Origin of the sequence: Streptomyces sp. NPDC102270 (assembly GCF_044766405.1) — a bacterium.
GTDB lineage: Bacteria > Actinomycetota > Actinomycetes > Streptomycetales > Streptomycetaceae > Streptomyces.
Genome location: NZ_JBIWLX010000019.1, coordinates 115344 through 215466, shown reverse-complemented (window position 1 = coordinate 215466; position 100123 = coordinate 115344). Strand labels below are relative to the sequence as shown.

The following is a 100123-nucleotide window of genomic DNA, read 5'->3' as shown; positions in this document are numbered from 1 at the left end:
GCGAACAACCCCGGCAACGTCGACGACGCCACCTCAACCGCCGTCTCGTTCCACTCCTCCACCACCAGACGGCGCTCATCCGCACCCAGCACATCCACGGCGCTCAAACGCGTCCCCGGCTGCGCCGTCACCGTCTCCATGACCTGGACCAACCAGCCCGCGATCCGCCGCACGGTCTGCGCATCGAACAAGTCCGCCGCCGCCAGGAGCACACCCCGCAAGCCGGCCGGCGCACCGTCAGCATCGAACGTCTCGCGCAGGTTCAGGTCCAGGTCGAACCTGCCGGATGCCAGGCCGGTCGGCACCCGTTCGACGCCCAGTCCGGGCAGCTCCAGCCGTGCCGAAGCCGTGTTCTGCAGGGTGAGCATGACCTGGAACAGCGGGTGGCGTGCCATCGACCGGGCCGGCGACAGCTCCTCCACCAGCTTCTCGAACGGCACGTCCTGGTGCGCGAACGCCCCAAGACTGGCCTCCCGAACCCGCTCCAGCACCTCGTCGAAGGTCGGGTCACCGGACAGGTCGGTCCGCACCACCAGGGTGTTGACGAAGAACCCGACCAGGTCGTTCAGCGCCTCGTCGGTGCGCCCGGCGACCGGCGACCCGATCGGGATGTCCGCGCCGGCGCCGATCCGGTTCAGGGTGACCGCCAACGCCGCCTGCAGCACCATGAACAGGGTCACTCCCCGCTCACGCGCCACCTCCAGCACCCGCGCATGCAGCTCGGCCGGGGCATCGAGCAGCACCTCGTGCCCACGGTACGAGGCGACCGCCGGGCGCCGGCGATCGGTCGGCAGCTTCAACTCCTCCGGTGCCCCCGCCAACGCCTCCCGCCAGTACGCCACCTGCCCGGACAGCACGCTGTCCGGGTCCTGCTCGTCGCCGAGCAACTCCCGCTGCCACAACGCGTAATCCGCGTACTGCACCGGCAACGGCTCCCACACCGGCGCCGCACCGCGCAGCCGTGCCGCGTACGCCGCCGACACATCCCGCAGCATCGGGCCCGTCGACCAACCATCACCCGCGATGTGGTGCACCAGCACCACCAGCACATGCTCCTGCGGCGCCACCGCGAACACCGTCGCCCGCAGCGGGATCTCCGCCGCCAGGTCGAACGCGTAACCTGAGGCCTCGGCCACCGCACCGTCCAGCTCTTGCGGCGCCACCTCGACCACCGCGAGCTCGAACCCGCATGCCTCCACCGACAGGACACGCTGATACGGCTCACCATCCACCGCCGGCAGGACCGTGCGCAGCACCTCGTGCCGCCCGATCACGTCCTTGAACGCGGCCGCCAGTGCCTGCTGGTCCAACTCTCCGCTCAGTCGCAGCGCCACCGAGGCGTTGTAGGTAACGCTCGGACCCTCCAGCTGCCCCAGGAACCACAGGCGGCGCTGCGCGAACGACAGCGGCACCCGCTCCGGCCGCTCCGCCGGCACCAGCGCCGCACGCCCTTCGGTGACCGCCGATTCGGCCAGCCAGGCCGCGACCCCGGCCGGCGACGGCTCCTCGAAGAACGCCTGGATCGGCAACTCGACGTTCAGGACCGTCCGGATCCGGCTGATCAGCCGGATCGCCAGCAGCGAGTGGCCGCCCAGAGCGAAGAAGTCGTCGCCGACGCCGACCCTCTCCACCCCCAGCACCTGCGCGAACACACCACAGAGGATCTCCTCGTGCACCGTCGCCGGACCAGGGCCGACGGCCTTGGCAGTGGAGGACAGATAGTCCGGAGCGGGCAGGCCGGCGCGGTTCAGCTTGCCGTTGGCCGTCAAGGGCAGCGCGTCCAGCACCACCACCGCGGAGGGCACCAGATACCCCGGCAGCCGCTCGGCCAGGAACACGAGCACGAGCTGACTCAGTCGCACGGCGTCAGCCGTCACCGGGGCGGCGGCGGGAACGATGTAGGCGATCAGCCGCTTGTCGCCAGGGAAGTCCTCACGGACGACGACGGCGGCCTGTGCCACCGACTCGTGCGTGGCCAGCACCGCTTGCACCTCACCCGGTTCCACCCGGAAGCCGCGCACCTTCACCTGCTCGTCCGTACGGCCCAGGTGCACCAGTTCTCCGTCGGTGGTCCACCGCACCAGGTCGCCCGTCGCGTACATCCGCTCGCCGGCCGGGCCGAACGGGCAGGCCACGAACCGCTGCGCGGTCAGACCCGAGCGCCCCACGTACCCGCGCGCCACCTGCGGACCGGCCACGTACAACTCGCCCGCCGCACCGACCGGAACGGGGCTCAGCGACCCGTCCAGCACGTAGGCACGGGTGTTGGCCACCGGCACCCCGAGCGGCACCACGCCCGCGGCAACCGGCTTCCGGTCGAGTCGGCCGGCCACCACGCCGATGGTCGTCTCAGTGGGCCCGTAGTGGTTGAACACACCGCGGTCACCGGCCACTTCGAGCAGTCGGGCGACCAGCGTCGGCGAGGCCGCCTCGCCGCCCAGCACCAGCGTCCCGGCCGGCATCAGGGCGGCCAGGCCGGCTGCCGCGCCCAGCGCCGCCAGGTGCGAGGGCACCACCTTCATGAACTCGATGCGGTTCTCCGCCAGGTACTGGGCCACGGCTGACGGATCGGTCACCGCGCCCTCCTGCAGGACGTGCAGTTCACCGCCGGTCGTCAGGCTCGCGAACAGCACGGTGTTACCGAGGTCCGTCACCGTGGACTGCAGCAGGGCATACCTACCGCCCGGCGCACCGAAGCCGACCTGTCCTGGAACCGAGGCCACGTAGTTCGCGAGCCCGCGGTGCGTCACAGCCACGCCCTTGGGCTCGCCGGTCGAGCCGGAGGTGTAGATCACATAGGCCAGCTCATCGGCCATCACGTCGAGTTCCGGCGAAACGGCGGGTAGTTCGATCAGCTCGGCCAGCACCGTCGGGTCATCCAGGGCGATCGTGCGCACACCCTGGGCTGCCAGCTCACCGATCAGCGCCCCTTCGCCCAGCACATGCCCGGCCCCGCTGTCGGCCAGCAACTGCCCGAGCCGCTGCGCCGGGTACGCCGAATCCAGCGGCAGGTACGCCGCCCCCGCCTTCCACACCGCCAGGATCGCCTCGATCGCCTGCAGGCCGCGCGGCAAGCACAGACCCACCAGCGACTGCGCGCCGACTCCCTGGGCGAGGAGGTGGTGCGCCAACCGATTGGCTCGCGCGTCCAGCTCGGCGTAGCACACCGCCGCGCCGTCGGCTACCACGGCAACCGCCTGCGGCGTCGCGGCCACCTGGGCCGCGAACCGCTGCGGTACCGGCTGGGCCTCGTCGGGTACCACGGTGTCGTTCCAGCTCTCCAGCACCAGCCGTCGCTCAGCCGGGTCGAGCAGGTCGACGGTGCTGACGCAGGCGGTGGCCGGAGCACTGCTGAGCCAGTCCAGCACGGCCAGGAACCGGCGACTCACCGACAACGCCGCTTCGGCGTCGTAGTACTCGCGGTTCATCTCGATGATGGTCTGCACGCCGCCCTCGGCCGTGTCGCCGAGCACGTCGATCTTCATGCCTTCGGCAGGCCCGCTTGCCAGGCCGGTCCGGGTGATCGCGCAGTCGCCGAAACCGATCCGGCGGTCGGCCACCATGACGTCGACGATCATGTCGTACAGCGGGGTGCCGCCGACCCGCTTCAGGTCCCTGAGCAGGTCCGGGTACTGGTAGCGCTGGTGCAGCAGACCGCTCTGGACCGCTCGTTGCGTCGCCCGCGTGAGCTCCTCGACGGACGTGCCCGGACGGACCCTGAGCCGGATCGGCATGATGTTCGACGTCATGCCGGGGATGCCCACCTCACGCATGCTCGTGCGGCCACTGGCCGACACTCCGAGCACGACGTCCCGCGCCCCGGTGGACCGGTGCTGGTAGACGGCCGACGCGGCGATCACCAAACTGGCGAAGCTGACCCGAAGCCGCTTTGCGGCAGCCCGCAGCCGAGCGGTCGCGTCGACTCCGAGATCCTGCTGGTGGGTCACCGGCCGGCCGGCGAGGTGCCGCCCCTTCGGGGCCTCGGACGCCGTCTCCTCCTCATGGTCCGAGAACGCCTTCAGCCAGAATCGCCGGTCCCGGTCACGCTCCTGCGAATCCCGGTAGACCTCGTCGGTCTCGATCAGCTCCGACACCGACCGCAAAGCGCTCTCGGCCGGGTCCCCTCCTGCCCGAAGCACCCCGTACACCTGGGACAGCCGCTCAGCGAACTGCGACAGACCATTACCGTCGAGAACGATGTGGTGAGCACGCTGGTACCACAGGAAGCGATCCGACCCGAGCACGAAGAACGCATGCGCCGACAGCGCCCCACCCACGAGCTCCACCGGCGTGTCCAGATCAGCCTGGATCCACTCCTGCGCCACCGCACGCGGATCGGCTTCCCCCCGCAGATCCGCCACGTGAACCGGAACCTCCCCGGCCTCCCCCAGGAACTGCCGCGGCGTCGCGCCCTCCACACACAGGCGCAGACGGAAAGTCTCCGCCTCCTGCACCGTGCGGCGCAGCGCACGCACGAAGAGGTCCGCGTCGAGTTCGCCGTGGATCTCCGTGCAGTCACCGATGTTGTACGCCGGATTGTCAGGCGCGAGCTGCTGCGCGTACCAGACCCCCAGCTGGCCGGACATCAGATCCCACGGACCCTGTGCGGAGGCACCCATTTCTCGTATCCCTCAATCGATCGACGCACTCTGGAAGAACAAAGGCAGGACGCTGAACCCCGGCACCGGGACCGCGCGGATCAACCACACCGCCCCAGGACCCCGTCGGACCCCGCCGCCGGCAAACAAACGTGCACTAGGAGCTCTGCGGGCCTTGAAGGCCCGGAAGGCCCATCACACCGACGGCAGTGCGGCCACCAGGCCGGCCAGGTGAACGGTCAGAGCCGAAACGGTTTCGATGTCCCACACCAGGGTGGGCTCCACGGTCACACCCAACGTGTCCTCGATGTCCCCGCACAACGCGAAGGCGTACACCGACTCCAACCCGTACTCGGCGAGCGAGACACCCGGATCGATCTCCTCCACCGGCGTCTCCAGGTAATAGGACACCCGCTCCATCAACCACCGCTCGATGTCCTCATCCGACACCAGCGCACCCATTCCCCGCTCAGTCATCGAACTCCCTCTCTCATCCTGAAACCTGACGTGCGGACAGGTCGAAGAGCCGCCTGTCCTGGAAGCGCTCGACAGCGATGTCGAACAGCGCCTGCTCGGCACTCGCACGCTCGTCCGGAGTGAGCACCGGGGCGCCGCCGAGGCGTCCGGAGAGCCGGTCGAGGATTCCGAGGAGCGGCGGCGCCTCCTGCTGACGGTCATCGCTGCGCCAGACCGCGAGCGCGGCGGCGGCGGCGATCAGCACCGTGTACCGGTCGGCCACCGCGTAGGCCTCCGGAGAGGCCCCGATCGTGAGGTCCGAGGGAGCCAGTGCGGCGCACTGCTCGCGCAGCGCGAGCACCTCGTCCCTGAAGCGCACTGCGAACCGGCCGACCGGGCTCCCGGCCGGCTCTCGCTCGGCGGTCTCGGCCAGCACGCCGATCAGCCCGTCACCGGACAGCATGCCGACGGCGAGCCGGTCGAAGTCCAGCGGCGGCAGATCCGCGCCGAGGTCGAACAGCTGCTGAGCGGCGGCCGGGTCGGCCAGCCAGGACTTCCGCGCCAGTCGTGGCAGTTGCGGCAGGATCAGCACCAGGCAGGCGGAGCGCGAGATGTGGGCGAAGGTGGCCGGGGCGGCGTCCCTGACGAGCTTCTGGAACATCGCGTAGGAGCCCTCGCGGAGGTAGCCCTGGGCGCCCATGACCGCACGCAGATCCTCGAAGGCGTCCAGTACGATCCGTGACGTCAGGTACTTCACCGCCGGTGCGTAGAGCAGCGTGGCCTCCGGGGCCAGGTGCAGCGCCCGGAGTCCGACGCCGCAGAAGGCGTCGACGGCCAGCAGGTCGGCGCAGGCACGTGCGAGGACGGCGCGCACATAGGGCAGGTCGGCGGCGAAGCCACCGTAGAGGCGCCGCTCGTGCACGCACTCCAGCGCCAGACGCAGCGCGGTGTCCAACGGCCCGACGAGGATGGCTGGGATTACCACTCGGCTGAGTTGGTAGGCGCGCAAGGCGTTCTCGATGCCCTGGCCGGGCCGGCCGAGCATCGCGTCGCCGGGGATCGGGCAGTCGGAGAACCGCAGTCCGCCCAGTTGCACTCCGTTCATCCCGGAGCTGGGGAACCGCGGCAGATCCAGCACGCGGTCGGCCGGCAACTCGCCCCGGGTGACGAAGAACTGGCTGTGGCTGCGGCTGCCCGCGACCTCACTGGTCCGTGCGAAGAGCACCATGGCCTCGGCACGGCGCAGATTGGTGACGATCTCCTTGCGCCCGGTCAGCAGCCAGCCGTCGTCACTCGGAACGGCAGCGCACTCGGCGTGCGCGAAGTCGTTGCCGTGGTCGAGCTCGTGGAAGGCGGCCGCGATCCGGCCGCCCCCCAGCAGGATCTCGGCTGCCTTCGTGCGCTGCTCGTGCGTGCCGGCGGACCAGATGTTGACCGATCCGAGGAGGGAGCTGAAGCCGTAGCCGAGGCCGAGGCAGGGGTCGCGTCGCCACAGTGCCCGCTGCACTTCGGCAAGCCGGTCGGCCCGCACCAGCCGGCCACCGTACGCGGCGGGCACGAACTCGGCGTTCATGCCGTAGGCGTCCAGCAGGCGCTCGCCCTCGGTGAGCATCTCGTGCCGCTCATCGGCGGCGAGGATGGCGGCGTAGCCGACCGGGTTGTCCGGGTCCCGTGGGTCGCCGAACAATGCGTCCAACTTTTCAGCGCTCACGCGAGTCCTTCCCCTGCTGAAGCGTTCGGGGCGCCGACGCCCCGAACGGGGTGATGGGGGCACCGGTGTTCGCGGCGTCGACGATGAGACCGGCCAGCGTGGCGTCGAGCCGGTCGTCGCCGGGCCCGGCAGCCGGCACCGGTACTCGCAGTGCCGCAGCGAGCCTGGCCAGCAGGGCACGCAGCGCCGCCCGCACCCAGAGGCCGTCCTGCCACAGCGACTCTCCCCCGTGCTCGGATTCACCCGTGGCCCACAGGTGCAGGCAAGCCGCGCCCGCGTAGCAGAGCTCATAAGCGGCGGCCAGCTCGTAGGCGGCCATGGCGGGACGGGCGGCGGGCGCCACGTCGGCCATCCGACCGTGCAAGTACTCGGCCATGGCGCCCAATGCGGCGGCCTGGTCGGCGAGACCGGTGGGAGCGGGCCGACTGCCGATCGACTCGACGAGCGCCGGCAGTGCTTGCACCACCGAGCATCCCTGCCGGGACACCAGGGTCAGTGCGCCACGGTCGACGGGTCGGACCGGGCCGCCGACCGACACGGCATCGGCCAGTCCGCCCGCATCGACGGTGCCGCTGCCGAAGCCACGGACCAACATGGGGAACTGCTGCACCAGGGTGGCGCGGTTCACCGGGGTACTGCCGTCGAACACCGCCACGATCTGGTGGTCGCGCCACACCTTCTGGAACGCGCCGTACTCGTAGACATCGGAGAGGAAGGAACGTGCGCCGAGCAGTTCGGCGAGCTCCCCCAGCGTGGCGTCGACCAGGGTGGGCGCGAGTGCCTTGGCTGCCGCCGAGGTCACGCTCATCTCCGCAGTGAGGCTGTGGATCGAACGGGCGGCGAGCAGCGCGGTCGCCTCCGTAGCCATCAGCAGCCCGGCGCTGCGGGCCAGAACCGAGGCCGGGAACGGCCGCTCGGCCAGCGGGCGCTTCTGGATGATGCGCGCCCCCACGAACCGGGCCGCGAGTCGCAGCGCGTACTCACCGGCGCCGAGGGAAAGTGCGGTGCACATCGTCCGGGTGAACTGGAGCGCGAGCAGCACCGTCTCCAGGCCGCTTCCCTCCGGGCCGATCAATGCGTCGGCCGGCAGCAGCGCACCGTCGAACTCGAGGCCGGAGATGTCGATCCCGCGGATGCCGTGCGTCAGTACCTTCGGCAGTGTCCGCCAAGTGCCAGGCGACAGCGCCGACTTGTCGACGAGGAAGAGGCTCTGGCCACGCCCGGTGCCGTCCCGGCCGGTGCGCGCGAGCAGAGTGACATGGCCAGAGCGGGTGGCGTTGTTGATCGGCCACTTCACGCCGTCGACACGGTAGCCGTCAGGCTCCGCCGTGGCGGTGACGGAACCGCTCAACAGGTCGGCGCCGTGGTCCGGCTCGGACAGCGCCCAAGCCACCGGGATACCTGACATCACCGCGCCGGCGGTGGTCCTGGCCTGCTCCGGGTTGCCGGCAATCCACACCGGGGCCACGCCCAGGTACGTCTTGGCGTGGGCCGTCACTGCACTGATGTCACGGCGAGCGGCGGTGCGCCAGAGCCGGATCAGGTCCTCGTGGTCGGACAACGCGCCGCCCCACTCGGCCGGCACGTAGTAGGCCGGCAGGCCGAACCCATCGAGGCGGGAACAGAAGTCCCCGGGAAACTGCTCGTTCTCATCGAGTTCCAGGGACCGGCGAGCCGTCTCGTCGAGCGTGCCCAGGGCTTCATCGAGGGCCGCCTCGATCCCGGCGCCCGCGCGGGTGGCGGTCACGTGAGGTATCCCGCCGCCAGGCACCGCACCTTGGGGTCCAGTTCGCGCGACGGGGTGAGCCGCACCGGCTCCGTGAAGCCGAGGCTCACGTTGTCTTCCTCGGCAGTGCCACCGGAGACGGTGAGAGCGGCTTTCTCCGGGTGACGCGCGATCCGCGCGTCGAAGGCAGCCCCCAGGCTCTGGTAGCCGCCGAGATCGAAATCCATGCTGTTCCCCTAGGCTGCTGCTGCTTCAGTCACTGTTGTCTCGGGGGTGCGGCGCACCGTCCCGACTCCCTACTCAGCCGAGATGCGGCCGCCTCGCGTCGCCGTCCAGGCCGCACTACTCGCGAAGCGCACATCATCGGCGTCGGTTGCGTCGGCATTAGGGATCATGGCGAGGCCGCCGACCACTATGCCCCCAACCCTCGTCGCTCGGTAAGTGGCAGAGTGCGCGCTGACCGTGAACACCCAGATGGTGCGGGGGCGCCGGAATGCAAAGGTGTGCGTTCTCGGACGAGTGCGCGCGGGTGTCCAACTGCCGCACACCATCGGTTGAACATCCGGTCGCCGGCGAGCGGGACCGCAACGCTCGAGCCGATGCCAAGCCATCACTCGTGAAGGCCCCTACTTTGAGGCACCGTTGCTATCGGGATCCTGGGTGACTGCCCGTCTTGGAGGTGCGCTTTGAAAGCTCAGGCTCGACCGTCCGGCATGAACGGTCCAGTCTGTTCCATCTTTCTGACAACGCCATGCGGCTGTCGCATGTCCGGTCGACCAGGGCATCAATCGGTCAACTCTTACGCGCGAAAGCCTTCTTGAGTAAACGCGTTCAGCCTGGATAGGCTGATTCATCCCACCTGCGTGACGGCGTCAGCGTCGTTCAGTGGCGCTGTGCCAACAGGATGTAGAGGTCGGTCTCGCGGTACTCGCAAACCTGCCGCACCTCGGTCCGCATCCCATGGCTATTTAACAGCGCGTCAAAGACGGCGACTTGTCCGCCCGTGCCGACCGAACTCAGTAACGGCGGCGATCGACGAACTCATTGCGCGAAAAAAAGGGGTTGACCACTTGGCGGTAACGCTGACCGCTCGCCTCAACACGGCCCGCCTACCGCGGTCGACCGGTTGCCGGGCCGCCGGCGATCACACGGACGGCCACTAGCGGCGACCAGGTGCCGCTGGACGAACTGGGAGCCGACCGGTCGGTGCTCTACCTCTACCCGTTGAGCGGCCGCCCGGACGTGAACCCACCGGAGGGTTGGGAGAGTATCCCGGGCGCGGCTGCACCGCCGAGGCGTGCGGCTTTCGCGACCACCACCGCGAACTCGTCAACGCCGACGACCGTGTACGGCCTGTCCTGCCAGGACACCGCCTACCAGCAAGAGGTGGTCAAGCGGTTGCGACCGCCGTTCGCGCTGCTCTCCAATCCCTGCCTGGAGCCGGCGGCCGCCCTCGGTCTGCCGACCTTCGAGGCCGACGGGACGCAGCCGCACTTGCGGCTCACGCTGATCGTCCACGACGGCATGATCGAGCACGCGTTCCACCCGATCGACGAGCCCGGCGAACACGCCGGGCAGGTACTGGCATGGCTGAAGGGAACCAGATAACCCAACGCACGGCGGCGCGGGTGACGCGGACTACGAACACGACCGGCGGATCTTACTCCGCCTACCGGCAGCCAGAACCGCAGATCGCCACGCTGATCGAGGGGCTCTCGCTAGCGCCCGCACCATCGTCGGCGTGGGCGCCGGGTCAAACTCCTACACGTGACGGCCTTCGACGTCACCCGGTGGAGCTGTCGGCCTCGATGCGCGCTCAGCGGCCCGCGCACCTGATCCCCGCCGCATGACAGCAGCGCCCATCGGCTGCCTCGCCGGTCTGTGCCGGGCCCGCGTGCGACCGCCACGACGGGCCCGGCACTACTCGGTCAGCCGGTCGCGGCCTGGTCCACCGCGCGAACCCGCTCGTCCAGTTGCTGCGCGAACTCCAGCCAGGTCTCGGCGCACTGCCGGGCGATGTCCACCACCAGGGCACCGCAGTGCGTGGGCACGACCTCGGTGAGCTCGGACCATTCCTTGGCCCCCACCGCGTTCTGCTGCAGCAGGCGCAGCAGTTGGCGGCCTTCTTCCTTGTGGCGCAGCGACGGGTCGCGCAGCAGTTTCTCCAGCACCGTGGCCGGATCGGACCGCATCAGCCGCATATGCTGGGCTACGGTCGCTTGGGTCCGCCGGGCCGGGAGCACCACGCCCATGGCGCCGTCGCCCGCCTGCTCGGTGGCCGACGCCTCCCCGGCCGCCAGCCGGCGCCGGACATCGCTGACCGTCGCCGGGGAGAGCCCGGCCAGCCTGGCGACCTCGCGCAGCGAGGCCTCCGGGCGCTCGGCCAGCAGCTCAGCGGCCCGACGGCGCCCTTCCAGGCTGTTCAGCGGACGGACCTTGCCGTCTCGACCGACCCTCGCCTGCAACTGCGGTCCATCCGCGGTCTCAGCCACCCGGCGGCGAATCGCCGCCACCGCCTTGGCACCCAGCCCCGCGGTCCGCGCGATCGCCCGGTCGGAAAGGTGCGGGTGCGAGGTCACGATCCGCTCGGCTGCTGCCCGCCGGTCGGCCAGGGAGAGTGGCAGACCATGGGCGACATTCGCCTCGACCGCCTTCAGGAAGGCATCCGCGCTGCTGCCGTCGAAGAACTCAACCTCGATGGCCAGTTGGTCCTTGGCAACCGCGGCCAGCAGCCGGTGGGTCCCGTCGATCACGCGCATGGTGTGCCGCTCGACCAGGATCGGCGGAAGCGGGCCGTCCAGCTCCGCCAACCTGGCGATGTGCTCCTCGTCCCGGCCACCGGTGCGCGGTGACTCTCCCAACTGCAACACGGCGACCGGCACCACAACGGTCGATGTCAGGTCTCCAATAGTCCGCCTCACGCGCTCCCCCTGATTGTTGTCGGCTCCGAGCTGGGCCCAGGCCCGTGTCGATACTCCGCAGGGGCGTCCCGTCGAGGTGCCTACCAGGTCCCGAAGGCTCGCTCCGCGAATCACGCCAAGGTTCGAAGCCAGCCCTCAAGGACGTCCCAGCCAAATTCCATACTCGATCATGACTTCCGCCCCATGAACTGTCGAGGGGTCACAACCAGCCAGCCGCGTATGGCTCGTCAATTGGCTTGAATCACGCATTGAATGACCGTCATTCCTTCATCCAGCCCGTGGCCCCCTCCCGTGACACCAGTCCGCGTCGGCACGTGCGATGGGCCCACCCATGGCATTTTGAGCAACGCGAACACACCCTGGATGGTGCGACTAACATAAATCAGACGGCGCATCAACCGAATTCTCCTCCCCCTGGCGAACCCCTCGGCCGCCGCCCTTCGGTCAGGCGTCCTACCTGTACATACCTCACAGACAGGAGGTATAGCGCCCGAAACGGCCGAAGGCACAAATCCAGCGACATCACGCGTTCAACGCGACCTACGGAAGGCGGGGTACTCGCCGATTTCCGAGCGCATCCGACCCAGCGAAGCACGGTAGGCGTTCCGGTCAAGTGCTCTGAGGCAGAGGTGTAAGTTCCTCTGATCTCTGATTGTCTGGTGCAGCAACATGAAAGGGGTCAGGGGTCATGGCGTCACCGCGCCGAGCACAGTGGCGAGGACTACGCCTTCCGTCACGTGAATGGCACGGAGGGTCCCGGGTCGCAACTGCTGCCCGACGTGCGGGGGTGGGAGGAGAACCGGCCCAGCGTGCGAATCGCGACCTGGCGCAACACGACCCAACCAGCGAACACCGTCGCCGGGACCAGCGGCAGCGGCGACCAGGTCCACGGACTGGCCGGCGTGCCTCAGGTGCATCACCAGCCCGGTGCCAGTCGGGAGCACCGCTATGGCGAACAACAGCCCCGGTGCCCGCGCCGACCAGGACGAGCCTACCTCCACCGTCGTTTCCACCGTGCTCACTTGGCGGTCGTCTTCGCCAACCGGGGCATCGGCGGCTCGGGCGTATCGGAGGGCAAGTACTCGCTGGCCAACATGGTGGCTGACACCAAGGGGCTGATCGAGGCGCTGGGACAATCGGCCCGTGCCGGATGTAACTCGCCGCGTTTCTCGGCGCTTCGCAGGATGTGGCAGGCGGCGAGCAGTTTCAGCAGGGGGAATGACGCCGTACAGCGTGCCGACGAGCCTGATCCGCTTGGGAGAAGCAGCGCCTCGGCGATCGACCATCAGGTGCGGGTGGGCGCCGGCATGGGTAGCTCCCTCGGGTTCGGGCGCGGACGGCTCAGTCGCGGGCCGTCCGGGACTGGGACTTGATGAAGTGGGCCAACCGCTGCGCCCCGTCGGCTATCTCCTGGTGCGTCAGGTAGCTGACGGACAGCCGGACGGCGTACTCGCCACCGCCGTCCGGATAAAAGTAGGACATCGGGGTCCAGATCACGCCGAACTCCTCGGCCGAGCGGATCAGCGCCGCGTTGTCGGCCGGAAACGGTACGGTGAGGCTGAGGAAGAAGCCGCCGGTGGGCTCGTTCCAGCGCACCCCGAGGGCCTCCCGCTCGGCGGCCGGGAACTGCTTGGCGAGCTCCTCCAGGGTGACCCGCATCGCGTCGCCGTAGTAGGCGGCGGTCTCGCTGTTCAGCTCGGAGGTCCGACCGTCGGCCGCGAGCAGCATGCCCGCTACCACGGCCTGGCTCACGGCCGAGGTATTCACCGTGATCATGCTCTTGATCTTGGTGAGCTCGTCGGCCAGCAGGCAGGTGCGGCCGTCGGCATCCACCACCGTCTGGTCGGCCACCACGTAGCCGACCCGGGCGCCGGGGAAGAGTGTCTTGGAGAGCGATCCCAGCTGCACCACCCGCCGGTGGCGGTCCAGGGATTTCAGCGTGGGCAACTGCTGCCCCGGGCTGACCATCCGGTACGGGCTGTCCTCCAGCACCAGGATGTCGTGGCGCTGCGCCAGGTCGAGCAGGTCGAGCCGGGTCTGCAGCGGCATCGTGGTACCGGACGGGTTGGAGTGGTCGGGGATCACGTAGAACCCCCGGGGACGGCGGCCGCGGGCCTGTTCGGCCAGGATGGCCGCTTCCAGATCGGCGCAGTCGAAGCCCGACTCGCGCTCGGCCACGGCGGTCTGGGTGACGTCCAGCAATCGGGCCGCGCCGGTGATCCCCACGTAGCAGGGGCTGGAGACCAGCAGCACGTCCTCGGGTCCGGAGATCAGCGCCCGCACGGTGAGGAACATCGCTTCTTGGCACCCCACCGTGACCACGATGGACTCGGCGCCGACGTCGGTATTCTCGTCCTTGCGCAGCGAATCCGCGATCAGCTCGCGGATCTGGCCACTGGTCGGGCCGTACTGGAAGAGCGCGGAGCGCACCTGTCCGGGCGAGGCGCCCTGGGCCTCCAGATGGTCAAGGTAGCGCCGCAGATGGGTGAAGATCTGCTCGGCGTCGAAGAAGCCGTCGTACGGGCGGCCGGGGGCGAACGAGATCGCCTGCGGATAGCGAGCGGTGACCTCGTTGAGGAAGTTCATGGTGTCCAGCACCGGGTCACTGACACTCCCATGCAGCTCGGCCTTGCGCAGCACAGTGGCTGGCGTGGTCCGAACCGCGCTCGGCGCCGGGGTGGCTTCGGGCTCCGCGCCGACCAGGGCAGGACCCGCCTCGGCAACTGACGGGGTCCCGGTGAGTGCCATGGCTTCGATCAGTTCCTCGGTGATCAGCTCAAGTAGGTGCGCCGCGCCGTTCTCGCCACCGACCGCGAGACCGTGCAGCACCGGACGGCCCAGCAGCACCGCGTCAGCGCCCAGTGCCAGGGCCGCCAGCACGTCGGCACCGCGGCGGATGCCGCCGTCGACCAGTACCGGCCGCACACCGCCGACCGCCGCGGTGATCTCGGCGAGCACTTCCAGACTGGCCGGGACACCGTCCAGTTGGCGGCCGCCGTGGTTGGACACCACGATCCCGTCTACCCCGGCGCGCAGTGCCGCCCGGGCGTCGATCCCGCTCAGAACTCCCTTGACCAGCACCGGGAGTGAACTGATCTCACGCAGCCAGTCGATGACCGACCAGTCGAGCGCGGGATCGAACTCGGTGAGCGCATGTGCGCTCGGCGAGGCGTAGTCGCCGCCGGTGAGGTTGGCCGGCACCATCCGGTCCGGCAACCGGAAGTCGTTGCGCAGGTCGCGCAGCCGGCGGCCGAGCCGGGGGGCGTCCACGGTGAGCACCAGCGCCTCGAAGCCGGCCCGCTCGGCCCGTTCCACCAGCTGCCGGGTGGTAGAGCGGTCGCGGAAGCAGTACACCTGCAGCCAGAGCGGAGCGGTGGCGGCCTCGGCGATGGACTCGAAGGTTCGCCCGGCGAAGGTGCTCACCACCAGCGGCAGGCCGGCCCGGCCGGCGGCCCGCGCGGTGGCCACCTCGCCATCCGGATCAGCAAGGGTGTGGTAGGCCATCGGCGCCACCGCTATCGGCACCGGCCAACTGTGCCCCAGCACCGTGGTCTTGGTGTCAGGCGCACCGGATCCAGACAGCACCCGCGGCCGCAACCGCACCCGGTCGAACGCCGCCAGATTGGCCGCAAGAGTCCGCTCCTGGCCGGCGCCACCGGCGATGAAGTCCCAACTACCCTGGTCGAAACGGACCCTGGCGGCTTCCTCGTAGTCCTTCAGGGTGAACAGGCCGGTGGTCTCGGGGCCTTCGGTACCCATCACGAAGTCAGCCGATCGAGCTCCACCGCTTCATACAGGGCGCGGATGTTGGCGCTGCCGAAGCCTCGCGAACCGTTGCGCTGGATGAGCTCGAAGAAGAGCGTGTTGCGCGGGTAGGGCGAGCGGGTGAAGACCTGCAGCAGGTCACCCCACTCATCGCGGTCGGCCAGGACTTTGGTCTCGCGCAGCTCTTCGACCTGGGCGTGCAGACCGCCGAGCCGCTCGCCGAGCATGTCGTAGTAGCTGTCCGGTGTGTCGAGGAACATGACACCCCGCTCACGGCACTCGTGCACCGCGGTGATGATCTCACCGGTGCGGAAGGCCAGGTGCTGCACCCCCTCACCGCCGTTGCGCTCCAGGAAGTTGTCGAGCTGTCCGTGCTCCTTGCCCGGGTCCGGTGCAACCAGGGTGAGGATGGCACTTCCCGAGTCGCTGCGCATCACGATGGAGTCCATCGCCTGGGCGCCGACCGCAACATACTCCGAGGAGTAGCGGGAGAAGCCGAAGACATCACGGTAGAAGTCGGCGTACTTCTCCAGGGTGCCACCCTCAAGGCAGACCGCGATGTGGTCCAGGCCGGTGACCCGACCGGTTACCGCCGTCGCGGTGCCCCCAGGTAGGGGAGACCAACTACGTTTGACGAAAGGTCCGTTGCCCAGCGGATCAGTCGGCAGCAGGGTGTGCACGACATCTCCGAAGCCGGACACGACCGGCAGGCTCTGCAAGGAACGCGTCACCGTGGCGCCGGCGGACGCCGCCGCCGCGGCCGTCGCCGCCACGTCGTCGCAGGTCAGCGCGACGTCGGCGATGCCGTCCCCGTGCTGCTCCAGGAACCTCACGGTCCCCCGCCCGGAGGTGACCACCAGGCGAACCTCACCCTGCTGCAGGAGCACCGAACTCCGCTCCGGCTCAACCGCGTCGGCCACCCGGGCGAACCCCATGGCGGACACGAAGTAGTCGACGGTCGTCGCCTTGTCTCTCGTGTACATCTCGACATAGGCGATGTCGTGCGCAGCCATGGAAGTACCTCCGACAGGGGCTGGGAGAGCATTTCGGCGAGGGATTCGCCTGGGGCCTGCGGTAAACCTCGCCCTGCTACCAGCGCCACTCCTGCTGCTTGAAAAGGTGGCCGGCCGGGATGTCGTGCTCCTTGCACCAGCCGAGGAAGTCCCCGATCTGCTTGATCTGGTAAGTGTCCGGGGTGTAGGTGGTCGCCATCACGTGGCCCAGCCAGTCCTCCTCGCCCATCGCGTAGACGTAGGCCTCCTTGGCACCCAGCTCGACCATGATCGCGGCGGCCTGCTCGGCGTTGGATCCGGAGAGCTTGCGGGAGTTGCTCATCTTCTTGGTGACCGGGATGGTCAGCAGCGCCTGGTAGAGCCAGGTGAGCGGGGCGCCGTCGCACTCCATGCCGAGGAAGGCGAAGTCGGCGGTGCCCAGGTGGCCCTTGACGTAGCGGTAGAGCTTGGGGTCGATGCCGGAGGAATCGGCGCCGATGAAGACCTTCTTGCCCGCCAGCTCGGCCCAGTAGGTCGACTTGGCGCGGATGTCCAGGTCGCAGTGCTCGCCCAGGAACGGGGTGGCGGTGATCTTGCCCCCCGGAAACTCAACCTCGTCGAAGTCGTCGACCTCCACCACGTCGAAGCCCTGGTGCTTGAGCATCAGCGCGATCGACGGGTCGGCCAGGTTGCCGCGGGAGTAGCGCGGGCAGACGATCTTGCCGACCCGGCCGCGCAGCTGCAGCAGGGTCTCCATGACGATGTGGTCCTGGTGGCCATGGGTGATCAGCACCAGGTCGATGTAGTCCGGCAGGTCGTCCAGGGTGTAGCGGTCGTCGGCGTCGCTGTCCGCGCTGATGAACGGGTCGGTGACGATGGCGGCTTCGGGGGTCTGCAGAACCAGGCAGGCGTGACCGAAGTAGCGGATCCGGCCACCGGACTCGATGTGGCGGTCCCCGTTCAGGGCCGGAGTCTCGCTCAACATGGTGCGCAGCACGGCCGCCTGCTCGTCGTTCAGCTCCAGTGCCTCACGCAGGCGGGCCAGCGTGGTCGGCTTGACGCGGGCCTTGAACAGCTCCGTCAGACCGGGGTGCCGGAACGGGATGTCCAGCTCCAGCACGTCCTCGGAGGGCAACCGCGGGGTACTCAGGATGAACGGGCGCTCGATGCCGGTCTCGAAGGAGAGCTGCACCGACTGGCGCGACTCCTGGTAGTACGGGCTGTGGTAGAGCACCGGCTCCAAGAAGCGCAGCTGCGCCTGGTTGTCGGTGTCGTAGGCCAACTCGACCAGACCACCCAGCTCCTCCGGCAGCTTCGGGTAGAGCGGGGTCAGGTCGAAGCCGGTCGCGTTGGCCCGCAGGATCTCCTGACCGGCGGCGATCGCTTCGGCGAACTTCAGCATGTCGGCCCGGTCCCGCTTGATGGCGGCGAGCAGCTCGCGCACCTCATCGGCGCGCTCCTCCGGGATGTTGATGAAATAACCGCCGCGCAGCTCCGGATTGTTGCTGGCCGCGACATGCACCTGCGGGGACTGCAGGTACGACTCGAGCAGCGGAACATGCAGGAACGCCAGGTTCATCGCCGCCTGCACCGGCGCCATGGTGTGCGGCTGGGCGACAAACCTGTCCACCAGCGGCTCGATTATGACCTTGGACCGCAGAAACAACTGCTCATCAGTCATCTGCACTCCTCCTTCCCGGAGAAAACGACACCATCAACAGGGCAACCACCGATTCGGCGTACCTCAGCCCGGAATAATTTCATCCGACCAGGGAACATAGCCTCCCGGCGCTGAAGAGATCAACATGCCTCAATAACTTGGGACGCCGTTCGGTAGCGGTGTTCAAGTGCGCTCTTGCGGCACTTGAACAGGCCGCTCGGACGACCTGGAGCGGGCGACTCGGCAAGCCTTGACGCTGTGCGAAACAGCATGCCACCGTGAAATCAACCCTTTAGACCCCTGCGAGGCATCGCGTGCAAAGCAAGCCGATCGAGCCGCCACCGCCTATCAACCTGGTCGATCCAGAACTCTATTCACATGGCGACCCTTTTGCGCAGTGGCGGTGGCTGCGCGCCAATGACCCGGCCCACTGGCACGAACCGGCCGAACTGCCCGGCTACTGGTCGCTGACCAAGTACGAGGACGTGCGAACCGCCTACCGCGATCACGAGACCTTCAGCTCCGCACACGGAATCCTGCTGCGGCCCGCCGACCACGGAGTCGACCCCGGGGGCGGCCGCACCCTGGCCCTCACCGATCCGCCGCGCCACCGCCAACTGCGCGGCGTGGTGGACGAGTGGTTCACCGTCCGGTCGATCCGGACACTCGAGGAGGAAATGCGGGACATTGCCCGCACCGTGGTCGGCGACGCCTTGGCCCAGGAGTCCTGCGACTTCGTCGCAGAAATCGCCGCGCGCATTCCGCTTTATGTCATCTGCAAGATGATGGGCATCCCAGAGTCGGACTGGAAGTATCTGTACGACCTCACCAGCAAGGCTTTCGCCGATGGCGACCCACTGACCCGCCGATTCGCCCACCTCGACATCATGGGGTACTTCGAGAACCTCCAGGAGGAGAAGGCGGCGGATCCGGGCGACGACCTGGTGAGCGCACTCGCCACCGCCGTCATCGACGGTGACCGGCTCAGTCCGGACGACATCATCCTGAATTGCGACAACCTGCTCGTTGGCGGCACCGAGAACACCCGGATCTCAGCTGCCGGCGGTATGCTCGCCTTCCTCCAGCACCCCGAGCAGTGGGACATCCTGCGGGCGGACGCGAGCCTGCTGCTGTCCGCCGTCGAGGAAGTGCTGCGCTGGACCTCGACCGCTACCCACATCATGCGCACCGCGGCCAGGCCGATCGGGATCCACGGCAAACGGATCGAGCCCGGCGACCGCGTGGTGTTCTGGCTCCCGTCGGCCAACCGCGACGAGACGGTGTTCGACGATCCGGACCGCTTCGATGTGCTGCGCAAGCCGAACCGGCATCTGGCGCTGGGCTTCGGCGAGCACTTCTGCCTCGGCAGCGTGCTGGCCAAGTCCGAACTCCGTTTTATTTTCGGCGAGTTGCTCAACAGCGGGATCGACATCGAGCTGGCCGGAGAGCCGAAACTGTTGGCATCGATCGTCGTCAACGGCCCCGAGTCCCTGCCGGTCCGCCTGACGCGTCGGAGCGCGTGACCCGATGTCCACGACAGGGTCCACCTCATCGTCCGGAGATGGCCGCGACGGCCGACCTCAGTCCTGGCCGGCCTCGGCATCTGCCTGCACAGCACCGAGATCGACAACGCCGCGCTGGTGGCCCAGCTGGGCACCACCGACGAGTGGATCCGCAGTCACACGGCATCGCCGCACGGCGCCGGGCGGCCCCGGGGTGTCAATGCGCGGCCTGGCCTGCGAGGCCGGCGCCAACGCGCTGAGCTCGGCGGGCCTGCGAACGGTCAGCGGCGCGGTGCTGGCCACCACGACACCGGACCGCCCGTGCCCGGCCGCAGCGCCCGAGGCCGCCCACCGCCTCGGCCTGGGCCAGGTCCCGGCGTTCGACATCTCCGCCGTGTGCAGCGGGTTCGTCCACGCCACCGCGGTGGCCAAGGGCCTGATCACCAGCGGCGTCGTCGACAGCGTCCTGATCGTGGCGTCCGAAATCTACTCTCGGATCGTCGACCCGACGAACCGCGGCACGGCCGTAATCTTCGGCGACGGCGCGGGCGCGGTAGTGCTGCGCCGCGGCACCACCGCGGACCAGGGCGCGCTGCTGGCGTTCGACCGCAGCGGTGACGGTTCCGGCCACCACCTCATCCAGGTGCCCTGCGAGCTCGAACAACCCGACAGCCCGCACTGGTTCGGGATGGCCGGCCGCAAGGTCCAGCCCTGTGACACGACCAGCCCGAGGTAACCCTCACTCCTACCGCCTGGCGACTGCTGGCCGACACCGATCCGGCCGTGCTCGGTGCGCTGAGGGCGGCCCCGCGCCGCAGCACGCGAGATCGCCTGGCTGCAGCCCGGCGAAACCCGCGACGGCATCCCCGCCTCACACGCCGGCGGACGTCAACTACCCGGCCTTGTCCTGGACATCGCCGCCACCTTGATCACCTGTTACTCCTCGAAGGAACACACCGCACCCACCAACAAGCACGGCTTCGGCAACCACCCGCTGCTGTGCTCCCTCGACGACTCCACCATCCTCCGCGCCCACCAGCACGCCGCCGGGGCCCGAAAACGGGACCCACAACCAGGCACTCGGACGCTCCCGAGGCGGACTGACCACCAAGCTCTCACAAGTACGGGTGAGCGGCTGATGTATCCGGGAGCGGTTCCACAGACCGGGAGGAGTTGATGGGTGTGAGATATGCGGATGGGTGCGGGTTGACCACCGCGAGACGGCTGCGCCGGGAGACGGTGCGGATGCAGCCCGCCGAGCTGTTCGAGCAAGAGGTCAAGCCGACGGAGGTAGCCCGGCGTCTGCGGGCGAGTCCGAAGTCCGCCGCCAGTGCCACTAGTTGTGGCGCGAGGACGGGGTCGAGGCGCTGGCGTCACGTGGCCCGAGCGGGTCGCGGTGCCGTCTGTCCCCGCGTGCTGCCTGGAGAAGCTCTCCGCGTATCTGGACCAGGCCCGGCCGCGCACGGCTGGATGGAGGACCGGGTGTGGACCGCGTCGCGGGTGGCCACGCTGATCGGTCGCACGTTCCACGTCCCGTACAGCGTCTCGGGCGCTACGCGGCTGATGCACCGGCTCGGCCTCAGCCCTCAAGTGCCCGCTCGGCGGGTGGTCGAGCGTGACGAGCGGGCCGTCACCGCCTGAAAGGAGGCGACATAGGCGGAGATGTAAGGAGCTCGGGCGGCCTGCGAGGGCTACATTTGCTTCGAGGACGAAGCAGGCTTCACCCGCCGACCGCCCAAAGGCCGCACCTGGGGCCGGCGCGGTTGCACGCCGGTCGTTACCGTCAGCGTCCACCGCTCGGGACGCCTGTCCGTGGCGGGACTGATCGCCATGCGGCCGAGCTCGCGCACCCACCCGGCGGGCAAGGGCCAGCGCCGCAGCATGGGCGAGTACGACGTCATCGCCCTGGTCGACGGAGTGCACGACCTCGTCAAGGCGCCGATCGTGTTGGTCTGGGACCGCCTGAACACCCACGTCTCCCACGCCATGAGCGAGTTGTTCTCCGAGCGCACCTGGCTGACGGTCTTCCTCCTCCCCGCCTACTCACCCGACCTCAACCCGGTGGAATGGGTCTGCACACACGTCAAGCGGAGCCTGGCTAACCTCGCCGTGGTCGCCCTCGACCGGCTCGAAGCCCTCGTCCGCAACCGGCTCAAGCGCCTGCAGTACCGGCCCGAGATCCTCGACAACTTCATAGCCGGCACCGGCCTGACCCTCGACACCCCAACGAGCCGAAGTCAGTGAGGAGTCGGCGCCCGGCGCGACACCCCCGAAGGCCGCTGCCACGAGGGGAGCGGCCTTCGGGAGTGCTGACGGGGGTGTAGGGCGATCAGCTCTGGGCCATCGCAGCGATCAGGCTCTTGGGCCGCATGTCGGTCCAGTTCGCCTCGATGTAGTCAAGGCACTCCTGCCGCGCAGCCTCGCCGAACACCGAGGTCCAGCCGGCCGGCACCTCGATGAAGACCGGCCACAGCGAGTGCTGGCCCTCGTCGTTGACCAGGACCAGGTAGTTCGCGTCAGGGTCCTCGAACGGGTTCGTCATCACGTCGTCCTTCCTGCGGGCACGATGTGGACCGTCCGGTCCCACCGCGACCCACTATGGCCCGGGGTGCCGAGTCGGAGTCAAACAACCGCCACACCGAGCACGCCGTGGCCCGGATTATCCGTCTAACTGCGGCCCGGCGCCGGTTGAACAGGGCACTTCGCACCGTCTGCGGTCGGTCTTGATCCACGTCGCGCACGGTGCCAAGGTGTCCGCGGCGGAGCGTGCCAGTCTCGGCCAGCCGGGTGGTCAGGCGCGGCGACTCGGCGTCCTCCTTCACTCAACTGCACACCGCGTGCACACGATCCGGAGACGCGGATGGACTTCAGCCTCTTCTACTTCGCCAACAACGACACCGAGCAGCAGGACTGCTACCGGCTGCTGCTGGAGGGCGCGCGCTTCGCGGACGACCACGGCTTCACCGCGGTGTGGACCCCGGAACGCCACTTCCACGCCTTCGGCGGGCTCTACCCCAATCCCGCGGTCACGGGCGCCGCGGTCGCCGCGGTGACCAAGCGGGTGGCCGTGCGGGCCGGCAGCGTGGTGGCACCGCTGCACCACCCGATGCGGATCGCCGAGGAGTGGTCGGTCGTCGACAACCTCTCCAACGGGCGGGCGGGGGTGGCGATCGCCTCGGGCTGGCACGCCGCCGACTTCGCGCTGCGCCCGGAGAACTACGAGACCCGCAAGAGCGCGCTGATGGACACGATCGACACGATTCGCCGGCTGTGGCGGCGTGAGTCGGTCGAACTCGTCGACGGCGCGGGCGAGTCGGTGTCGCTGACGATGTTCCCACCGCCGGTTCAGCCCGAGCTGCCGGTTTGGCTGACCACCGGCGGCTCCCCGGCGACCTTCGAACTTGCCGGACGGCATGGCCTGGGTGTCCTCACCCACCTGCTGGGCCAGGAGGTCGGGACGCTGGCGCAGCGCATCGCCGAGTACCGGGCGGCATACCAGGAGCACCAGGGCGACGGGGGGCGCACCCACGTGGCGGTGATGTTGCACACCTTCGTAGGCACTGACCGCGAGGCCATACGGGAGACCGTGCGCGAGCCGTTCTCCCGCTACCTCGCCAGTTCCTTCGACCTGCTGGTCAAGGCTGCCGAGGCCGCGGGAGCCGACGGCGCCGCGATGATGCGGGAGCTGAAGAAGGTGAGCGAGGAGGACCGCCGTTTCCTGGTGTCCCAGGCCTTCGACCGGTACTTCGAGACCAGCGGCATGTTCGGGACCGTCGAGGAGTGCATGGCTATGCTCAAGCAGCTCGCCGACGCCGGCGTGGACGAGGTCGCGTGCCTGGTGGATTTCGGCGTGGCGACCGACCAGGTCGTGGACGGCTTGCAGCACCTCGCCCGGCTGCACGACACCTGGCGTGCGCACACCGGGCGCTGAGGGCGCCCGTGGGCCGACACAGATGTCCCGGCGCGTCTGAGAGGCCCCGGGACACTGAGCTGGAGACCGCCCGCCGTTCCAGACGGGGCACGCTGACCAGCAGCCCCCCGAGTAGGTCCACACCGGCGGGTCGGCAGTGGCCGTCAGCTGGAACATCTCCAACAGCTCGACCGCGCGGGCACGGGCCCCCGGCGCCCCAGGTGCATCAGCGTGCCGATCAGCAGGAGGTTCTCCCGGCCTGTCAAGTCACCGTCCAGGGCAGCGTACTGTCCGGTCAGGCCGATGTTGAGGCGCACGTCCTGCGGTTTCCGGAGCACGTCGAAGCCAGCTACCGCCGCGGAGCCGGAATCCGGTTTGAGCAGCGTCGCCAGGGCCCGTACCACGGTGGTCTTGCCAGCACCGTCAGGGCCGAGCAGCCCGTAGACGGTGCCGGCCTCGACCGACAGGTCGAAGCCCCTGAGAACCTCGGTGTTGCCGTACTTCTTCCGCAGACCCACGGCGGAGATTGCCATGTCCATCAGACTCCTCCTCGCGTGGCCGCCAGCCTCAGCCAATTCGCACCGGCAGCGACTACAGACCGCGGGTCATGTTCATCTCGTAGCGCAGCTCCGACGGCTCCACGAACTGGTCCGGGTCGCCGAAGAGGTCGCCGAGCTGGAGCCGTGGGAGGCGCTCACCTCATGGCTGAACAGGTTCACCGGCTACATGGTGACCAAGCGGGCCATCCGCGAGGCCCTCGACGCCGAGTCCGAGATCTTCGACGCCTGCCGGGACTCGCTCTACGCCGCGGGCGGTCCGCTGTTCGAGCGGGCCCAGGAGGCGGGCGTGGCGCGCAAGGACACAGACATCGGCGATCTGCTGCGGCTGGTCGCCGGCGTCACTGGGACGACCTTCGCCGACGACGCCCAGCGCGACCGGGGGCCATCGCACTGGACGGGGTGCGCGGCGCGGTGCCCGCTCCCCCGGGGCGTCCGTGCTCGCGCAGCGGCCCGACCGCCAGGCCGCGCTCCTCGCAGGTGTCGAGGATCCGTGGCAGGGCACCGAGGGCCGAGTGCCAGGCGCCCGGTGCGGAGGTGCAGTCGGAGTCGTGCAGCAGGACGGTGCCGCCGCCGACCAGGTCGCGGGTGACTGTGGCGTGGACGGATTCCGGGGTGGCCCGGGCCCTCCAGTCCTCGCCCCAGGCGGTCCACAGCACCGGGGTGAGGCCGAGGCGGTGGGCCGCGAGGTGGGCGGCGGTGGACATCACGCCGTAGGGCGGGCGGAACAGACGCGGGGTGCGGCCGGTGAGGGCGCCGACCGTGTCGCGGGCGCGCGCGAAGTCGTCGTACGTGGCGCGCGGGCCGCGCAGCAGCAGGGGGCGGTGGAGCCAGCCGTGGATGCCGATCTCGTGGCCGGCGGCGGCGATCTCGCGGACCAGGCCGGGTGAACGGCGCGCCTGGCAGCCGAGGAGGAAGAAGGTGGCGGTGACCTTCCGGTCCTCCAGGGCACGCAGAAAGAACGGGGTGGACAGCGAGTCGGGCCCGTCGTCGAAGGTCAACGCAACGTGGTCGGCACGGCCACGGCCGGCGAGGCGGGGCATGGCACAGTTGCGCAGCGGGCCGAAGGTGGACAGCACCGGGGCCGCGTGAGCGGCGGCCAGGACCGGGAGGGCGACCCGGGCGGTCGTGCGGAGCAGTTGTGCGGCACTCACGAGCGGTGGCCCTCCGGGTGATGGGCGTGCGGCGGGCCGTCGAGATCGAGGGTGCGGCCGATGGCGTGCATCACGCCACTGCCGGTATGGGTGGTGGTGACCGCGGTGCCGACCGCGCACACCCAGACAGTGCAGGCGGCGGCCGCGGCGGCGGCGAGCCGCCGTAGGACCGGACGGGTTCGGATCCTGTCTGCGGCGGAAGGCGCAGCGGCCGGACGGGCTCCGGTCGCACCTGCGGCGCAAGGAGCCACAGCCGCACCGGCTCCTGTGCCACGCATGTCGGAAGCCGCCAAGGCGAGCGGTACGGGGAGTGGTGCTCGGGCGCCGCAGGCGCGGGCTATCGCGTCCGCGGGTCCCCGGCCGGCGGCGGCGAACAGGGCGAGGCCCGCCTCGCGTTGCAGCAGGCCGCGCGAGCCGTCGATCAAGTCGCAGAGGACGTCCTTGAGTTGGGCCGCGTCGTGGATCCAGGCGGCGACACCCGCCTCGTCGAGCGCGGCCGCGTTGACCGGTCCGTGGCCCGGTATGCAGCGGTAGCTGGCGACGGGCAGGCCGGTGGCGAAGGCCTCCAGAGAGGTCAGTCCGCCGGCGTTCTGGACGAGCACGTCGGCGGCGTGCATCAGACCGGGCATGTCGTCGACCCAGCCGTAGACGTGCTCGATGCCGTCCTCGCGCAGCTGCCGGGCCAGCACCTCATTGCGGCCGCAGACCACGACCGGCACGGCCGTGCCGCAGTCGCGCAGCTCCAAGGCCACCTGCCGGACCGGGCCGACGCCCCAGGACCCCGCGACCAGCAAGGCGAGCGGGGCGGTCGCGGGCAGGCCGAACCGCGCCCGGGCGGCGCCGCGTTCGGCCTCCTGCGCGGGTCTGAAGCGCGGGTCGACGACCGGCCCGCCCACCCGGACGTCGCCCGCGCCGAGGGCCCTGGCCTGCGCGGCGGGCACGGCGTGGGCGGCGAGGTGGACGTCCACGCCGTCGGCCACCCACAGCGGGTGCACCGAGAAGTCGGTGAGGTAGGTGAACACCGGCACGTCGAGGCGGCCGGCCAGCCGCAGCCTGCCCAGCACCCGGCTGGCCCCGGGGTAGGTGGAGACGACGGCGCCCGTGTCCGCGGGCAGGGCGCGCAGCATCCGGTCCTCGGCGGTGCGCAGCAGGGCGCGGGCCAGCGGGCCGCCGCCTCCGGCGCGCTCGGTGCTGCTGTAGATGCGCTGGTAGACCCAGGGTGCCCGGACGAGCATCCGGTGGTAACTGTCACGGACCGCCCTGCCGATCCGGGCGGGCAGCAGGTCGAGGAGGTCGTAGCAGTCGACGGTGACGCCGGCCGCCCGGAGCCGGCGGTGCAGCTCGTGCGCGGCGCCGTCGTGGCCCGCCCCAATGCTGGCGGAGACGATCACGACGCGTTCGGCCGGTGCCGTACGGCGGGGCGTCTCCGCAGGCCGGGAGCTCAGGGCGGCGGCCGCGAGGGCACGCAGATACACCGTACTTCCGAGGTGGGGCATGGACTTGTTCCTCCGCAGGTGGAGTGAGGCGGCGAAAGGGTGGGCGGCATCTGGCAGGCCCCGACCTCCTCGACGATGGGCTCCCAGGAACCGATCTCGACCTTGCCCTCGCTCCGGTCGATCACCTTGAAGCCCAGGACCGCGCACCAGATGGCCGCCCCGATCGTGGCAGTCGAAAACCAACGCGGGGTGACCGGCCGGGAGCTGATCAGGCACCTGATCGCCACCGAGCTGTCCGAGCGGACCCGGCTGACCGGTGAGTGGCAGCGGGCCACCGAGGAGGCCGTGGGCCGGGAGCGGGGTGGGACCGCGTAGCCGCCTCCGGTGCCGTCCGCCCGGGGCGGTCCTGACCGAGCACTCGGTCGCAGCCGCGCCGCCGTGCGTCAGGGTTACGCACGGAGGGGCGGCCGCAGCCCGGACGCCCGCGGCCCGTTACGAGCGGCGCGGGATCCGGGCGGTCTGTGACAGCGACACGCAGATGACGGAGGTGGCAGCCCACACCAGGGGGACTGTCCACGGGCTCCACCCCATGAGCGCCAGCGAGACGGCCGCGGCCGCCAGCAGCACGACGGTGACCGGCAGCACAACGTCGCGCCGGTACCGCCTCAACTGCTCGCCGAGGACCTCTTCCACGATCTCGCCGACGATCTCGGCGACCCGGTCGTCGATGGTGTCGCCGTAGCGCACGAGGAACTGCTCGATGTCGTCGGTCCTGCCGGCCGGGCAGGGGCTGCCGGCGGTGCTCGAGTGTTGATCGGTCATGTCCCCACGATGTCGCACGGGGCGGCGCCGGGTCGGCAGCGTGAACCCACCGGCCGGACGGGGGGTAAACCCTACCCCCTCTGGTGGGCTCTCCTCGCTGCTGACGGGTGGTCGGGTTGGGTACCGTCCCCTTGTCGAATCGAGGCGCGGACGGTGACCTGGTCGCCGCCCGCACTGCCCACGAGAGCGGGTCTGAAGCAGTTGACCGAGAACATCGTCGGCCGTGCCATCGGCAAAGCCCGGACGGACGCCCGGCCACCCCGCGAGGTGGTGCCGGGCAATCCGCTGCGCGCGCTGGCCTCCCCCGTGCTGTGGCGGGCGTCGATCCACCTGGTACTTGACGGTCTGGTGGCGCTGGCGGGACTGGCCGTACTGTTCGTGCTGGTCGTCGCCCTCTGCCTGGCGCCGGCCGGCCTGGTGGGCCTGCCACTCACGGTGGCGGCGGGGTGGGCGCTGTTCCGGCTGGCCGCCGTCGAGCGCGCCCGGTTCGCCGTGACCTGCGGGCTGGAGCTCGACGAGCTGCCGACGCCGGTCTGTTCGTGGCGGTTGGCCAAGTCGCTGCAGTCGCTCGTCCACAACTTCTGCACCTGGCGGCTGATCGGCTACTTCGTACTGCTGATGCCGGTGGCGGTGGTGACCGTGGTCGGGGTGGCCCTGATCTGGGCCGTGCCGATGACCCTGGTGCTGCTTCCGGCCTACTACCGGCAAGTCCCCGGCGGGCAGGCCCAGCTCGGGCCGTTCGTGGTGGATTCCCTGCCCCGGGCACTGCTGGTCGCGGCGGTGGCGCTGCTGGTCGGCGCGGTCCTCTCCCCACTGATCGTCAAACTCCTGCTGGCGCTGGACACCGCGCTGGCCGTCGCACTGCTCTCCCGGCCCCGCGGCATGGAACTCGAGCAGCGGGTCAACGATCTGACGGAGAGTCGAGCCCGGGTGGTGGACGCCGCCGAGGCGGAGCGCAAACGGATCGAGCGGGACCTGCACGACGGTGCCCAGCAACGGCTCGTGGCGATGTCGATCACCCTGGGCCGGGCCAGCTCGCGGTTGAAGAAGTCCGGTGACCACGAGACCAACAAGATGGTCGAGGACGTCCGGCGGGAAACCCTCAGCACCATCTCCGAGTTGCGCAACCTGGCCCGTGGCCTGCACCCGCCAGTGCTGACCGACCGCGGCCTGAAGGCGTCGCTCTCCGCCGTCGCCGCGCTGGCTCCGGTGCCGGTGCACCTCGACGTCCTGGTGGAGCCGCGCCCCTCCTCCACCATCGAGGCGGTCGCCTACTTCACGGTGACCGAGGCTCTCACCAATGTGGCCAAACATGCTCATGCGACCCGCGCTTGGGTGGAGATCCGGCGGGAGGGCGCCCGATTGGACGTTAAAGTTGGCGATGACGGGCGTGGCGGAGCCGACCTCGCGGCCGGCACGGGTCTGACTGGTCTGGCGGACCGGGTGTCCGGGGTGGACGGACGGTTCCGGCTCAGCAGTCCGGTGGGTGGACCGACCGTGATCGAGGTGGAATTGCCATGCGGGTAGTGCTGGCCGAGGACTCCGCACTGCTGCGCCAGGGCATCGAACTGCTGCTCAGCGAACAGGGGATCGAGGTGGTCGCCGCGGTCGGCGACGGAGAGCAACTCCTGCGCGCGGTGGCCGAACACCGGCCGGACGCCTGCGTGACGGACGTCCGGATGCCGCCCACCTTCCTGGACGAGGGCCTGCGCGCCGCACTGGCAGTACGCGCCCACTGGCCGGAGACCGGCGTCCTGGTGCTCTCCCACTACGTCGAGGAGCGCTACGCCATCGACCTGGTCAACACCAATGACAACGGGGTCGGTTACCTGCTCAAGGACCGGGTATCGGACGCCGAGGAGTTCGTGGACGCGCTGCGCCGGGTCGCCGCGGGCGAGACGGTCCTCGACCCGGAGGTGGTCAAGCAGTTACTGGCCGGCAGCCGGCAGCGGGATCCGCTGTCCACCCTGACGCCACGCGAGCGGGAGGTCCTCACGGCCATGGCGGGCGGCCGTTCCAACGCCGGGATCGCGGCCGACCTGGTGATCGGCACGGCAGCGGTGGAGAAGTACATCCGCAGCATCTTCGTGAAATTCGATCTGCAGCAGGAGGCGGGAGACCACCGCCGCGTGCTCGCCGTTTTGCGCTACCTGGGAGCTTGAGATCAGTACCACACCGAGGATGCGCCGCGCATTCCTCCTCATCGGGCTGGCCGCCCTCGTCACGGTCGTCGCCGTGGCCAGTTGGGGTGTGGTCGCCTTGCTTCCGGCGCACCACCCGTACAGCGGCAACTGGCAGCAGGACGCGGCCGGCGCCAGCCAGGTGACGGTCCAGACCGACGGACTCGGCGTGACGCTGAGTCAGGACGACTCCTCGCAGGTCACGGTGTCCATGAGCGGCAGCTACACGGGCCATGTCCCGCTGGTCTCCGTCACCCGGTCCGGGTCGGACGTCACGGTCACCGCCGACTGCTCCAACGACTGCTCGGAGCACCTGCAGATCACGGTGCCGGCCGACCTGACTGCGCAGGTGAGCACCGGAGACGCCGGGATACGGGCGAAGGGCCTGACCGGTCGGCTGAAGCTGACCACCGTGCTGGGCGGGGTCGAGGTGGACCAGTCGTCCGGCCCGCTGACCGTGCGGAGCACGAACGGCGCGGTCACCCTCGCCGACAGCAGCGCCCCGAACGCCGACGTGATCACCGACGGCGCGGTCAGCGCCTCCTTCGCGGCGGCACCCGCCTCCCTGAAGGTCACCACGGGCTACGGCGGGGTCGACCTCAAGGTGCCTCACGACGCCACCTACCACGTCGACGCGCAGAGCTCCTGGTCGTCGCCGAGCGTCTCGCTGCCGAACACCGCCACGAACGCACCGCACAGCGTGGTGGTGAAGACCACGGGCGGCGACATCACGGTCCACTGAGCACGCCCGTGCCGCGAACGACGAGCCGACGACCAGTGTGGGGTCGACGACGATCTTCGCGTACCGCTCCGGCTCGCCGAGTCCGGCGATCGCCCCGGCCAGGCCGGTGACGCCGGTGATGACGGCCCCGGCGTCGATCCGGCCCTCGGCGATGTCCCGCAGCGTCTGGCGGTACTCACCCGGGCTGCCGCCGAACGACCCGCGGATGTCCAGCTCCCTGCCGGCCACCATCCCGGGGTTGACCGTGTCGGGGCGCAGGCAGACGCCGACCAGCACGATCTTCGAGCCGGCCGGTGCGCCGTCGACGACCCGGGCGAGCATGCCGGGGGCGCCGACACACTCGAAGAGCACCACGTCGGTGGTCGGCACCTCGCGGTACTCCGCGGCCCTCCGGTCCAGCATCCCGGGGATCACCCCGAGCGAGGACCAGCGGTCGTAGGGGGACTCGACGGCCGGGTCAATCAGGATGGCGGCACCCAGACGCTCCGCCAGCGCCCGCCGCTTGGGGTCGACCGCGACGAGCGGGCCGTGACCGCGCGCCTTGAGCACCGCGACGACGCCCAGGCCGATCGGGCCGCGGCCGAGCACCACGGCGACCGAACCCGGACCGGGTTCGCCCCGCCGGACCGCCCGGGCGGCGATCGAGAACGGCTCGGTGAGCGCGGCCGCCTTCGGGTCTAGACCGTTCGGCACCGGCAGGGTGAAGACCTCGTTGAGGATCACGTACTCGCCGAAGCCGCCCGGAAAGGCCAGGGTGTAGCCGACGATCCCACCGCCCTGCGGGCCGAAGCCGATCGGCGGGCCGCAGACGGTGCTCCCGACCGGCAGAGCCCGCACGGTGTCCGGGCCGTAGTCGACGATCTCGACGGCGAACTCGTGACCGAGCACCAGGCCGTTCCGGATGTCGTGCGGGGTGCCACCGGTGCGGCGCATGATGTCGCTGAACGCCTCGCGGTCGCCGGGGGCGTGCAGGTCGGAGCCGCAGATCCCGCAGGCCAGCACGCGCACCAGCAGCTGCGCGGATGTGGCACCGGACCGGGGACTTCTTCGACGACGGGCTCCCCCGCTCGGGTGATGGCGGCACGCACGGCCCGCTCCCCTCTCTGCGGTCTCCCGCGGTCAGGCGGCCTCGGCCGTCTTCTCGATCAGCAGGGCGACGAGTGAGTCGATGGTGGGGTAGTCCCAGGCCAGGGTCGGCTCGACCGCAATGCCCAACTCGTGCTCCACGTCGCCGCACAGGGCGAGGGCGTAGACCGACTCCAGGCCGTACTCGACCAGCTTGACGTCGGGCTTGACCTGCTCGGCCGGGATCTCCAGGCAGGAGGCGACCCGTTCGGTCAGCCACTGGGCGAGCTGCTGGACCTCGGGGGCCGATTCCATGGACGTGGTCATGAGGGTCTCCTTCCGAAACGGGGTGTCGGGGGGTGGATTACGGATGCCGGGGTGAGTCCAGCGAGGAGGCGAAGTCGGCCAGTGCGGCGGTGACTTCGGCCGGTCGCTCCTGCCGGGTCCAGTGCCCGCAGCCGGGCAGGATCATCGTCCCGCGCAACTGCAGTGCCCACTGGCGCAGTTCGGCGTCCAGTCGAGCGTGGTCGGTGCCCTGGACGATGAAGTCGCGGTCGCCGTCCAGGTAGTGGGCCGGGAGCTGGATCCACCTCGTGGCCGCGGCCGCCGCCGCACTGGCGGCGATCACCCTCACCCTCGTCACGCCCGCTATCGCATCCGAAGTCAGCGCCGCCGCTCAGCCGCGGCCGCCCCGGCCGACACCACCGGGCCCACCACCCCGCCCGACAATAACGGCGGGGACTGACAGGGGGGTTATCCCTACCCCGGCTCGGTGGGCTGGCCACGTGTCCGGCCCGGCCGAACTGCTGTTGGCTGGAGGGCAGATAGACGGTGCGGGGCGGCGCAGGTGCCCCGCCCCGCAGCGCCACCGCGAACCACCAGTGAAGGCCGCCGGCCTTCCCGAGAACGAGGAGTGGAACGATCAATACCTCAAGCCGCACCGCCTGACGGTGCACCATGACGACCGACGACGGCGCGGTCGACCTCGCGGTGCCCTCGAGCACCAGCTACCGGATCGACGCCCACAGCAGCAGCTCCGCGCCGCAGATCGACCTGCCGAACTCCGACGGCGCGTCGGCCTCCCTCACCGTGGCCGCCTCGAACGGCGGCATCCAGATCCACTGATCGGGCACCACCGCCCCATGCCGACGACCAACGTTGGAGAAGAACCATGCACCCCCCCACCTCCCCCCTTCGCGCCCCGTTAGGTAAGGCTGGCATCAGGGCCCTTGCGGGCGATTCCGGTTCGGGCTCCGGTGTCCCGCGTAACCTCCCGAAGGCCGCGGCCGCTTCGACGTTCCCCTTGCTGCTTCGCCGGGCTCCCACAGTCCTCACCGTGCTCGGGCTGGTGATGATTCCCTGGCTGGTCTTCCTGAACACCGGGCTGCCGGCCACCGCGCAGGCCTCGCACTGGGCCTGGACGTGGACGGGTCTAGACAGCTTTGAGGCGCTCGGCCTGCTCTCCACCGGACTGCTCCTCAGGCGCGGCGACTGCCGGGCCTGCCTGACCTCCGCCGCGACCTCGGCCCTGCTGCTGATCGACGCTTGGTTCGACACCATGACGGCTGCCCCGGGTTCGGACTTCAGGCTGGCGGTGCTGATGGCGGTCTTCGCCGAGTTGCCGCTGGCGGTGGCCTGCGCGGTTCTCGCGACCCGGACCTTCCCTCGGCCGGGCCGCTGAGCGGAAGAGCTCATGACGTGATCGGAGCTTGTGGTCCGGTCCGTTTCGGGAAGTCGCCGGCCTGCCGCAACGGCGTTCCACGGGCGGTTCGTTCGGGCCGCTCGGGTCGACTGCCGACAAAGTTGGCACTGGCGCAAGCAGTTGCGCACAATCACAACTGATTGACCATCAGAGATGCTCCGATTACCCAATCGGACATTTGAAGAGAAATTATGAAGCACTCGCGGGCATTGATCGGCGCGGGCGCTGCTGCCGCCGCCGCCGCTTGGTGGTTCACCGACTCCGCGCCGTACCCGTACTCTCAGCGCTGGCCGCTCGACCTGCCGCTGCCGTTCCTGACTCTGAAGCGTCTGGACGACGTGCTGCAGGCCCGGGAGGGCGAGAGGATCCTGGAGATAGGCCCCGGAACCGGTCTGCAGTCGCTGCACGTCGCACCGCAGCTGGGCCCGAACGGCCAGCTGGACATCCTGGACATTCAGCAGGAGATGCTCGACCACGTGGGCCGCCGGGCTAAGGAGCAGGGCGTCGACAACATCGTGCCGAACTGCGCCGACGCACACGAACTTCCTTTTGCAGTTGGCTCGTTCGATGCGGCTTACCTGGTGACGGCGCTGGGCGAGATCCCGGATCCGGCGCGTACGCTGGCCGAGCTGCGCCGGGTGCTGAAGCCGTTCGGGCGGCTGGTGGTCGGCGAGTTCTTCGACCGGCATCAGATCCGGCCGTCCTCGCTGATCAGCCAGGCGGAGGGAGCCGGGCTGCGGGTCGCCCGGCTGTACGGTCCGCCGTTCGCGTACTACGCGGTGCTACGTCCGATCGACGCCTGACGCCGCTCGGGCGGTTCCCACCCGGCCGAACCGTAGACTGGACGGCCGTAGCCGTAGCCGGCGGTCCTTGTGGACGTTGAGGTTGTCCCACACGAGCACGATGGGTGCGCCGAGCTGCTGATGCGCGGCGATGAGCAGGTCGCGGTAGTCGGTCCAGGTCAAACTGCGTCTTCCGCCGCGTTTGTGATCGAGATGCCGCTTGGGCCGGTAGATCAGCCGTGAGCGTTCGCCTTGCTTGTAGCAGGCCAGAGCGGCGATGGAGAAGCGGCGCTGGGAGCGTCCCCGGACCGGATGAGGGGTGTGCGTCCGCGCCTGGCCCAGGTGCGGCTGGTGGGCGGCGTCATCGACTGGCTCAGTCAAGATTTGCGTGACGGGGTGACGGAGCGTCACTTTAATGGCATGGTCCGTCGTGTGTGACGACTTGCTCGACATTGTGTTTCCGCACCTGGAGAAGGTGCGAGTGCAGCACGTTCGGGTGGAGGACGGCCTGATACGGGTCGAGGCCCGGGCTCGAGACAGTGCGCCGCCCCGTCCGGATTGCGGTGTCCATTCCGGCCGGGTCCACAGCTGGTATCAGCGGTGTTTGGCCGATGCTGCCGTGGGTGGGCGTCCGGTGGTCATCGATCTGTCGGTGCGCCGGCTGTTCTGCGATGTCACCGGATGTCCGCGTCGCACCTTCGCCGAACAAGTCGAGGGGCTGACCCTCCGCTATGGACGGCGCACGGTTGTGCTGAGGGCTCTGGTGGAGGCGATTGCCCTGGCACTGGCTGGCCGGGCCGGCGCGCGGCTTGCCGCGGTGCTGCACATCGTGGTCAGCCGGATGACGCTGCTGAGTGTGCTGATGACGCTGCCCGACCCGTGCCCGCGCTCGCCGCGAGTCCTGGGGGTGGACGACTTCGCCACCCGGCGCGGACGCAGGTATGGAACGGTTCTGGTCGACTTCGAGTCCCATGACGTCCTCGATCTGCTGCCTGGCCGGGAGAAGGAACCCCTCGCCGTCTGGCTGGCGGGGCACCCCGGGATCGAGGTGATCTGCCGAGACCGGGCTGGTGCCTATGCGGAGGCCTCTCGCGCCGGCGCTCCGGACGCACTGCAGGTCGCCGATCGGTGGCACTTGTGGGACAACCTTGCCACCGCCGTCGAGCGCACGGTGATCGCTCACCGTGCCTGTTTGCAGGCACCAGAACCCAGCGCCCCTTCGGCTCGGCGCCTGGCCCCGGCTCCGCCCTCAACTCTCAATCCGGACAGCGGTATCGAGAAATGGCTGGTCACGCGGACACGCGAGCGTCATAAAGCAGTTCAACGATTACTGGCGAAGGGCTGGTCGATCAGCGCCATCGGGCGGGAGTTGGGCCTCGCCCGGCACACGGCGAAACGCTATGCCCACTGCGAGAACCTCGACGGCCTCATCGACGGGGCCGGCCCTACGCACCACGCGCCTGGACGATGACAAGCCCTACCTGATCCGGCGCTGGAACGAGGGACGCACCGATGCCGCCCGCCTCTTCCGGGAAATCCAGGCTCAGGGCTATCCGGGCCGCACCCCGCAAGCGGTGCGGCGCTATCTCCGGCCGCTTCGCTCCGGCCTCGGCTCGATCCGGTCGCCGGCCCCGGTACTCAAACCGCAGCAGATCACCAATTGGATCATGTGGAACCCCCAGCACCTGAGCACAGACGAGGAGCAACAACTGGGCGAAGTGCTCGCCCGATGCCCGGAGTCGACTGCTGCCCGCGGCCACGTGCATGCGTTCGCGCACATGATCTGCAACCTCGGCGGAGACAGCCTCCCCGCGTGGACAGACGCCGTCCCCACGGATGACCTGCCCGCTCTGCATGCCTTCGCCGACGGCCTTCAGCGTGATCACCAAGCTGTCATTGCAGGCCTCCCGCTGCCCTGGAGTTCCGGACCCGTCGAAGGTCATGTCAACCGGATCAAGATGCTCAAACGACAGATGTACGGCAGAGCCGGCTTCGCACTCCTCCGCAAACGAGTCCTACTGACCTGACCGAAATCACACTCCGTCACAGCGGAAGCCCGGACTTCTTCAGGGGCAAGTAACTATCCGGATGTGCCTCGGCCGGCTCGTCCGGGATATCCCGGGTCCGGGTGGTCGCGGAGCCTTTCACCCGAGATGCAGGCCTGACAGGCCCTGGCCGAGGCATCCGCCGTGGCAAGACCGCCAGCGCACCCGTGCCGAAGACCGCATCCGCGCCGCCCAGGCCACCGGCCTGCGGAATCTCCCCCTGCACGACCCAGAACCGGATCTGGCTGGAGATCGTGCAGATCGCGCTGGCCCCGCCGGCCTGGATGCCGATGCTCGCACTGACCAGCAAGACCGGGCTCCGGGAGCCCCGCCGCCTGCGGCTCCGCCCGTTCACCGCGGCCGGGCAACTCGTGACCACCGGCCATCGGCGGATCCTCCGCCTGGCCCGGCACCGGCCCTGGAGCAACCGCATGGGCTTTGACCGGCTCAGCCAACTCCCGGACCCTGGGCTGACCAATGGATGCCCCGTCCCGTTTAGTACTGCAACGGTCCTTTTCGTGACTGCTGGTCAGTTCGGTCGTTTGTGCTGCGAGTGCGGTCAGGACGGCGTGGGCGAGCATGGACAGGGTGATGTGCCGGTACCAGCCGATGTAGCGGCGGACCTCGTACTCGTCCAGGCCGCACTCGTTCTTCGCGGCCTGGAAGCACTCCTCGATCGCCCAGCGGGAGCCGGCGACCCGCACGAGTTCGGCAAGTTCGATGCCGACGGGTGCGTAGGCGAGGTAGTAGGCGATTTCGCCGGGGTCGGAGAGGCTGCGGCGGGCCATCACCCAGCGGTGATGGGTCGGCGGATCCGGATCGAAGATCAGGTTGGTGGGCAGCTTGGCTGCCGCCCAGTCGTAGACCCGTGGACCCTTGGCCCCCTCACCGCAGGACAGCCGCTGCCAGGCATCAAGGGGTGCTTCCTCGATGAGCTGGTCGATGCGCCAGATCCCGGGCAGGGATTTGATCTGCTGGGATTTGGGCACCGCGACCACGTAGCCGACGTCGAGTTGTTCGAGCAGGCGACGGAAGTGCCAGTCGTCCCCGTAAGCCTCGTCTGCGGTGACCCATGTGGCGGGCAAGCCGGCGGCCATGCAGCGGCGGACGATGTCCCGGGCCAGTTCGCCCTTGGTCGCGAAGCCTCGTTCATCCGGGATTTTCGCCGCCCTGCAGCGGTCACGGTCAGACGTCCATGCTTTCGGCAGGTAGAGCCGCGGTCCATCAGAGCCCGGCCCAAACTGGTGGCGTAGGCGGCGAACACTCCGATCTGACAGTTGTCGATCTTTCCCGAAGTGCCGGTGTACTGGCGGCCGATCCCGGCCGAGGTGGTGCCCTTCTTGATGAACCCGGTGTCGTCCAGAATCAGCACACCACCTGGTCCGAGCCGTTCAGCTACGTAGTCACGGACATCGTCACGCACGGCGTCCGCATCCCAGACGCCGCTGCCGCATCCGCCACCGCAGATCTGCCCGAGCGAACCTTCCCGCTACCCGAGCAAACGCCGACTCCAACTCAGCTGCCCAGCAAGCGACTTCAGTCATCCCCTCCATACCAGGACAACGACAACCGCCAGCTCAAGACACGAACCGCTGCTGGAGTATTGGACGGTGTCCTATGTGGTGATCGCTCGTTGGGCTGTCTATGGGGCGGGGTACGTGGAGTTGGATCGTTCCGGACGGGCTGTGGGATCAGTGGCCTGCTTGGCCGCGCTGGCCTCAGCGGCCAACTCGTCTGCGTATTCTTCGGCCGCAGCACCGCCCAGCCCCACGACCATGCGGCTACCGCGCTCGATCCGGCCCTCCTGCGGCCCTCTCCTGCTTCGCACAGGAAGCGGAGAGCGGTGGACACGATGCCGCAAGGCCGCTCGCACTCCTTCTCCGCGGCGGCCCCGCGAAGGTCCCGGCTCCAGGCCCGGGCGAGAGCGAGGCTCGGAGCAACTGGTACTGATCCGGGCGGACCGGGGCCGGACCTGGCAGCTCGCCGACGCCTGCGTGGCGTGCGCGGTGGTGATTCCGCAGGCGGCGACCCTCGGCGGCCATGACCCCTTCAGCAGGCCGCTCGACCTACGCGGCATCGCCTGACCTGCACGATCACCCGCAAACAGGACTTTGAAACGACCCTGCCTCATGCCTCCCGCGTCAGGCACGAGAAGACACCGTGGGAGAAGCAGTACCTGCGTGTACTGCTTCGCCCGCAAGACCCACAGCTATCTCGACCTGGACACCGGCCTCGGCTTCGACTCGCAGATCGTGGTCAAGGTGAACGCCCCCGAGCTGCTCAGCCGCCAGCTGGGCTCGCGCCGCTGGATGGGCGACCACATAGCGATGGGCACCAACGTCGACTGCTACCAGCGCGCGGAGGGCCGCTACCGGCTGATGCCGGGCATCCTCGCCGCCCTGCGCGACCGGGCGAACCCCTTCTCGATCCTGACGAAGGGCACGCTGATCCTGCGCGACCTCGACCTGCTCCGGCAGGCCGCCGCGGTGACGGACATCGGCGTCTCGGTCTCGGTCGGCTTCACGGACCCGGAGCTGTGGCGCACGGTGGAGCCGGCACCCCGGCTCCGGAGCGGCGCCTGGACGTCGTACGGACGCTGGGCGAGCACGGCATCGGGTGCGGGGTGCTGATGGCGCCGGTGATCCCGTTCCTGAGCGACAGCCCCGCGCAACTGCGGGCCACCGTGCGCGCGATCGCCGCCGCGGGCGCCACGTCGGTCACCCCGCTGGTGCTGCATCTGCGGCCGGGCGCCAGGGAGTGGTTCATGGCCTGGCTGAACCGGGAGCACCCCTATCTGGCGTTGCCGGAACTGCGGCAGCCACGTGTCCACGAGTGGCCAGGGCAAACCGCACGTGCCCAGCGGCAAGGCGCAATGTGCTCAGGAGCCCTCGACAGAGCACGCGCCGCGACGGCAGAAGCGGGCGTCTCACACTCGTCTCACAGACCCCGCACAAGAGCGCAGGTCGGAGTGCATCCGACCTGCGCTCTCTGGACCCTATGGACGTTTCAGAGCCCCCACGCACGGCAGGTAAACTCCGTACACGTGACTTCCGCTCCCGCCAAGCCCCGCATCCCCAACGTCCTCGCCGGACGCTACGCCTCCGCCGAGCTCGCCACGCTCTGGTCGCCCGAGCAGAAGGTGAGGCTCGAGCGTCAGCTCTGGCTCGCCGTGCTGCGAGCCCAGAAGGATCTCGGGATCGAGGTGCCCGAGGAGGCCCTCGCCGACTACGAGCGGGTCCTGGACACCGTCGACCTGGCCTCCATCGCCGAGCGCGAGAAGGTCACGCGGCACGACGTGAAGGCGCGGATCGAGGAGTTCAACGACCTCGCCGGGCACGAGCAGGTCCACAAGGGCATGACCTCCCGGGACCTCACGGAGAACGTCGAGCAGCTCCAGATCCGGCTCTCCCTGGAACTGATCCGCGACCGCAGCGTGGCCGTCCTGGCGCGCCTGGGCAAGCTGGCCGGCGAGTACGGTGAGCTGGTCATGGCCGGCCGCTCGCACAATGTGGCCGCGCAGGCCACCACCCTCGGCAAGCGCTTCGCGACCGCGGCGGACGAGCTGCTCGTGGCCTACGGCCGGGTGGAAGAGCTGCTGGCCCGCTACCCGCTGCGTGGCATCAAGGGCCCGGTCGGCACCGCGCAGGACATGCTGGACCTGCTGGGCGGGGACGCGTCGAAGCTGGCGGAGCTGGAGCAGCGGATCGCCGGTCACCTGGGCTTCTCGCAGGCGTTCACCTCGGTCGGCCAGGTCTACCCGCGCTCGCTGGACTACGAGGTCGTCACCGCGCTGGTGCAGGTGGCCGCGGCCCCGTCCTCGCTGGCGAAGACGATCCGGCTGATGGCCGGACACGAGCTGGTGACCGAGGGCTTCAAGCCGGGCCAGGTGGGCTCCTCCGCGATGCCGCACAAGATGAACACGCGGTCCTGCGAGCGCGTCAACGGCCTGATGGTCATCCTGCGCGGCTACGCCTCGATGACCGGCGAGCTGGCGGGCGACCAGTGGAACGAGGGCGACGTGTCCTGCTCGGTGGTGCGCCGGGTCGCGCTGCCGGACGCGTTCTTCGCGCTCGACGGTCTCCTGGAGACCTTCCTGACGGTCCTCGACGAGTTCGGTGCCTTCCCTGCCGTCGTCGCGCGCGAGCTGGACCGCTACCTGCCCTTCCTCGCCACCACCAAGGTGCTGATGGGCGCGGTGCGCGCGGGCGTCGGCCGTGAGGTCGCGCACGAGGCGATCAAGGAGAACGCCGTCGCCTCCGCCCTCGCGATGCGCGAGCAGGGCGCCGAGCGCAACGAACTCCTCGACAAGCTGGCCGCGGACGAGCGCATTCCGCTCGACCGGGCCGGGCTGGACGCGCTGATGGCCGACAAGCTGTCCTTCACGGGCGCCGCGGCCGACCAGGTCGCCGCCGTCGTGGGCCGGATCGAGGAGATCGTCAAGCAGCACCCGGCGGCCGCGGGCTACGCGCCGGGGGCGATCCTCTGACCCGCTTCACCCCTGCGGACCTGGAGGCCGCCCGCGACCGGCTCGTGCCGGATGTCGTCGCGGACGGCCTCCGCGTGCTGTTCTGCGGCATCAATCCCGGGCTGATGACGGCGGCGACGGGCCATCACTTCGCCCGCCCCGGCAACCGGTTCTGGCCGGTGCTCCATCTGTCCGGCTTCACACCGAGGCTCCTGAAGCCGTCCGAGCAGCAGGAGCTGCTGTCGTACGGGCTCGGGATCACCAATGTCGTGGCCCGGGCGTCCGCGCGGGCGGACGAGCTGAGCGCCGAGGAGTACCGCGAGGGCGGGCGGCTGCTGGCGGAGAAGGTGGCGCGGCTCGGGCCCCGCTGGCTGGCCGTGGTGGGGGTCACCGCCTATCGCGCGGCCTTCGACGACAGGAAGGCGAAGGTCGGGCCGCAGGAGCGGACGATCGGGGAGACGCGCGTGTGGGTGCTGCCGAATCCGAGTGGGCTCAACGCGCACTGGGCCGCGGCGACGATGGCGGAGGAGTTCGCTCGGCTGCGGGTGGCGGCGGAGCGCGGTTAGCGGGTCACACCGGGTCAATGTCCGAGGCCACGGCGAGGACGTGGACCTCGTCGGTGTCGTCCCGGTAGCCCACGCCGAGGGCGATCCAGCGGTCCGAGCCCGGGGGCTGCCAGAGGTCCAGGTCGTCCGCCACGGAACTCGCCGTGGCCCAGGGTTCGGGTATCTCGTCGCCCCGCTCGCCGTGCACCCGGAGCGTGCCCATCCCCCAGAGCGGCTGCTGCCTGCCCCAGCGGTCGTCCAACTGCTGCGCTATGGCGCTCTTCAGGGCGTAGAAGTCCGCCACGGCCGCCATGCGCCGCGTCGCGTCACCGGTCCGGGTCCCGTGGCTCACCGCTAACGACTCGATGCGGTAGCCGGGTCCCGCCCCGTAGGGAACCGGCTCGCCGTCCGCCGCGGTCAGGTCGCGGGCGCACAGCGAGTCGATCGCGGCGAGGTACTTCGCACTGTCCATGTGATCCAGTAAACCGGCCGCCACTGACAATTGGCGGGGCGTCAGGCGACTTGTGGTCAGGCGTCCCGGTGTCGCACCCGCCAGGCCCCCGCGGCCAGGGCGGCGGCGGCCCAGGCCGCGGTCACGGCGAGTCCCGTCCACGGTCCCAGCGGGCCCTCGTGCGTCTCGTACAGGACGATCTGTCCCGCCCGGTCCGGCATGAAGGCCGTGGCACCACCGGCCACATCGCCGATCACGAACGAGACGACCAGAACGAACGGGATCAGGAGCGAGAGCGCCGCCACCCCACTGCGCAGCGCTGCCGTGAGACCGGCCGCCAGCAGCGCCATCAGGGTGAGGTAGATCCCGCAGCCGACGACACCGCGTACCTGTTCACCGGTGCTGAGGCCGCTCGCCGCCTCGCCCAGCCCGGCCCGTGCCACGACGAGGGCGGCGCAGGCGGTCACCAGGCCGACCAGGAGGGTGGGTACGGCGACGGCCGTCGCCTTCGCCGCGAACCACCGCCCCCGGCGCGGCACCGCGGCCAGCGACAGCCGGAGCCCACCCCCGTGGAACTCCGACGACACCGCCAGCGCGCCGAAGGAGATGGCCGCGATCTGGCCGGGCGCAACCCCGGACAGCGCCATGAACAGCGGGTCGAACTCGGGGTCCGAGATCTCCGAGGCTCCGGCGATCGCGGAGAACGCGGTGGTCGCGGAGAACAGGGTGAGCAGGGCGCCGAGGAGCGAGCGCAGCGTACGGATCTTCAGCCACTCGGAGTGCAGAACGGCGGTGAAGGACATGTCAGGCCTCCTGGGGCTGTGCGGTGAACTCGGTTTCGGTGGAGGTGAGGTCGAAATAGGCCTGCTCCAAGGTGCCTTCCTCCGCGGCCAGTTCGAGGAGGGGGACGCCCGCGGCGGAGACGAGGGCGCCGATCTCGTCCACGCGCGCGTGCTGGACGGTCCAGTGCCCGTCCTCGTGTTGCTCGGCGTCATGACCGTGCCGCGCGAGGGCGCTCTTGAGGGCGGTCGGGTCGCTCGTGCGGATACGGACGCCGGGCTGCACGCGTGCGTGGATGAACTCCCGCATCGGTGTGTCGGCGAGCAGGCGCCCCCGGCCCAGGACGACGAGGTGGTCGGCGAAGGACGCGGTCTCGTTCATGAGGTGGCTGGAGACCAGCACCGTGCGGCCCTCTCCGGCCAGCCGGCGCAGCAACTCGCGGATCCAGACGATGCCTTCGGGGTCGAGGCCGTTCGAGGGCTCGTCGAGCATGACCACACGGGGGTCGCCGAGGAGGGCGGCCGCGATGCCGAGCCGCTGCCGCATGCCCAGGGAGTACGTCTTGAGCCGGCGCCTCGCGACCGGGGCCAGCCCCGTCTGCTCCAGCACCTCGTCGACCCGGCCGTCGGGGATGCGGTTGCTCGCGGCCAGCGTGCGCAGGTGATCGCGGCCGGTACGGGAGCCGTGCGCGGCCTGGGCGTCGAGCAGGGCGCCGACGTGACGCAGGGGCTCGTCGAGTGTGCCGTAGGCGCGGCCGCCGATCGTGGCCGTGCCGGAGGTCGGGCGGTCGAGGCCGAGGACGAGCCGCATGGTGGTGGACTTTCCGGCGCCGTTGGGGCCGAGGAAACCGGTGACACGGCCGGGCAGGACGCGGAAGGTGACGTCGTCCACGGCTCGTCGGGTGCCGAACTCCTTGGTGAGGGCCTGGACTTCGATGCTGGTCATGGCAGCAGCCTGGCCGGTGGCGCGGGGGCGGTGCCTCCCCCGCGCGTGGAGATCGACTCCCCCGTGCGGGGGAGGGTCGTTGTCGGACGCGGCTGGCACGATGACCGCATGGTCCGCTTGCTGCGCCCGTTCGGCCGGGCGGTGACGTACACACGATGGCTGCATCTGTTCGTCGCCGTCGTGTGGCCGGCCATGTGGCTGTTCGTCGAGGAGGCGTGGTGGATCTGGCCGTTGGCGGCCGCGACGCTCGCGCCCGCCGCTCTGGTGCCCGCGATGCGCACCGTGGAGGGGCTGCAGGCGAGGCTGCTGCTGACCGGACACCGGGACGACGGCGAGAGCCTCGACATCGTCGTCGCACCGTCGGCGTCCTGGAGCGACCGGTGGCGGCTCCTCCTGTGGCTGGAGGCGCGGCTGCTGCTGGGCAACGCGACGGCGATGCTCACCGTGCAACTGCTCATCAGCGCCGTGGACCTGGTGGCGTCCGCCTTCGGCCAGGACGTCGACGAGGGCGTGCTGATCCTCCTCGGCGGCCACCACTGGTGGCACGTCCTGCTCGCGCCCCTGTCCCTGGCCGCGCTGGCGGCGACCGTGGCCGGCTCGGGCCGTCTGATCACCGCGCTCGCACTCCGGCTGCTCGGCCCCTCCCCCGCCGAGCGCCTGGCCGCCATGGAGGAACGCACCGAGCAGCTCCTGGAGCGCACCCGTATCGCGCGTGAGCTGCACGACTCGATCGGGCACGCCCTGACCGTCGCCGTCGTCCAGGCGGGCGCCGCCCGGGCGGCCGGTGATCCGGCCTTCACGGACCGTGCCCTGGACGCCATCGAGGAGACCGGCCGGGCCGCGCTGGAGGATCTGGAGCGGGTCCTCGGCATCCTGCGCGAGTCCGAGCGGCCCGCGACCAGCCGCCCGACACTGACGGACGCCGGCCGGCTCGTGGAGTCCGCGCGCGCGTCCGGCGCGAAGGTGGACGCCGAACTGACCGGGCCGGTGGACACCGTGCCCGGGCCGGTCTCCCGCGAGGGTTACCGGATCCTCCAGGAGGCGCTGACCAATGTGCTGCGGCATGCCGGGGGCGTCCCGGTCCGGGTCCGTGTCGAGGTCACCGGCGGAACCCTCGCCCTGGAGGTCCGCAATCCGCTGACGGCCGACGTACCAGGCCCCGGGCGGGGCAGCGGGCTGCGCGGCATACGCGAGCGTGCGGCCCTGCTCGGCGGCCACGCGCACACCGGACCCGACCGAGGTGACTGGCAGGTGCATGCCGAGCTGCCGCTGCGCTGATCTACGCTGGCGGAATGCCGGTCACCGTTCTCCTCGTCGACGACGAACCCCTGGTCCGCGCCGGTCTGCGGGCGGTGCTGGAGGCGCAGCCCGACATCGAGGTCGTCGGCGAGGCGGCCGACGGGGCGGCGGTGATCCCCCTCGTACGGCAGCTGCGGCCCGACGTGGTCGCCATGGACGTACGGATGCCCCTGCTGGACGGCATCGAGGCCACGCGCGCGGTGCTGCGGACGGTCGAGGAGCCGCCGAAGATCCTGGTGGTGACGACGTTCGAGAACGACGAGTACGTGTACGAGGCGCTGCGGGCCGGTGCCGACGGGTTCCTGCTGAAGCGGGCCCGGCCGGCCGAGATCGTGCACGCCGTGCGGCTGGTCGCCGAGGGCGAGTCGCTGCTGTTCCCCGCCTCGGTACGACAGCTGGCCGCCCAGTACGGCGACGAGGGCGGCAACCGGGCGGCCCGGGCCGCGATGGAGCGGGCGCGGCTGACCGAGCGGGAGGCCGAGGTGCTGCGGCTGATGGCGCGCGGTCTGTCCAACGCGGAGATCGCCGCGCGGCTGGTCGTCGGCACCGAGACCGTGAAGTCGCACGTCAGCGCCGTCCTGGCGAAGCTGGGGGCGCGGGACCGCACCCAGGCGGTGATCGCGGCGTACGAGTCGGGGTTCGTGGCGCCGGGCTGAGCCGAGCGCCCCGCCGGGGCGTGTGACGTATCTCCCGGCCCGGCACTGCCGACGGGGCGTTGGGCCGAGTACGATCCGCCCAACACGCGCACGAGCTGGGAGGACGGACGTTGGGGCGACTGACCGGCGGGGACCCCTCGCTCCTGCGAAGGATCAATTCCGCGGTGGTGCTGCATGCCCTGCGTGCCACGGACTGCGCGACGCTGACCGAGATCACCCGGGTGACGGGCCTGTCCCGGCCGACGGTCGAAGGGGTCGTCGAGGGGCTCATCGAGGGCGGCCTGGTGGTCGAGAAGGCGGCGGACGAGAGCGTCGCCCGACGACAGGGACGGCCCGCGCGACGGTTCCGGTTCCGGGCCGAGGCCGGACATCTGCTGGGGCTCGACATCGGGCCGCACCGGGTCGCCGCGCTCCTGTCCGACCTCGACGGCCGGGTGCTCGGCGCCGTCGCCAAGGACGTCGACGAGACGGCCTCTGCCGACGAGCGCCTGGAGCGGCTGCGCACCGCGGTCGCCGAACTGCTGCGCCGGGCCGGCGTCGCGCGCGACTCCCTGTGGGCCGTGGGCGTCGCCTCGCCGGGCATCGTGGAGGCGGACGGCACCATACGGCTGTGCGCGGCGCTGCCCGGCTGGACGGGCCTGCGGCTCGGCGAGCGGCTCAGCCGTTCCTTCAAGTGCCCGGTGCTGGTCGAGAACGACGCCAACGCGGCCGCGGTCGCCGAGCACTGGAAGGGCTCCGCCACCGAGTCCGACGACGTGGTCTTCGTGCTGGCCGGGCTGAGCCCGGGGGCGGGTTCACTGATCGGCGGGCGGCTGCACCGGGGGTACGGCGGGGCGGCCGGGGAGATCGGCGCGCTGCATCTGCTGGGCAGCGAGGTCAGCCCGGAGACGCTGCTGTCCACCACCGACGAGCCCTTGCACCCGCTCGACGAGCAGGCCGTCGCCGAGGTCTTCGCGCAGGCGCGCGAGGGCGACCAGCGGGCCCGGGCGGCCGTGGACCGTTTCATCCAGCGACTCGTCCACGACGTGGCCGCGCTCGTCCTGGCCCTCGACCCGGAACTCGTCGTGGTCGGCGGCTGGGCGGCCGGCCTGGACGGCGTACTGGAGCCGCTGCGGCGCGAGTTGGCCCGCTACTGCCTGCGTCCGCCGAAGGTCGCCCTGTCGCTGCTCGGCGAGGCGGCCGTGGCCACGGGTGCGCTGCGACTGGCCCTGGACCATGTGGAGGAGCAGTTGTTCGCCGTGGAGGGCACGGTCACGGCACGGCGCTGAGCGGTCCGGTGAGCGGTCCAGTGCCCCGGGCTCAGGCTCGGGGCACCGCCGTATCGCTCAGGAGGCCTGGCGTTCCGGGCTCTCGTGGATCTCCACCGCGCCGGAGTCCCCGAAGGTCAGCCGGCAGGTGTCCGCGCGGTAGGTGGCCACCGAGACCGCGGCGGTGCGGCCCCCGGCCAGGTAGCGGGTGGTGACGACGAGCACCGGGGCGCCGGGCAGGCGGTCCAGTTCCTTCGCGTCGTCCGCGCGGGCCGAGCCGAGTTCGACGGCGTTCTCCCGGCTCTCCAGCTCCAGGCGCTGCAGTTCGCGCAGCACGGCACGCGCGCGTGCCGCCCCCGACGGCGCGTCTATGGCGGAGAGCTCCGGCACCGACGCCTCGGGGATGTACAGCAGTTCGGCCGCGACGGGCTGGCCGTGGGTCATCCGGGAGCGGCGCACGGTGTGCACCGGCTGCGCGCGGTCGGTCCCGAGGGCGTCCGCGACGGACGCGGGCGGCACCGCGGCGGCGCAGTCGACGGTCTGCCAGTCGTCCCCGGCCGCACCGGGCCAGGCGTGCTGCTCGGAACCGACGGCCACGCCCACCCGCGGCGGCGCGACGGTCGTCCCGACACCGCGGCGGCGCTGCAGCCTGCCTTCCAGCTCCAGCTGCTCCAGGGCCTGGCGGAGCGTGGCGCGGGCGACGCCGAAACGGGCGGCGAGGTCGCGCTCGTTGGGCAGGATCTCGCCCACGGAGAATTCGGAGTCCAATGCCTCACTGAGCACGGTCTTGAGATGCCAGTACTTCGGTTCCGGCACCGATTCGAGCTGCGTGGTCCCCACCCTTGCCTCCGCAATCGCCGTGTTCCGGCGGCGTTTTAGCGCCCTTGTTTATTAAAGGTTGTTGCACTTCTCTGCGACCATAGGGCGGCACCCCCCCTTGGTCAAGACCAATCCTCGATCCCCTGCAGGCCGCGCGGACGCGATGCCACACAGCGTTCATGAGGCTGTCAGACAACGGACAGGGAGCGCAGCTTGTCCGGGTTGCGGATGATGTAGACGGACTGGATACGGCCGTCCAGGATGTCCAGCTGGAAGACGGAGTCGGGCTTTCCGCCCGACAGGACGAGCACCGCGGGCCCGCCGTTGAGCTCCAGGAAGCGCCAGCCGAAGTCCGGGACACCCCTGTTGGCGACGCCGACGATGAAGCGGCCCACGTGGTCGGCCGACTCCAGGACCCGCAGTGGCGCCTTGGCCTTGCCGCCGCTGTCGCCGACGAGCCGGACGTCCGGGGCGAGCAGCGACATCAGTCCCTCCAGGTCGCCTCCGCCCGCGGCGGCGAGGAAACGCTCCGTCAGGGCGCGGCGCTGCGCCGGGTCCACGTCGTAGCGCGGCCGTCGTTCGTCGACGTGCCTGCGGGCCCGCCCCGCGAGCTGCCGTACGGCGGGTTCGGCGCGGTCGAGCATGGCGGCGATGTCGGCGTAGGGGTACCCGAAGGCCTCCCTGAGGACGAACACCGCCCGTTCCAGCGGTGACAGCGACTCCATGACGACCAGGACCGCGAGCGAGACCGAGTCGGCGAGGACGGCCTGCTCGGCGGTGTCGGGGACGGTGTCCCCGAAGTCGGTCACGTAGGGCTCGGGCAGCCAGGGGCCGACGTACGTCTCGCCGCGCGCCTTGACCTGGCGCAGCCGGTCGATCGCCAGGCGCGTGGTGACGCGGACCAGATAGGCGCGCGGTTCGCGCACCTCGCTCCGGTCGGCCGCCGACCAGCGCAGCCAGGCTTCCTGCACCACGTCCTCGGCGTCGGCGACGCGCCCGAGCATGCGGTAGGCGACGCCCAGGAGGACGGGACGGTGCTCTTCGAAGACATCGGTCTCGGTGTCAGTGGCCACGGGTTCATCCCAACGCAGACGCCGGGTCGTGTCCAGGCGGTTATGAGCGCTTGGCGGACCCGTGGGACGGCGAGGTCTACCCGCCAGTAGCAATTGCTGACAAGCTGTCTACGGCGCGTCCGCCGTGCGTCACCGCCCCAGCCCCCGTGAGTCGCCGTCAAGGAGCCCTCATGTCCGCCACCGTCTCCTTCAAAGTCCCCTCCCCCGAGGGGCCGCAGCCCGTGACCGTCTCCTACGCGCGCGTGGGCCGCGGCGAGCCGCTGCTCCTGCTGCACGGCATCGGTCACCACCGGCAGGCCTGGGACCCGGTGGTGGACATCCTGGCGACCGAGCACGACGTGATCGCCGTCGACCTGCCCGGGTTCGGCACGTCGCCGGGGCTGCCCGAAGGGCTGTCGTACGACCTGGCCACCACGACGTCCGTGTTCGGGGCATTCTGCGAGGCACTTGAGCTGGACCGCCCGCACGTGGCGGGCAACTCCCTGGGCGGGCTGCTGGCCCTGGAGCTCGGCCGCGCACAGCTCGTGCGGTCCGTCACCGCGCTGGCACCCGCGGGGTTCTGGTCGCAGGCCGAGCGGCGCTACGCGTTCGGGGTGCTGCTCACGATGCGGCGCATCTCGCGGCGGCTGCCGCTGCCGCTGGTCGAGCGGCTGTCGCGCAGCGCGGCCGGCCGCACGCTGCTCACGAGCACCATCTACGCCCGCCCGGGCCGGCGTTCACCCGAGGCCGTGGTCGCCGAGACGCTCGCCCTGGCGCAGGCCACCGGGTTCGACGAGACGCTCCGGGCCGGCACCGCCGTCCAGTTCGGCGACGACGTCCCGGGGCTGCCGGTCACGGTCGCCTGGGGCACCAGGGACAGGGTGCTCGTACGCCGGCAGGGTGTGCGGGCCAAGCAGATCATTCCCCGGGCCCGGCTCGTGCGCCTGCCCGGCTGCGGCCACTGCCCGATGAACGACGACCCGGCCCTGGTCGCGCGGGTCATCCTCGACGGCAGCCGCTGAGCCCTTCCGCCTGCGGCTCAGCGCCCCTGATCCGAGGGCGACTCCGGCACCGACCAGGGCGCTGCCCACGGCCTGGGCGGCGCCGTAGGAGCCGGTGCCGACGAGGGGTGCGGTGGCGGCGGCCGCGACCGGGATGAGGCCGGAGAACAGCGTGGCGCGCTCGGCGCCGATCCGCTGCATGCCCATGTACCAGCACACGAAGCCGACGACGGTGACGACCGCCGCCTGCCACAGCAGCGCGGCGGTCTCGGTGGTGTCGGGGCGGCGCAGCCACGCGGTGCCGTCGAGGAGCATTCCGGCCACCGCGGCCTCGACGGCGGCGACCGCGCAGACGGTGGCGGACAGCAGCCGTGGTCCCAGGGGCCGCAGTACCGGTACGGCGAGCACCGCGAAACCGACCTCGCCGGCCAGCGCGCACACCGAGAAGGCGAGGCCCGCCCCGTCCGTACGGCCCCAGCCCTGGACGGCGAAGGCGCCGACGGCCACGAACAACGCGCCCCGCAGGACACGGCGTCGGGGCCGGCGTCCTTCCAGCAGCGGGACGAGGACGGCCACCAGTACGGGGGCACAGCCCACGAGGACGCCGGGGACGGCCGGTTCCGCCGTGCGTTCGGCTGCGATGACGGCGAGGTTGAAGCCCACCATGCCCACGGCGGCGAGCAGCGCGAGACGTGTCCACTGGCGGGACGTGAGGGCGCGCAGCCGTGCCGCGGCCCCGCTCGCGGCCAGGGGGACCAGCAACAGCGCGGCGAGGCCGTAGCGCAGGGCCTGGCCGCCCGCGTACGGGTAGTCGCCGAGGAGGCTGTTGGCGGTGAAGGACCCGCCGACGAGGACGCAGGCGAGCGCGGCGAGGAGTGAGCCGCGCGTGGTGGTGGCGTTCATGGGGACGACGCTAGGAAGTGCCGCGGACCGGTTTAAGGTCCAGTGACATGACGTCATCGGGGACCAATCCGCAGCAACGGCCGCAGGACGACCGCGTCGGCTCGGCCGCCTGGGAGCTGCTTCTGCCCGCCGTCTCCGCGCCGGCACGCACGCGTGGCCGTTCCCTTCAGGCGGCGCTGAGGGAGGCGGTCCGGTCCGGGCGGCTCGTGCCGGGGACCCGGCTGCCGTCGAGCCGGGACCTGGCCGCCGACCTCGGGGTGTCGCGCGGGCTCGTCACCGAGGCGTACGAGCAGCTGACGGCGGAGGGCTATCTGCGCAGCGGCCGTGGGGCCGGCACCTGGGTCGGCGGGGCCGTGCGGGCCACCCGGCCACGCGCGCGTGACCTGGCCCCGCGCACCGCGGGCACCCGCACGGACTTCGTCGCGGGGACGCCCGACCTGTCGTTGTTCCCGCGCACCGCCTGGGCCACCGCCCACCGGGGCGTGCTGGCTGAGCTGCCGCACCAGGACCTGGGCTATCCCGATCCGCGCGGGCTGCCCCGCCTGCGCGCCGCGCTGGCCGAGCTGCTGACGCGCCGCAGGGGTGTGGTCGCCGATCCGGAGCGGATCGTGGTCGTCTCCGGCGTGGCCCAGGCGACGACGCTGCTCGGATTCGCGCTCCACGCGCGCGGGTTGCCGACGGTCGGCGTGGAGGATCCCGGGAGCCCGCAGCACGACTCCCTGTACGCGGCGGCGGGTGTCACCACCGTTCCCGTATCGCTGGACGAGGACGGGATCTGCGTCGGGTCCCTGCGGGATTCGGGCGTGCGCGCCGTCGTCACGACGCCCTCCCACCAGTTCCCCACCGGCATCGCCTACTCCGCGCGGCGGCGCACGGAACTGCTCGACTGGGCGCGCTCCGTCGACGGCTTCGTGGTGGAGGACGACTACGACGGCGACTTCCGTTACGACCGGGCGCCCGTGGGGGCGCTCCAGGGACTCGATCCGGACCGTGTCGCCTACGCGGGATCGGTCAGCAAGTCCCTCGCTCCCGGGCTGCGGCTCGGCTGGCTGCTCGTGCCGCAGACGCTGGCCGACGAGGTCGTCGAGCGCAAGCGGACCATGGATCTCGGCCATCCCACGCTCGACCAGGCGCTGTTCGCCCGCCTCGTGGAGCGCGGCGACTACGACCGCCAACTGCGCCGCTGCCAGCGCGCCTACCGGGAGCGGCGCGACACCCTGGTCTCCGCGCTGGACGAGCACCTGCCCGGCACGGAGGTGTCCGGGATCGCCGCGGGGCTGCATGTCATCGCCGCGCTGCCACACCGGTACGGCCCCCAGGAGACGTTCCTCGCCCGCCTCGGCGCGGCGGGCGTGGCCGTCCGCCCGCTGACGGACTACGCACACGCGCGTGCCGAGCCCGACGACGAGAAAGGCGTGCGGCTGGTCCTGGGATACGCGCACCTGTCCCCGACGCGGATCCGGGACGGCGTACGGCTGATGGCCGAGGCGGCCCGCGGCTGAGCCGCGCCCTCGGGCACACGGGTTCCCTTGTTACCGCGGCCGGTTGTTCACCTGGGGTTCGCGTGTGCGCCGCGGTGGCCCCGTAGTTGTGGCAGCGAACACCGGCCGGATCCCGTCCCTGGAGGCGCCTCCATGTCACACCGTCCGTTCCCCGGCCGCCGCGGCGTGCTGCGCGGCTCCCTGGCCGCGTCGGCGGCCCTCACCCTGCCCGCCGCGGTGTCCGGAGCCGCACCCGCCTTCGCCCTCTCCGGGCGCCCCGGGGCGGGCTGGGGAGTGCAGACGGGAGACGTGACCTCCGACTCCGGTCTGGTGTGGGTGCGTTCCGACCGTCCGGCCCGGATGATCGTGGAGACCTCCGCGACGGAGTCGTTCCGCAATCCCCGCAGATGGCACGGCCCGCTGCTCGGCGCGGACACCGACTTCACCGGTACGACCCGGCTGCGCGGACTGCCGTCGGGCGAGCAGATCCACTACCGCGTGCTGCTGGCCGACCCGGACGACCCGCGACGCACCGGCGAGCCGGTCGCCGGCACCTTCCGCACGGTGTCCCCCAAGCGCCGGGACGGAGTGCGGTTCCTGTGGTCCGGCGACCTCGCCGGGCAGGGCTGGGGCATCAACCCGGACTTCGGCGGCTACACGATCTACCGGGCGATGGCCGAGCTCGACCCGGACTTCTTCCTGTGCAGCGGCGACAACATCTACGCCGACGGCCCCATCGCGGCGACCGCCTCCCTGCCGGACGGCAGCACCTGGCGGAACATCACCACCGAGGAGAAGTCCAAGGTCGCCGAGACCCTGGCCGAGTTCCGCGGCAACTTCCGCTACAACCTGCTCGACCACCACCTCAGGGCCTTCAACGCCCAGGTGCCGTCCGTCATCCAGTGGGACGACCACGAGGTGCGCAACAACTGGTACCCGGGCCAGACGATCCTCGACTCCGACGCCCGCTACACCGTAAAGAGCGTCGACGTCCTCGCGGGCCGGGCGCGACGCGCGTTCAGCGAGTACTTCCCGGTCTCCACGCTGCGGCCGGGTGCCCGGGAGGGCCGGGTGTACCGGGTGCTGCGGCAGGGGCCGCTGCTCGACGTGTTCGTGCTGGACATGCGGACGTACCGCAACGCCAACTCGCCCGACGACCAGACCGTGGACCCGCAGGGCATCCTCGGCCGCGAGCAGCTGGAATGGCTCAAGCGGGAGCTGTCGCGCTCAAGGGCCGTGTGGAAGGTGATCGCCTCCGACATGCCGCTCGGCCTGGTCGTGCCCGACGCCACGGAGGGCAGGGCGAACATCGAGGCGGTGGCGCAGGGCGATCCGGGCGCCCCGCTCGGACGTGAGCTGCAGATCGCGGAGCTGCTGCGGTACATCAAGCACCGGCGGATCACCGGCACGGTGTGGCTGACCGCCGACGTGCACCACACCTCGGCCCAGCACTACCAGCCGTCGCGGGCCGTGTTCACCGACTTCGAGCCGTTCTGGGAGTTCGTGTCGGGGCCGCTGAACGCGGGTGCCTTCCCGGCCAGTGCGCTCGACGGCACCTTCGGCCCCGAGCGGGTGTTCGTGAAGGCGCCGACCGCCTCGAACGTCTCCCCCGCGGGCGGCTACCAGTTCTTCGGCGAGGTCGACATCGACGGCCACAGCGGTGAGCTGACGGTACGTCTGCGCGAGCAGGACGGCACGGTGCTGTTCACTCGGGTGCTCCAGCCCGGCCGGGTGGGCCAGTGACCTCTCGCCCACGTCACTCGCGACTGAACAAGTTGAAAAGGGTACAAAGAGCACAGAACCACGCTTAACCGATCAGTCACAATGCGTTCGTGATCACGCAACACCGTTCCTCCACAGTGGCTGTATGACTCGAGACATGTCTGATGTGACCCGTGCGAAACACGGTCGCCCCGTGCACCACTGGCGGCGCGACGTCATCGAACTCGCCGCCCTGTTCACGGCCGTCGCGGTGGCCGACACCGTGGCGAACCTGATCGGGCACGGCCCCGACGGCACCGCGCTGCTGGTGATCTCGGCGGTGGCCCTGGCCGCCACGGCGGGCTTCCACACCTGGTGGGCACGCCGCCACGGTCACGCACCTCCGACGGGTGATACCGGCGCCCGGCCGCTGCCCGAGGGGGAGCGGGCCGGGCCTGCCGACCGGCCGCCGGTGACCTCGGACCCGGTGGTCACGGAGAGCACGCTGTGGCGGATGCGCACCACGGTCAAGGACGAACCGGGCTCGCTGGCCGCCCTGTGCACGGTCCTCGCCGGGCAGCGGATCGACATCCTCAGCCTGCAGACCCACCCGCTGGCGGTGGGCACGGTCGACGAGTTCCTGCTGCGGGCCCCCGGCACGCTGGAGGGCTCCGAGATCACCCGGGCCGTCGCGCGGGCCGGCGGCTCGGACACCTGGATCGAGCGGGCCGACACCCACGATCTGGTGGACGCCCCGACCCGGGTACTCGGCCTCGCCACCCGCACCGCGTTGGACGCGGCGGAACTCCCGCTCGCGTTGCGGCAGTTGCTGGGCCGCAGCACGATCCGGTCCCTGCCGGCCACCCCGACGGGAGGGGCTCAGGGAGTGCCCGTGGAAGGGGTTCTGGAGGACACCGTGATGCGGTTGCGGGCCCCGGAGGGCGGAGTGATCACCGTGGAGCGGCCGCATCTGCCGTTCACACCGACGGAGTTCGCCCGGGCCCGGGCCCTGGTCGAGCTGGACGCCCGGCTCGGTCCGCGGGTGCCGCGCAGCCAGGACGTGATGACGCTGCCGGAAGGCCGGGACATCACCGTCCGGCGTGCCGACACCGGTGACCTGGAGGCGGCCCGGGCGATGCACGAGCGGTGCTCGTCGCGGACGCTCACCATGCGGTACCACGGGCCCGTCGGTGACGCCGACCGGTATCTCAACCACCTGCTCAGTCCTCGTTTCGGCCGCACCCTCGCCGTGCAGACCGCGTCGGGGCGGATCGTGGGACTCGGGCATCTGCTGTGGGACGGCGACGAGACCGAGGTGGCCCTGCTCGTCGAGGACGCCTGGCAGCGGCGGGGCATCGGGAACGAGCTGCTGGAGCGGCTGGTCGCGCTGGCTGTCGAGGCCGGATGCGAGAGTGTGTACGCCGTGACCCAGTCGTCCAACACCGGGATGGTCGCGGCGATGCGGGGGCTGGGACTCCCCCTCGACTACCAGATCGAGGAGGGGACCCTGGTGATCACCGCGCGTATCGCCCCGCAGCAGGCGGCAGAGCCTGCTATGGGAGTCGCCGAGCCGCAGGCCGACACAGCTCGGCGTCCCTGACCGGGCGCTCCAGTGCCGCGTCCAGATCCGCCCACAGGTCCTCGACGTCCTCCAGCCCCACCGACAGCCGGAGCAGTCGGTCGCCCACGCCCGCACCCCTGCGGTCGTCCGCGTCCACGATGCGGTGGCTGATGGAAGCCGGATGCTGGATGAGGCTGTCCACACTGCCCAGGCTCACCGCCGGGGTGATCAGGCGAACCCGGCTGATCACCCCGTGCGGGTCGCCGGCCACCTCGAAGGCGATCATCGCGCCGCCGATGCGCGGGTAGTGGACCCGGGTGACGCGCGGGTCGGCCGCCAGGCGGCAGGCGAGTTCGGCGGCGTTCGCGGACGCCGCCCGTACCCGTACCGGAAGAGTGGCGAGACCGCGCAGCAGGAGGTAGCCGGCCAGCGGATGCAGGACGCCCCCCGTGGCGAAACGGACCTGCCGCAGGTGCCCGGCGAACTCCTCGTCGCAGGCCACCACCCCCGCCATCACGTCCCCGTGGCCGCCGAGGTACTTGGTGGCACTGTGCAGCACCAGGCGGGCACCGAGCTCCGCGGGACGCTGGAGCACCGGCGTGGCGAAGGTGTTGTCCGCGAGGAGGGGCACGGAGCCGCAGGAGTGGGCCAGGGCCCGCAGGTCGATCTCGGCGAGGGTGGGGTTGGCCGGGGACTCGACCAGGACCAGGCCGGTGTCCGGGCGCAGCGCGTCGGCGACGCCCGCCGGGTCGGTCCAGGTGACCTCGGTGCCGAGGAGTCCGGCGCTCAGGAGGTGGTCGCTGCAGCCGTACAGGGGGCGTACGGCCACCACGTGGCGCAGGCCCAGGGAGGCCCGTACGAGGAGGACCGCCGTGAGCGCTGCCATGCCGCTGGCGAAGGCGACCGCGGCCTCGGTGTTCTCCAGGCGGGCCAGGGCGGTCTCGAAGCGGGCGACGGTCGGGTTGCCGAGGCGTCCGTACACCGGCGGGCCCTCCGGCTCGGCGCCGGTGGCGGCGAAGGCGTCGATGCGGGCGGCCTCGCCGCGGCTGTCGTAGGACGGGTAGGTCGTCGACAGGTCGATGGGCGGGGTGTGCAGTCCCTGGCGGGCGAGGTCGTCGCGGCCGGCGTGGACGGCCTCGGTGGCCAGTGCTCTGAGCGGCGTACGAGAGGCGGTGGCGGTGCGCGCTGAGTCCATGCCCGCAAGGGTGAACACCGACCGGCGTTCTCGGGGCCAAGCCCGTGCTACGTTCGGCCGATGGCCGAATCTGTCGTACTGGACCCGGTGGACCTGCATCTGCTGCGGCTGCTGCAGAACGACGCCCGGACCACCTACCGCGATCTCGCCGCCCAGGTCGGTGTCGCACCGTCGACCTGTCTGGACCGGGTGACCCGGCTGCGCCGCTCGGGCGTCATCCTCGGACATCAACTGCGGCTGGATCCGGCCAAGCTGGGCCGGGGTCTGGAGGCGCTCCTTTCGGTGCAGGTGAGGCCGCACCGGCGGGAGCTGGTCGGGCCGTTCGTGGAGCGGATCCGGGCACTGCCGGAGTCGCGGACCGTCTTTCATCTGACCGGCCCCGACGACTATCTCGTGCATGTGGCCGTGGCGGACATGACGGATCTGCAGCGGCTGGTGCTGGACGGGTTCACCTCCCGGCGTGAGGTGGCCCGGGTGGAGACCCGGCTGATCTTCCAGCAGTGGGACTGCGGGCCGCTCCTTCCGCCGGCCACGCCGACAGCGGAATCGGGGTGACGCCCGCGAGGTCCGCGTATGAGGATGGACCGCATGTCTGAGACTCAGAGCCCGCTGCCCCGTCAGGTCGCCGACGCCTACGTCGACGAGCTCATCGCCCTCGATCCGATCACCGGTACCTACCTGGGTGTGAAGGAGAGTTCGAGCAAGCTGCCCGACACGTCACCGGCGGGCCAGGAGGCGCTCGCGGAGCTTCGGCGGACCACGCTCGCCAGGCTCGACGAGGCCGAGCGGCAACCCGGCGCGGACAGCGACATCGAGCGCCGGTGCGGCCGACTGCTGCGGGAGCGGCTGACAGCCGAACTCGCCGTCCACGAGGCCGACGAGGGGCTGCGCGCGGTCGGCAACATGGCCACGCCCGCGCACGAGATCCGTGAGATCTTCACCGTCACCCCGACCGAGACGGAGGAGGACTGGGCGGCGATCGCCGAGCGGCTGCGATCGGTGCCGACCGCGTACGCGGGCTACCGCGAGTCCCTCCAACTCGGCCTGGACCGCAAGCTGTACGCGGCGCCGCGTCCGACCGCCACCTTCGTCGAGCAGCTCACCGAGTGGGCGGACACCGACGGCAACGGCCGTGGCTGGTTCGAGGACTTCGTCTCGGCGGGCCCCGAGTCGCTGCGCGCCGAGCTGGACGAGGCCGCCCGCGCCGCGACCACCTCCGTGGTGGAGCTGCGCGACTGGATGCGGGACGTGTACACGCCGACGATCGAGGGTGCCCCGAACACCGTGGGCCGGGAGCGGTACGCCCGCTGGGCCCGCTACTTCAACGGCACGGACCTCGATCTGGACGAGGCCTACGCGTACGGCTGGTCCGAGTACCACCGGCTGCTCGGCGAGATGAAGCAGGAGGCCGAGAAGATCCTGCCGGGCGCCGAGACGCCGTGGGTGGCGCTGGCCCACCTCGACGAGCACGGCACGCACATCGACGGCGTCGACGAGGTCCGCGAGTGGCTCCAGGGCCTGATGGACCAGGCGATCGACTCGCTGGACGGCACCCACTTCGAACTCGCCGAGCGGGTGCGGAGGGTGGAGTCGTGCATCGCCCCACCCGGCGGCGCGGCCGCCCCGTACTACACGCCCCCCTCGGAGGACTTCTCACGCCCCGGCCGCACCTGGCTGCCGACCATGGGCCAGACCCGCTTCCCGATCTACGACCTCGTCTCGACCTGGTACCACGAGGGCGTGCCGGGCCATCATCTCCAGCTCGCCCAGTGGGCCCATGTCGCGGAGAACCTCTCCCGCTACCAGGCGGCGGTGGGCGGGGTCAGCGCCAACGCCGAGGGCTGGGCGCTGTACGCGGAGCGGCTGATGGACGAGCTCGGCTTCCTGACGGACGCGGAGCAGCGGCTCGGCTATCTCGACGCCCAGATGATGCGGGCCGCCCGGGTCATCGTCGACATCGGCATGCATCTGGAACTGGAGATCCCGGCGGACTCTCCGTTCCACCCGGGCGAGCGCTGGACCCCCGAGCTGGCGCAGGAGTTCTTCGGCGCGCACAGCAGCCGGCCGGCGGACTTCGTGGAGAGCGAGCTGACCCGCTATCTCACGATCCCCGGCCAGGCGATCGGTTACAAGCTCGGCGAGCGGGCCTGGCTGCTGGGCCGGGAGAAGGCCCGCGAACGGCACGGCGACGCCTTCGACCTCAAGGCCTGGCACATGGCGGCGCTGTCGCAGGGCTCGTTGGGACTGGACGACCTGGTGGACGAGCTGGCGCAGCTCTGACGCTCGGGCTCAGGTGACCGACTCGGACCCGTGATCCGGGTCGGTCACCGGCCGCAGCCGTCAGTTCGACAGCCGCCGCAGCTGAACAAGACCCAGCCAGGTCTCCGGCCCGGGCCGCACATTGGCGGCGCGTATCGCGTACCGGCCGGGGGCGAGCGAGACCTTCAAGTGGTCGGTGTCGGCCGACTCGTTGCCGGGCCAGGCCGCGTCGAAGAGGACGACCGGGCCGGGTACCGTCCAGCTCACCTCGTCCTCCCAGACGGCGTTGGCGAGCGCGGCGGGGACCGCGGCGAGGAGTTCTTCCTCGGAGTCGGCGGCGCACCACCGTACGAAGGTGTCGTGGTCGGCGAGGTAGGAGGTCGAGGTGGGCTCGTCCCCGAAGACCAGTGCGGCGGAGTCGCCGACCGGCAACAGACCCACCGTGCGGTCGACTTCGCAGGCCCGGTCGTAGTCCGAGACCGTCTCGTCGCCGTCGGCACCCGCCCAGAAGGGCAGCACCGTCTCCGGCACCGCTATGAGCGGGCCGCCGCCCGACTCCACCCACTCCACCGCGCCCGGCTCCGCGTATCGCACCATGGGCCAGAACCTACACGCACCGGAACCTCGAGGTTGCACCTGCACAGGAACCCCACGTCGGTCTCCGGAACTCAGCAGCCGCAGTCCTGCGAGTCGGCCGGCGCGGTCAACGTGTCGGCGGCCCGCCGCTCGCGGCCCTGCCAGGTCTCGAACGCGAAGCCCTCGCGCACCCAGTACTCGAAACCGCCGAGCATCTCCTTGACCCGGTAGCCGAGTTCGGCGAGGGCGAGTGCGGCACGGGTGGCGCCGTTGCAGCCCGGGCCCCAGCAGTACGTCACGACGGGCACGGACCGGTCCAGGAACTGTTCGGCCTGCTCGGGGATGAGGGCGGTGGGCAGGTGGACCGCGCCCGGGATGTGGCCCTGGTCCCAGGCGGCGGTGGAGCGGGAGTCGAGGACCACGAAGCCGGGGTCGCCGTCGGCGGCGAGCGCTGCGGCGACGTCGGACACGTCGGCGTGGAAGGCGAGGCCGGCGCGGAAGTGGGCGGCGGCCTCGGCCGGGGCGGCGGGGGCGACGCGCAGGACGGGGTTCACGGTGAGCGAGTCGGTTGTCGTCATGCCGGAAATCTACGGTCGATGATCACCGACCTGAAGGGGGATTCCACGGCGTGCACCTTGCCCGGCCGGGGATTGCCCTGCTATCTCTCGGACATGACCGTGTATTCCCCGGACGCCACCGACTGGCGCATCCTCGACGTCCTCCAGCGGGAGGGCCGGGCCAGTTTCGCCGAGCTCGCCCGTGCCGTCTCGATGTCCGCGAGCGCGGTCACCGAGCGGGTGCGGCGGCTGGAGGAGGCGGGCGTCATCCAGGGGTATGCCGCCGTCGTGGACCCCGACCGGCTGGGCCTGCCGATCCTGGCCTTCGTCCGTCTCCGGTACCCCAACGGCAACTACAAGCCCTTCCACGATCTGGTCGCCGTGACGCCCGAGATCCTGGAGGCGCACCACGTGACCGGCGACGACTGCTTCGTCATCAAGGTCGCCGCCCGCTCGATGCGGCACCTGGAGGAGGTGTCGGGAAAGATCGGCACGCTGGGCTCGGTGACCACGAGCGTCGTGTACTCTTCCCCGCTCCCCCGGCGACCCCTGGGGCGCTGACGTCAGCCTCCGCCCCGCTGTTTCAGCACCGACCCCGCGCGCCCCTTCACGACCTCCAGCTGAGCGTGGATCCGCCGGCGCAGGTCGGCCACATGGCTCACGATGCCCACGCTGCGGTCGCGTTCCCGCAATGAGTCCAGGACGTCGAGGACCTCGTCCAGGGTCTGGTCGTCGAGGCTGCCGAAGCCCTCGTCGATGAAGAGGGTGTCGAGCCGGACCCCGCCGGCCTCGTCGGTGACGACGTCCGCGAGGCCGAGGGCCAGGGCGAGCGAGGCGAAGAAGGTCTCACCGCCCGACAGGGTGGCCGTGTCCCGCTCGCGTCCGGTCCAGGCGTCGACGACGTGCAGTCCCAGTCCGCTGCGACCGCGGCCGCTGCGGTCGTCGGAGTGGACGAGGGTGTAGCGGCCGGACGACATCCGTTGCAGACGCGCGGTCGCGGCGGCCGCCACCTGCTCCAGACGGGCCGCGAGCACATAGGACTCCAGCCGCATCTTGCGTTCGTTGTCGGCCGAGGTGCCGGCGGCGAGCGCGGACAGGCGGGCCACCCGGTCGTACTCCTCGCGCAGCGGTGCCAGCCGTTCGAGGCCGGTGGCCGAGCGGGCGGAGAGTCGGTCGAGTTCGGCGCAGCGCCGGGCGGCCGCGTCCCGCACGGAGGCGGCCTCGCGGACTCGGCGGCCCGCGTCGGCGGCGGCCCGCTCCGCGCGCGCCACGTCGGCGGGCGGCTGCTGGGCGGCGTCGGCGGTGTCGGTCTCGGCGAGTACGGCCCGTACGGCGGCCTCCTCGGCCTGCCAGGCGTCCAGCCGGTGCTGGAGGTCGCGGTGGGCCGCCTCGTCGAGGAGGGCGGCGGCCGCGGCCTGTGGGGTGTCGAAGCCGGCCCGGAAGGCGGCGTCGGCGAGCCGGGCGTCGGCGTCCTTGAGCCGCTGGGCGGTGTCCTCGGCGACGCGCGCGGTGTCGGCGGCGTCGGTGAGCAGCGCGGCCTGCCGCTCCAGTTGGGCGGCGCGGGCGGCCACACTGTCGGCGGCACCGCGCGCCTGGGTCAACTCCGCTTCCAGGGTGGTGCGTTCCCGGTCCAGGGCGTCCCGGCGGGCGCCGCGGGAGGCGGTGCGCACGGCGGCCTCCTGCTGGGCGGTCAGCCGCTGTTCGCGCTCCCGCTCGGCCTGCCGCAGCTGTTCCGTCGCGGTGTGCAGCGCCGAGGCGGCGGTGCGGACCTGGCCGTACTCGCGCTCCAAGTCCTCTGCCTGGACGGCGAGTTCCTCGGTGGAGGTGTCGCCGGCCTCGCCCTGGGCGGCGGCCAGTGCCCGCTGGACGAAGGCGAGTCGCCGCTCGGCCTCGGCCCGCTGTTCGTCGGCGTGCTGCGAGGTGGCGAGCGCGCGCTCCTCGGTCTCCCGGTCGACGTGTCCGGCGTCCTTGCGGGCGGGAGCGGGGTGCTCGGTCGCGCCGCAGACCGCGCAGGGCTCGCCGTCGGTGAGCTGGGCGGCCAGCTCGGCGGCGATGCCGTTCAGCCGGCGTTCCTTCACGTCCAGCCAGTCGGCGCGGGCTTTCAGGGCCCGGTCCGTCGCCTCGACGACCTGCTGCCGGGCGTCGTCGGTGTCCCGGGCGAACTGGTCGCGCTGGCGCGCGGCGGCGAGTCGTCTACGGGCGGGCTCGCGCTGCACGGCCAGCTGTTCGGCGCGGGTGGCCGCCTCCTGGGCGGACTCGACGGCGTGCTGAAGGGCGGCGCGGGTCTCCTCCCACCCGGCCAGCCAGGCCTCGGCCTCCTGGAGGACGCCCTCGTCGGAGCGCTCCTGGCGGTCCAGGCCGGCGCGCTCGTCGTCGAGGTCGGCGAGCCGCTGCTCGGCGCGCCGGGCCGAGTCCAGGCCGCCCAGTTCCTCGGCCGCCCGGCGTGCGGCGGTGGCGAGTCCGGCGGCGCCCGCCCCCGCGTAGGTCTCCGGCAGCAGCCCACGCGCGTGTGTCTCGGCCGCGACCGCCCGCCGGTGCTCGGCCTCGGCCGCCTCCCGCAGCTCCAGTGCGGGCGCCACCGCCTCCGCCTTGCGGGCCCGCTCCATCCGGGCCCGCGCCTGGTGGTAGCCGTCGGCCCGCTCCTTGAGCAGCGCGGCCCGCTCGCGTGCCTGGGCGAACCGGCTCTGGAGCCGGTCGACTTCGCGTACCTCGGCCAGGTCGCGCTCGGCGGCGGCCTGGGCGGACTCGGCGGCAGCGAGCCGGCAGTGGGCGATCGTCAGCTGTTCGCGGGCGGTGCTGCGGGCGACGGCGGCCGCGCTCAGGACGGCCTCGGCGAGACCCGGCTCGCCGGGCGCCAGCTCGGGCAGCTCCATGGCGTCACCGGCGGCCTGCTGCATGCGGTGCGCGTCGGCCAGCAGCGCGGCGTCGCCCTCGCGCACCTGTGCCTCGGCCGCGCGGCGTCGCTCGGCCAGCCGCTTCTCGACCTCGGCGAACCGGTGGGTGTCGAAGAGCCGTCCCAGCAGCTTGCCGCGGGCCTCGGCGTCGGCCCGCAGGAAGCGCGCGAAGTCGCCCTGGGGCAACAGCACGACCTGGCAGAACTGCTCGCGGCTCATGCCGAGCAGCTGGGTGATCTCCTCACCGATCTCCTGGTGGGACCGGCTGAGGTCCTTCCAGGCCCCGGCGACCGCGTCGTACTCGCGCAGCCAGCTCTGTGCCTTGTCGAGCGTCGTGCCGGTACCGCGCTTCTTCGGGCGCTCCCAGGGCGGCTGGCGGGTGAGCTCCAAGCGGCGTTCGGCGACGGTGAGTTCGAGGCGGATCTCGGTGCGGGTGCTCGCGGCCGCGTGATCACTGCGCAGCGCCGTCCCCTGGCCGCTCTGCCGGGCGCCCGGCACCGAGCCGTACAACGCGTAGCAGACGGCGTCGAGCACGGAGGTCTTTCCGGCGCCCGTCGGACCGTGCAGCAGGAACAGTCCGGCCGCCGACAGCTCGTCGAAGTCGACCGTCTGTGAGCCGCCGAACGGTCCGAAGGCGGTGATGTCGAGCCGGTGCAGCCTCACCGCGCCACCTCCCGCACGGCCTCGTCCGCGCGCACGGTGTCGAACGCGTCCCGCAGCACGGCCTGTTCACGCTCGTCCGGACCCGCACCGCGCACATGGGCCACGAAGTCCTCGGCGATCTCCTGGTCGCTGCGGCCGGCCAGCCGCCGGGCGTACGACACCTCGGGGTCGTCCGGCGCCCGCTCGGGATCGAACACGAGGCTGAGCGTGTGCGGGAAGCGCTCACAGAGCCGGGCCATGGGTTCCGCCGGGCGGACCGGGTCGGTGAGGGTCGCCTCCACCCAGGCCTCCTCCTGCGGCACGAGCCGCGGATCGGCGAGCAACTCCTCCAGCGTCCCCCGGATCCGGGCCAGCGCCCGCGGCACCGGGCAGTCGACGCGCTCGGCGGTGACCGCGCCCTCGGCGTCCAGGTCGACCAGCCACATGCTCTTGCGGTGGTCGGCCTCCGAGAAGGAGTACGGCAGCGGGGAGCCGGAGTAGCGCACGCGCTCGGTGATGGTCTGGCTGCCGTGCAGATGCCCGAGGGCCGCGTAGTCGACCCCGTCGAAGACACCGGCGGGCACGGCGGCCACTCCCCCCACGGTGATGTCCCGCTCACTGTCGCTGGCCTCGCCGCCGGTGACGAAGGCATGGGCGAGGACGACGGACCGCGTCCCCCGCGCGCGTGTCGCGAGGTCGGCGCGGACCCGGTCCATGGCGGCGGCGAGCACGACCTCGTGGCCCACCTTCTTCACCCCGAACTCGTCCTTCACCAGGGCGGGTTCGAGGTAGGGCAGGCCGTAGAAAGCGACGTCACCGTGGGGGTCGGAGAGGACCACGGGGGTCCCGCAGGCCGCCGGCTCGGTCCGCAGATGGATGCCGGCGCGCCCGATGAGTCCCGCGCCGACACCCAGGCGGCGGGCGGAGTCGTGGTTCCCGGAGATCATCACGGTCGGCACGCCGAGCCCGGCGAGCCGGTGCAGGGCGTCGTCGAACAGCTCGACCGCGGCGAGCGGGGGCACCGCGCGGTCGTACACGTCTCCCGACACGAGCACCGCGTCCACCCCGTGCTCCCGCACGGTCGTGACGAGGTGACCGATGAACTCGGCCTGGGCCCCGAGCATGTTGACCCGGTGGAACGCCCGGCCGAGATGCCAGTCGGAAGTGTGCAGCAGTCTCATGATCCCCGACCCTAACGGCCGGGTCTGACATCACGGGCGGTCACTCCCGTATCGACCCGTCATGACCGGAGACAGAAAAGGCCGTTATGCCCGAAAAGCGCAACTAGGCGTCTCCGTACGCCTCTCCCCCGAGCGCGAACCCGGCCGCCCCCGCGGTCACGTCCGCCAGCCATCCCCGGAACGCCTCCACGTCCGCGTCCGGCAGGCCGATCTCGATCGTGACCGCCTCGCCGTACCGCACGTCCCGCACCTCGCGTCCGGTCGAGCGCAGGTCGTTCTGCACCTTGCCCGCGCGCTGGTGGTTGACGGTCACCGTGGCGAGGCGGAACCGGCGGCGGGTGAGGGTGCCCACGGCGTCCAGGGCCTCACCGACCGCACCGCCGTACGCCCTGATCAGCCCGCCCGCGCCGAGCTTGACGCCGCCGTAGTAGCGGGTGACGACGGCGACGACGTACCGCATGTCGCGGCGCAGCAGCATCTGGAGCATGGGGACGCCCGCGGTGCCGCCGGGTTCGCCGTCGTCGCTCGCCTTCTGGATCGCGGCGTCGGCGCCGATGACGTACGCGTAGCAGTTGTGGCTGGCGTCGGCGTGCGCCTTGCGGACGGAGGCGACGAAGTCCTGGGCCTCCTGCTCGGTGGCCGCCGGGGCGAGGGCGCACAGGAAGCGCGAGCGGTTGACCTCGGTCTCGTGCACGCCCGCGCGGGCCACTGTGCGGTACTCGTCCTGCATCCGGTCAGCCTAATCCGTCGGTGAGCACGTCCCGGCGGGCCGGCTCATCGCATCCTCCCCCGCGGCACCATGACGGACGTGAGCAGTGCCGTCCCCGGCTCCAGGGCCCGCCAGGACGTGCCGTGCCAGGCCAGCACCGCGATCGCCGAGGTCGGGAACTTCACCCGTACCTCGTCCAGCGCGTCGTCGACGCTGTCCCCGGCCAGGGTGAGGACCAGGTCCTCCAGGCCGGGGTTGTGTCCGACGAGGAGCAGGGTCGCGACCTCGGGAGGCGTCCCGTGCACGGCGGCCAGCAGCTCCGGTACGTCGGCTCCGTACAGCTCGGCGTCGAGCCGTACCGGCGGTGGAGTGTCCCACTGGGCGGACGCCAGCTCCCAGGTGTGGCGGGCGCGTACGGCGGTGGAGCACAGGACGAGGTCGGGCAGCAGGCCGGAGGCGGCGAGAGCGCGGCCCGCCTCCGGCGCGTCCCGGCGGCCGCGGGGCCCGAGGGGGCGTTCGTGGTCGGCGACGCCCTCGGGCCAGGCGGACTTGGCGTGTCGCAGCACGACCAGACGGCGTGGCGGCCCCGCTCCGGTGCGCTCGGTCATGCCGGTGACCCCAGGTCACGGGTGAGCTCGAGACCGAGCAGCCGGTCCGCGTAGGCGTAGGTCTCGAAGCGGGCGCCCTCCGGCAGCTCCGACTCCTCGACCCAGCGCAGCACGCGCAGCACCTCGGGTACGTCCAGGTCGTCCTCCCAGGCGGTGCGGAGCCGTCCGCGCACCTCGTCGGGGACGGGCCGGGACGGTTGCCGGGCCCAGGCGGCGACGGCCCGGCGCCAGCGCAGGAGGATGCCGCGGGCCTCGGACAGGGCCGCCTCGTCGAGCCGTGCGGGCGCGCTCCGGGGCGGAGTGAGCAGGGCGAGGCGGACCTCGGCGGGGTCGGCGCCGGGCGGGACGTCCGGCGTCTCGACGGGCGCGACGGTGATCCGGACCCCGTCCGGAGCCGCACCGCCCTCCCCCACCACATGGACGGCCTGGGACTCTCCCCAGCCGGGACCGACGTCCCGGCGGTCCTCGAAGGGCCGGATGCCCAGGGCGGCGGCGCCCGCCTGCAGCTCCGCCTGTCCGCGGTCGCCGGTGAGCAGCGCCCACACGGGCGTCCCGCCGATTTCCAGGGCCCGGACGAGGAGATCGGCGACGAGCAGGATGCGGAGGGCGGAGGCGTCGTGGCCCGGCACATGGGCTTCGACTCGGGTCAAGCCCCTGCGGGCGGGGACGGCGTCTACGGGCCGGCCGGTTCGGGCGTCTGTGATGCGCAGCACGGGGCGAGCGTAGGCGGGCGGCGGGCCGCGCGCAGGTGACTGGCCGGTATTCCGGACACGGTTACGGAATCGGACCCACCGGCGCCGACGGTGGAGTAGGGGCCCCGACCGGGAAGACCCGGCCGGCGGCCGGTGTTGCCTCCCATGGCACAGTTCCCCCTTCTCCAGGAGATCCGACGTGTACGGCGACCCAGCGACGATCCGCAAGATCCTCACCGAACTCGGCGACACCTGGGCCGTCGTGGGCCTGTCGTCGAACCAGCGGCGCGCGGCCTACGGCGTCGCCGCGGTCCTCCAGCGCTACGGCAAGCGGATCGTGCCCGTCCACCCCAAGGCGGAGACCGTGCACGGTGAGCGGGGATACGCCTCCCTCGCGGACATCCCCTTCGACGTGGACGTGGTCGACGTGTTCGTGAACGCCGACCTCGCCGGAACGGTGGCCGACGAGGCCGTGTCGAAGGGCGCGAAGGCCGTGTGGTTCCAGCTGGACGTCATCGACGAGGCAGCCTACGACCGCACCCGCGCCGCCGGCCTCGACATGGTCATGGACAGGTGCCCGGCGATCGAGATCCCCCGCCTGGGCTGAGCCCCGCGTGTGGAGGCACCCGGCACCCCTCCTCGCCCGCGCCGGGGCGCCGACATAATGACCGGGTGACCTCACACCCCAACTCCGGTCCGCCACAACGCTTTCCCGTCGTGATAGTCGGTGCCGGGCCGGCCGGGCTGACGACCGGCAACATCCTGCGGGCCGCGGGCGTGGACTGCCTCGTCCTGGAGGTGGAGACCCGCGCGTTCATCGAGCAGCGGCCGCGCGCGGGCGTCATCGAGGAGTGGGCCGTACGGGGTCTGCAGCGGCGCGGTCTCGCCGACACCCTGCTGGAGCGCGCCCAGTTGCACACCGAGTGCGAGTTCCGCTTCGCCGGCGAGCGCTTCCGCTTCACGTACGGCGAGCTGACGGGACAGCACCACTTCGTCTACCCGCAGCCCCTGCTGGTCACGGACCTGGTCCGCGAGTACGCCGACGTACGCGGCGGCGAGATCCGCTTCGGCGTGCAGGACATCCAGCTGCACGACCTGGAGACGCCCCGGCCGTCCGTGTCGTACACCGATGGCGACAGGGGTGAACAACACCTGGTCGCGTGCGAGTTCGTGGCCGGCTGCGACGGGGCCCGCGGAGTGACCCGCACGGTCCTGCCCGGGACCACGAACATCGCCCGGCACGACTACGGCATCGGCTGGCTGGCGCTGCTCGCCGAGGCGCCGCCGTCCTCCGACTGCGTCCTGTTCGGCATCCACCCGAACGGTTTCGCCGGGCACATGGCCCGCAGCCCCGAGGTCACCCGCTACTACCTGGAGTGCCCGCCCGGCGACGACCCCGAGAACTGGCCCCACGACCGCGTCTGGACCGAACTCCAGCAGCGCCTGGGCTCGGACGGCACCCCGCCGCTCACCGAGGGCCGGCTGATCGAGAAGCGCGTCCTCGACATGCACAACTACGTGGTCGAGCCGATGGCGTTCGGCCGCCTCTTCCTCGCGGGGGACTCCGCCCACCTCACCGCGCCCATAGCGGCCAAGGGCATGAACCTCGCCCTGCACGACGCCTTCCTGCTCGGCGACGCGCTCGTGGCCTACCTCGGCAAGGGCGACGGGAGCGGCCTCGACGGCTACTCGGAGGCCTGTCTGCGGCGCGTGTGGGACTACCAGGAGTTCTCCCAGTGGCTCTCCGAGGTCTACCACGGCACCTCGTCGGGCGACGAGTACCGCGCGGGCACCACCTTCGCCCGCCTCCGCCGCCTGTTCACCTCACCCGCGGCGGCCGCCGCCTTCGCGGAGCAGTACCTCGGTACGGCGGCCGCGTACTGATCTCTCAGTCGTGCACCGGCCGGTCGCTGAGCCGGTGGTCCGCCACGTTCAGGGCCTCGTCGACGAGCCGGCGCAGATGGCCGTCGCGCAGGGTGTAGATCACCCGGCGCCCCTCCTTCCGCGTGTTCACCAGCCCCGCCAGCCTGAGCCGCGCCAGGTGCTGACTGACGGCGGGCCGGGCCGCCCCGCACGCCTCCGTGAGCGTCGTGACGTCGGCCTCTCCCCCGGTCAGGGCGTGCAGCAGGGTGAGGCGGGTGCGGTCACCGAGCAGGGCGAGGATCTCGGCGGCGAGCGCGAACTGCTCCTCGCCGGGGGTGCGCGGGTGCGCATCATGTGCAGTTGATAGGTGCATGCGTGCGCTCATACGCACATAATGGCTCCGTGGGCGCGGCAAGTCCACCACCGGCGCACATCGGAAGGGGCACCACGTGAGCGACCACGACCACGGGCATCACCATCACCACGCCCATGAACACCGGCGCGGTCCCCGCCACCGCCTCGCCCACCTCCTCACCCCCCACTCCCACGAGAGCGCCGACAAGCTCGACTCCGCCCTGGAGTCCTCCGCCCGCGGCATGCGCGCCCTGTGGGTCTCGCTGGCGGTGCTGGGAGTCACGGCCCTGGCACAGGCGGCCGTCGTGGCCGTGTCCGGGTCCGTCGCGCTGCTCGGCGACACGGTGCACAACGCTGCGGACGCGCTGACCGCCGTACCGCTGGGCATCGCCTTCGTGCTGGGCCGACGTGCGGCCACCCGCCGTTTCACGTACGGCTACGGACGAGCCGAGGATCTCGCTGGCATCGTGATCGTGCTGACGATCGCCGCGAGCGCGGCCTTCGCGGGGTGGGTGGCGATCGACCGGCTGCTCGATCCGCGCCCGGTGGCGCACGTCCCGGCGGTCGCCGCAGCCGCGCTGGTGGGCTTCGCGGGCAACGAGTGGGTCGCCCGCTACCGCATCCGGGTGGGCCGGGACATCGGCTCGGCGGCGCTGGTGGCGGACGGACTGCACGCCCGCACCGACGGGTTCACCTCACTGGCCGTGCTCGTCGGGGCCGGCGGCTCGGCCCTCGGCCGGCAACTCGCCGACCCGATCGTGGGGTTGGTGATCACGGCCGCGATCGCGCTGGTCCTGCGGGACGCGGCGCGCGAGGTGTTCCGGCGGGTGCTCGACGCCGTCGACCCGGATCTCGTGGACCGGGCCGAGGGCGCGCTCCGGGAGGTCGAAGGGGTGCGCGGAGTGGGCGAGTTGCGGCTGCGCTGGATCGGGCACCGGCTGCGCGCGGAGGTGGCGGTCGTGGTGGACGGGGAGATGACGGTACGTCAGTCGCACGCGGTCGCCGTGGCGGCCGAGCACGCCCTGCTGCACGCGGTGCCCCGCCTCACTGCAGCCCTGGTGCACGCCGATCCGGACCCGGCCCCGGGCGAGGCGGACCCACATCACGCCCTCGCCCACCACGCCGCTCCGGCCTGAGGTCAGGCGACGCCGAGCCCCTCCAGCACCACGGCTCCCGGGAGCTCCGCGAACGCCTTGCCCGGCACGAGCAGCTTCCCGCGCCGACGCCCGCTGCCGACCAGGACGTACGGCAGGTCGACCACCGCCGAGTCGATCAACAGCGGCCAGCCGGCGGGGAGTCCGACCGGGGTGATGCCGCCGTACTCCATCCCGGTCTCCCCCGTCGCCGTGTCCATCGAGGCGAACGACGCCTTGCGGGCACCGAGTTGGCGGCGGACGGCCCCGTTGACGTCGACCCGGGTGGTGGACAGCACCACGCACGCGGCGAGGGTGGACTCGCCGCCGCGCTTGCCGGCCACCACCACACAGTTCGCCGACTGCTCCAGGAGTTCCAGGCCGTAGTGCTCCACGAAGACCGCGGTGTCGGCCCACTGCGGGTCGGTGTCGACGTACACGAGCTGCTCGGCGGGGACGCTGCCGCTCCAGTGGCGTACGGCGTCGGCGACCGGGCGGATCAGCTCGTCGAGGGCGGCGGGGGCGGGGGTGGCGTGGTCGAAGTGTCCGATGGGTGCGTCCATGACGGCACGCTAACAGCCGCTCAGGACACGCCCGGTACCGAGACCGCCAGCATCCACTGTGCGGGCACGTCGCCCTGATTGGCGTACACGTGCTCGGCGTTGGCCTCGAAGGTGACGCTCGCCCCGACGGGGATCCGGTGCTCGACGCCGTCGACGGTCAGGGTCATCTCGCCCTCCGTGACATGCAGGATCTCGACCGTCCCGGCGGGGTGCGGATCCGACCTGCTGCTCTCGCCCGGCATCATCCGCCACTGCCACATCTCCAGCGGGCCGGGGGCGTCCGCGCCCGCGAGCAGCCGGCTCCAGCTGCCCGCGTCCGTGCTCCACAGCCGCACCACCTGCTCGGGCGGGACGATCCGCACCTTCGGGCCCTGCTCGTAGTCGAGGAGCGTGGTGATGCTGATGCCGAGGGCGTCGCCGATCTTCACGACCGTGCCGAGGCTGGGGTTGGTGCGGGCCTGCTCGATCTGGATCAGCATGCCCCGGCTGACCCCGGCCCGGGCGGCGAGGGCGTCCAGGGTGAAGCCGCGCTCGGTCCGCCAGCGCTTGACGTTGCGCGCCAGGGACTGGGTCAGCAGGTCGAGGTCCGACACATCACGTCCAATATTGTGTATGACACAGTGCAACTGAATGAACTACGGTGGGGTGTACCCGATTGTTCACCGAACTGTACTGCGAGGCGAGCCGTGACAGCATTCTTCGCCCTGGCCACCAGCCTGTTGTGGGGCCTGGCCGACTTCGGCGGCGGGGTGCTGACCCGGCGGCTCCCGGCGCTCACGGTGGTGGTGATCTCGCAGGCGATCGCGGCGGGAGTGCTCGGGGCGATCGTGGTGGCGACGGGCGGCTGGAGCGAGGCGGGTCCCCGGCTGTGGTTCGCGTTCGCCGCGGGGCTGGCCGGCCCGGTCGCCCTGATCTGCTTCTACAAGGCGCTCGCGCTGGGCCCGATGGGGGTCGTCTCCCCGCTGGGCACGCTGAGCGTGGCGGTCCCGGTCGGCCTCGGTCTCCTCCTCGGCGAGCGTCCCGGGCCGGTGCAGGCCGCGGGCATCGCGGTGGCCGTCGCCGGAGTGATCCTGGCGGGCGGCCCCCAGCTGCGCGGGGCCCCGGTGCAACGCCGGGCGATCGTCCTCACCCTGATCGCGGCACTCGGCTTCGGCACGGTGTTCGCCCTGATCGCGGAGGCGTCCACGACCGTGACCGGCCTGTTCCTGGCCCTGTTCGTGCAGCGCGTGGTCAGCGTGGCGGCAGGGGGCGCCGCGCTGTACGTCTCGGTGCGACGGGGCACTCCCGCCCTCCCGGCCACCGGCTTTCCCTGGCCGTCCCTCCCCGCGCTCGCCTTCGTCGGCCTCGCGGACGTGGCGGCGAACGGCACGTATTCGGTGGCCGCCCAGCACGGCCCGGTCACCGTGGCCGCCGTCCTCGCCTCGCTCTACCCGGTGGTCACGGCCCTGGCCGCCCGTGGCTTCCTCAGCGAACGCCTCCGCACCCTCCAGGCGGCAGGCGCAGGCCTGGCCCTGATCGGCACCCTGCTCCTCGCGACCGGTTGACCCGGCACCGCGTCTACTGACCCCCGGCGGGGCCAACGACGGCCGCGGGCCGGGCCACGGTCGGCCCCACTTCGCACCACGTCGAACCGCCCCGCCCACCCGATGCCCCTACGCGCGCGGGCCCGACCCTGGTCAGCACCCCGCTCTGCGCAACAGACCGACCCGGCACCACGTCCACCCAACGGGCCGCCCACGTGTTGACCCCACGGCGGGCCCAACGACGGCCGCGGGCCAGGCCCTGGCCGGCACCACTCCGCCCCCTCGCAACCGACTGACTGCGCACCACGTCGAACCGCCCCGCCCACCCGATGCCCCTACGGCGCGCACGGGCGCGGCCCTGGCCGGCACCCTGCTGCTCGCAACAGGCCGCCCCGGCACGGCCGCCCGCCTGCCCGCCGACCCCACGGCGGGCAGGAGCCTGGCCCCCTACTCACGACAGCCGACCGAGCACGCCCCCCTCAGTCCAGCCCCGCCAGTCGCGCCGCCCCGTCCTCGGTCAGTTCGGCGAGCTTCGCCGCTGTCTCCTCGTCCAGGCCGGCCAGGGCGTTGAGCTGTTCCGCCGTGGCTCCCTCGGGTATCGGCACCGGGGCCGGGGTCCTGAGCGGTGGCTGCCAGCCGTCCTCGGCGGTCCATCGGCGTACGACCCGGGCGGGCGCCCCCGCCACCACGGCGTGGTCCGGCACCACACCCCGGACCACGGCCCCGGCGGCGACCACGACGTTCCGTCCGATCCGCGCCCCCGGCAGGATCACCGCCCCGGTCCCGATCCAGCACCCCGGCCCGATCTCCACCGCCTCCATCCGCGGCCACTGCTTGCCGATGGGCTCGTGGGGATCGTCGTAGGAGTGATTCGTGGACGTGACATAGACGTACGGCCCGAAGTAGCAGTCGCTGCCGATGGTGACCGTGGTGTCGGCGATGACGTGGCTGCCGCGCCCGAGCACGACCCCGTCGCCGATGCGCAGGATGGGCTCGGGGCCGAGGTCGAGGTCGGGCATCAGGCCGGCGGTCAGGGTGACCTGCTCGCCGACGATGCAGTGGGAACCGACGTGGATCCACGGCTCACCGAACACCGTGCCGAGCGGAAACGCCAGCCGGGTGTGCGCCCCCAGCGCGCCGAAGCGGAAGCGCCCCGGGCGCTCGGCGGTGACGGAGCCCGTGCGCTGCACCCAGGCCCAGCCCACGTGGACGGCACGCTGTACGAGACGGCCCCGCCAGGATGAGAACGTGTTCTTACTCTTCGGCACGACCTCACCGTACTGAGCACACACCCTCCGCATGAGCCCGAGGGCTTGTGATCTACGCCCCACCGGGTGGCGTACGGTTCGGGGACATCATGAACCAGGAGGCGAAATGGCGCACAGGGCGTTGATCACGGGCATCGGCGGAAGAGAACCGAAGATCGACGGGGAGGCCTTCGTGGCGCCCACCGCGTCGGTGATCGGTGACGTGACGCTCCAGGCGGGGGCGAGCCTCTGGTACGGCGCGGTGGCCCGCGGCGACGTAGAACGCATCTCAGTCGGCGCCCAGAGCAACATCCAGGACAACTGCACCCTGCACGCCGACCCCGGGTTCCCGGTGACGATCGGCGAGCGGGTGTCGGTGGGGCACAACGCGGTCGTCCACGGCGCGACGGTCGAGGACGACTGCCTGATCGGCATGGGCGCGACGGTGCTCAACGGCGCGGTGATCGGGGCGGGTTCCCTGGTGGCGGCCCAGGCACTGGTACCGCAGGGGATGCAGGTCCCGCCCGGTTCGCTGGTGGCGGGCGTGCCGGCGAAGGTGCGCCGGGAGCTGACGGAGGAGGAGCGTCAGGGGGTCACCCTGAACGGAACGCTCTACGCGGACCTGTCCAAGGCCCACAGCGAGGTGCACGAGGCACCGTAGGGTCAGTCGGCGGCCGGGACGGTCTCCGGTTCGGCCGCCTGCATCTGTGCCGTCGCCCTCTTCGCCTTGCGCTTCAGCACCAGCATCGAGGTCAGTCCGATCAGCACGGCCAGCACCAGTCCGAGCCAGGAGAACTTCTTCAGCCAGGACTCGGCGACGATCCCGACGTAGTAGATGACCGCCGTCGTACCGCCCGCCCAGACGATGCCGCCCAGCACGTTGGCGATCAGGAACTTCCAGTACGGCATCCGCAGCACACCGGCGAGCGGTCCGGCGAAGATCCTCAGCAGTGCGACGAAGCGGCCGAAGAACACCGCCCACATGCCCCACTTCTCGAAGGACCGCTCCGCCGTGGCGACATGGCCCTCGCTGAAGTGTCTCGGGAACCTGTCGCCCAGCCAGGTGAGCAACGGCCGGCCGCCCTTGCGTCCGATCGCATAGCCGATGGAGTCACCGATCACCGCCCCGGCGCTGGCGCACGCGCCGAGCACGATGGGGTTGATCCCCGCATGCTGCGAGGACAGCAGCGCGGCGGAGACCAGGATGATCTCGCCGGGCAGCGGAATGCCCAGGCTCTCCAGGCCGATGACCAGGGCCACCAGGGCGTAGACGGCGGCCGGGGGCACGGTGTCGAGCCATTCCTGGACGTGCAACGCCGGTTCCTCCTGAGTAGCGTTCCCGGCGCGCGCCAACTGCCGACGCACGCCGGGGCAGCCTACCGGTTCACGAGAACCGGCGTCCGGATCACCGGCTCAGCCGCCGACGCCCCGCCCCACACCGGCGACGAGTACGCCAAGTGCCGATGCGCCCCGTGCCGTCACCGAGGTCGCGGTGTCCACGACCGCGCCCACCGCCGATCCGGCCTGCTCGACCGGCGCGGCCGGAAGCGGCGGAACGGCCGGCTGGGCATCGCCGTGGTCGACCTGGGCCACCCGAGTCCCGTACTTCGCACGCGGGGTTCCTTGCGGGTCCGGCGACCGGCCGGGACTCCCGTCACGGTCGGCGTCGGAACCGGGAGGCGAGGCCGGGGCGAGAGAAGGTACGCCCGGACCCCCGCCGGGCCCCCCGGAGGGGCGTACCGACTCGGTGCCCTGCGGCGACCCGGCGCCCTGCTGGGCGGGTGCGCTCTCGTCGGCGGACTCCAGCAGCCAGCGCTGCCCCTTCGAGCCGCTCCGCTCGGCGACCACGACGGCCTCCCCCTTGCCGGGCTTGCCGGGCGCGACCAGGAGCCCCTTCCCGCGGCGCAGCAGCAGTTCGCCGCGCACGGTGAGGTCGTAGCGGACCTCTCCCGTGCCGGTCAGGCAGTCGGCGACCACGACCGACCGCTTCTCGGCGTCCGAGTCGAGGCAGAGCCCGGGGTCGGCCGCGCTGCGCAGCAGTCCGTCCTCCTGGTACGTCCACTGCTGGGACCCGGCGGAGGAGCACTGGGCCAGCACGGCCTTCGTACCGTTCGCGATCCGCGCGTCGTGGGTGTCGAGGCACAGGCCGGCGTCGGCGTTGCGGAGCCTGCCGTGGCCCACCGCTACGGGGTTGCTCATGGAGGCCGTGGACGGGGATCCGACGCTCTGCGAGGCCGCCGACGGGCTCGGCAGCACGGTGTTGCCGCTCACCGCGCCCCAGGTGACGCCGGTCGTGGGAACACCGCCGTCGTCGGACCAGCCCTTGGTGACCAGCACCGTCGCGAGCAGGGCCAGGGAGGTCAGACCGGCGCCCACGAGAACGGCCCGGGCGCTCTTGCGCGGCTCGGCGCGCAGGCCTGCCGGGACGGGGCGATGGCGCCCGCCGGGCTTCGTACGGGCCGTGCCGGGCGAGGCAGCGGCGGCCGGACGCTCGGCGGCACGCGCGGGCCGGGAGTCGAGATAGCGGTGGGCGCCCCAGCCGAGGACCGTCTCGGCGAGCAGCACCTCGAGACCGCCCTCGAAATGGCTGAGCTGTTCGGCGGCGTGACGGCAGTACCGGCATTCCGTCAGATGTTTGCGGACATCGGGCAGAAGCCCCCCGCCGCGACGAATCGGGACATCCAGGAGTCGGTTGTAGAAACGGCATTCACTGGTGGGCGCCAGTTCCCGGTGGGCACGGACGCACCCGGTTCGGAATTGCTCGCGCGCCTGCTCGAGAGCGGTCGCCGCCCGGGACGCGTCCACACCCAGTAGACCGGCCGGTACAGATATGGGTTCGGCCTCGACCTCGGCATGCCACAACAGGCATTGGGAAGCACCGGGAAGTGCCCGGAATGCGCGCTCGGCGAGCAATCGCCTTTCGGGGGTGACGGACCTCGCCGCACGGAGACCACGGCCACCGATCGTCTTGCGAAGTTCCGGCAGCACGGCGGATATTTCGTCGTCCGCGGCCCACTCCTTGACGAACTCCCTCACCGCGACGAGAAGTTGGGGCCGCAGTGCACCGTCACCCGCTCGGTCGAGCACGCGATGAAAAGCGGCCGCGGCCGCCATCGAGGCCGAACCCGACCAGGAGGCGAGGCAGATGACCGAGTACTCGTAGGTCGCCTGCCAGTGTCGCGCCATCAGCAGCGCGACGGCATGGGCGTCCACGCTGTTCCCTCCCAGCCGGGCCAGGAGATCGCGGTCGGACTCCGCCGGACTCGATCCGGGGCGTGGGGGGTAAGGGGGTCGTGGGGGGTAAGCGGATTGCACGGGACCAATTCCTTCCAAGCCGCAGGACCGCATGGAATATGCGGGTCCTCGGAAAGCAGGCGCCTGATTGGTGCATACCTATGCCGCGTCAGATGTGACCCGGTCTTCGGGGGGGGCGATCACCTTCGCACAATTTACGTACAGCAAACAAGAACGTGGAGTGACCCATGTTCAAAAAGAAGCGAGTTCAGAAATGTTACCGACGGTAGCCGCACCCTTATTCGAAATATACGGGGCGGGGGTGCGCGGAGTTCTCCGCGCAGCCGGATGCTCGGCCGACGAAATCTCCCGCTCCCGGCCGGGTCCACAGCGGGCTCCCAGGCGTCTTACGGTGTGCTCTCATCTCGCTGACGCAGCATGACCCGCATGATCGTTCCCCACACGACCGACACCACCGCCCCCGCCCGCACGGTCCGCAAGGCGGTCGTCCCGGCCGCCGGGCTCGGCACCCGGTTCCTGCCGGCGACCAAGGCGACGCCGAAGGAGATGCTCCCGGTCGTCGACAAGCCGGCCATCCAGTACGTCGTCGAGGAGGCCGCCGCGGCCGGGCTCGAGGACATCCTGATGGTCACCGGCCGCCACAAGCGGGCCATCGAGGACCACTTCGACAGCGCCTTCGAGCTGGAGCAGGCCCTCGCGGCCAAGGGTGACTCGGTACGGCTCGACGCCGTGCGCGATCCCGCGCGCCTGGCCGACATCCACCACATCCGTCAGGGCGAGCCGCTCGGTCTCGGCCACGCGGTGCTGTGCGCGCGCCGCCACGTCGGCGACCAGCCGTTCGCCGTCCTGCTCGGCGACGACCTGATCGACCCGCGCGAGACCCTGCTCAGCACGATGCTCGACGTCCGCGAACGGTACGCCGGGAGCGTGGTCGCCCTCATGGAGGTGCCGCGCGAGCAGATCCACCTCTACGGCTGCGCGGCGGTGGAGCCGACGGAGGAGGAGGGCGTGGTCCGGGTGACCGGCCTCGTGGAGAAGCCCTCCCCCGAGAACGCCCCCAGCGCCTACGCGGTCATCGGCCGCTATGTCCTCGACCCCGCGGTCTTCGGCGTCCTGGACCGCACCCCGCCGGGCCGCGGCGGCGAGATCCAGCTCACCGACGCCCTCCACACCCTCGCGACCGACGGCACGGTCCACGGCGTCGTCTTCGACGGCCTCCGCTACGACACCGGCGACAGGGCGGACTACCTCCGCACGGTGGTCCGCCTGGCCTGCACCCGCACCGACCTGGGCCCGGAGTTCATCGACTGGCTCAAGGGGTTCGTGGCGGAGCTGGAGCGCGGAGAAGAGGTCGGACGGGGGCGACGGTGGGCGGCTTGAGCGAGGGAGGCAGGGCGAGGCAGGACCCAACCCCGGCCGCACCCTCCCGAGCCCCTGGCCACGCCTGGCGAGTCCCCGAACTCAGCTGTTGGGCCGCAGTGTCCACACCACCGTCATCTCACCCGTGACCGCCCCGTCCGCGCGGCGGATCTCGATGGTGACCGGGAACTCGGGGCGCTCGCCCGCATCGAGCTGGGCGACGATGTCGGAGGCCGGGCGGCCCAGGGTCGCCGTGGCGGTCACCGGGCCCATCGCGAGCTTGCGGTAGGCGATCTCCGCGTGGACGGCGAGCGGTACCGCGCGCGAGAGCTGGTCGCCGAACGCGGCCAGGACGACCGCCCCACTGGCCGACTCGCCGAGCGTGAACATCGCCCCGGCGTGCGGTCCGCCCACGTGGTTGTGGAACTCCCCCTGGTCGGGCAGGGCGACCACGACCTTCTCCGGGCCGGTCTCCAGGAACTCGAGGTTCAGGGTCCGGACCATGGGCACGGTGACGGCGAGCATCTCACCGACGGACATCTGGTCTGCGCTCATGTCCGCGAGGTTACCCACGAGTAGATCGCGCTGACCAGGGCCGGGATCAGTGATCGACGTCTCCTTGCGGGCGGTGCCGCGTCCCGATCCGCCCCGCAAAGGGTTTGGCAAGTCGCCATCCCGGCGGCGATAGTCGCCCGGTGACCCCCTCCGCCGACTCCTCCCGCGCACGCAGACCCGCCTGGGCGAGCCGCAACTACGGCCTGTTGACCGCCGCCGCGTTCGTGACCAACCTCGGCAGCAACGGCGCCCTCATCGCCGCCGCGTTCGCCGTCCTGGAGGCGGGCGGCGACAGCGGTGACGTGGGCCTGGTGGCCGCCGCGCGCACGCTCCCACTGGTGGTGTTCCTGCTGATCGGCGGCGCCGTGGCGGACCGCGTGCCCCGGCACCGCGTGATGGTCGCGGCCAACACCCTCAACTGTCTGTCCCAGGCCGCGTTCGCCGTCCTCGTCCTGGCCGGCGAGCCCCGGCTGTGGCAGATGATGCTGCTCACCGCGCTCGGCGGAACGGGCCACGCGTTCTTCAGCCCGGCGGCCGAGGGCATGCTGCTGTCCTCGGTGAGCGGCGAACAGGCCGGCCGGGCCTTCGCGGTGTTCCGGATGGCGATGCAGGGCGCCGCGCTGGGCGGTGCCGCGCTCGGCGGTGCGATGGTCGCCGTGGTGGGTCCCGGCTGGGTGCTCGCGGGGGACGCCGTGGCGTTCGCGGTCGCCGGTTCGCTGCGCTCCTTCCTGGACGTCAGTCACATCCCGGCCCGCGCACCGGGCGCCGGCGTACTCGCCGACCTCCGCGACGGCTGGCGGGAGGTCGCGAGCAGGCCGTGGCTGTGGGCCATCGTCGTGCAGTTCTCCCTCGCCAACGCGGTTCTGGGCGCCGCCGACGCGGTCTACGGCCCCCTCGTCGCCCGCGACGACCTGGGCGGCGCGGGCCCCTGGGGCGTGGCCCTCGGCTCCTTCGGCGCCGGTACGGTCGTCGGCGCCCTCCTCATGACCCGGTGGAAGCCGCGACGGCTGCTGTTCGTGGGCATCCTGTGCGTGTTCCCGCTGGCGCTGCCGTCCGCCGCGCTGGCCGTACCGGTCTCGGTGCCCCTCCTGTGCACGGCGATGTTCGTGGCCGGCGCGACCGTCGAGGTGTTCGGCGTCTCCTGGATGACCGCCCTGCACCAGGAGATACCGGAGGACAAGCTCTCCCGGGTCTCGGCCTACGACTGGTTCGGCTCGGTGGCCCTCGTGCCGCTCGCGGCCGCGCTGGCGGGCCCGGCGGAGTCGGCGTTCGGACGCTCCGCGGCCCTGTGGGGCTGCTCGGGCCTGATCGCGGCGGTCACGGCGGCCGTCCTGTTCGTACCCGACGTCCGCAACCTGCGCCGGAGCACCAAGCGGGTCGCCCAGGTCGCCGTGACCGACTCAGCCGATGCCGAACGCCCCGTCGGGGGGCTCGGGTGACGCCACGGCCTCCGTGTCCCGCACCGGCCGCGCCGCACCGATGAACGTCCGCAGCCCGGCCCCGTGTTCGACCCGGGCGGGGAAGGCATCGGCCGCCGTACGCCGTGCCAGAGCCGCCGTGTCGAGAGGCAGCCGCGCGGCGACGAGCACCGCGTTCCCGAACCGCCGCCCGCGCAGCACCCCCGGTTCGGCGATCAGCACGAGCTCCTCGAACACCTCCGCGAAGTTCGCGAGTTGGGACCGCAGAAAGGCGAAGGGCGCCGCGTCGGCGAGGTTCGCGAGATAGACCCCGTCGCCCCGGAGCACCCGCGCGACCTCGCGGGCGTACTCCAGGGACGTCAGGTGCGCCGGGACCCGCGACCCGCCGAAGACGTCGGCGACCAGGACGTCGGCACAGTCCGCGGGGGCGCTTTCCAGCCACGCCCGGGCATCGGCCGCGTGCAGCGCGATCCCGGCCCCATCAGGAAGCGGCAGATGCTCGACCACCAGCTCCAGCAGAGCCCGGTCGGCCTCGACGACGTCCTGCCGGGAGCCCGGCCGGGTGGCGGCCAGATACCGCGGCAGCGTCAGCGCACCCCCACCGAGATGGACGACGTCCAGCGCCCGCCCCGCCTCCCCCAGGCCGTCCAGAACGTGCCCGAGCCGCTGCGCGTACTCGAACTCCAGATACGTCGGCTCGTCAAGATCGACGTACGACTGCGGAGCCCCGTCCACGGTCAACAACCAGGCCCGCTCCCGGTCCACGTCAGGCATCAACTTGGCAAACCCATGATCAACGGCACGGGCGACGGGCAGGGACTCGGTCATCCTGTCATTGTGCCTGTGCCCCTCCAGGGGCGCGGGAACTGCGCGACCAGCCACAACGACCGCGCAGTCCCCCACACACCGCGACCACCCTCACACGAGGGCCGTCACCGTCCCCGCCCCCACGGTCCGCCCACCCTCACGGATGGCGAACCCCAGCCCCGGCTCAAGAGGCACATCCCTGCCCAACTCCACGGTCATGACGACCTTCTCCCCCGGCCGGGCGACAGCGACCTCACCGAGGTCGACGTCCCCCACGACATCCGCCGTACGGATGTAGAACTGCGGCCGATACCCCGTGGAGACGGGCGTCGTACGCCCACCCTCACGCGCCGACAGCACATACACCTGCGCGGTGAAGCGACGGCTCGGCACCACACTGCCGGGCGCGGCCACGACATTCCCCCGCCGGACCGCGTCCCGGGGAACACCCCGCAGCAGCAACGCCACGTTGTCCCCGGCCTGCGCCTCCTCCATCGGCTTGCCGAAGGTCTCGACCCCGGTCACCACCGTCTCCACGGCGGCCCCGAGCACGTCGACCCGGTCACCCACCCGCACGGTGCCCCGCTCGACCGCGCCGGTCACCACGGTCCCCCGGCCGGTGATGGTCAGCACGTTCTCGACGGGCATCAGGAACGGCGCGTCCAGATACCGCTCGGGGATGGGCACGTAGGTGTCAACCGCGTCGAGCAGCGCCTCGATCGACGCCGTCCAGCGCGGGTCCCCCTCCAGGGCCCTGAGCCCCGAGACCCGTACGACGGGCACGGCTTCGCCGCCGTAGCCGTGCGCGGTGAGCAGCTCACGGACCTCCAGCTCGACGAGCTCGACCAGTTCCTCGTCGGCCGCGTCCGCCTTGTTGAGGGCGACCACCACGTGGTCGACGCCCACCTGCCGCGCGAGCAGCACGTGTTCGGCGGTCTGCGGCATGATCCCGTCGAGCGCGGAGACGACGAGGATCGCCCCGTCGAGCTGCGCGGCCCCGGTGACCATGTTCTTGACGTAGTCGGCGTGGCCCGGCATGTCCACGTGCGCGTAGTGCCGGGTGTCGGTCTCGTACTCGACGTGCGCGATGTTGATGGTGATCCCGCGCGCGGCCTCCTCCGGGGCACGGTCGATGCGGTCGAACGGCACGAACGTGCCGCTGCCGCGCTCGGACAGGACCTTGGTGATGGCGGCGGTCAGGGTGGTCTTGCCGTGGTCGACGTGGCCCATCGTGCCGATGTTCAGGTGCGGCTTGGTGCGCACGTAAGCGGTCTTGGACATGGCTGTACCTCGAAGCCTCTTCGTGTTCGCGGAAGAACGGGGACCCCAAGGACTTGCCGACCCTCCCCCTGCGGGGTCCGCCGGACGATCCGGGAAGGGTCAGCTTCGGGCGCCGTCTGCGGCGGCCAGGAACACGGGAACGGCAGCCTTCGGCGCATCCGCGACTGCGGATGCTGCGAGAGCGAAGGCGTACCGGAACATGACGCAGATCATGTCCGACGTGTCGTCCCACGTCGAACGGTTTTTGCCGCCGCCCGTCCACGCGAGCGGCGGCATCCATACGGCGATCACACATCCATGTCGGTTACCGTCACTGGATGCTCGATGCCACCACCCGCTCTGGGGGCACCGCCACGGCCACTCCCCCGGCCATCGCCTCGGAGTTCGCTCTCCCCGTCCCCGCTCCGGTGCGTCTCACCGCCCGCTGCACGAGAGTGCTGCTGTCGCCGTGGTTCCGGCTCTCCCTGCTCGTCGCGCTGCTCGCGGGCGCCGCGTCCACGGTGCTGCTCTTCGAACCGCAGAGACTGCTCTCCGACGGCTGGCCACCCGAGCTCGGCGGGGTCGCGGCCGCGGTCGTGTTCGGGGTGGCGTACGGGCTGTGCACGGTGGCGTTCGTGCCACGGCCGCTGCTCAACCTCGCCGCCGGCGCGCTCTTCGGGTCCCAGCTGGGACTCGCCTCGGCGCTCGGCGGGACGGTGCTCGGGGCCGGCATCGCGTTCGGTCTGGGCCGGGTGCTCGGGCAGGACGCGCTACGGCCGTTGCTGCGGGGCCGGTGGCTGAAGGCGGCGGACGGGCAGCTCAGCCGGCACGGCTTCCGCTCGATGCTGGTGGCGCGGCTGTTTCCCGGGGTGCCCTTCTGGGCGGCCAACTACTGCGCCTCCGTGTCCCGTATGGGATATGTGCCGTTCCTCGCCGCGACGGCGCTCGGGTCGATTCCGAACACCGCCGCGTACGTGGTGGCCGGGGCGCGGGCTTCCGCCCCGACCTCGCCGGCGTTCCTGATCGCCATGGCCGCGATCGCCCTGCCGGGGCTGGCGGGTGCGGTGGTGGCGTGGCGCAAGCGGCATCATCTGCGGCGCCCCTGACGCGCTCCGGTCACACGCCGATCACACGCTTTCCAGAACCATCGCGTTGGCCAGTCCGCCCGCCTCACACATCGTCTGCAGGGCGTAACGGGCCCCGCGTTCGCGCATCGCGTGGACCAGGGTCGTCGTCAGACGGGTGCCGCTCGCGCCCAGGGGGTGGCCGATCGCGATCGCCCCGCCGTGGACGTTGACCTTGGCCAGGTCCGCGCCCGTCTCCTGCTGCCAGGCCAGGACCACGCTGGAGAACGCCTCGTTGACCTCGAACAGGTCGATGTCGTCGAGGGTGAGGCGGGCCCGGCGCAGGACCTGCTCGGTGGCCGGGATGACGCCGGTGAGCATGAGGACGGGGTCGGAGCCGGTGACGGCGAAGCTGTGCAGACGGGCCAGGGGGCGCAGGCCCAGACGTTCGGCGGTCTCGCTCGACGTGATGAGGACCGCCGAGGCGCCGTCGTTGATCGGGCTGGCATTGCCCGCCGTGACGTTCCACTCGATCTGCGGGAAGCGTTCGGCGAAGGTCGGGTCGTAGTAGGCGGGCTTGAGGCCGGCGAGGATCTCGGGCGTGCTGCCCGGGCGGACGCACTCGTCGCGGGAGACCCCGTCCAGGGGTGCCACCTCGGCGTCGAAGAGGCCCTTCTCCCAGGCCGCCGTGGCCTTCTGGTGCGAGGAGACGGCGAACGCGTCCATCTGCTCGCGGCCGATCGACCACTTGGCGGCGATGAGTTCGGCGCTGATGCCCTGCGGGACCAGGCCGTCCTTGTAGCGCTCGGCGATGCCGGGTCCGAAGGGGTCCTTGCCCTCGGGCACGTTCGACCACATCGGCACGCGGCTCATCGACTCGACCCCGCAGGCGACGACGATGTCGTAGGCGCCCGCGATCACGCCCTGCGCGGCGAAATGCACGGCCTGCTGGGAGGAACCGCACTGGCGGTCCACGGTGGTCGCCGGGACCGTCTCCGGAAAGCCGGCCGACAGGGCCGCGTAGCGGGTGGTGTTCATGGCCTGCTCGCCGACCTGGTCGACGGTGCCGCCGATGACGTCGTCGATGAGCGCCGGGTCGACGCCGGAGCGCTCCACGAGGGTGCGCAGGGTGTGGGCGAGGAGTTCTACGGGGTGCACGTGCGCGAGGGCGCCGCCTGGCTTGCCCTTGCCTATGGGAGTGCGTACGGCTTCGACGATCACTGCGTCACGCATGCTGTGGGCCTCCACGGCTACCGGTGAGTAGGAAATCCAAACTCACCATAGCTCGGTGAGTTGGAAAAGCAAACCCTCCCCTAGACTGGGCGCATGGCCGCCACCAAGGACCCGCGCCCCTGCTCGATCGCCGACGCCCTGACGCTGGTCGGTGAGAAGTACTCCCTGCTGGTGCTGCGGGAGGTCTGCATGGGCAACGGCCGCTTCGACCAGCTCGTGCGCAACATCGGGGCCCCGCGCGACATCCTGGCCACCCGGCTGCGCCGGCTCGTGGACGCCGGGATCCTGACCAAGCGGGTCTACAGCGAGCGGCCGCAGCGCTTCGAGTACCGGCCCACCCAGGCAGGACTCGAACTGGAGCCGGTACTGCTGACGCTCATGGCGTGGGGCGACCGGCACCTGCGCGAGGACGACGACCGGCCCATGGTCCTGGAGCACAGCTGCGGCCATGAACTGGAGCCCGTCGTCGTCTGCTCCGCCTGCGGCGCCACAGTGCTGCACGAGGACCTGACGTCCCACCCGCAGGCTCCCGGCTGGACGGTGACGGGCCCGACGGCCGCGTAGGCGCCCACCGGCCGCGGGCCCCGGCGGGCCCGCCCCCCTGGCCGGGCCGTCACCGCCGGGCGTTACGCTGCCCTCGCACCCCGATCACCGCGCCCGGTGATGTGGCGCGCCCGACTCCCCTCACACGACCAGCACTTGGACGCCGTAACTTCATGTCTTGGTTCGAATCACTCATCCTCGGACTCGTCCAGGGGCTGACCGAGTTCCTTCCCGTCTCCTCCAGCGCGCATCTGCGTCTGACCGCGGCCTTCTCGGGCTGGAAGGACCCCGGGGCGGCCTTCACCGCGATCACCCAGATCGGCACCGAGGCCGCCGTGCTGATCTACTTCCGCAAGGACATCGGGCGGATCGTGTCGACGTGGAGCCGTTCCCTCGTCAAGAAGGAGCTGCGCGGCGACCACGACGCCCAGATGGGCTGGCTGGTCATCGTCGGGTCCATCCCCATCGGGGTGCTGGGGCTGCTGTTCAAGGACCAGATCGAGGGGCCGTTCCGCGATCTGCGCATCACCGCCACGATGTTGATCGTCGTCGGTATCGTCATCGGCGTCGCCGACCGGCTGGCGGCACGCGACGAGACCGGCGGGCGGCACCGCGCGCCCAAGCAGCGCAAGGGACTTGAGGACCTCGGCGTCAAGGACGGCCTGATCTTCGGCCTGTGCCAGTCCATGGCCCTCGTCCCCGGTGTCTCCCGCTCCGGCGCCACCATCAGCGGCGGCCTCTTCATGGGCTACCGCCGCGAGTCCGCGGCCCGCTACTCCTTCCTCCTCGCCGTCCCCGCCGTACTGGCCTCCGGTCTCTTCGAGTTGAAGGACGCGCTGGAGAGCGACCATGTCTCCTGGGGTCCCACGATCTTCGCCACGGTGATCGCCTTCGTGGTCGGTTACGTGGTCATCGCCTGGTTCATGAAGTTCATCTCGACCAAGAGCTTCATGCCCTTCGTCTGGTACCGCATCGCCCTCGGCATCCTGCTGTTCGTGCTGGTGGGAGCCGGTGTGCTGAGCCCGCACGCGGGCGAATCCGGCAGCTGAACCAGGGCCGCGCAGGTAGCGCGTCTTCGGGGGTCGGGAGCGTGACGGGCATGGATCACACACCGCTGGCCTGGGAGACGATGCCGAGCGCGACATGTCCCATGGCTGACAACGACACTGACTTTCCGCCCGGCGGCGGCCCCACCAGCGCATCTCCGTCTCCCTCACGGCTGGCACCCTGCAAGCGATCCGTGAGCGGGTCGGCAAGCGGGGTGTGTCCGCGTTCTTGGAGAAAGCCGCGCAGCGGCAGATCGAGCGGGACAACCTGGACGAGCTCATCGCCGACTTCGACAAGAACCTCGGCCCCGCCGACCCGGAGGCAGTAGCCGCCAAGCGGGCGAAGCTCACCGGCGGCTACTCCCCCGATGCCGGGGCGGCCGCGTGAGCGGCACCTTAATCCTGGACAGCGAGGGCCTGGCCAAAGCCGTCCAGCGCGACCGCGAAGTCCACGAGTGGCTCACCGCCGCCCGCGACGCCGACCTTCCGGTGATCACCTCGGCCGCGGTCCTCGTCGAAGTGATCCACCCCCGGATCAACGACGCCGCGCTGAAGTGGACGCTGTCCCGGCTACAGGTCGAGCCGGTCACCCAGGCCCTCGCCCAGTCCGCCGCCGGCCTGCTGCGCACGGCCGGGCTGCACGGTCATGAGTACGCCGTCGACGCCATGCTCTGCGCCACCGCAATCGCCCAGCCCGGCCGCGTCACCATCCTGACGTCCGACGTCGAGGACATCACCATGCTCACCACCGACCACATCCGTGTGACCGCCGAGAAGATCTGATCCCCGCCGCTGCACCCACGTGGTTCGGCGGCAGGCCAGCAGCTCGCCGATCTCTGCCTTGAGCGCTTCTGCCCGGGCTTCGTCCCGCGCACGAACACGATGAAGTCGTCGGCGTAACGCACGAGCCGGAAGTTCGGCCGCCCCATCCTGCGCCTGTATCACCGACGCCAGGGCGGAGTCATCTCTGCGTCCCAGATCCGCGAGAAATTGCCGGCCCAGCACCGAGAGATAGACGTTGGCCGGCAGCGGGAAGGCGACTCCTCCTTCCCGAGGGCCCGTGAGGGTCTCCGCGAATCCGCCATGCATCTCGACAACCCCGGCCCGCAGAAACGCGCTGACCATCCGCAGAACCTTGCGGTCCTTGACGCGCTCGGCCACCAGGTCCATCAGGACGTGATGGTCGACGTTGTCGAAGCAAGCCTTGCTGCCGCCCTCGATGCTCCACTCGTAGGTCGACGGCTTGCAGGTGAAGTGGTGGATCTCGGCGATGGCATCCTGAGCCCGACGACAGGGCCGATACCCGTCATCTGTGGCAGGCCTGTCCCGGCGCGTTGAGGAAATCGCGGCCACGCACCGCGGCTGCCTGCCGGAAGCTCTCCCGGCCCCAGAAGCGACCGAGCCCGAGCTCGCGAACGCCGTGCCGCCAATCAGGACGAGGTCCTGCCGCCGGACGTGCGCGCGGGTCAGCGTCGAGGCGCGCGGTCCGGACAGGGGTGGCGCGAGATGGTAGGCGACGCCGGACGGATCGGGAGCCTGGAGCAATACGACGCCTCCGCCGGCTACCAGCGCCCGCCACCTGCGTCGCTCCGCGGGGGACACCGGGTCAAGCCTCCGGCTGCGGGAGTGACAACCATCAGGAGGTGCTGAGCATGCCTTCGCGCAAGCGGGCCAGGAGACGGGAGATCAGCCGGGAGACATGCATCTGGGAGACGCCGAGACGCTCGCCGATCTCTGCCTGGGTGAGTTCCTCGACGAACCGCCAGTGAATGAGCTTGCGGTCGCGTTCGTCGAGTTCGGCGATCATCGGGGCCAGGGCGTGGAAGTCCTCGATCAGGCTGAGGGCCGCGTCCTCATTGCCGATGAAGTCAGCGAGCACCGACTCGCCCTCCTCGCTGCCGCTGATCGCCGCGTCCAGAGAAGCCGACTTGTAACCGTTGGAGGCCAGCCGCGCCTCGACGACCTCGTCCTCCGGAAGGCTCATCAGCTCGGAAAGCTCTTTGGTCGTCGGTGTCCGGCCCAGCCGGCTGCGCAGCTCCTCGTTGGCACGGGCGAGCTGGACGCGGGCCTCCTGGAGTCGGCGCGGAACGTGCACAGCCCAGGAGGTGTCGCGGAAGAACCGCTTCATTTCACCCACGACGTAGGGGATCGCGAAAGACGTGAACTCGACCTCGCGGGACAGCTCGAACCGGTCGATGGCCTTGATCAGGCCGATCATGCCGACCTGGACGATGTCCTCCATCTCCTCGGGCCCCCGGCTGCGGAACCGGCCGGCCGCGTAACGGACCAGGGACATGTTCATCTCGATCAGCGTGTTGCGCGCGTACTGGTACTCGGGCGTACCCTCCTCCAGCACCGCCAGCTGGTCGAAGAACAGCTTCGACAACTCCCGCGCGTCCTTCGGCGCCACCTTGGAAGGGTCCGCGATCTCCGGCACGTCCGTCGCCCGCTCCGCAGACTGCGCGGTCATCGTCGGCATCATGCGCCCCTCCCCGTCGATCTGAACTCGTCTTCCCGACTCCTCGGCCGGCCTGCACGCGTCTACCCCGGCATCCGCTCGGCATTCCCGAAATCCTCCAGCTTCCGCTCGACGCACGCCCGGCGCGCCCCGAATGCCCCTGCCCTGCGGCTTGCAGGGTTGTTGGCGGCGTGAATGGCGACTCTCACCAGCCCGCCCTGACGCGGCTCACGGAGTCCGGTCGGCTTGACGAATTCTCGCCTGCCCTTTCCCCTGGCGGTTTCCCCGGCCAGCCCGGGTCGCCCTGCGGACGAGTCGGGCTTTACGGCGGCGTTCGTCGCAGTGACGGCGCCGTAAAGCCCGATGGCGTCGAGCCAGTCTCTAGGTCTGGTCAAGCGGTCACCGTCAGGGTGTGGCCGATCGAGCAAGCGTGGGCGGAGCGTTCGAAAGCCGATGACGGCGGCCGCGGGACCGAACCGCCCGATCCACCCGCCCGAGGACACCAGTGACGGGAAGGCCGACTACGCCGTGACCAGCAGAGGGCCTTGGCCCGAGCCCGACCATCACACCGACGCCGAGACCGCGGAAATCCCGATTGTCATCGTCGGCCTCGCGGCCCCGGAAGGGGCTCCCGAGGCCGTGCGCCGGGCGGAAGGGGCCGGCCCCGTCGGGATGCGGGTGAGCTGTGCGCCCGACGGGGTGGCGGCCTTCTTCGGCGACGCCGTGCGGGGTGCGTCCCGTGAGCGGCTCAGCGCGCTGCACCTGGTGTGGGCCGCGTTGGAGGACGCCGGGGTCGTTCCCGGCGCACTGCGCGACGCCGATGTGGGGGTGTTTCTCGTTCAGACGGAGGCCGGGGACGGGGACGCCGGCAGTTCGGATGCGCTGGCGGCGCTCGTCGGGGGGGATCTCGGCTGGCGGCGGGGACCCAGGGTGACGCTCGGGGCGGAACGGCCGGCGCGGGCGGCGGTCGAGTCGGCCACCGAGCATCTGCGCCGGGGGGAGTGCGATGTCGCGGTGGCGGGTTCCGTCACGGGCGCGGTCGCGGTCCTGCGGCGGCGCTCCACCGCCGTACGGGCCGGTGAGCGCCTGCTCGCGCCCGCGGAGGCGTTCGGCTCCGGCGATGCGCTCACCCTCGGCGGTGTGCCGGCGCCGTCGACCGCGCGGCTCGTGCCGATCGTGCTGTCCGGGCGGAGCGACGCCGCCGTGGCGGCGCTGGCCCGGGATGTGCTCGCCCGTTTCGAGGCCGACCCCGAGCTGTCACCGAGCGACCTGGGGTGGTCGCTGGCGACGACCCGTACGACCGGCCTCGGGCGGCGGGCCGTTCTGCTCGCCAGCGACAGGGCGGGGGTGGTGCGCGGGCTGCGCGCGGTCGCCGAGGGCGGGATCGCCCCGCTGCTGTTCCGTACGCCGCCCGGCGCGAGCGTCGCGGGCGGTGGAGGCGTGGTGCATGTCTTCCCCGGGCTGGGCTCCCAGTGGCCGGGCATGGCGCTCGGCCTGCTGGATGCCTCCGACGTGTTCCGTGCACGGATGGAGGAGTGCGCGCGGGCTCTCGAGCCCCTCGTTCCCTGGTCGCTGTACGACGTACTACGGGGTGCCCCGGGAGCGCCGGGCCTGGAGGAAGTGGACGTCGTCCTGCCGGTCCTGTTCGCGGTGAGTGTGTCCCTGTCCGCGCTGTGGAGCGCCTGCGGTGTGCAGCCCGCGGTCGCCGTCGGCTCCAGCCTCGGTGAGATCGCCGCCGCGCATGTCGCGGGTGCCCTGACGCTGGACGAGGCCGCCCGGGTCGTCGTGCTGTGGAGCCGGATGCAGGCGGAGGCGGCCGGAGAGGGCGAACTGGCCGCCGCGGCACTGCCGCCCGACGAACTCCGTCCGCTGCTCGACTCCGAACACCTGCGCGGCCGGGTCCACTTCGCCGGTACGAACGGTCCGCGTTCCGTGCTGCTCGGTGGGGAGCGCGCGGCCGTGGCGGAAGTCGTCGAGACGCTCGAGGCCAAGGGCATACGGGCCAAGGAGCTGAGCCTCGGTCTCGCGGCGCACACGCCAGGCGTGAGCGTCGACGCCGCCGCGTTCCTCACCGGTACGGCGTCGATCACACCGGCCCCCGCCACCGTGCCCTTCTACTCCTCCCTCACCGGCGGCGAGTTCGAGACGACCGGTCTGGACGGCGCGTACTGGCTCCGCAACCTCACTTCCGAGGTCCGTTTCGAGACGGCCGTACGAGCCTTGTGGGCGGCAGGTCATCACACCTTCCTGGAGGTCAGCCCGCATCCCGTGCTCCTCGGCGGGGTCCAGGAGACCCTGGAGGACCTCGGTGCGGGCACCGGGGCGGCGGCGTCCGGGGTCATCGGCACCCTGCGCCGGGGGGAGGACGAGGTCACGGAGTGGCTGACGGCGATGGCGCGGCTCCACGTACGTGGGGTCGCCGTCGACTGGGCTGCCTTCTTCCGCGGTCATGACGGCCGGCGGATCGCCCTGCCGGCGTACCCGTTCGGCGTCGAAGTGACGGACATGGCCGAGCTTGGGGCGACGACCGGTGGTTCACCGGCCCAGGGCACCCGCGGCGGCACCGGTACCGCGGGGCCGTCCCTCGTCGGTCTCACGGCGGTCGAACGGTCGCATGCGGTCGAGGAGTTCGTACGGGCCCAGGTGGCGCTGGTGCTGAGGCACGACGACCCGGACGCTGTTCCGCTGGAGCGCGGCTTCCTGCAGTCGGGCATGGACTCGCTGCAGGCCGTGGAACTGCGCAACCGGCTCAACGAGGCCACCGGGCTGCGGCTGCCCACGACGCTGGTCTTCGATCACCCGACTCCCGCGTCCGTCGCGGACGTCATCGGCGAGTTGCTGACCGTCCGGACGGAGCAGGGCCCGGGGTGGGGTGCGGGCCAGGGCGCGGAATCGGCGGTCCTTTCCCGACTCGATGCCCTGGAAGCCGAACTGCTTGCCTCCGGCCTGCCGCATGACGGCGACGACAGCCCCGGGAGCGGTCCCGCGCGGGAGCGTGTGGCGGCACGGCTGCGCGACCTGCTGGACCGGCTGGCGTCGGACGACCAGGACGAGTTCGGGGACGCGTCCCTGGAGGAGTTACTCGACCTTGCCGACCAGGAGCTACGCAGGTCATGACGGCGGAATCCAGGCCGCGAGCCTCTGCGTCCTCCTCGTACTCGGCCGTACGCGCGGGCGCGCGGTCCCAGAGACGCACACCCACGCGTACGCCATCGGAAAGCTCCCCCCACCCGACCTGAAAGGCCACGGCCCCATGACGAGCGGTGCGAAGAACGGGACGGCCGACGCCGCGACCGGCGACAGCAGGGTCACCGACACGTTGAAGCGGCTCACCGTCGACCTCCGTGACATCCGGCGGCGGCTGCGCGAGACCGAGGAGTCGGCCCGCGAGCCGATCGCGATCGTCGGCATGGCCTGTCGCTTCCCCGGCGGGGTCGAGTCCCCCGAGGATCTGTGGCAACTGGTGGCGGAGGGCCGGGACGTCATCTCGCCGCTGCCCACCGACCGGGGCTGGGACGAGGGCCTGTACGACCCGGATCCGACGCGGCACGGCACGGTCTACGTCCGGGAAGGCGGCTTCCTGGACGACCCGGCCGCCTTCGATCCGGCGTTCTTCGGGATGAGTACCCGGGAGGCGCTGGCGACCGACCCACAGCAGCGGCTCCTGCTGGAGACCGCCTGGGAGGCCGTCGAACGGGCCGGTATCGACCCGTCGTCACTGCGGGGCAGCCGTACCGGCGTGTTCGCGGGCGTCATCCCCCAGGACTACGCGGGCCGGCTGCGCAACTCCCCGAACGAGTTCGAGGGCTACCTGGGCAACGGCAGCACATGCAGTGTGGCGTCCGGCCGGATCGCGTACACGCTCGGCCTCGAGGGACCGGCCGTCAGCGTCGACACGGCCTGCTCCTCGTCGCTGGTGGCCCTGCACCAGGCCGCGCAGGCGATCCGGGCGGACGAGTGCGATCTGGCACTGGCGGGCGGGGTCACGGTGATCGGGTCGCCGCTGTGGCTGCTGCAGTTCAGCCGGCAGCGCGGGCTGGCCCCGGACGCGCGGTGCAAGCCGTTCGCCGCCGCCGCGGACGGCACGTCGCTCGGCGAGGGCGCCGGGATGCTGCTGCTGGAGCGGCTGTCGGACGCGCGCCGGGGCGGCCGGCGGATCCTCGCCGTCATCCGGGGTTCGGCGGTCAACCAGGACGGTGCGAGCAGCGGACTGACCGCGCCGAGCGGGCCCGCGCAGCGCCGGGTGATCGAACAAGCCCTGGAGCGGGCGGGGTTGACGCCCGCCGACGTCGACGCGGTGGAGGCGCACGGCACCGGCACGAAGCTCGGTGATCCCATCGAGGCGCAGGCCCTGATCGCCGCCTACGGCCAGGACCGCCCCGCCGCCCGGCCGCTGTGGCTCGGCTCGGTCAAGTCCAACATCGGGCACCCGCAGGCCGCCGCCGGTGTGGCCGGAGTGATCAAGATGGTGAAGGCGATGGAGCACGGCGTGCTGCCGCGCACCCTGCACGTGGACGCGCCTAGCCCGCACGTGGACTGGTCGGCGGGCGCGGTCGAGCTGCTGACCGAGACTCGGGACTGGCCGGACACAGGACGCCCGCGCCGGGCCGGTGTCTCGTCGTTCGGCGTCAGCGGCACGAACGCGCATGTGGTGCTGGAGCAGCCGGAGCGGAGCGCCGACGGCGAACCGCCCGCGGAGGCCGACCAGATACGGACGTGGCCCACCGGGGTGCCGTGGGTGCTGTCCGGGCACAGCCGTGAAGCCCTGCGGGCACAGGCCGAGCGGCTGGCGGCCCAGGTGAGGGAGCGTCCGGAGCTGACGCGCGCCGAGGTGGGTGCCGCGCTGGCGCGAGGCCGGTCGGTGTTCGAGCACCGGGCGGTGGTCCTCGGCTCCAACTCCGCCGAACTGCTCGCGGGCCTGACGGCGCTGGCCGAGGGCCGGCCGGCGCACGGGCTGTTCCGCGGCCGTGTCACCTCCGACCGCCGTACCGTGCTGGTGCTCTCCGACCACGGCCTGGAGCGGGACATCGACTGGGCGGCGCGGCTCGTGCTGACCTCGCCGACGTTCTCCCGGCGGCTGACGCACTGCCAGCGGGCGCTGGCCAAGGTCGGCGACCACGCGCTGCGCGGCGGTGCCTTTCCGGGGTCCGAACCGACGGTGCGGTGGGCGGTGCTGGTGGCACTCGCCGGGATGTGGGAGGAGTACGGCGTACGGCCCGCGGCGGTGGTCGGCGAGGGCGTCGGCGAGATCGCGGCGGCCTGTGTATCCGGCGCGATGTCGCTCAAGGAGGGCGCACAGGCGGCCGCGCACGGCACGGGCATGGCGCCCCGCGAGGGCCGGATTCCGGTGCTGGGGACGTCCTCGACTCCGCTCGACGACACCGTTCGCACCTTGAGCGCACGCGGTCATGCGCTGTTCGTGGAGGTCGGTGCCGCCTCGGCCGTCGCTCCCCGTCTCACGGCTGCCCTGGAGGGAGACACGGCGCGGGTCGTCGTCTCGCCGGTGGGTGGGGCGAGCGGTGCGGACGGGCTGCTTCCCGAACTGGCCCGGCTGCATGTGTGCGACACGACCGTGGCCTGGCCGACCGCCTTCCCCGAGTTGTTCCTGGAAGGCCGACGGCCGGCCGACCTGCCGACGTACGCCTTCCAACGGCGTCGGTACTGGCTGGACGACAGGCCCCGCACGCTCGACGCGGCCGGGCTCGCGCCCGCGGACCATCCGCTGCTCGGTGCGACCGTGGAACTCCCGGAGGACGGCGGCCTGTTGTTCACGGGCCGGCTGTCGACGGCCACGCAGCCGTGGCTCGCCGACCACGTGGTGGCGGACCGGGTGCTGCTGCCGGGCGCGGCGGTGCTGGAGCTGGCCCGGTGGGCGGGGGCGTCCGCCGGCTGCGTCCGGGTGGCGGAGCTGACCCTGCACAGCCCGCTCGACCTGTCCGCCGATCCGCGCGCGAGCCGGGCGATCCGGCTCCGCCTGACCGACGCCGACGCCACGGGCCGCCGCCGCCTCACCCTGTCCTCCCGGCCCGGCCCGGACGAGCCGTGGACCCGCCACGCGACGGGAACCCTCGACGCGGCCGGCTCGGAGACACGCCGCTCCGACCTGGTCACCTGGCCCCCCGTCGACGCACTGAGCATGGACATCGACGCCTTCCACCGGCGGGCCGAGGAGCACGGGATCGCCTACGGGCCCGCGTTCCGGGGCCTGCGAGCGCTGTGGGGGCGCGGCGACGAGGTGTTCGCCGAGGTCGCCCTGCCGGAGGGGATGCAGCAGGAGGCCGGACGGTACGGACTGCACCCCGCACTGCTGGACGCGGCGCTCCAGGCCTGGCATGCGACGCACCCCGAGGCGCTGGAACGGCGGATGGTGCCGTACACCTGGCAGGGGGTGACGGCGACGGGTGCCGCCGGGCCGAGCGTGCTGCGGGTGCGGCTCGCGCCCGTGGACGGTCCGGCCCCCGGCGCGGACGGCACCGGCGCCTCCGTGACCCTCTCCATGGAGGTCGCCGACGGGGCGGGCGTGCCGGTGGCATCGGTGACGGCGCTCCACCTCAGGTCCCTGGGCCGGGGACCGGCCGGTACCGCCGGCGCGGGCACACTGCTGCGCGCCCGATGGGTGCCGTGCCCCGGCCCGGACCTGCCGGCCGACGCCGAGGTGGTCGCCGCGCTCGGGGAGCCGGACGCGCTGCCGGTGAGCGTCGATGCCCGGTACGCCGATCTGGCCGCCCTCGGTTCGGCGCTCGCCGCCGGGGCGCCCGCGCCGGACGTGGTCCTGCTGCCGGTCACCGCGGACGGCGACCTCGCGGATGTTCCGGGAGCTGTGCGCGCGGCGACCGCCGAGGTCCTGGCCGCGCTGCGGTCCTGGCTCACCGAGCCGGCGCCGGGCGCGAGCAGGCTGGTGGCGGTGGTGAAGGAGCGAGGCGGCGAGGCCCGCCTCGTCACGGAGGCCGTACGCGGACTGGTCCGCAGCGCGCGCACCGAGCATCCGCGCCGGTTCGGGCTGCTGTCCCTCGCCGACGGTGAGGCGTCGACGCGGGAGGTGTTCATGCGGGCGCTCGGCACCGTCCAGGAGGAACCGGAGGTCGCCGTCCGAGAAGGGCGGCTGTGGGTGCCGCGCCTGTCGGAGGTGGCGGAGAGCCGGTGCGAGGGGGACGGCGGGAGGCCGGCCCGTGCTCTGGATCCCCACGGCACCGTGCTGATCACCGGGGGCACCGGCACTCTGGGCGGGCTGGTGGCCCGGCACCTGGTCGCCCGGGGAGCCCGGCACCTGCTCCTGACCGGGCGGCGCGGCGAAGCGACGCCCGGGGCGGCCGAGTTGGCGGCGGAGCTGACCGCGGAAGGGGCCGAGGTCAGGGTGGTGGCCTGCGACGCGGCCGACGCGGGAGCCCTGGCGGCGGTGCTGGACGGCGTGCCGAAGGAACACCCGCTGACCGCCGTCGTCCACGTCGCCGGCGTGACGGACGACGCGGCACTCACCTCGCTGACCGACGACCGGCTCGGCGCCGTACTGCGCCCGAAGGTGGACGCCGCCTGGCATCTGCACGAGCTGACGCGCGGGCTGGACCTCGCCGAGTTCGTGACGTTCTCGTCCGTGTCCGGCACGTTCGGCGCCGCCGGGCAGGCGAACTACGCGGCGGCGAACGTCTTCCTGGACGCCCTCGCCGGGTACCGGCGCGCACGCGGCCTGCCCGGTCTGTCGCTGGCCTGGGGACCGTGGGCCGAACGCAGCGCGTTGACCGGCGGCCTGACGGAGGCGGACTGGGCGCGCATCGGCCGGGACGGGGTCCGTGCCCTGGCCACGGAACACGCTCTCGCTCTCTTCGACACCGCCCGTCTGCTGACGGAGACCGTCGAGGAGCCGGTGTTCGTCGCGCTGCGGCTCGACCTGGCGCAGGTGGCGAAGCGGAACGCCTCCGGTCTGCTCGTGCCGCTGCTGCGCTCGCCGGCGGACGGCTCCGGGGCGGCTCCCGGGACAAGGCCGCGGCAGGGCACCGGCACCGCGGGCACCGGCCCGGCACCGGCGTCCTCCTACGCGGAGCGCGTGCGGGCGATGCCGCAGGCGGAGCGCAGGCGGGCTCTGCTCGACCTGGTCCGTACGCACACGGCGGTGGCGCTGGGCGAGGGGACGGCCGAGGACATCGAGCCGGACCGGGGCTTCGCCGACCTGGGCGTCGACTCCCTGGGCGCCCTGGACCTCCAGGAGAAGCTGCTCAGGACGACCGGCGTCGACCTGCCCAGCACCCTCGTCTTCGACTACCCGACCGCGGCCGCGCTCGCCGACCATCTCTGCGCCGAGCTGGGCCGGGCGGCGGACGACGGCGTCTCGGCCGGGCCGGCCCTGGCCGAGGTGGACCGGCTGGAGGCGTTCCTGGCCTCGTTCGCCGAGACCTGCGACGCCACGGCCAGGGAGACGGTCGGCCACCGGCTGCTGGACCTGGTGTCCCGCTGGCCCGGTGGCACGGGAGGGGACGGCCTCTTCGGTACGGAAGACGAAGGAGCGCGGTCGGCGGACCTCGCGTCGGCGTCCGACGACGAACTCTTCGAGGTCCTCCAGCAGATGCGCTCCGCCGACAGCGGAACGCCGTCGAATCACCAGCGTATTTAGGAGCGGGCTCACGTGTCGCAGTCATCGACATCACCGTCGCAGCAGTCGCAGGTGGAGAAGTTCCGCGAGCACCTGCGCTGGGCCACCGCCGAACTGGGCGAGGCACGGCGCCGGGTGGCCGAGTTGCAGGAGGCCGACCGCGAGCCGATCGCGATCGTGGGCATGGCGTGCCGGTTCCCCGGCGGCGTCGACTCCCCCGAGTCCCTGTGGCGGCTGGTCACGGAGGGCCGGGACGCCATCGGCACGGCGCCGGCCGAACGGGGCTGGTCCACCGGGGAGTCCCCCGACCCCGACGGCGGGCGGCCCGGCGCGGCCTCCGGCTGGCGAGGCGGCTTCCTGGACCGTGCCGCCGAGTTCGACCCGGCGTTCTTCGGGATCAGTCCGCGCGAAGCCGTCGCCATGGACCCGCAGCAACGACTGCTGCTGGAGGTGTCGTGGGAGGCGTTCGAGCGCGCCGGGATCGACCCGACGACGCTGCGTGGCACCCGGGTCGGCGTGTACACGGGGCTGATGTACCACGACCACGCCACCCGCCCGGGCGGGGCGGACGAGGACGGCACCGGCTTCCTGAGCGGCGGCACCTGGGGCAGCGTCGCCTCCGGCCGGATCTCCTACACGCTGGGCCTGGAGGGACCGGCCGCCACGATCGACACCGCCTGCTCGTCGTCGCTGGTCGCCCTGCACCTGGCCGTGCAGGCAGTACGGCGCGGCGAGTGCACGATGGCGCTGGCGGGAGGTGTGACCGTGATGGCCACGCCGGGCACCTTCGAGGGCTTCAGCCGACTGGGCGGGCTGGCGCCCGACGGGCGCATCAAGTCCTTCGCGGCCTGTGCCGACGGCACGACCTGGAGCGAGGGTGCCGGCATGCTGGTCGTCGAACGGCTGTCAGAGGCGCGGCGGGCCGGTCACCGGGTCCTCGCGGTCGTCCGCGGCTCCGCCGTCAACCAGGACGGCGCGACGAGCAGCCTGTCCGCACCGAACGGTCCCTCGCAGCAGCGGGTCATCCGGGCCGCGCTGGCCGAGTCCCGGCTCTCCCCCGACCTGGTGGACGCGGTGGAGGCGCACGGTACGGGCACCACGCTCGGCGACCCCATCGAGGCGCAGGCCGTGATCGCCACGTACGGCCAGAACCGCGGGCGGCCCGTGTGGCTGGGCTCGTTGAAGTCCAACATCGGACACGCGCAGGCCGCCGCGGGTGTCGGCGGTGTGATCAAGATGGTCATGGCCATGCGCCACGGCGAGCTGCCGAGGACGCTCCACGTGGACGCGCCGACCCCGCACGTGGACTGGTCGGCGGGGAAGGTGGAGCTGCTGACCGAGCACAGGGAGTGGCCCGAGACAGGTCGGCCCCGCCGTGCCGCCGTGTCCTCGTTCGGTGTCAGCGGCACCAACGCGCATGTGGTGCTGGAGCAGGCTCCCGCCGAGACTCCGCAGGAGGCGGGTGAGCCCGCCGCACCGGTCGTGCCGCTGGTGCTCTCCGCCCGCGACCCCGCCGCGCTGCGCGCCCAGGCCGAGCGCCTGGCCGCCCATGTCGGCGCCGGCGCCTCGGACGTACGTGCCACCGCACGCGCCTTGCTGACGGGGCGGACGGCGTTCGGTGACCGGGCCGTGGTTCTCGGCTCCGACCGGGAGGAACTGCTGGCCGGTCTGCGGGCGTTGGCGGCCGGGTCCGAGGCGCCCGGTGTCATCACCGGGCAGGGGGCCTTCGAGCGTCCGGTGTTCGTCTTCCCGGGACAGGGCTCGCAGTGGGTCGGCATGGCCACCGAACTCCTGAAGACCTCCGAGGTGTTCGCCCGGTCCATCGCCGACTGCGACAAGGCCCTCTCCCCCCACGTCGACTGGTCGCTCAGCGAAGTCCTGGGCAACGGTGAACAGTTGACCCGGGTGGATGTCGTTCAGCCCGCCCTGTTCTCGGTGATGGTGTCCCTCGCCGCGCTGTGGCGTTCCCTCGGCATCGAGCCCGCCGCCGTCATCGGCCACTCCCAGGGCGAGATCGCCGCGGCCGTCGCAGCCGGGGCGCTGACCCTGGAGGACGGCGCCAAGGTCGCCGCCCTGCGCAGCCGGGCCATCCTCAAACTCGCCGGGCACGGCGGCATGGTCTCGCTCCCCCTCCCCCACGACCGGGCCACCGAGCTCATCGCCCCCTGGCGCGAGCGGATCAGCGTCGCCGCCCTCAACAGCACCGACGCCACCGTCGTCGCGGGCGATGCCCAGGCGCTCGACGAACTCCTCGCCCACTGCGAGGAGCAGCGGATCCCGGCCCGGCGCATCGACGTCGACTACGCCTCCCACACCCCGCACGTCGAAGCCGTCGAGGACGACCTCGCCCGCCTCCTCGCGGGCGTCACCCCCCGTACCGGCTCGGTTCCCTTCTACTCCACGGTCACCGGCGAAGCCCTCGACACCGCCGAACTCGACGCCGGCTACTGGTACACCAACCTCCGCCGGACCGTCCGGCTCACCGACGCTCTCCGGACCGCGCGCGACGCGGGCCACACCGCCTTCATCGAGTGCAGCCCCCACCCCGTCCTCCCCCACGCGATCGACGAGGTCCTGGCGGAAGCCGGCGCCTTCACCGTCGGCTCCCTGCGCCGCGACGAGGGCGGCTGGACCCGCTTCCTCACCTCCGCCGCCCACGCCCACACCCACGGTCTGCCCGTCGACTGGACCTCTCTCCTCGGCACCGGCGACCGCGACCCCGACCTGCCCACCTACCCCTTCCAGCGCAAGCGCTACTGGCTGGAGGCCGCACCGAGCGACACCGCCGACGTCCGTGCCGCCGGGCTCGACCCCGCCGACCACCCCCTACTCGGCGCCGTGCTCTCCCTCGCCGGCGACGAGGTGGTGCTGACCGGCAGGCTGTCGCTGAAGGCGCAGCCGTGGCTCGCCGATCACACCGTGTGGGGCACGGTTCTGGTGCCGGGGACGGCACTGCTGGACCTCGCCGTACGGGCCGCCGACCAGGTCGGCTGCACGGTGCTGGAGGAACTGACGCTCCAGGCGCCGCTCGTCCTGCCCGAGAACGGCGTCCTGCGGCTCCGGGTCACGGTCGGCGCGGCCGGCGACAGCGGCCGGCGGTCGGTGGCCGTCCACTCGCGGCCGGAGCAGGAGGCGGCCGACGAGTCCTGGGAATGCCATGCGACCGGTTTCGTGTCGCCGGGCATCACCGGGCCGGACTGGGACCTCTCGCAGTGGCCGCCGGCCGGTGCGCGGCCGGTGGACCTGTTCGGGCTGTACCCGCGGCTCGCCGGGAGCGGGCTCGGCTACGGGCCGGTGTTCCAGGGGCTGCGGGCGCTGTGGCGGCGTGCGGACGAACTGTTCGCCGAGGTCGTGCTGCCACAGGAGGAGCACGACGCGGCCGGCGGATACGGGATCCACCCGGCCCTGCTCGACGCGGCGTTGCACGCCAGTCTCGCCGAGGGCGTCGACACGGTCCGGCTGCCGTTCTCGTGGACGGGCGTCTCGCTGTACGCGACCGGCGCCACCACCCTGCGCGTACGTCTCGCGCCCCGGGGCGAGGACGGGCTCTCGCTGGCCGTCGCGGACCAGGAGGGCACCCCGGTCGCCGAGGTGGACTCGCTGGTGACCCGGGCGGTGAGCGAGGAACAGCTCAAGAGCGCCCGCGCGCCGGAGCGGGACCCGCTGCTGACGGTGGACTGGGTGGGTCTCGCCCTCCCGGACACCGAGCCGGACCGGATCGTCGTGCTCGGCACGGACGACCTGGACCTGGGCTTCGAGACGTGCCCCGACCTCGACGCCCTGGCGGCACTCGCGCCCACGGCGACGGTGGTGCTGGCCTGCGCGCCCCCGGCGGTCGCCGGGGAAGACACGGCCGGAGCCGTGCGCACCGAGGTGCAACGCGTCCTCGCCGTCGTGCGGCGGTGGCTGGCGG

General features: G+C 71.5%; 85 protein-coding genes and 12 pseudogenes (1 of these 97 running past the window's edge). 50 read left to right on the top strand and 47 right to left on the bottom strand.

The window, feature by feature from the left end; genetic code table 11:
* The 5 genes from ACIRP7_RS35095 to ACIRP7_RS35075 form a co-directional block, all read right to left on the bottom strand.
* On the bottom strand, positions 1 to 4619 hold a 4619-nt coding region (locus tag ACIRP7_RS35095; RefSeq protein ID WP_403667749.1), incomplete at its 3' end, for an amino acid adenylation domain-containing protein.
* Between the two features lie 174 nt (positions 4620 to 4793).
* On the bottom strand, positions 4794 to 5075 hold the full coding sequence (locus ACIRP7_RS35090; protein WP_403667747.1) for an acyl carrier protein: 282 nt from the start codon (positions 5073 to 5075) through the stop codon (positions 4794 to 4796).
* Positions 5076 to 5088: 13 nt separating this feature from the next.
* Positions 5089 to 6765 (bottom strand): acyl-CoA dehydrogenase, encoded by a 1677-nt coding sequence (locus ACIRP7_RS35085; RefSeq protein WP_403667744.1) that lies wholly within the window; start codon positions 6763 to 6765, stop codon positions 5089 to 5091.
* A complete protein-coding gene (locus tag ACIRP7_RS35080) occupies positions 6755 to 8512 on the bottom strand; it encodes an acyl-CoA dehydrogenase family protein (protein WP_403667741.1) in 1758 nt (585 codons plus the stop codon). Before ACIRP7_RS35080 ends, ACIRP7_RS35085 begins: the two co-directional genes overlap by 11 nt.
* Entirely contained in the window at positions 8509 to 8718 is a 210-nt protein-coding gene (locus ACIRP7_RS35075) for a hypothetical protein (protein ID WP_403667739.1), read from the bottom strand. Before ACIRP7_RS35075 ends, ACIRP7_RS35080 begins: the two co-directional genes overlap by 4 nt.
* A gap of 946 nt (positions 8719 to 9664) precedes the next feature.
* Between ACIRP7_RS35075 and ACIRP7_RS35070 the strand changes: the two genes are divergently transcribed.
* Positions 9665 to 10099: a peroxiredoxin gene (locus ACIRP7_RS35070; RefSeq protein WP_403667737.1), complete on the top strand. Its 435-nt coding sequence runs from the start codon at positions 9665 to 9667 to the stop codon at positions 10097 to 10099.
* Positions 10100 to 10419: 320 nt separating this feature from the next.
* Here ACIRP7_RS35070 and ACIRP7_RS35065 read toward each other — a convergent pair whose 3' ends face one another.
* Entirely contained in the window at positions 10420 to 11301 is an 882-nt protein-coding gene (locus ACIRP7_RS35065) for a transcriptional regulator (RefSeq protein ID WP_403667734.1), read from the bottom strand.
* 1133 nt (positions 11302 to 12434) lie between these two features.
* Here ACIRP7_RS35065 and ACIRP7_RS35060 point away from each other — a divergent pair.
* A complete protein-coding gene (locus ACIRP7_RS35060; protein ID WP_403667731.1) occupies positions 12435 to 12785 on the top strand; it encodes a hypothetical protein in 351 nt (116 codons plus the stop codon).
* On the opposite strand, the gene ACIRP7_RS35055 is transcribed toward ACIRP7_RS35060, so the two are convergent.
* The 3 genes from ACIRP7_RS35055 to ACIRP7_RS35045 all read right to left on the bottom strand — a co-directional run bounded on the left by ACIRP7_RS35055 (position 12754) and on the right by ACIRP7_RS35045 (position 17850).
* The gene (locus ACIRP7_RS35055; RefSeq protein WP_403667776.1) at positions 12754 to 15171 is read right to left on the bottom strand and encodes an aminotransferase class I/II-fold pyridoxal phosphate-dependent enzyme; all 2418 of its coding nucleotides are present in this window, start codon (positions 15169 to 15171) and stop codon (positions 12754 to 12756) included. The genes ACIRP7_RS35060 and ACIRP7_RS35055 overlap by 32 nt on opposite strands.
* Positions 15171 to 16190 carry a 4-hydroxyphenylpyruvate dioxygenase gene (gene hppD / locus ACIRP7_RS35050; protein WP_403667729.1) on the bottom strand — a complete coding sequence of 340 codons (1020 nt, stop codon included), beginning with the start codon at positions 16188 to 16190 and terminating at the stop codon, positions 15171 to 15173. The genes ACIRP7_RS35055 and hppD overlap by 1 nt, the downstream gene beginning before the upstream one ends.
* A gap of 76 nt (positions 16191 to 16266) precedes the next feature.
* Positions 16267 to 17850 carry an MBL fold metallo-hydrolase gene (locus tag ACIRP7_RS35045; RefSeq protein WP_403667726.1) on the bottom strand — a complete coding sequence of 528 codons (1584 nt, stop codon included), beginning with the start codon at positions 17848 to 17850 and terminating at the stop codon, positions 16267 to 16269.
* 293 nt (positions 17851 to 18143) lie between these two features.
* On the opposite strand from ACIRP7_RS35045, the gene ACIRP7_RS35040 reads away from it, so the two are divergent.
* From ACIRP7_RS35040 to ACIRP7_RS35025, 4 genes are all read left to right on the top strand, one after another.
* A complete protein-coding gene (locus ACIRP7_RS35040; protein WP_403667723.1) occupies positions 18144 to 19352 on the top strand; it encodes a cytochrome P450 in 1209 nt (402 codons plus the stop codon).
* Positions 19353 to 19551: 199 nt separating this feature from the next.
* Positions 19552 to 20067 (top strand): hypothetical protein, encoded by a 516-nt coding sequence (locus ACIRP7_RS35035; RefSeq protein ID WP_403667720.1) that lies wholly within the window; start codon positions 19552 to 19554, stop codon positions 20065 to 20067.
* A 746-nt stretch (positions 20068 to 20813) separates the two neighbouring features.
* On the top strand, positions 20814 to 20972 hold the full coding sequence (locus tag ACIRP7_RS35030; protein ID WP_403667717.1) for a winged helix-turn-helix domain-containing protein: 159 nt from the start codon (positions 20814 to 20816) through the stop codon (positions 20970 to 20972).
* Positions 20973 to 21026: 54 nt separating this feature from the next.
* Positions 21027 to 21575 (top strand): transposase, encoded by a 549-nt coding sequence (locus ACIRP7_RS35025; protein ID WP_403667774.1) that lies wholly within the window; start codon positions 21027 to 21029, stop codon positions 21573 to 21575.
* 85 nt (positions 21576 to 21660) lie between these two features.
* On the opposite strand, the gene ACIRP7_RS35020 is transcribed toward ACIRP7_RS35025, so the two are convergent.
* Positions 21661 to 21873, bottom strand: coding sequence for an MbtH family protein (locus ACIRP7_RS35020; protein WP_041132243.1), 213 nt, complete (start codon positions 21871 to 21873; stop codon positions 21661 to 21663).
* A gap of 318 nt (positions 21874 to 22191) precedes the next feature.
* Between ACIRP7_RS35020 and ACIRP7_RS35015 the strand changes: the two genes are divergently transcribed.
* Positions 22192 to 23262: a MupA/Atu3671 family FMN-dependent luciferase-like monooxygenase gene (locus ACIRP7_RS35015; protein WP_403667713.1), complete on the top strand. Its 1071-nt coding sequence runs from the start codon at positions 22192 to 22194 to the stop codon at positions 23260 to 23262.
* 143 nt (positions 23263 to 23405) lie between these two features.
* On the opposite strand, the gene ACIRP7_RS35010 is transcribed toward ACIRP7_RS35015, so the two are convergent.
* Positions 23406 to 23780, bottom strand: a complete 375-nt coding sequence (locus ACIRP7_RS35010; protein ID WP_403667711.1) for an ATP-binding cassette domain-containing protein — start codon at positions 23778 to 23780, stop codon at positions 23406 to 23408.
* On the opposite strand from ACIRP7_RS35010, the pseudogene ACIRP7_RS35005 reads away from it, so the two are divergent.
* Positions 23773 to 24096: pseudogene (locus ACIRP7_RS35005) on the top strand (hypothetical protein); the annotation flags it as partial. The gene ACIRP7_RS35010 and the pseudogene ACIRP7_RS35005 sit on opposite strands and share 8 nt — an antisense overlap.
* A 43-nt stretch (positions 24097 to 24139) precedes the next feature.
* Here the strand turns inward: ACIRP7_RS35005 and ACIRP7_RS35000 are convergent.
* From ACIRP7_RS35000 to ACIRP7_RS34990, 3 genes and pseudogenes are all read right to left on the bottom strand, one after another.
* A complete protein-coding gene (locus tag ACIRP7_RS35000) occupies positions 24140 to 24952 on the bottom strand; it encodes a polysaccharide deacetylase family protein (RefSeq protein WP_403667708.1) in 813 nt (270 codons plus the stop codon).
* Positions 24949 to 26448, bottom strand: coding sequence for a glycosyltransferase (locus tag ACIRP7_RS34995; protein WP_403667705.1), 1500 nt, complete (start codon positions 26446 to 26448; stop codon positions 24949 to 24951). The genes ACIRP7_RS35000 and ACIRP7_RS34995 overlap by 4 nt, the downstream gene beginning before the upstream one ends.
* A gap of 35 nt (positions 26449 to 26483) precedes the next feature.
* A pseudogene (locus tag ACIRP7_RS34990) lies at positions 26484 to 26631 on the bottom strand (VOC family protein); the annotation flags it as partial.
* A gap of 6 nt (positions 26632 to 26637) precedes the next feature.
* On the opposite strand from ACIRP7_RS34990, the gene ACIRP7_RS34985 reads away from it, so the two are divergent.
* Positions 26638 to 26763: a hypothetical protein gene (locus tag ACIRP7_RS34985; RefSeq protein ID WP_403667702.1), complete on the top strand. Its 126-nt coding sequence runs from the start codon at positions 26638 to 26640 to the stop codon at positions 26761 to 26763.
* Between the two features lie 117 nt (positions 26764 to 26880).
* On the opposite strand, the gene ACIRP7_RS34980 is transcribed toward ACIRP7_RS34985, so the two are convergent.
* Positions 26881 to 27210: a hypothetical protein gene (locus tag ACIRP7_RS34980; RefSeq protein ID WP_403667700.1), complete on the bottom strand. Its 330-nt coding sequence runs from the start codon at positions 27208 to 27210 to the stop codon at positions 26881 to 26883.
* 153 nt (positions 27211 to 27363) lie between these two features.
* On the opposite strand from ACIRP7_RS34980, the gene ACIRP7_RS34975 reads away from it, so the two are divergent.
* From ACIRP7_RS34975 to ACIRP7_RS34965, 3 genes are read left to right on the top strand one after another with little or no spacing between them, the layout of a single operon-like run.
* Positions 27364 to 28737 carry a sensor domain-containing protein gene (locus ACIRP7_RS34975; protein ID WP_403667697.1) on the top strand — a complete coding sequence of 458 codons (1374 nt, stop codon included), beginning with the start codon at positions 27364 to 27366 and terminating at the stop codon, positions 28735 to 28737.
* A complete protein-coding gene (locus tag ACIRP7_RS34970; protein ID WP_403667694.1) occupies positions 28728 to 29372 on the top strand; it encodes a response regulator in 645 nt (214 codons plus the stop codon). Before ACIRP7_RS34975 ends, ACIRP7_RS34970 begins: the two co-directional genes overlap by 10 nt.
* A 19-nt stretch (positions 29373 to 29391) precedes the next feature.
* A complete protein-coding gene (locus ACIRP7_RS34965; RefSeq protein ID WP_403667691.1) occupies positions 29392 to 30132 on the top strand; it encodes a DUF4097 family beta strand repeat-containing protein in 741 nt (246 codons plus the stop codon).
* A 207-nt stretch (positions 30133 to 30339) separates the two neighbouring features.
* Here the strand turns inward: ACIRP7_RS34965 and ACIRP7_RS34960 are convergent.
* Positions 30340 to 30681: pseudogene (locus ACIRP7_RS34960) on the bottom strand (zinc-binding alcohol dehydrogenase); the annotation flags it as partial.
* On the opposite strand from ACIRP7_RS34960, the gene ACIRP7_RS34955 reads away from it, so the two are divergent.
* The gene (locus ACIRP7_RS34955; RefSeq protein ID WP_403667689.1) at positions 30661 to 30813 is read left to right on the top strand and encodes a hypothetical protein; all 153 of its coding nucleotides are present in this window, start codon (positions 30661 to 30663) and stop codon (positions 30811 to 30813) included. The pseudogene ACIRP7_RS34960 and the gene ACIRP7_RS34955 sit on opposite strands and share 21 nt — an antisense overlap.
* Before the next feature lie 18 nt (positions 30814 to 30831).
* Here ACIRP7_RS34955 and ACIRP7_RS34950 read toward each other — a convergent pair.
* From ACIRP7_RS34950 to ACIRP7_RS34940, 3 genes and pseudogenes are all read right to left on the bottom strand, one after another.
* Positions 30832 to 31140, bottom strand: a pseudogene (locus ACIRP7_RS34950) (alcohol dehydrogenase catalytic domain-containing protein); the annotation flags it as partial.
* Between the two features lie 111 nt (positions 31141 to 31251).
* The gene (locus ACIRP7_RS34945; RefSeq protein WP_403667686.1) at positions 31252 to 31524 is read right to left on the bottom strand and encodes an acyl carrier protein; all 273 of its coding nucleotides are present in this window, start codon (positions 31522 to 31524) and stop codon (positions 31252 to 31254) included.
* Positions 31525 to 31561: 37 nt separating this feature from the next.
* A complete protein-coding gene (locus ACIRP7_RS34940) occupies positions 31562 to 31840 on the bottom strand; it encodes an alpha/beta fold hydrolase (protein WP_403667684.1) in 279 nt (92 codons plus the stop codon).
* Positions 31841 to 32154: 314 nt separating this feature from the next.
* Here ACIRP7_RS34940 and ACIRP7_RS34935 point away from each other — a divergent pair, with 314 nt between their 5' ends.
* The 3 genes from ACIRP7_RS34935 to ACIRP7_RS34925 all read left to right on the top strand — a co-directional run bounded on the left by ACIRP7_RS34935 (position 32155) and on the right by ACIRP7_RS34925 (position 33702).
* Positions 32155 to 32322, top strand: coding sequence for a hypothetical protein (locus ACIRP7_RS34935; RefSeq protein ID WP_403667681.1), 168 nt, complete (start codon positions 32155 to 32157; stop codon positions 32320 to 32322).
* 211 nt (positions 32323 to 32533) lie between these two features.
* Positions 32534 to 32878, top strand: coding sequence for a hypothetical protein (locus tag ACIRP7_RS34930; RefSeq protein WP_403667678.1), 345 nt, complete (start codon positions 32534 to 32536; stop codon positions 32876 to 32878).
* 230 nt (positions 32879 to 33108) lie between these two features.
* On the top strand, positions 33109 to 33702 hold the full coding sequence (locus ACIRP7_RS34925; protein WP_403667676.1) for a class I SAM-dependent methyltransferase: 594 nt from the start codon (positions 33109 to 33111) through the stop codon (positions 33700 to 33702).
* Between the two features lie 51 nt (positions 33703 to 33753).
* Here ACIRP7_RS34925 and ACIRP7_RS34920 read toward each other — a convergent pair.
* Positions 33754 to 34046, bottom strand: a pseudogene (locus ACIRP7_RS34920) (IS630 family transposase); the annotation flags it as partial.
* 50 nt (positions 34047 to 34096) lie between these two features.
* Here ACIRP7_RS34920 and ACIRP7_RS34915 point away from each other — a divergent pair.
* The 3 genes and pseudogenes from ACIRP7_RS34915 to ACIRP7_RS34905 all read left to right on the top strand — a co-directional run.
* Positions 34097 to 35152 (top strand): ISL3 family transposase, encoded by a 1056-nt coding sequence (locus ACIRP7_RS34915; RefSeq protein ID WP_403667674.1) that lies wholly within the window; start codon positions 34097 to 34099, stop codon positions 35150 to 35152.
* Positions 35082 to 35708, top strand: a complete 627-nt coding sequence (locus tag ACIRP7_RS34910; protein ID WP_403667671.1) for a transposase — start codon at positions 35082 to 35084, stop codon at positions 35706 to 35708. The genes ACIRP7_RS34915 and ACIRP7_RS34910 overlap by 71 nt, the downstream gene beginning before the upstream one ends.
* 172 nt (positions 35709 to 35880) lie before the next feature.
* Positions 35881 to 36196: pseudogene (locus tag ACIRP7_RS34905) on the top strand (transposase); the annotation flags it as partial.
* Positions 36197 to 36259: 63 nt separating this feature from the next.
* Here ACIRP7_RS34905 and ACIRP7_RS34900 read toward each other — a convergent pair.
* Positions 36260 to 37270, bottom strand: a pseudogene (locus ACIRP7_RS34900) (IS701 family transposase); the annotation flags it as partial.
* Positions 37271 to 37813: 543 nt separating this feature from the next.
* Here ACIRP7_RS34900 and ACIRP7_RS34895 point away from each other — a divergent pair.
* From ACIRP7_RS34895 to mug, 3 genes and pseudogenes are all read left to right on the top strand, one after another.
* Positions 37814 to 38523: pseudogene (locus tag ACIRP7_RS34895) on the top strand (radical SAM protein); the annotation flags it as partial.
* 246 nt (positions 38524 to 38769) lie between these two features.
* Positions 38770 to 40212, top strand: a complete 1443-nt coding sequence (purB, locus tag ACIRP7_RS34890) for an adenylosuccinate lyase (RefSeq protein WP_403667772.1) — start codon at positions 38770 to 38772, stop codon at positions 40210 to 40212.
* Positions 40209 to 40757 (top strand): G/U mismatch-specific DNA glycosylase, encoded by a 549-nt coding sequence (gene mug / locus ACIRP7_RS34885; RefSeq protein WP_403667769.1) that lies wholly within the window; start codon positions 40209 to 40211, stop codon positions 40755 to 40757. The genes purB and mug overlap by 4 nt, the downstream gene beginning before the upstream one ends.
* A 4-nt stretch (positions 40758 to 40761) precedes the next feature.
* Here the strand turns inward: mug and ACIRP7_RS34880 are convergent, their stop codons facing one another.
* Genes ACIRP7_RS34880 through ACIRP7_RS34870 form a run of 3 tightly spaced genes read right to left on the bottom strand, consistent with a single transcriptional unit; the run spans position 40762 to position 42912 of the window.
* Positions 40762 to 41208, bottom strand: coding sequence for a hypothetical protein (locus tag ACIRP7_RS34880; RefSeq protein ID WP_403667669.1), 447 nt, complete (start codon positions 41206 to 41208; stop codon positions 40762 to 40764).
* A 56-nt stretch (positions 41209 to 41264) separates the two neighbouring features.
* Positions 41265 to 41990 carry an ABC transporter permease gene (locus ACIRP7_RS34875; protein WP_403667666.1) on the bottom strand — a complete coding sequence of 242 codons (726 nt, stop codon included), beginning with the start codon at positions 41988 to 41990 and terminating at the stop codon, positions 41265 to 41267.
* Between the two features lies 1 nt (position 41991).
* Complete coding sequence (locus ACIRP7_RS34870) at positions 41992 to 42912, bottom strand: ABC transporter ATP-binding protein (protein ID WP_403667664.1); 921 nt, start codon at positions 42910 to 42912, stop codon at positions 41992 to 41994.
* Between the two features lie 108 nt (positions 42913 to 43020).
* Between ACIRP7_RS34870 and ACIRP7_RS34865 the strand changes: the two genes are divergently transcribed.
* From ACIRP7_RS34865 to ACIRP7_RS34855, 3 genes are all read left to right on the top strand, one after another.
* On the top strand, positions 43021 to 44190 hold the full coding sequence (locus ACIRP7_RS34865; RefSeq protein WP_403667661.1) for a sensor histidine kinase: 1170 nt from the start codon (positions 43021 to 43023) through the stop codon (positions 44188 to 44190).
* A 14-nt stretch (positions 44191 to 44204) separates the two neighbouring features.
* Positions 44205 to 44867, top strand: coding sequence for a response regulator (locus ACIRP7_RS34860; RefSeq protein ID WP_403667658.1), 663 nt, complete (start codon positions 44205 to 44207; stop codon positions 44865 to 44867).
* A gap of 110 nt (positions 44868 to 44977) precedes the next feature.
* Positions 44978 to 46135, top strand: coding sequence for an ROK family transcriptional regulator (locus tag ACIRP7_RS34855; RefSeq protein WP_403667655.1), 1158 nt, complete (start codon positions 44978 to 44980; stop codon positions 46133 to 46135).
* Positions 46136 to 46192: 57 nt separating this feature from the next.
* On the opposite strand, the gene ACIRP7_RS34850 is transcribed toward ACIRP7_RS34855, so the two are convergent.
* Positions 46193 to 46954, bottom strand: coding sequence for a GntR family transcriptional regulator (locus tag ACIRP7_RS34850; protein WP_403667653.1), 762 nt, complete (start codon positions 46952 to 46954; stop codon positions 46193 to 46195).
* A gap of 167 nt (positions 46955 to 47121) precedes the next feature.
* Entirely contained in the window at positions 47122 to 48006 is an 885-nt protein-coding gene (locus ACIRP7_RS34845) for an RNA polymerase sigma-70 factor (RefSeq protein WP_403667650.1), read from the bottom strand.
* Positions 48007 to 48176: 170 nt separating this feature from the next.
* On the opposite strand from ACIRP7_RS34845, the gene ACIRP7_RS34840 reads away from it, so the two are divergent.
* Positions 48177 to 49007: an alpha/beta fold hydrolase gene (locus ACIRP7_RS34840; protein ID WP_403667647.1), complete on the top strand. Its 831-nt coding sequence runs from the start codon at positions 48177 to 48179 to the stop codon at positions 49005 to 49007.
* A 93-nt stretch (positions 49008 to 49100) separates the two neighbouring features.
* On the opposite strand, the pseudogene ACIRP7_RS34835 reads toward ACIRP7_RS34840, so the two are convergent.
* A pseudogene (locus ACIRP7_RS34835) lies at positions 49101 to 49889 on the bottom strand (EamA family transporter); the annotation flags it as partial.
* A gap of 47 nt (positions 49890 to 49936) precedes the next feature.
* Between ACIRP7_RS34835 and ACIRP7_RS34830 the strand changes: the two are divergent.
* From ACIRP7_RS34830 to ACIRP7_RS34820, 3 genes are all read left to right on the top strand, one after another.
* On the top strand, positions 49937 to 51391 hold the full coding sequence (locus ACIRP7_RS34830) for a PLP-dependent aminotransferase family protein (RefSeq protein WP_403667644.1): 1455 nt from the start codon (positions 49937 to 49939) through the stop codon (positions 51389 to 51391).
* A gap of 132 nt (positions 51392 to 51523) precedes the next feature.
* Positions 51524 to 53113, top strand: coding sequence for an alkaline phosphatase D family protein (locus tag ACIRP7_RS34825; protein ID WP_403667641.1), 1590 nt, complete (start codon positions 51524 to 51526; stop codon positions 53111 to 53113).
* Positions 53114 to 53249: 136 nt separating this feature from the next.
* Positions 53250 to 54671 (top strand): GNAT family N-acetyltransferase, encoded by a 1422-nt coding sequence (locus ACIRP7_RS34820; protein WP_403667638.1) that lies wholly within the window; start codon positions 53250 to 53252, stop codon positions 54669 to 54671.
* Here ACIRP7_RS34820 and ACIRP7_RS34815 read toward each other — a convergent pair.
* A complete protein-coding gene (locus ACIRP7_RS34815) occupies positions 54625 to 55827 on the bottom strand; it encodes a trans-sulfuration enzyme family protein (RefSeq protein WP_403667636.1) in 1203 nt (400 codons plus the stop codon). The genes ACIRP7_RS34820 and ACIRP7_RS34815 overlap by 47 nt on opposite strands.
* A 60-nt stretch (positions 55828 to 55887) precedes the next feature.
* On the opposite strand from ACIRP7_RS34815, the gene ACIRP7_RS34810 reads away from it, so the two are divergent.
* Positions 55888 to 56382 (top strand): Lrp/AsnC family transcriptional regulator, encoded by a 495-nt coding sequence (locus ACIRP7_RS34810; protein ID WP_403667634.1) that lies wholly within the window; start codon positions 55888 to 55890, stop codon positions 56380 to 56382.
* A 33-nt stretch (positions 56383 to 56415) separates the two neighbouring features.
* Positions 56416 to 58107: a DUF885 domain-containing protein gene (locus ACIRP7_RS34805; RefSeq protein ID WP_403667631.1), complete on the top strand. Its 1692-nt coding sequence runs from the start codon at positions 56416 to 56418 to the stop codon at positions 58105 to 58107.
* Positions 58108 to 58167: 60 nt separating this feature from the next.
* On the opposite strand, the gene ACIRP7_RS34800 is transcribed toward ACIRP7_RS34805, so the two are convergent.
* Positions 58168 to 58683: an immunity 21 family protein gene (locus ACIRP7_RS34800; protein WP_403667628.1), complete on the bottom strand. Its 516-nt coding sequence runs from the start codon at positions 58681 to 58683 to the stop codon at positions 58168 to 58170.
* A gap of 71 nt (positions 58684 to 58754) precedes the next feature.
* Positions 58755 to 59240: a rhodanese-like domain-containing protein gene (locus ACIRP7_RS34795; protein WP_403667626.1), complete on the bottom strand. Its 486-nt coding sequence runs from the start codon at positions 59238 to 59240 to the stop codon at positions 58755 to 58757.
* Between the two features lie 93 nt (positions 59241 to 59333).
* On the opposite strand from ACIRP7_RS34795, the gene ACIRP7_RS34790 reads away from it, so the two are divergent.
* A complete protein-coding gene (locus tag ACIRP7_RS34790) occupies positions 59334 to 59780 on the top strand; it encodes an Lrp/AsnC family transcriptional regulator (protein ID WP_352387048.1) in 447 nt (148 codons plus the stop codon).
* Positions 59781 to 59782: 2 nt separating this feature from the next.
* Here the strand turns inward: ACIRP7_RS34790 and ACIRP7_RS34785 are convergent, their stop codons facing one another.
* From ACIRP7_RS34785 to ACIRP7_RS34765, 5 genes are all read right to left on the bottom strand, one after another.
* Positions 59783 to 62776 carry an AAA family ATPase gene (locus tag ACIRP7_RS34785; RefSeq protein ID WP_403667622.1) on the bottom strand — a complete coding sequence of 998 codons (2994 nt, stop codon included), beginning with the start codon at positions 62774 to 62776 and terminating at the stop codon, positions 59783 to 59785.
* Entirely contained in the window at positions 62773 to 63936 is a 1164-nt protein-coding gene (locus ACIRP7_RS34780; RefSeq protein ID WP_403667619.1) for an exonuclease SbcCD subunit D, read from the bottom strand. Before ACIRP7_RS34780 ends, ACIRP7_RS34785 begins: the two co-directional genes overlap by 4 nt.
* 103 nt (positions 63937 to 64039) lie before the next feature.
* Positions 64040 to 64666: a YigZ family protein gene (locus tag ACIRP7_RS34775; protein ID WP_403667616.1), complete on the bottom strand. Its 627-nt coding sequence runs from the start codon at positions 64664 to 64666 to the stop codon at positions 64040 to 64042.
* Positions 64667 to 64710: 44 nt separating this feature from the next.
* The gene (locus ACIRP7_RS34770) at positions 64711 to 65253 is read right to left on the bottom strand and encodes a SixA phosphatase family protein (protein WP_403667613.1); all 543 of its coding nucleotides are present in this window, start codon (positions 65251 to 65253) and stop codon (positions 64711 to 64713) included.
* Positions 65250 to 65966, bottom strand: a complete 717-nt coding sequence (locus tag ACIRP7_RS34765; RefSeq protein WP_403667610.1) for a hypothetical protein — start codon at positions 65964 to 65966, stop codon at positions 65250 to 65252. The genes ACIRP7_RS34770 and ACIRP7_RS34765 overlap by 4 nt, the downstream gene beginning before the upstream one ends.
* A 178-nt stretch (positions 65967 to 66144) precedes the next feature.
* On the opposite strand from ACIRP7_RS34765, the gene ACIRP7_RS34760 reads away from it, so the two are divergent.
* Both ACIRP7_RS34760 and ACIRP7_RS34755 read left to right on the top strand, forming a co-directional pair.
* On the top strand, positions 66145 to 66552 hold the full coding sequence (locus tag ACIRP7_RS34760) for a CoA-binding protein (protein ID WP_403667608.1): 408 nt from the start codon (positions 66145 to 66147) through the stop codon (positions 66550 to 66552).
* 65 nt (positions 66553 to 66617) lie between these two features.
* Positions 66618 to 67829, top strand: a complete 1212-nt coding sequence (locus ACIRP7_RS34755; RefSeq protein ID WP_403667605.1) for a 4-hydroxybenzoate 3-monooxygenase — start codon at positions 66618 to 66620, stop codon at positions 67827 to 67829.
* A gap of 4 nt (positions 67830 to 67833) precedes the next feature.
* Here the strand turns inward: ACIRP7_RS34755 and ACIRP7_RS34750 are convergent, their stop codons facing one another.
* Entirely contained in the window at positions 67834 to 68193 is a 360-nt protein-coding gene (locus tag ACIRP7_RS34750) for a metalloregulator ArsR/SmtB family transcription factor (RefSeq protein WP_352387062.1), read from the bottom strand.
* Between the two features lie 64 nt (positions 68194 to 68257).
* On the opposite strand from ACIRP7_RS34750, the gene ACIRP7_RS34745 reads away from it, so the two are divergent.
* Entirely contained in the window at positions 68258 to 69298 is a 1041-nt protein-coding gene (locus ACIRP7_RS34745) for a cation diffusion facilitator family transporter (RefSeq protein ID WP_403667601.1), read from the top strand.
* A gap of 2 nt (positions 69299 to 69300) precedes the next feature.
* Here the strand turns inward: ACIRP7_RS34745 and ACIRP7_RS34740 are convergent, their stop codons facing one another.
* Positions 69301 to 69858 (bottom strand): YbaK/EbsC family protein, encoded by a 558-nt coding sequence (locus ACIRP7_RS34740; RefSeq protein ID WP_403667598.1) that lies wholly within the window; start codon positions 69856 to 69858, stop codon positions 69301 to 69303.
* A gap of 20 nt (positions 69859 to 69878) precedes the next feature.
* A complete protein-coding gene (locus ACIRP7_RS34735; protein ID WP_403667595.1) occupies positions 69879 to 70451 on the bottom strand; it encodes a helix-turn-helix domain-containing protein in 573 nt (190 codons plus the stop codon).
* Between the two features lie 93 nt (positions 70452 to 70544).
* On the opposite strand from ACIRP7_RS34735, the gene ACIRP7_RS34730 reads away from it, so the two are divergent.
* Positions 70545 to 71402, top strand: coding sequence for an EamA family transporter (locus ACIRP7_RS34730; RefSeq protein WP_403667592.1), 858 nt, complete (start codon positions 70545 to 70547; stop codon positions 71400 to 71402).
* A gap of 458 nt (positions 71403 to 71860) precedes the next feature.
* On the opposite strand, the gene ACIRP7_RS34725 is transcribed toward ACIRP7_RS34730, so the two are convergent.
* Complete coding sequence (locus tag ACIRP7_RS34725; protein ID WP_403667589.1) at positions 71861 to 72649, bottom strand: acyltransferase; 789 nt, start codon at positions 72647 to 72649, stop codon at positions 71861 to 71863.
* A gap of 106 nt (positions 72650 to 72755) precedes the next feature.
* On the opposite strand from ACIRP7_RS34725, the gene ACIRP7_RS34720 reads away from it, so the two are divergent.
* Positions 72756 to 73289, top strand: coding sequence for a gamma carbonic anhydrase family protein (locus ACIRP7_RS34720; protein ID WP_403667586.1), 534 nt, complete (start codon positions 72756 to 72758; stop codon positions 73287 to 73289).
* Between the two features lie 2 nt (positions 73290 to 73291).
* Here ACIRP7_RS34720 and ACIRP7_RS34715 read toward each other — a convergent pair whose 3' ends face one another.
* Positions 73292 to 73942 carry a DedA family protein gene (locus ACIRP7_RS34715; protein ID WP_403667583.1) on the bottom strand — a complete coding sequence of 217 codons (651 nt, stop codon included), beginning with the start codon at positions 73940 to 73942 and terminating at the stop codon, positions 73292 to 73294.
* Between the two features lie 99 nt (positions 73943 to 74041).
* The gene (locus ACIRP7_RS34710; protein WP_403667580.1) at positions 74042 to 75841 is read right to left on the bottom strand and encodes an RICIN domain-containing protein; all 1800 of its coding nucleotides are present in this window, start codon (positions 75839 to 75841) and stop codon (positions 74042 to 74044) included.
* Positions 75842 to 76309: 468 nt separating this feature from the next.
* On the opposite strand from ACIRP7_RS34710, the gene galU reads away from it, so the two are divergent.
* Entirely contained in the window at positions 76310 to 77263 is a 954-nt protein-coding gene (galU, locus tag ACIRP7_RS34705) for a UTP--glucose-1-phosphate uridylyltransferase GalU (protein WP_403667577.1), read from the top strand.
* An 81-nt stretch (positions 77264 to 77344) separates the two neighbouring features.
* On the opposite strand, the gene ACIRP7_RS34700 is transcribed toward galU, so the two are convergent.
* Entirely contained in the window at positions 77345 to 77782 is a 438-nt protein-coding gene (locus tag ACIRP7_RS34700) for a DUF4442 domain-containing protein (RefSeq protein ID WP_352387149.1), read from the bottom strand.
* A gap of 155 nt (positions 77783 to 77937) precedes the next feature.
* Between ACIRP7_RS34700 and ACIRP7_RS34695 the strand changes: the two genes are divergently transcribed.
* Complete coding sequence (locus ACIRP7_RS34695) at positions 77938 to 79236, top strand: MFS transporter (protein WP_403667574.1); 1299 nt, start codon at positions 77938 to 77940, stop codon at positions 79234 to 79236.
* On the opposite strand, the gene ACIRP7_RS34690 is transcribed toward ACIRP7_RS34695, so the two are convergent.
* The 3 genes from ACIRP7_RS34690 to ACIRP7_RS34680 form a co-directional block, all read right to left on the bottom strand.
* Positions 79198 to 80043 (bottom strand): spermidine synthase, encoded by an 846-nt coding sequence (locus ACIRP7_RS34690; RefSeq protein WP_403667572.1) that lies wholly within the window; start codon positions 80041 to 80043, stop codon positions 79198 to 79200. The genes ACIRP7_RS34695 and ACIRP7_RS34690 overlap by 39 nt on opposite strands.
* Positions 80044 to 80133: 90 nt before the next feature.
* On the bottom strand, positions 80134 to 81303 hold the full coding sequence (gene tuf / locus ACIRP7_RS34685; protein WP_403667569.1) for an elongation factor Tu: 1170 nt from the start codon (positions 81301 to 81303) through the stop codon (positions 80134 to 80136).
* A 99-nt stretch (positions 81304 to 81402) separates the two neighbouring features.
* Positions 81403 to 81594: a hypothetical protein gene (locus ACIRP7_RS34680; protein ID WP_403667778.1), complete on the bottom strand. Its 192-nt coding sequence runs from the start codon at positions 81592 to 81594 to the stop codon at positions 81403 to 81405.
* Positions 81595 to 81620: 26 nt separating this feature from the next.
* On the opposite strand from ACIRP7_RS34680, the gene ACIRP7_RS34675 reads away from it, so the two are divergent.
* Entirely contained in the window at positions 81621 to 82388 is a 768-nt protein-coding gene (locus tag ACIRP7_RS34675) for a TVP38/TMEM64 family protein (protein ID WP_403667566.1), read from the top strand.
* A gap of 21 nt (positions 82389 to 82409) precedes the next feature.
* On the opposite strand, the gene ACIRP7_RS34670 is transcribed toward ACIRP7_RS34675, so the two are convergent.
* A complete protein-coding gene (locus ACIRP7_RS34670) occupies positions 82410 to 83579 on the bottom strand; it encodes a thiolase family protein (protein ID WP_403667563.1) in 1170 nt (389 codons plus the stop codon).
* Positions 83580 to 83672: 93 nt separating this feature from the next.
* Between ACIRP7_RS34670 and ACIRP7_RS34665 the strand changes: the two genes are divergently transcribed.
* The 5 genes and pseudogenes from ACIRP7_RS34665 to ACIRP7_RS34645 all read left to right on the top strand — a co-directional run bounded on the left by ACIRP7_RS34665 (position 83673) and on the right by ACIRP7_RS34645 (position 86506).
* Positions 83673 to 84143: a winged helix-turn-helix transcriptional regulator gene (locus tag ACIRP7_RS34665; RefSeq protein ID WP_403667560.1), complete on the top strand. Its 471-nt coding sequence runs from the start codon at positions 83673 to 83675 to the stop codon at positions 84141 to 84143.
* A gap of 152 nt (positions 84144 to 84295) precedes the next feature.
* Complete coding sequence (locus ACIRP7_RS34660; RefSeq protein WP_403667557.1) at positions 84296 to 85171, top strand: undecaprenyl-diphosphate phosphatase; 876 nt, start codon at positions 84296 to 84298, stop codon at positions 85169 to 85171.
* 101 nt (positions 85172 to 85272) lie between these two features.
* Positions 85273 to 85556, top strand: a pseudogene (locus ACIRP7_RS34655) (hypothetical protein).
* The gene (locus tag ACIRP7_RS34650) at positions 85553 to 85951 is read left to right on the top strand and encodes a DNA-binding protein (protein WP_403667554.1); all 399 of its coding nucleotides are present in this window, start codon (positions 85553 to 85555) and stop codon (positions 85949 to 85951) included. The pseudogene ACIRP7_RS34655 and the gene ACIRP7_RS34650 overlap by 4 nt, the downstream one beginning before the upstream one ends.
* Before the next feature lie 300 nt (positions 85952 to 86251).
* A complete protein-coding gene (locus ACIRP7_RS34645; protein ID WP_403667552.1) occupies positions 86252 to 86506 on the top strand; it encodes a hypothetical protein in 255 nt (84 codons plus the stop codon).
* A gap of 298 nt (positions 86507 to 86804) precedes the next feature.
* On the opposite strand, the gene ACIRP7_RS34640 is transcribed toward ACIRP7_RS34645, so the two are convergent.
* Positions 86805 to 87647: an RNA polymerase sigma factor SigF gene (locus ACIRP7_RS34640; protein WP_403667766.1), complete on the bottom strand. Its 843-nt coding sequence runs from the start codon at positions 87645 to 87647 to the stop codon at positions 86805 to 86807.
* 432 nt (positions 87648 to 88079) lie between these two features.
* On the opposite strand from ACIRP7_RS34640, the gene ACIRP7_RS34635 reads away from it, so the two are divergent.
* The 5 genes and pseudogenes from ACIRP7_RS34635 to ACIRP7_RS34615 form a co-directional block, all read left to right on the top strand.
* Entirely contained in the window at positions 88080 to 90743 is a 2664-nt protein-coding gene (locus tag ACIRP7_RS34635) for an acyltransferase domain-containing protein (RefSeq protein WP_403667549.1), read from the top strand.
* Positions 90744 to 90879: 136 nt separating this feature from the next.
* A complete protein-coding gene (locus ACIRP7_RS34630) occupies positions 90880 to 96231 on the top strand; it encodes an SDR family NAD(P)-dependent oxidoreductase (protein WP_403667763.1) in 5352 nt (1783 codons plus the stop codon).
* Positions 96232 to 96243: 12 nt separating this feature from the next.
* Positions 96244 to 96327, top strand: a pseudogene (locus tag ACIRP7_RS34625) (hypothetical protein); the annotation flags it as partial.
* 66 nt (positions 96328 to 96393) lie between these two features.
* Positions 96394 to 97839: pseudogene (locus ACIRP7_RS34620) on the top strand (type I polyketide synthase); the annotation flags it as partial.
* 147 nt (positions 97840 to 97986) lie between these two features.
* Positions 97987 to 100123: the 5' portion of an SDR family NAD(P)-dependent oxidoreductase gene (locus ACIRP7_RS34615; RefSeq protein WP_403667760.1), read on the top strand. 2609 nt of this gene lie beyond the right edge of the window; the window shows 2137 of its 4746 coding nt (coding positions 1-2137); it begins with the start codon at positions 97987 to 97989; its stop codon lies off the right edge, out of view.

Excerpts from the sequence above, each read along its gene's own strand:
- ACIRP7_RS34865 (WP_403667661.1), top strand. The coding sequence starts at position 43,021 with ATGGTCCGCTTGCTGCGCCCGTTCGGCCGGGCGGTGACGTACACACGA.
- ACIRP7_RS34805 (WP_403667631.1), top strand. The coding sequence starts at position 56,416 with ATGTCTGAGACTCAGAGCCCGCTGCCCCGTCAGGTCGCCGACGCCTAC.
- ACIRP7_RS34875 (WP_403667666.1), bottom strand. The coding sequence starts at position 41,990 with ATGTCCTTCACCGCCGTTCTGCACTCCGAGTGGCTGAAGATCCGTACG.
- ACIRP7_RS35090 (WP_403667747.1), bottom strand. The coding sequence starts at position 5,075 with ATGACTGAGCGGGGAATGGGTGCGCTGGTGTCGGATGAGGACATCGAG.
- tuf (WP_403667569.1), bottom strand. The coding sequence starts at position 81,303 with ATGTCCAAGACCGCTTACGTGCGCACCAAGCCGCACCTGAACATCGGC.
- ACIRP7_RS35015 (WP_403667713.1), top strand. The coding sequence starts at position 22,192 with ATGGACTTCAGCCTCTTCTACTTCGCCAACAACGACACCGAGCAGCAG.
- ACIRP7_RS34690 (WP_403667572.1), bottom strand. The coding sequence starts at position 80,043 with ATGACCGAGTCCCTGCCCGTCGCCCGTGCCGTTGATCATGGGTTTGCC.
- ACIRP7_RS34645 (WP_403667552.1), top strand. The coding sequence starts at position 86,252 with ATGCATCTCGACAACCCCGGCCCGCAGAAACGCGCTGACCATCCGCAG.
- ACIRP7_RS34830 (WP_403667644.1), top strand. The coding sequence starts at position 49,937 with ATGACGTCATCGGGGACCAATCCGCAGCAACGGCCGCAGGACGACCGC.
- ACIRP7_RS34935 (WP_403667681.1), top strand. The coding sequence starts at position 32,155 with ATGACGACCGACGACGGCGCGGTCGACCTCGCGGTGCCCTCGAGCACC.
- ACIRP7_RS34630 (WP_403667763.1), top strand. The coding sequence starts at position 90,880 with ATGACGAGCGGTGCGAAGAACGGGACGGCCGACGCCGCGACCGGCGAC.
- ACIRP7_RS35035 (WP_403667720.1), top strand. The coding sequence starts at position 19,552 with ATGCGCGGCCTGGCCTGCGAGGCCGGCGCCAACGCGCTGAGCTCGGCG.
- hppD (WP_403667729.1), bottom strand. The coding sequence starts at position 16,190 with ATGGCTGCGCACGACATCGCCTATGTCGAGATGTACACGAGAGACAAG.
- ACIRP7_RS35075 (WP_403667739.1), bottom strand. The coding sequence starts at position 8,718 with ATGGATTTCGATCTCGGCGGCTACCAGAGCCTGGGGGCTGCCTTCGAC.
- ACIRP7_RS34740 (WP_403667598.1), bottom strand. The coding sequence starts at position 69,858 with ATGGACGCACCCATCGGACACTTCGACCACGCCACCCCCGCCCCCGCC.
- ACIRP7_RS34660 (WP_403667557.1), top strand. The coding sequence starts at position 84,296 with ATGTCTTGGTTCGAATCACTCATCCTCGGACTCGTCCAGGGGCTGACC.
- ACIRP7_RS34815 (WP_403667636.1), bottom strand. The coding sequence starts at position 55,827 with ATGGACTCAGCGCGCACCGCCACCGCCTCTCGTACGCCGCTCAGAGCA.
- ACIRP7_RS34635 (WP_403667549.1), top strand. The coding sequence starts at position 88,080 with ATGACGGCGGCCGCGGGACCGAACCGCCCGATCCACCCGCCCGAGGAC.
- ACIRP7_RS34820 (WP_403667638.1), top strand. The coding sequence starts at position 53,250 with ATGTCTGATGTGACCCGTGCGAAACACGGTCGCCCCGTGCACCACTGG.
- ACIRP7_RS34795 (WP_403667626.1), bottom strand. The coding sequence starts at position 59,240 with ATGACGACAACCGACTCGCTCACCGTGAACCCCGTCCTGCGCGTCGCC.
- ACIRP7_RS34780 (WP_403667619.1), bottom strand. The coding sequence starts at position 63,936 with ATGAGACTGCTGCACACTTCCGACTGGCATCTCGGCCGGGCGTTCCAC.
- ACIRP7_RS34790 (WP_352387048.1), top strand. The coding sequence starts at position 59,334 with ATGACCGTGTATTCCCCGGACGCCACCGACTGGCGCATCCTCGACGTC.
- ACIRP7_RS34800 (WP_403667628.1), bottom strand. The coding sequence starts at position 58,683 with ATGGTGCGATACGCGGAGCCGGGCGCGGTGGAGTGGGTGGAGTCGGGC.
- ACIRP7_RS34700 (WP_352387149.1), bottom strand. The coding sequence starts at position 77,782 with ATGTCCGTCGGTGAGATGCTCGCCGTCACCGTGCCCATGGTCCGGACC.
- ACIRP7_RS34915 (WP_403667674.1), top strand. The coding sequence starts at position 34,097 with ATGGCATGGTCCGTCGTGTGTGACGACTTGCTCGACATTGTGTTTCCG.
- ACIRP7_RS35045 (WP_403667726.1), bottom strand. The coding sequence starts at position 17,850 with ATGACTGATGAGCAGTTGTTTCTGCGGTCCAAGGTCATAATCGAGCCG.
- ACIRP7_RS34965 (WP_403667691.1), top strand. The coding sequence starts at position 29,392 with ATGCGCCGCGCATTCCTCCTCATCGGGCTGGCCGCCCTCGTCACGGTC.
- ACIRP7_RS35010 (WP_403667711.1), bottom strand. The coding sequence starts at position 23,780 with ATGGACATGGCAATCTCCGCCGTGGGTCTGCGGAAGAAGTACGGCAAC.
- ACIRP7_RS34775 (WP_403667616.1), bottom strand. The coding sequence starts at position 64,666 with ATGCAGGACGAGTACCGCACAGTGGCCCGCGCGGGCGTGCACGAGACC.
- ACIRP7_RS35020 (WP_041132243.1), bottom strand. The coding sequence starts at position 21,873 with ATGACGAACCCGTTCGAGGACCCTGACGCGAACTACCTGGTCCTGGTC.
- ACIRP7_RS34770 (WP_403667613.1), bottom strand. The coding sequence starts at position 65,253 with ATGACCGAGCGCACCGGAGCGGGGCCGCCACGCCGTCTGGTCGTGCTG.
- ACIRP7_RS34840 (WP_403667647.1), top strand. The coding sequence starts at position 48,177 with ATGTCCGCCACCGTCTCCTTCAAAGTCCCCTCCCCCGAGGGGCCGCAG.
- ACIRP7_RS34860 (WP_403667658.1), top strand. The coding sequence starts at position 44,205 with ATGCCGGTCACCGTTCTCCTCGTCGACGACGAACCCCTGGTCCGCGCC.
- ACIRP7_RS34720 (WP_403667586.1), top strand. The coding sequence starts at position 72,756 with ATGGCGCACAGGGCGTTGATCACGGGCATCGGCGGAAGAGAACCGAAG.
- ACIRP7_RS34670 (WP_403667563.1), bottom strand. The coding sequence starts at position 83,579 with ATGCGTGACGCAGTGATCGTCGAAGCCGTACGCACTCCCATAGGCAAG.
- ACIRP7_RS34675 (WP_403667566.1), top strand. The coding sequence starts at position 81,621 with ATGCTCGATGCCACCACCCGCTCTGGGGGCACCGCCACGGCCACTCCC.
- ACIRP7_RS34945 (WP_403667686.1), bottom strand. The coding sequence starts at position 31,524 with ATGACCACGTCCATGGAATCGGCCCCCGAGGTCCAGCAGCTCGCCCAG.
- ACIRP7_RS34810 (WP_403667634.1), top strand. The coding sequence starts at position 55,888 with ATGGCCGAATCTGTCGTACTGGACCCGGTGGACCTGCATCTGCTGCGG.
- ACIRP7_RS34870 (WP_403667664.1), bottom strand. The coding sequence starts at position 42,912 with ATGACCAGCATCGAAGTCCAGGCCCTCACCAAGGAGTTCGGCACCCGA.
- ACIRP7_RS34970 (WP_403667694.1), top strand. The coding sequence starts at position 28,728 with ATGCGGGTAGTGCTGGCCGAGGACTCCGCACTGCTGCGCCAGGGCATC.
- ACIRP7_RS34880 (WP_403667669.1), bottom strand. The coding sequence starts at position 41,208 with ATGGACAGTGCGAAGTACCTCGCCGCGATCGACTCGCTGTGCGCCCGC.
- ACIRP7_RS34995 (WP_403667705.1), bottom strand. The coding sequence starts at position 26,448 with ATGCCCCACCTCGGAAGTACGGTGTATCTGCGTGCCCTCGCGGCCGCC.
- ACIRP7_RS34640 (WP_403667766.1), bottom strand. The coding sequence starts at position 87,647 with ATGCCGACGATGACCGCGCAGTCTGCGGAGCGGGCGACGGACGTGCCG.
- ACIRP7_RS34910 (WP_403667671.1), top strand. The coding sequence starts at position 35,082 with ATGCCCACTGCGAGAACCTCGACGGCCTCATCGACGGGGCCGGCCCTA.
- galU (WP_403667577.1), top strand. The coding sequence starts at position 76,310 with ATGATCGTTCCCCACACGACCGACACCACCGCCCCCGCCCGCACGGTC.
- ACIRP7_RS34750 (WP_352387062.1), bottom strand. The coding sequence starts at position 68,193 with ATGAGCGCACGCATGCACCTATCAACTGCACATGATGCGCACCCGCGC.
- ACIRP7_RS35055 (WP_403667776.1), bottom strand. The coding sequence starts at position 15,171 with ATGGGTACCGAAGGCCCCGAGACCACCGGCCTGTTCACCCTGAAGGAC.
- ACIRP7_RS34825 (WP_403667641.1), top strand. The coding sequence starts at position 51,524 with ATGTCACACCGTCCGTTCCCCGGCCGCCGCGGCGTGCTGCGCGGCTCC.
- ACIRP7_RS34665 (WP_403667560.1), top strand. The coding sequence starts at position 83,673 with ATGGCCGCCACCAAGGACCCGCGCCCCTGCTCGATCGCCGACGCCCTG.
- ACIRP7_RS34980 (WP_403667700.1), bottom strand. The coding sequence starts at position 27,210 with ATGACCGATCAACACTCGAGCACCGCCGGCAGCCCCTGCCCGGCCGGC.